The sequence below is a fragment of the Burkholderia sp. L27(2015) genome, from assembly GCF_009765705.1.
Classification (GTDB): domain Bacteria; phylum Pseudomonadota; class Gammaproteobacteria; order Burkholderiales; family Burkholderiaceae; genus LMUX01.
This window is the reverse complement of record NZ_LMUX01000007.1, coordinates 149,285-248,887: the sequence shown is the minus strand read 5'-3', so window position 1 is coordinate 248,887 and position 99,603 is coordinate 149,285. Positions and strand designations below refer to the sequence as shown.

Sequence of the window (99,603 nt, the reverse complement as noted above, 5' to 3'; positions counted from 1 at the left end):
ATGAACATCAAGCGTCTGATGGACCTCGGTTGCTACCGCGGTGTCCGTCACCGTAAGGGTCTGCCGTTACGCGGTCAGCGCACCCGTACCAACGCACGTACTCGCAAGGGTCCGCGTCGTGCCGGCGTGTCTCTGAAGAAGTAACGCTGAAAAGTAAGCGGTTCGGATAGTTACAGGAAAAGTTAATGGCTAAGGCTTCGAACAACACCGCGGCGCAGCGCGTTCGCAAGAAGGTTAAGAAGAACGTTGCCGAGGGCGTGGTTCACGTTCACGCTTCGTTCAACAACACCATCATCACGATCACCGATCGTCAGGGCAATGCTTTGGCATGGGCGACGTCGGGTGGCCAGGGCTTCAAGGGTTCGCGCAAGTCGACGCCGTTTGCGGCTCAGGTTGCGGCTGAATCGGCTGGCCGGGTTGCGCTCGAATACGGTGTGAAGAATCTGGAAGTTCGCATCAAGGGCCCAGGCCCGGGTCGCGAATCGGCAGTTCGTGCGTTGCATGGTCTCGGCATCAAGATCACCGAGATTTGCGACGTGACGCCCGTGCCGCACAATGGCTGCCGCCCGCCGAAGCGTCGCCGTATCTAATCGATACGTGACATTCAGCTTGGTAGTCGTTTGAAACAAGCCATGCAAATTGCTGCGGCGCGAGCTGCGGCAATTTCCATTGGATCGCATGGCGTTACATAAGCCCACCGTTTCGCCCACCTTGCGGCGAGACTAGCGCGAGCGAAAAGCTCCGTGAACTACATATGAAGGATTAAAACGTGGCACGTTATACCGGCCCTAAGGCCAAGCTCTCCCGCCGCGAAGGCACCGACCTGTTCCTGAAGAGCGCACGTCGCTCGCTCGCCGACAAGTGCAAACTTGACAGCAAGCCGGGTCAACATGGTCGCACTTCGGGCGCACGTACGTCGGATTACGGCACGCAATTGCGTGAAAAGCAGAAGGTCAAGCGCATCTATGGTGTGCTCGAGCGCCAGTTCCGTCGCTATTTCGCCGATGCAGAACGCGCCAAGGGCAACACGGGTGAAAACCTGCTGCAGTTGCTCGAATCGCGTCTTGATAACGTCGTCTATCGCATGGGCTTTGGTTCGACCCGTGCTGAAGCGCGTCAACTGGTCGGCCACTGCGCAGTTCTGGTGAATGGTGTTGCTACCAACATTCCGTCGGCTCGTATCAAGGCTGGCGACGTGATTGCCGTACGTGAAAAATCCAAGAAACAAGTACGGATTCTCGAAGCTGTTTCGCTCGCTGGCCAGAACGGTTTCCCGAGCTGGGTGTCGGTCGATTCGATCAAGCTCGAAGGCACCTTGAAACAGTTGCCGGATCGCAGCGAAATCGCTGGTGATATCAACGAAAGCCTGATCGTCGAATTGTATTCGCGTTAATTGAGTTTTCGACCGGGGAGCCCCCTAAACGGGGCCTCGGTCGTTTATTTTTTCAGGTTGTTTCCGGCCGCTTCGGCCAGCCTTATCGGTGTAACGAACCGAGGGTATTGAAAAGGAAAACCTATGCAGACCAGTTTGTTGAAGCCCCGGATTATTGCCGTCGAGTCGCTCGGCGACAACCACGCGAAAGTGGTGATGGAGCCGTTCGAACGTGGTTACGGCCATACTTTGGGCAATGCGCTGCGGCGCGTACTGTTGTCGTCGATGATCGGCTATGCGCCGACCGAAGTGACGATCGCAGGCGTTGTGCACGAATATTCGACGATTGATGGCGTGCAGGAAGACGTGGTCAATCTGCTGTTGAACCTGAAAGGCATCGTTTTCAAGCTGCATAACCGCGATGAAGTGACGGTGACGCTGCGCAAGGATGGCGAAGGTATTGTCACTGCGGGTGACATTGAAGTTCCGCACGATTGCGAGATCATCAATCCGGACCACATCGTTGCGCGCCTGTCCAAGGGCGGTCGCCTGGATGTTCAGATCAAGGTTGAAAAAGGCCGCGGCTATGTGCCGGGCAACGTGCGTCGCTATGGCGAAGAAACGGCCAAGGTGATCGGCCGTATCGTATTGGACGCCTCGTTCTCGCCCGTGCGCCGTGTCAGTTATGCTGTTGAGAGTGCGCGTGTCGAACAGCGTACCGACCTCGACAAGCTGGTGATGAATATTGAAACCAATGGTGTGATCTCGCCGGAAGAAGCGATTCGCCAGTCGGCTCGCATCCTGGTCGATCAGTTGTCGGTGTTCGCTGCATTGGAAGGTACGGAAGCGGCTGCTGAAGCGCCGTCGCGTGCGCCGCAGATCGATCCGATCTTGCTGCGCCCGGTCGACGACCTCGAGCTGACAGTGCGTTCGGCGAACTGCCTGAAGGCGGAAAATATTTACTACATCGGCGATCTGATTCAGCGTACCGAAAACGAATTGCTCAAGACCCCGAATCTGGGTCGCAAGTCGCTGAACGAAATCAAGGAAGTATTGGCCTCGCGTGGTCTCACGCTGGGCATGAAGCTTGAAAACTGGCCGCCCGCAGGGTTGGACAAGTAATCGAGCTTAGCTGGCAGGTGCGGTATTTTTCTGCGAATTTCTGATAAAATCCGCGCCTGACTTTTTTATATACCGGCCCGTGCGTTACAGGTGGTTTCTGGCGCGATAGAAGAGCTGGACCAAAACTCTGTTTCAAGGAAATTGAAATGCGTCACCGTCATGGTTTGCGGAAACTCAACCGCACCAGCAGCCACCGTCTGGCAATGCTGCGTAATATGTCCAATTCGCTGATCGAGCACGAAGTCATCAAGACCACGCTGCCGAAAGCCAAAGAATTGCGTAAAGTTGTCGAACCCCTGATCACGCTGGGCAAGAAGCCGTCGTTGGCAAATCGCCGCCTCGCATTCAATCGCTTGCGCGACCGTGGCTCGGTGACGAAGCTGTTCGAAGTGCTGGGCCCGCGTTTCGCAACCCGTCCGGGCGGCTATCTGCGTATCCTGAAATTTGGTTTCCGCGTGGGCGATAATGCGCCGATGGCGTTGATCGAATTGCTCGATCGTCCGGAGCCGGCTGAAGGCGAAGAGATCACCGAAACGGAGTAAATCGCCTCGGTGCCGTTCTTCGAGCACCGCCGCGTAAGTGGAAAAAGTAGAAAGCCAGGCCATAAGCCTGGCTTTTTTCATTGGTGGCACGCAATAGCCGAGGCCGGCGACGTAAGGTTATCGATCCTGAAGCGACTAACGGGCAATGGTACGATAGTCGTTGCTATCGACTCTGCCTACCGTTGCTCGACGCCGCTACTAATTAACCTTCGTCGAATTGAGATGACCACGCCTTCCATCACACTGATCCTGACGACATTGCCGGACGCTACCGCCGCCGAGGGCCTCGCGCTAGGCGCCTTAAGCGCGCGCCTCGCGGCCTGCGCGACCCGGCTTGCGCCCGTCGAGTCTTCATATCACTGGGAAGGTCGCATCGAAAGCGCGACGGAATATCCGGTCTTGTTCAAAACCTCAGCGGCGGGCGCCGCAGCGCTTCAGGTTTTCATCGCCACCCATCATCCTTATCAAGTGCCTGAGATCTTAAGTTGGGATGCCGCAGCCGCTCCCGCCTACGGACAATGGGTTCACGCAGAAACTAGCAAAAACGCATGTTGAAATTCCCTTTGATCCCCGTCGCTTTCAAACGCGCCAATTTGCAATCGCCTGATTTGAGACCTCCTGATTTGGAATCCCCCGCCTTTGAATGCCGTGGTTTTAAATCATCCGGCTTTCGATCCGCCGTTCACCGCCGGTATTTCTCCTTTTTCGCGCTGTTGCTGCTGGTGCTCGCGAACACGTTCGGCAACGTGGCTCATGCCGATCAAGACTTTCTCGATCCTGCCGTTGCGTTCAAGTTCAGCGCGTCGGAGCAAGCCGGGGAGGTGGTCGCCCATTACAAGATTGCGGACGGCTACTATATGTACCGTGAGCGTTTTGCGTTCGCGGTCAAATCCGGTGACGCGACGCTGGGCTCGCCGGACATCCCGAAAGGTCAGGTCAAATTCGATGAGACATTCAACAAGAACGTCGAGACCTACCGAGGCGAAATCGCCATACCCATTCCAGTGGTTCACGCCAACGGCTCCTTTGATCTTGCGGTGACATCGCAAGGTTGCGCCGACAAAGGCATCTGCTATCCCCCGATGGAGCGCATCGTCCATGTTTCGGGCGCGGCCTTGGTCCCGGTAGCCGCGACGTCGAACGCGCCGGCATCGGTGCCGCCAACCGCAGCGCTTGCTATAGCGAGCGGCATGATACCGATCGCTTCGGGATTGACGCCTGTAGTAACGACGCCCGACACCACCGCTCGCGTGCCGGAACCCGCCGGCCTGGATTCAGGTATCGACAAGCTATACAGCCAGCAATACGCGCAGCAGGTTCTGCAAGGCCACAGTTTGCCCTACGTATTGGCTATCTTCTTTGTACTCGGAATGGCGCTAAGCTTGTTGCCGTGTTCATTTCCGATGATCCCGATTCTGTCGTCGATCGTGCTCGGCGAAGGGACGCAACTTACGCGCATGCGCGGATTTACGCTGTCGCTGGCCTACGTGCTAGGAATGGCTGTGGTCTACACGGGATTCGGCGTCGCCGCGGCACTGCTGGGACAAAGCCTCGGGGCATGGCTGCAAAATCCGTGGGCGCTGGGCGCTTTTGCGGTGCTGCTGGTGATCTTCGCGCTGTCGATGTTCGGCGTCTACGAGTTGCAGTTGCCGCAGGCCTGGCAAAGTCGCATGAGCGGCGTGTCACAGCGGCGATCCGGCGGCAAGCTGGCGGCTGTCTTCGCGATGGGCGCGATCTCCGCTCTGGTGGTGGGAGCCTGCATGACCGCGCCGCTCTTTGGCGTGCTGGCCTTCATTGCCCAGACGGGGAACGCTGCATTTGGCGCCGCCGCATTGTTTGCTATGGCCCTCGGCCTGGGTGTGCCATTGCTGGTGGTTGGCACGGGTGCCGGCGCGCTGCTGCCACGCGCGGGCGGATGGATGGAGGGCGTTAAGCGCGTGTTCGGCATGTTGTTGCTGGCAGTCGCCCTATGGATGGTCATCCCCGTTATCCCGGCGTGGCTGAGCATGCTGTTGACACCGCTGTTGCTACTGCTATGCGCGGCCGCACTGCGGGTGCTGGAACCGTTGCCGTCCAGCGGATCGGCGAATAGCTCGCAAAATGGACCGTCAGGCGGCGGAGCTGTCTACGTCTGGCGCCTGTTGGGTAAGGCCCTGGGCGGGCTTGCGGCGCTGGCTGCTGCGATTGTCTTGATTGGCGCCGCAGCCGGCTCGCGCGACCCGCTGCAACCACTTGATGTATTCGTCAGATCGGGCGCGTTCGCGCAGGCCGCCAACCCTGGGCCCACGTTCGGTCGCGTCAAATCGGTCGCTCAACTGGACCAGGCGATCAAAAGCGGGCATCAGAACGCGATGCTCGACTTCTACGCAGACTGGTGCGTCAGTTGCAAAGAGATGGACAAATTCACGTTCAGCGATCCGCGCGTTCAGGCGCGTCTGGCGCAGATGAATCTGTTACAGGCAGACGTCACCGCGAACGATGCCGACGATAGGGCGCTACTCAAGCGTTTCAACCTGTTCGGGCCACCGGGTACGATCCTGTTCGATGCGAGCGGGCGGGAGTTGCTGCGCGTAGTCGGCTACCAGCCACCGGACACGTTTCTGCGCAGCTTGGACCAAGCCGCCGCCGCTCATTGACCCATACGCGGGAAACGGGAAACGGGAAACGCGCGGCATAAAAAAAGGAGGCGGGACGGCCTCCTTTTTTCCCCCTCAACAATCTCGCGCAACGTCGACGCGACGCGTCTAGCGCATCTCACGCAGCAGTTTGGCCGCGTCTAGCGCGAAGTAAGTCAGGATGCCGTCAGCGCCGGCGCGCTTGAATGCCAGCAGCGATTCCATCATCACCTTGTCGTGATCGAGCCAGCCATTCTGCGCCGCGGCCTTCAACATCGCGTACTCACCGCTGACTTGATACACATAGGTCGGAAAGCGAAACTCATCCTTCACGCGCCGTACAATATCCAGATACGGCATGCCTGGTTTCACCATCACCATATCGGCACCTTCGTCGATATCGAGCGCCACTTCGCGTAGCGCTTCGTCGCTGTTGGACGGATCCATCTGGTAGGTCATCTTGTTGCTCTTGCCGAGATTGGCGGCCGAGCCCACCGCATCGCGGAACGGGCCGTAAAACGCCGACGCGTACTTGGCCGCGTACGCCATGATGCGCGTATGAATGTAGCCATTCTCTTCGAGCGCCTCGCGAATTGCGCCGATGCGGCCGTCCATCATGTCGGAGGGCGCGACGATGTCGACACCCGCCTGCGCTTGCGCGAGCGCCTGCCGAACCAGGATGGCGGTGGTCTCGTCATTGATGACGTAACCGTCGGCATCGAGCACGCCGTCCTGTCCGTGGCTCGTATAGGGATCGAGCGCCACGTCGGTCAGCACGCCCAGTTCCGGGAAACGTTTCTTGAGCTCGCGTACCGCTCGCGGTATCAGGCCCTCAGGGTTGGTGGCTTCTATCCCATCGGGCGTCTTGAGTGCCGCATCTATGGCGGGGAACAAGGACAACACCGGCACGCCCAGGCTCACACATTGCTCCGCCACACTCATCAAGCGGTCGACCGAAACGCGCTCGACGCCGGGCATGGACGCTACGGGTTGGTTAATACCCGTGCCTTCGACGATGAAAACCGGATAAATCAAATCGTTCGTGGTGAGTACGTTCTCGCGCATCAGACGGCGAGAAAAATCGTCGCGCCGCATGCGGCGGGGACGGAAATAGGAGAAAGCGCTCATGGTGTGCAAGAACCTCAGGCAAATTTTGACATTCGTGGGACAGGCCGTAACTTTCGCGGCCGTTCGGCATCATATCAACTAGGTCGGGCATACAGTGCCGGTCTCCCCGCTTCACCTCCCTGAGCAGGGGCCTGTCGTCTGACGATCAGGCTCTTCGCCCGCCGTGTGGAACGGCGGGTTTTTTATCGCCGTCTGGCGGGCGCTCGCGGCGCTAAGCCGCGCCGCACATCCTGTGCGACGTGCGACGGCTTTTTGACGGCCGACTCACCGTCGTGCTCACCGACAGCCTAACTGCCAGCCTCATCCGCGGGCTCACTACCTGACTCACTACCGGCATCGGGCTTGATCCCCCATTGCTCGATGACCAGCGGGCTAGTCAACCAACCTTCGATGGCTTGATGCGCTTCGTCAATGCCCACACGTTTGAGCGCCGAGAACAGTTGTACCGTGAACAGGCCCTCGCCGTACCGAGCGTTATATTCGTCTAGACTCTTCTGGGTCGAGCGCAGCGCATTGATACTTTCCTGGCGCGTCAATTTGTCGCATTTCGTCAGGAGGACGTGAATTGGCTTGCTGGTTGGCGCAAACCACTCCACCATGCGACGGTCGAGCTCGGTGAAGGGGCGGCGTGAATCCATCATCATGATCATGCCGCGCAGCTGCGTACGCGTTTGCAAATAATTGCCCAGCAGCTCTTCCCAGTGCGCCTTGGCGGCACCCGGTACCTGCGCGTAACCATACCCGGGCAGATCGACCAGGAACGCGGTTGGCTCGTCAGCCGGGCCGACCGAAAAATAGTTGATGTGCTGCGTGCGCCCTGGCGTCTTGCTGGCAAACGCAAGCTGCTTCTGGTTGCACAGGATATTGATCGCGGTCGACTTGCCTGCGTTGGAGCGTCCTGCAAAGGCGATTTCGGGCTGCGGGTGGCCGGGCAAATCATGTAAATGATTGACCGTCGTGAAAAACCGGGATTGATGCAGGATAAAAGCCATAGGGGCGCGATGCGTCGCTCGGTGAGGGGTAACAAATTCAGGCTGCGGGCCGATTCGACGGCGGACGCAGCATGGGAGTCGCGGCAAGGGGGGCGTCGCTCGGCGAGCGCCGCGCTCGGGCTGTAACGGCCCGTCGAATAGCGAAATGGCCTTTATTGTACAATAACGACGCTCGTGGAAGACCGTCTGGCGGCCGCGTATGCTTAATCGGTAAATGCGCGGTAGATGCGCGTCACAAATTGTCTAAGCGAAATTGCCGAAGCGAAATGGCCAAGAGCACGCAGCAATCGCGTTGGCGGAACCCGTCGCGAATTGCCGAAAAATACAAGGGTGGAGCGCCGCAGCAGTCATCGGCGCGGCCGCCCTTTTTTGTTGTGGAGCAGGAATCTGAATGAGCGTAAGTACGTCTGGCACGCAGATTAAAACAGGACCGCGCGCAGCACGCGTGACGGTCGAATTGCTGGGTTCGATGCGTTTTGCCATCAGCCTGCTGGTGATCCTGGCGATCGCCAGCATCATCGGGACGGTGCTCAAGCAAGACGACCCGTATCCGAACTACGTCAATCAATTCGGACCGTTCTGGGCCGATATCTTCCGCTCGCTTGGGCTATACACGGTGTACGGCACCTGGTGGTTCATCATCATCCTGCTGTTCCTGGTGGTGTCGGTCTCGTTGTGCGTGTGGCGCAACGGCCCGAAGATGATTGCCGACATGCGTAGCTGGAAAGATCGCGTGCGTGAGGGCAGCTTGCGTGCGTTCGGTCATAAAGCCGAATACTCAGTGAGCGGTTCGCGTGATCAAGTCGCGCTGAAGGTCGGCCAGTGGGTGCGCCGCGAAGGCTATAAATACGTCACGCGCGAAACCGATGGCGCGACGTTGATTGCCGCCAAGCGCGGCGCGATTACCAAGCTCGGCTACATTTTCGCGCACGTTGCCATCATCGTGATCTGCGTTGGTGCGCTGCTCGACAGCAATCTCACCATCCGCCTGCAGATGTGGCTGCTCGACAAGTCGCCGGTGCATGGCAACGCCGTGATCAGCTCGCTGGGGCCAGAGCATCGCATGTCGCCGTCCAATCCTTCGTTTCGCGGTTACGCATGGGTGCCCGAAGGCGACCACGTATCCACTGCGATCCTGAACGAAGCCGATGGCTCGCTGATCCAGGATCTGCCGTTCACCATCCAGCTCAATAAATTTGTGGTCGATTACTATTCGACCGGAATGCCCAAGCTGTTCGCCAGCGATATCGTCATCACCGACCGAGTGACCGGGCAGAAAATCCCGGCGCGCATCGAAGTCAACAAGCCGTTCACGTATCGTGGCATCGCGATCTACCAATCGAGTTTCGAAGATGGCGGCTCGAAACTGCAATTCTCGGCCTATCCGATGTCCGGTCCGAGCGCCAAGCCGTTTGCGATCGATGGCAAGATCGGCGGTACCGCGCCGCTGACCGAGACGCCCGACGGCGACACCATCGAATTTGCCGATTTCCGCGCGATCAACGTCGAAACCTTCCAGGCGAAGCCCGGGCCGATCGACACGCGTAGCGTCGCCAAACCGAAGTTGGAACAGTTCATCGACGGCCGCCTCGGTTCGGGCGCGCAGACGTCGAACCCCCGCGAACTCCACAACGTCGGGCCGTCGGTGCAGTACAAGATTCGTGATAAAGATGGCCAGGCCCGTGAGTACAACAACTACATGGCGCCGGTCAGCGTAGATGGCGAGGCGTTGATACTGGCCGGGGTGCGTACCGATCCCGACGCGCCGTTCCGCTACTTGCGCATTCCGGCCGACGCCGATGGGTCGGTCCAGCAATGGATGATGTTGCGCGCTGCCTTGCAAAATCCGGCGCTGCGGGTTGCCGCTGCGCGGCAATTCGCCGCACGCTCGGTGACGGCCGAAGATGCTCAACTTCAGGAGCATTTGCAGGAAAGCGCGTTGCGTGTGCTGACCCTGTTTGCCGGCGCCAACGAGGACGGCTCACCGGCGCCTGCCCAAAACGGCGTGCCTGCGGGCGGGTTTGCCGCCGTGGCAGGCTTTATCGAACATTCTGTGCCTGCCGCCAATCAGCAAAAAGCCGCCGACTTGCTGTTGCGCATGCTTGAAGGTTCGATGTGGGATCTCTGGCAAGTGGCGCGCCAACAAAACGGGCAGGCGGCGTTGCCGGCGAACCAGGAAAATAGTCGTTTCGTGCAAACTGCCATCAATGCGCTTTCAGACAGCTTTCTATATGGTGCGCCAGTATTTCTGCAACTCGACAGCTTCAAGCAAATCGAGGCCTCGGTGTTTCAGCTCGCGCGCGCACCGGGCGAAAATATCGTGTATCTTGGCAGCGCACTCCTCGTAATCGGAATCTTTTCGATGTTCTATGTTCGGGAACGTCGTTTGTGGATATGGATTAAGGCCGAAGTGCCGGAGAAGGCCGCCGGCAGTGCCGGCGCCGGCGACGTCGAATCGTCGCCCGATGTGGCCGCACCGCGCACGCAGTTACTGATGGCCATGTCGACGGCGCGCAAGACGCTGGATTTCGAAAAAGAATTCGATCAGACCCGCGCGGCCATAGGCGAACTGTTCGCCGTGCCGAGCGCGCCTGCCAGCGCGAGCCCGCGGGACGCGCAGTCTGATAAACCGCAAGACCTGACCTGACGGTAAGCCATGCAATATTCGCAAATCTCCTCCTCTGAAGCCCCGCGTGTCGGACAAGCGCCGCTGCTCAAGCGTCTGACCCCGATAGACTGGCTTTTCGCCCTGGCGCTGGTGCTGGGCGCGGGCTACGGCCTGATCCACTACGGCGCGTACACCAACTACTACGACAAGCTGGTGCTGTGCGCCGCGGTGCCGGTGTTCTCGGTACTCGGTTGGCGTTGGAAACCCGTACGCTTGCTGATGGTGATGATCGCGGCGCTCTCGCTGAGCGCGATCGCGCTCTATCACGGCGACCTAGCGCGTGCGGAACAGTCGTTTTTCCTGAAGTACCTGCTGTCCAGCCAATCGGCCATTTTGTGGATGAGCGCATTGCTGGTGATCGCCACGGTGTTTTACTGGATCGGTATGCTGGCGCGCTCGCCGTCGGGCGGCAGTATCGGTTCGAAAATGGTCTGGGGCGCGGTGCTGATGGGGTTCGTCGGCCTGATGGTGCGTTGGTACGAGTCCTATCTGATCGGCGCCGACGTCGGCCATATTCCCATCTCGAACCTGTATGAAGTGTTCGTGCTGTTTTGTCTGATCACCTCGCTGTTCTATTTGTATTACGAGCAGTATTACAAAACTCGCGCGCTGGGCGCGTTCGTGTTGCTGGTCATCAGCGCGGCCGTGGGTTTCCTGATGTGGTATTCGGTTTCGCGCGACGCGCAGCAGATACAGCCCTTGGTTCCCGCATTACAAAGCTGGTGGATGAAGATACACGTGCCGGCCAACTTCATCGGCTACGGCAGCTTCGCGCTGGCGGCGATGGTGGGCGTGGCTTATCTGCTCAAGGAACGTGGCGTGCTGGCCGATCGATTGCCGGCGTTCGAGTTGCTCGACGACCTGATGTACAAGTCGATCGCAGTTGGTTTCGCGTTCTTTACGATCGCGACCATACTCGGCGCGCTTTGGGCCGCGCAGGCATGGGGCGGGTATTGGAGTTGGGACCCGAAAGAGACCTGGGCATTGATTGTCTGGCTGAATTACGCGGCATGGCTGCATATGCGGTTGATGAAAGGCTTGCGCGGTACGGTCGCTGCCTGGTGGGCGCTGACCGGCTTGCTCGTGACGAGCTTCGCGTTTCTCGGCGTCAATATGTTCCTGTCTGGGCTACATAGTTACGGACAACTGTAAAAGGTCCCGTTCGGGCTCGCTGCAAACCGCCGCCCCCGCAGGGAACGGCGGTTTTTTTATGCTTGGTGTACCGTAAGGAATAAAAAGCAGCCGCTCGTGTTTGCATCTACAGCAACGAAAAGCAGGCTAAATAGCGTGTAAGGACCCGGTCGCGAGCGCGACCAACCTATGAATGCTGCCCCGAATGGCGCAATTGACGCTCGGGCACGGTGTTGGCAAGAGCATGCCAACCATCCGGCAGACGGCACCCTCATTCCAGGAGTTTCAGATGGCCACCGAAAAGAACCGTTTTTTGCGCGGCGACGATATCCCCCGCAGCGAAATCACCCCGCGCGATGTTTTCGAGAATCGCCGCCGCCTGATTCAACTAGCGGGCGCCGCAGGTGCGAGCGCCTTGTTCGGTACCGCCACGCTGGCCCGCGCGCAAAGCGCTGCCGTTTCACCGGATCCCAAAGCACAGAAACTGAGCGCTCGGCCCAACCCGGCGTTTCGCTTACCGGACACCGTGACACCCTATCAAGACATCACGACCTACAACAACTACTACGAATTCGGCACTGACAAGTCCGACCCCGCCCACCATGCAGGAACGCTGCAAACACGTCCGTGGGTCGTGAGCGTCGAAGGCGAATGCCAAAATCCGAAAAACTACGCGATCGACGATCTGCTCAAACTGGTGCCGCTCGAAGAGCGTGTCTACCGGATGCGTTGCGTGGAAGGCTGGTCGATGGTCATCCCGTGGATCGGCTATCCACTGGCCGAAATCATCAAGCGCGCGGCGCCGACCTCCAGCGCCAAGTATGTGCAGTTCATCACGCTGGACGACCCCAAGCAAATGCCCGGTTTGAGCGAGCCGATCATCAACTGGCCGTATTCCGAAGGCTTACGCATGGACGAAGCCATGAATCCGCTGACCTTGCTGACGGTGGGCCTGTATGGACAAGTGTTGCCTAACCAGAATGGCGCGCCGGTGCGAGTCGTGGTGCCCTGGAAATACGGATTCAAGAGCGGGAAATCCATCGTGAAAATTCGTTTTGTCGACAAGCAGCCGCCGACCGCGTGGAATACGTACGCGCCGCAAGAATACGGTTTTTATTCGAACGTGAATCCGCAGGTCGACCATCCGCGCTGGAGTCAGGCGACGGAACGGCGCATCGGCGAAGGCGGCTATTTCACGCCCAAACGTCCCACGCTGATGTTCAACGGGTATGGCGAACAGGTCGCCTCGATGTATCAGGGTATGGATCTGCATAAGTTCTTCTGACGAGACCTTGATATGAGTGATATTCACCCGCCGCCCGCCGTGGCGAAACCGGTTGGCCGCAGCGCGCCGCGCGCGGCCGCTTCGGGGGCATCGGCGGCCTCGACCGCACGCATGGGCGCGGACGCCAGGCAGATGCGCTGGATCAAGATCGTCGTCTTTTGCGCCGCTTTATATCCGTTCGCGCGCTTGATCGTTTTCGGCTTGACCCAGCAACTCGGGGCCAATCCGATTGAATTCATCACGTTTTCGACCGGGACGTGGACGTTGGTGATGCTGTGCATCACGTTGGCGATCACGCCGGTGCGCAAGCTGACGGGTATCAATCAGTTCCTGCGGCTGCGGCGCATGCTGGGCCTGTTCGCATTTTTTTACGGCACGCTGCACTTCATCACTTACATCTGGTTCGATCAGTGGTTCGATCTTCACTCGATCTATCACGACGTGTTGCGTCGACCGTTTATCACGGTGGGCTTCGGTGCGTTCGTGCTGATGGCGGCGCTCGCCGTCACCTCGCCTCGCGCCATGGTGCGCAAGCTGGGAGGCAAGCGTTGGCAACTATTGCATCGCGCAATCTACCTGATCGGTATTCTTTCGATCCTGCATTTCTGGTGGATGAAAGCCGGCAAGCACAATCTCGCGCAGCCGAAGTTGTATGCGGCGATTGTCGCGGGACTGCTCGCAATACGCGTGGTGTATGCGGTCGCGGCACGGCTTAAGCGGCCGGCTTAGTTGGCTTGAGCGGACCGTCAAAGTTTCGCTTAAGCGGGCCGGCTTAATTTGCTTAAGCGGCCGCCCTGGTTTGCAATGGATCGCGCGGCCGGCGTTATTCCGGAAGTAAGGTTTCGCCGGCAAACAATTGCGCTACCGTTTCGCGAGCTCGAACCTGATGCACGCGATCTCCATCTACCATGACTTCAGCCGCGCGCGGTCGCGTATTGTAGTTGGAGCTCATCACGAAACCATAGGCGCCGGCTGAGCGGATCGCCAGCAAGTCGCCCGCTTCGAGCGCGAGCATCCGGTCGCGTCCGAGCCAATCACCGCTCTCGCACACCGGTCCCACCACGTCATACAGCTCGGCCGGGCCCGACCGCGGCCGCACCGGCACTATCGCGTGAAACGCCTCGTACATTGCCGGTCGCGCCAGATCGTTCATGGCGGCATCGACAATCGCAAAATTCTTCACCGCGCCCGGTTTCAGGAATTCGACCTGCGTCAGCAGAACCCCGGCGTTGCCGACCAGCGAGCGGCCAGGCTCGAACCAGATTTCGCGCGTCGTGTGGCCGCGAGCTGCGAAATGATCGAGCAGCGCGGTCACAAAGCTGCCGATCTCGGGCGGCACTTCGTCGTCGTAACAAATGCCCAGGCCGCCACCTACGTCGATGTGGCGCAGCGACAGTCCATCCGATTCGATTTGCTCGATCAGTTGCAGCAACTTGTCGGCCGCATCGAGATAGGGGCTGATTTCGGTAATCTGCGAACCGATATGACAATCGATGCCGACTACCTTGAGGTGACTCATCGCGGCGGCAGCGCGGTAAGTCGCGCGGGCGTCTTCGAAGGCGATGCCGAATTTATTCGATTTCAGGCCGGTCGAAATATAGGGGTGAGTCTTCGCGTCGACGTCCGGATTGACACGTAACGAGACCGGCGCGTGCTTGTCCATGCTGGCTGCAACTTCGTTGAGCCGCTGCAATTCCGAGATCGATTCGACGTTGAAGCACTTCACGCCCGCTTCGAGCGCGTAGCGCATTTCGGTGGCGTTCTTGCCGATTCCCGAGAACACCGTGTCGGCGGCGCGGCCGCCTGCTACCAGCACGCGCGCCAGTTCGCCGGCAGAGACGATGTCAAACCCTGCGCCCAGCCGTGCAAAAACATTCAATACCGCGATATTGCTATTGGCTTTGACGGCGGCGTGTACGCGTGCCGAGCGTCCGGCGCAGGCACTGGCGTATGCTTGATAAGTGGCGGTGAGTGCCGCGCGCGAATAGACATACAGCGGTGTGCCGTATTGCTCGGCCAGCGAGGCGAGCGCGACCTGTTCGACGCGCAACTCGCCATCGTGATATTCAAATGCGTTATAGGACATGGTTACTTGCTGGAAGAAGCGGCTTGGGGTGCGGCTGCAGCACTTGCGGCGTTGGGGGCGTCGGTGCCTGCCGCGGGATTGGATGATGCATCCGGCGATACACGTGTAGCGCCGTTAGACGCCGGAGCGTTCGCGGGGGCCAGCGGGGCGGGCAACGGCGGTACCACGGGCATATACAAAGGGCCGTTTTGGCCGCAGCCACTCAGGGCCAGCAACACAAAACCCGCTACAATCGCGCTGCCGCGGAAGACGACTGGCATAACGAAATCCGTAAATTTAATCGTTGGAGTTTAGCATGACCGATAGCGAATACCTGAGCCTTGCGGAGGCCGCTCTGGCGGCTGTCGAACAAGCTGTCGAGGCCAGTGGCGTGGATATCGATACCGAGCGTAGCGGCAATGTGCTCACGCTCGAATTCGATAACGGCAGCAAGATCATCGTCAACCTGCAGGCGCCGATGCATGAGATCTGGTTGGCGGCAAAATCCGGTGGCTTTCACTTCCGTTACCGGGAGGAGGCGTGGCGCGACACGCGCAGCGAGCGCGAGCTGTTTGCGGCGCTCTCTGAGTTTGCCAGTCAACAGGCTGGCGAGACGGTGACTCTGAGCAATTAAATGCATCGAGCGCCTTTGATCGGTTCGAAAATCTAGAGGCTCTCAGGGCTCTCAGGGCTCTCAGGGCTCTCAGGGCTCTCAGGGCTCTCAGGGCTCTTAGGGCACCCAAGACCGTCGAGGCACGGGAGCCGGCAAGAAAGTCGCAGCGCCACCACCAGTTCTGGCCGCGTTGCAAAGTCGACTCTGGCCATCTGGTCGAATGTTCGACGTTTCGTTCGCCTGCAACAATCCATCGAGTACTGCGCATTTGGGCCGCAGTGTTTCCGTGGAGTTGCGATGAAACGAGTGTTTGCGAAGACCAGTCCATCCAGCAGTCGTCGCTTTGCGGCGGGCATCGACGTATCGCCCGCGGGCGTACGCGTCGTCGTCATCAGCCAGCGGTTGGCGGCCAGTGCAGAAATACGCGTCGAACATGTCGGCTACGCGCCGTTGCCGATCGACGCGATGGTGCAAGCCGAGATTGTCGATCCGGCTGCAGTCGCAGCGTCCATCGTCACTGCGCTCGAAGCTTTCTTCACTCATGGCGCGGGCGCTTCGCTGCGCGCGGCGATGGCGTTGCCGCCCGCCGCAACCGTGGTGGCCACGCTGCCGCTGGCTCAGTGCGAGCCACCGCAGCAGCACAAGCACCGTCACGATACCTTCGTCCCTGGCGTGCCGGACCGTACCGTGGCCGACGCGGTGTGGCGCGGCGTGACCCGCGTGCCTTCGGAGCTGGCGCTGGACCGGCTTGAACCCGGCGTGCGTGCGCAAGCGGAAGCGTTATCCGGGCTCGAGCGCAGCGCGCTGGCGGTGGATTGGTTACGGGCCGGAGCGCCCTACGTACCGTCCGATCATCTGACCATCGCGGCAGCCGCGCAGGAGCTTATCGACGCCCGTATCGAGACCGCTGTCGGGGCGGGTGTACATTTGGTCGCGATCGATGCGGAACCGCTCGCCGCGTTGCGTGCTTGCCGTTTCGACGCGGCGCGCGAAGTGGATGACGATGAAATCTATGCGGTGCTTTGGATAGGCCACGACAGCTTCTATCTGTGGGCATTGCAGCGTGGCCAGCGCCTGCGTGAATTGCGCATGCCATTCACGAGCATAACGGCGCAAAGCATTCTTTCTGCCCTATCGACGTTTGCCCGAGCGCTGACGACGCAGATTGCCCTGCCCAGTGCCGCAGCGCAATTCGACAATCCGCTCGATTGCGCTTGGGTCGCGGGTGAGCTCGATGAGTTTGTTCGATTAGGCATAAACCTGGATGCGATTGGCGCCGCGCTCGGATGCCCGGTTTTCGAATTCGATTGCAATAGCGAGCATCCTCATACGGGCGCCGCGGCGGCGGCGCCCGAGCGATCGCATGACCGGCCAGCAGTACTGTCGGTCGCTTTCGGTCTTGCCTTGCGCGCGGTGCTGCCATGAGCGGCGCATGGCGCTGGCGTATGCCGCTCCAGGCTCGCGCAGCCGCGGCTACACCCGAATGGATGGAGAGCGCCGTCAATTTCTTGCCTTACCGACGCGCGCGCGCACTTCGACTCAGGCGTCGCCGGCGAATCCAATTGGCGTTGGCCGCGTGCATCGGCTTACTCAGTGCACTGGCTCTGGGCGAAGCGCAGCGCTTACACGCTGCGCGTGCCGATGCCCGCAGCGGGGCGCTCAATTCGACGCTCAGTCAGATGGAGCCTGCTCTTGCCGAAAGCGCGGCTCTGCAACGAGCGCTACAAGCACGTCTTCGGCGCATGGCGTTGATCGACGAGTTGGCAGTCAAGCGCGATGAGGCATTTCATTTACTGACGGCGCTGGGCGACGCACCGCCAATCGGCATCGCGCTCACTGAGTTGCACTACCGTGCAGGGCGCGCCAGCGTTTCGGGGGTCACGAGCGGGCAGCATGCGCTGGCTGCCTGGGTCGCGCGGCTCGAGCGGCTTGCAGCGTTCGACTCGGTTGAGATCACCGATATCCAGCGTCGGGCGCCTCGTGCGCAACTGGTAGCAACAGCAACTGCGGCCGCAGCGGACAAGGCAGTGGATTTTTCCGTACAGATACGGTTCGATGCGAGCCAGTCGCGGGCCGCCTCAGTCGCAACGGCACCCGTCCAGAGGCGCGCTATAGGACCGAAAATCCCATGAGTACCATGTCGACAACGACCGAAAAAACGCCGATGTCGAATGCCGCGCGGCGGCCGAACAGATCGATCGGCGATTGGCTAAGAGCCTGGCGTGACGGATTCTTACAGCCTATCGAGTACTGGCCTTCGACGCAGTGTGGTGCCGCGCTTGTGCTGGCGGCCGGCTGTGCTTGTTGGGTGGGGTTCGGGCTATGTGCCGCGGCCGACGTATCTGGGCGCGAGGCTCGTCGCGTGGCGCTTGCCACATTAGAAACGAAGCTTCAGAGCGCTCGTACTCAGCTTGCCGCGCTGCCTGCACTGCGCCAGCGCACTCACGAACTGGGTGCCACGAACGCGCCTGAGCCGGTACCTGATAACGGCGCCTTGCTCAAGCTGATCTCGTTCGCGATCGATCGAAGCAGTGTGGTTCTCGAGCTATTTGAGCCTGGCACAGCGGCGCAGGTCGCCGGCGTCGACGAAACCGTAGTGCGTGTACGGGCAAGCGGCGGCTACGCGCAATTGGCCCGTTTCGCCGGTGAACTGGCGATATTGGGCCAACCCGTTATTCCTGTCGAAATGCATCTCGTGCGCGAGCGCAGCGGCGCGCTGGTGTTGGATGCCAGCCTGCGCGTGATCGGCGCGCCGCGACCCAACTCACAGTTGGAGGAGGGCGGCGTCGCGCGCAAATTTAGCGAGCTCGCGGATCCCTTCAAGTTGGACACGCGTCGGGCCGGCGGCATGAGCGCTGATCTCCGTGCTGAAAACCGAAATGAATACGCGGATGACCCGGTTGCCGGAACGCTCGAGGCGCAGGGGCATCGTGCCGCGCTGGTCCACTCGGATGCAGGCTGGCGGTTGATCGAAGTGGATATCCCGCCGGATACGCCATCGGACATGCCGTTGAAAGTTGCGCCGAAACTATCCACGCAGAGAGCGCAGCGCGCGGGGGCACAGCGATGAGATTCGATCTATTCGAATTCGAAGCGGGCGCGTATCGATGGGCGCGGGCTCTCCTCTCGACGAGTATGTGCATGGTGGTCGTGGCGACGGCACAATCGCAACCTCTGTTGCCGATGGCACCGCGCGCCGACGTCCGCGCCGGTCAGCCGGGTATCGCCGGAGCCCTCATTGGAGCGTCAGAGGAGGATGCCGCGGTCTTACCCGAAATGGATCCAGCACAAGCAGATCCCGCCGAAGCGAACCCAAGTCCAGCGGGCGCAACAGCCGACGCCGCTAACGACAAGTCCCAGGCGCCGCACGCCAATAACGATCAATCTTCGCCGGCTCCCGATGGCATGCAACGCGTGCTCGCGCGCCATCGGCCGCTCGCGCCGGATGCGCCGATCACGATCGCTTTTCACGACGCCGATCTAGGTGCTGCACTGCAAGCATTCGCCGAATTCACCGGTTTGAATATCGTGGCCGGCGAGCGCGTGCGCGGCAAGACTTCGCTGACTCTCACTCGCGTGCCGTGGCGGCTCGCCTTCAAGACGTTCCTCGAGGCGAACGGGCTCGCGATGCAGCAAAGCGATGGTGTTATCTGGGTGGCGCCCGCGGCAGAAGTGGCGGCTCGCGAAAAGCAGCGACTCGAGGCCACGGCCCGTCTCAACGATCTCGAGCCGCTGGCGGCCCGGATTTTCGTCCTGCGCTACCAGCGAGCCGAGGACGTGCGCAAACTGCTCGCCGGCAGCGGTAACCAACGGGTGCTCTCCAAACGCGGCAATGCGATGGCCGATCCACGTACCGACCATCTCTTCGTCACCGATTTGCCCGCCACGCTAGATCAGATCGCCGAACTTCTCAAAGTGATAGACCAGCCCGCCCGCCAGGTGCTCATCGAATCGCGCATCGTCGAGGCGGACGAGAGCTTTGCCCGCAATCTGGGCGCCAAATTCGCGTTACTGGGCAAACCCGAGGGGACAACGAGCAAGGGTGTATCGGCGGATCCTCAAGGCAATATCTTCAATCTTCCTGCCGGCGGTCTTTCGGGATATGGTGCGGCGACCCTGGGTACGACACTTTTCAGTGCGGGTGCCAGCCGAATGCTGGCCGTCGAGCTCAATGCGCTGGAGGCTCAAGGGCGCGGGCGTATCGTTGCCAGTCCGAGAATCGTGACCGCCGACCGGGTCCGTGCCTTGATCGAGCAAGGGACCGAGCTGCCTTATCAGGCCCAAGTCGACACCGGCGTTTCTACGGTGCAATTCCGGCGCGCCGGTCTGAAACTGGAAGTCGTGCCTCACATCACACCCGATCACCATGTCATGCTCGATGTCGATGTCACCAAGGACAGTGTCGGTACCTCGACCACGGCCGGGCCCGCAATTAATACCAAGCACATCCAGACGCAGGTCCAGGTCGACAACGCAGGGACGGTCGCGATTGGAGGTATCTACCTGCAAGACGAGCGTCGCGACACCACCGCCGTACCGTGGTTAGGATCAGTGCCGGTGATCGGGGCCTTATTTCGCCATCGCGCTGTGCAGCATTCCAAGAGCGAGTTGATGATCTTCATCTCGCCCAGCGAGGTACTCCCGCTACCGCCCGAAGCGCCCAATGCGCGGGCCGTGCGGGCGCCACGGGCCGACGACGACGTCGAGCCGTTGCCGGCCGCGATTCCGGATATCGCATGGCCGGCAAGCGATCCGACCCCGGTGAGCGCTCGACAAAGCACCCGCTAAGCTATTAAGCTGCAAGCCTTGGCAGCCAGAATTCACTCAGAGGTAACTTTGCAAGACCAGAAGGCTCATGCCAACGTCTTTTTCATCGGACTCATGGGAGCGGGGAAAACCACGGTCGGGCGCGCTCTCGCGAGACGCCTGAACCGGCCGTTTTTTGATTCGGACCATGAAGTCGTCGCCCGTACGGGTGTGGCCATCCCCGTCATTTTCGAGGTGGAGGGGGAAGACGGTTTTCGCGCGCGCGAGTGCCAGGTGATCGATGAATTAACTCAGCGCTCGGGGATCGTACTCGCTACCGGCGGGGGCGCCGTCTTGCGTTTGGAGAACCGCAGCCATTTGAAGGAGCGCGGCTTGGTCATTTATTTGCGGGCCAATCCTCACGAACTGTGGCTGCGCACTCGCCGCGACAAAAACCGACCGTTGTTGCAGACCGAGGATCCGCGCCGTCGCCTCGAGACGCTTTTCGCCGAGCGTGATCCCCTTTATAGCGAGTGCGCGCACCTCGTCATCGAGACTGGCCGGCCGTCGATCAACAATCTGGTCAACACTGTCCTGGGCCATCTTGACACGAGCAGCGTGCACAGCGGCTGTACGTCATAATACGGCCTATGATTACCGTCAATGTAGACCTCGGCCAGCGCGCCTATCCTATTCATATCGGCCCGGGGCTAATACACCGGACCGATCTCTTTGCCCCGCATATCGCCGGGGCATCGGTTGCGATCGTCACCAATACCACCGTGGAGCCACTCTATGGTGAGCAGTTGCGTGCGACCCTGGCACCTCTAGGCAAGAAAGTTTTCACCATCGTCTTGCCAGATGGCGAAGCGTACAAAAACTGGGAAACCCTGAATCTGATTTTCGATCGCTTGCTGCTGGAGCATGCTGATCGCAAGACCACGCTGATTGCACTCGGTGGCGGCGTGATCGGTGACATGACGGGGTTTGCCGCGTCCTGCTACATGAGAGGGGTGCCCTTTATCCAGGTGCCTACGACCCTGCTCGCGCAAGTCGATTCGTCGGTCGGAGGCAAGACCGGCATCAATCATCCGCATGGCAAGAACATGATCGGTGCGTTTTATCAACCGCAAACCGTCATTGCCGATATCGCGACGCTGCGCACTTTGCCACCGCGCGAGCTGGCCGCGGGGCTCGCCGAAGTCATCAAGCACGGATTGATCGCCGACGCGGCTTTCTTCGACTGGGTGGAACACAATATCGAGTCCTTGAACCGCTGCGAGGAATCGGCGGTGATGCATGCCGTGAAGGTGTCGTGCGACATCAAATCTCGCGTGGTCGCGGCGGACGAGCGTGAAGGCGGGGTGCGTGCCACCTTGAATTTCGGTCATACCTTCGGCCACGCGATCGAGGCGGGCCTGGGTTATGGCGAATGGCTGCATGGTGAGGCCGTCGGTTGCGGCATGGTGATGGCCGCCGACTTGTCGGTGCGGCAAGGGCTGCTCGACGCTGCCGCACAAGACCGGATTACCGCGATCGTGGCCGCGGCGCATTTGCCGGTGCGGGCTCCGGCGCTGGGCGCACAGCGCTACGTGGATCTGATGAGCGTGGATAAAAAGGCAGAAGCCGGCGCCGTCAAATTCATTTTGCTGGACGGTGTGGGGCGCGCGATTATCACGGCTGTTCCCGATTCGGCATTACAGGCAACATTGGCGCAAGCGGTTTGAACGAAAGGCAATAGCCGGGCTTGGCACCGGCAGGAGCATTATGTGAGTAGCGCGTTCGACAATAGCCCACTGGACTTGGAAGCGCATCTCGCGCCGTACGCCGCGCGTTCGGCGCTTTCCCGCGGACGGCGCTATAGCGAGCCCGGACCGAGCGCGCGCACTGAATTCCAGCGCGACCGCGACCGCATCGTGCACTCCACGGCATTTCGCCGGCTCGAATATAAAACTCAGGTTTTCGTGAACCACGAGGGTGATCTGTTTCGCACCCGGCTTACCCATACGCTCGAAGTGGCCCAGATCGCACGTTCGGTTGCGCGCAATCTGCGTGTCAACGAAGATCTGGTCGAAGCGATTTCACTGGCTCACGATCTCGGTCACACGCCGTTTGGTCACGCCGGGCAGGATGCATTGAACGCGTGCATGCGCGATCATGGTGGCTTTGAACACAATCTGCAAAGCCTCGCAGTCGTCGACGAACTCGAGGAGCATTACGGCGGGTTCAACGGACTGAACCTCTGTTTCGAAACCCGCGAAGGCATCCTCAAACATTGTTCACGGGAAAATGCCCGGCATCTCGGCACCTTGGGCGAGCGCTTTCTGAACGGACAGCAACCGACGATCGAAGCCCAGATTGCCAACCTTGCCGACGAAATTGCCTATAACAACCACGATATCGACGATGGGTTGCGCTCCGGTCTACTGCAACTCGATCAGCTTGCGCAGGTCGATCTTTGGCGCGTACATCACGCCAGTGCGCTGGCGGCGCATGGACCGCTCGAAGGGCGGCGCCTGGTACACGAAACGATACGCCGCATCATCAATGCGTTGATCGTGGACTTGATCGACACCACGCGCGCCGCACTGCGTGAGCACGTACCGGCCAGTGCCGACGAGGTGCGCGGCTGTGGTCCACTCGTCGGACACAGCCCGGAAGTTGCCGCGCAAGCGGTGCAGCTCAAACGTTTTCTGTTCCAGAATTTGTACCGTCACTACCGCGTCATGCGCATGGCGAACAAGGCCCGTCGCGTCATCACGGGTTTGTTTGACGCCTTTTCCGAAGACAGCCGTCTTTTGCCGCCCGCCTATCAGTCCGCCGAGTCCACCATGCAGGCGCGCCTGATTGCCCACTACATCGCTGGCATGACCGACCGGTACGCGCACAAGGAATACCGGCGCTTGTTCGTTATGGACGAAGATTGATGACATTGAATCGAAAATTGGCCGCATGGCCGTATCCTGCTGTGGTGGCGCATCGGGGCGGCGGTGCGTTGGCGCCCGAAAATACGCTGGCGGCGTTTCGTACCGGAGCCCGATTGGGACACCGTATGGTCGAGTTCGACGCCAAACTATCGCGCGACGACATCAGTTTTTTATTGCACGACGATAGTGTGGAGCGCACCAGTAACGGCCAGGGTGCCGCGGCAGCACTTTCGTACAATGAGCTGGCGCAACTGGATGCCGGCAGTTGGTTCGCCGCGGAATTTGCCGGCGAGCCGATGCCGACGTTGGAGGCCGTCGCGCACTCGTGCCACGATTTGGCGTTGGCGGTGAACGTCGAGATCAAACCCTGCCCGGGACGTGAGCGCGCAACCGGGCAGCGCGTGGCGCAGGACGTATTGCGCTACTGGCACGACGTCGAGCCTGCGCCGTTACTCTCGTCATTCTCTTACGTTGCTCTGGCGGCCGCCTGTGAGGCCGCGCCGGCTCTGCCGCGCGGTCTGCTGTTCAGTGTCTTGCCCACCGATTGGCAAGCGCAGGCCCAGGCGCTCGAATGTATTTCCATCCACGTCGCTCATCGTCAACTCACGGCCGTCCAGGTCGACGCAATCCGCAGCGCGGGGTTTCGCTTGATGGCGTACACGGTCAATGATCTGCAACGGGCGCAAGAGCTGCTCGACTGGGGTGTCGACGCGATCTGCACCGATCGGATCGATCTGATCGGACCGGATCTCAAGGCTTGATGAATATCAAGACTTAAGCGATCGGCGGAATCAGGACTCAAGCGATCGGATAGGATCGCAACGGATCGACTCAGACAAAAAAATGCCGTCGCATCTGGCTGGATGCGACGGCATTTTGTCGTGGCGCGCAGCGCCCGAATCGTTGCATGCTTTCAGAAACGGTAAGCGAGGCTCACGTAACTGACGATGGGATTGAGCTTGATGTTCGCCTTTTCCACCACATTGAGACCGGTCAAAGCGCTGGAATTGTTAATCGTCGCGGTCGTTTTCATTTTCAGATAAGACAACGAAACAATGCCGTACAGATGTTTGGTGAACTGATAGCTCAGGCCGGCATTGAAGACGGGGCTCCAGGCCGCGGTGGCGGTCACGTTCGAGGTGCTGCCGGGGCCGCCGATGGTTTGCTGGAATGCGCCGTTAGTGATTTGGCCACCGGTAAACCACGTGTAAGCGACACCTGCGCCAAGATACGGACGCAGTTTCGATTCTGCACCGGCGAAGTAGTATTTAAACAACAGCGTTGGCGTCCATTCTTTGACCGTACCGAGTTTTCCGAACGATTGCAGGCCGCCAGTTCCATCCAATTCGAACTTTGGCGGGATCCCGAAGACAAACTCAGTAGCGATGTGGTCCGTGATGAAGTAAGTGGCGTTCACGCCAAGTGTGTCCGACCCGGGCACCGTTGCTCCGGTTCCAGGGGAGGCTTGATTCACGACATTGCCGTTGACCGAGTAGGTCACCAGTGGATCGCTGCTCGATTGTGGAGCTTCATGGATCCACCCCGTGCCCAGCATGATGCTGCCGGCCGATTGGGCTTGGGCGGCAGATGTGAACGCGAGGGCGGCGACAGCCGCGGACAACATTTTTATATTCATAGGTCTCCTCCGGGAAAGTTTCGAAGCCATTATGACCAGAACACGATGGGCTCACTAGACACAAACTTAGAGCTGATCAACTAAAACCCCCGTCAATGCTGGCTTTGCGGCCAACCGTCTGGGGTTCGGGGACATCGGAACTTTGACGGCACGGGTATACTCCAAGTGCGATAAACGGAAATTCAAGCATGGCTCGCCTAGCACGACTATATGTTCCCGACCAGCCGCAGCACGTCATCTTGCGTGGCATCGGTCAACAATCTGCATTTCTGGATGATGCGGATTACGCGCTGTTTATCGACAGTTTGAAAACGGCTGCCCGCGACCATCACCTTTCGGTCCACGCGTACGTGCTGCTGCCGAATTGCGTACACCTGCTCGTCACCCCGCGCGATGAAACCAGTCTGCCCAAGACGATGCAGGCGGTCGGCCGCCGATATGTCGCGTATTTTAACCGGCGTCATGGGCGTCGCGGCACGTTGTGGGAAGGACGATACAGAGCTACCGTATTTGAGGGTGTGCAATACTTTTTGGCGTGCAGTCGTCTCATAGAATCGAGCCCGGTGCGTCAACAGTTGGTGGCGGCGCCCGAGCAATATCGCTGGTCCAGCTATGCGCACCACATCGGTCTCACGCTCGATCCGCTCGTAACCGACCATCCTCTATATTGGGCGCTGGCCAATACGCCGTTCGAACGTCAGCGTGCGTATAAGGAGTTATGCGAGCAGCCGCTCGATCAACGTACCGTCGATGCGCTGCAGCAAGCCACGCTCAAGGGATGGGTGTTAGGCAGCGAAACGTACCGCGCGTGGGCCGCGCGCGAAGCCAACCGCCGTATCTCTCCGTTACAGCGCGGCCGGCCGCGTAAAGTCCGATTGGCGTAAACCCCATCAGAAGCCCGGGTTCTCCGGGCTTTTTTTTACCTCGACACCGAACCCATCCGCACGCGCCTCGAATTACGCCCAACTATTTATTAGGCCCAATTGTTAGCTCCAATCGCTACGCCCAATTATGATGCGGCCCCAATTAACGTTTTCACCATAATGTTGCATTTGTAATTGGTGCCATATCATGCACGTTTTTTTGTATTTGCCTGATTCCTCAGGTATATTCCCAATTCGGCAGACTGCGCGGCGAGGGCCTTTGGGGCCTTGTGGACGTAATGCAGCGTCTGCCGCATTCAAGTTGCTCTCACGGCAAATTTCCCGGTTACCGGCGGTCGGCGTTCTGCGCCATGGCTGCTAATTAAGAATGGACGGTGCCTACCATGCACGACTCACAGCAGCCGCTCGTCGGCCACACGCAACCCGCGGCTCAAGGCATGTATGACCCGACCAATGAACACGACGCTTGCGGCGTCGGCTTTGTCGCTCATATCAAGGGCAGGAAGAGTCACGAGATCGTCCTGCAGGGCCTGAAGATCCTGGAAAATATCGATCACCGGGGCGCCGTTGGGGCCGACCCGCTGATGGGTGATGGCGCCGGCATCCTGATTCAAATCCCGGACGCGTTCTACCGCGAAGAGATGGCCAAGCAAGGCGTGACTTTACCGCCGGCCGGCGAATACGGGGTGGGGATGATCTTCCTGCCCAAGGAACATGCGTCGCGGCTTGCCTGCGAGCAGGAATTGGAACGCACGGTCAACGCCGAAGGGCAAGTGGTGCTGGGCTGGCGCGACGTGCCCGTCGATCCCACCATGCCGATCTCGCCGACGGTGAAAGCCAGCGAGCCGGTCATCCGCCAAATCTTCATCGGCCGGGGCAAGGACATCATTGTGACGGATGCGCTCGAGCGCAAACTGTACGTGATCCGCAAAACCGCGAGCCACCGGATTCAGGCGCTCAAGCTCAAGCACGGCAAGGAATACTTCGTGCCGTCGATGTCGGCGCGCACCGTCGTCTATAAAGGCTTGTTGCTGGCCGGTCAAGTCGGCGTCTATTACATCGACCTGCAGGACGAGCGCACGGTTTCGGCGTTGGCGCTGGTGCACCAGCGTTTCTCCACCAACACGTTCCCGGCCTGGGAACTGGCTCACCCCTATCGCATGATTGCCCACAACGGCGAAATCAATACCGTGAAGGGCAACGTCAACTGGCTGTCGGCGCGCACGGGTGCCATCTCGAGCGCGGTGCTCGGCACCGATCTCGAAAAACTGTGGCCGCTGATCTACCCCGGTCAGTCCGACACCGCTTCGTTCGACAACTGTCTCGAACTGCTGGTAATGGCGGGTTACCCGCTGGTTCACGCGATGATGATGATGATCCCGGAAGCCTGGGAACAGCACACGTTGATGGACGACAACCGCCGCGCCTTTTACGAATATCACGCAGCCATGATGGAGCCGTGGGACGGCCCTGCCGCGATCGCTTTCACCGATGGCCGCCAGATTGGCGCCACGCTCGATCGTAACGGCCTGCGCCCGGCGCGTTATTGCATTACCGACGACGACATCGTGATCCTGGCGTCGGAAGCGGGCGTGTTGCCGATTCCCGAATCGAAGATCGTCAAGAAATGGCGTCTGCAGCCGGGCAAGATGTTCCTGATCGACATGGAGCAAGGCCGCATCATCGACGACAAGGAACTCAAGGACAACCTCGCCAATGCCAAGCCCTACAAGAGCTGGATTGGAGCCGTGCGCGTCAAGCTGGACGAAATCGAAGCGCAAAACGCCCAGGCGCGCGATACCAGCGCGAGCTCGCTGCTCGATCGCCAGCAGGCGTTCGGCTATACCCAGGAAGATCTCAAGTTCCTGATGGCGCCGATGGCACTCAGCGGCGAGGAAGCGATCGGCTCGATGGGCAACGATTCGCCGCTCGCGGTCATGTCGTCGAAGAACAAGACGCTGTATCACTATTTCCGCCAGTTGTTCGCGCAGGTGACCAACCCGCCGATCGACTCGATCCGCGAAAACATGGTGATGTCGCTGGTGTCGTTTATCGGACCCAAGCCCAATCTGCTCGATACCAACAACATCAACCCACCGATGCGGCTCGAAGTGGCGCAGCCGGTGCTGGATTTCCAGGACATCGCCAAAATCCGCGCGATCGACCAATACACCGGCGGCAAATTCAGCGCCTACGAATTGAACATCTGCTATCCGGTCGCCTGGGGCAAGGAGGGCATCGAAGCCCGTCTCGCGTCGCTGTGCGCGGAAGCCGTCGACGCCGTCAAATCGGGCTACAACATCCTGATCGTTTCGGATCGTCGCACCGATCGCGATAATGTCGCCATTCCGGCCTTGTTGGCCACCTCGGCGGTCCATACGCATCTGGTTCGCCATGGTTTGCGCACCAGCACCGGGCTGGTGGTCGAAACCGGTTCGGCGCGCGAAGTGCATCATTTCGCGTTGTTGGCCGGTTACGGCGCGGAAGCGGTTCACCCGTACCTAGCCATGGAAACGCTGGCAAATCTCGCACAGGGGCTGTCGGGCGAGTTGTCGTCGGAGAAGGCGGTCAAGAACTTCGTGAAGGCGGTGGGCAAGGGCCTGCAGAAGGTCATGTCGAAGATGGGCATTTCAACCTACATGTCCTACACCGGCGCTCAGATTTTCGAGGCGATCGGGCTTTCCAAGGAACTGGTTGGCCAGTATTTCCACGGCACGGCCAGCAACGTGGGCGGCATCGGCATATTCGAAGTGGCCGAAGAAGCGGTCGCCCTGCATCGCGAAGCGTTCGGCGACAATCCGGTGCTGCGCAATATGTTGGATGCTGGCGGCGAATACGCTTATCGCGTGCGCGGCGAAGAACATATGTGGACCCCCGACGCGATTGCCAAGCTGCAACACTCGGCGCGCAGCAATTCGTATCAGACCTACAAGGAATATGCGCATCTGATCAACGATCAGAGCCGCCGCCACATGACGTTGCGCGGCCTGTTCGAGTTCAAGGTGGATCCGATGCGGGCCATTCCGCTGGAAGAGGTCGAGTCGGCCAAGGACATCGTCACGCGATTTGCGACGGGCGCCATGTCGCTGGGCTCCATCAGTACCGAAGCGCACGCGACGCTGGCGGTGGCGATGAACCGCATCGGCGGCAAGTCCAATACCGGTGAGGGCGGCGAGGATCCGCACCGCTATCGCAACGAATTGCGCGGGATTCCAATCAAGTCGGGCCAGACGATGGCCGACATCATGGGCACCGAGGCCGTGGTGCGCGATACGGTGCTCAAGGACGGCGATTCACTGCGCTCGAAGATCAAACAAGTGGCATCGGGCCGCTTTGGCGTAACGGCCGAATACCTGAGTTCGGCCGATCAGATCCAGATCAAGATGGCGCAAGGCGCCAAGCCTGGCGAAGGCGGTCAATTGCCGGGCCACAAGGTCAGCGACTACATCGGCAAGTTGCGCTTCTCGGTGCCGGGTGTAGGCCTGATTTCGCCGCCGCCGCACCACGATATTTACTCGATCGAAGATTTGGCTCAACTGATACACGACCTGAAGAGCGTGAATCCGAGCGCGAGCGTATCGGTCAAGCTGGTCGCCGAAGTGGGCGTGGGCACGGTCGCCGCGGGCGTGGCCAAAGCCAAGGCGGATCACGTGGTGATTGCCGGCCATGATGGCGGCACCGGCGCTTCGCCACTGTCTTCGATCAAATATGCGGGCACTCCGTGGGAGATGGGCCTGGCTGAAACGCAGCAAACGCTGGTGCTCAATCGTCTGCGCGGCCGTATCCGTGTGCAGGCCGATGGCCAGATGAAAACCGGGCGCGACGTGGCGATCGCGGCGCTGCTCGGCGCCGACGAGTTTGGCTTCGCTACCGCGCCGCTGGTTGCCCAAGGCTGCATCATGATGCGCAAATGCCATCTGAATACGTGTCCGGTGGGCGTCGCCACGCAGGATCCGGTGCTGCGCGCGAAATTCCAGGGCCAGCCGGAGCATGTCGTCAATTTCTTCTTCTTCATCGCCGAAGAAGTGCGGGAAATCATGGCGCAGTTGGGCATCGCCAAATTCGACGAACTGATCGGCCGCGCCGACCTGCTCGACACGAAGAAAGGCATCGACCATTGGAAAGCCCGCGGCCTGGACTTCAGCCGCATTTTCCACCTGCCCGACATGCCGGCGGAGGTGGCGCGCCTGCACGTCGAATCGCAAGACCATGGCCTGGACAAGGAACTCGACCATATCCTGATCGAGAAATCCAAAGCAGCGATTAACAAGGGCGAGCACGTCTCGTTCATCCAGCCGGTACGTAACGTCAATCGTACGGTCGGAGCGATGCTCTCGGGCGTGATTGCCAAGAAATACGGTCACGAGGGCCTGCCCGACGACGCGATTCATATCCAGCTCAAAGGGACGGCCGGCCAGAGTTTCGGCGCCTTCCTCGCACGCGGAGTGACGCTCGACCTGGTTGGCGACGGCAACGACTACGTGGGCAAGGGCTTGTCGGGCGGTCGCATCATCATTCGTCCGACCACTGATTTCCGCGGCAAGTCCGAAGAAAACATCATTTGCGGCAACACGGTGATGTACGGCGCGATCGAGGGCGAGGCCTTCTTCCGGGGCGTGGCGGGCGAGCGTTTTTGCGTACGCAATTCGGGGGCCTCGGCGGTCGTCGAAGGCACGGGCGACCACGGTTGCGAATACATGACGGGTGGCACGGTCGTGGTGCTGGGCGAAACCGGGCGCAACTTTGCGGCTGGCATGTCCGGCGGCGTGGCCTTCGTCTACGACCCGGATGGCACGTTCGGCGGCAAGTGCAACAAGTCCATGGTGACGCTGGACCCGGTGCTGCAGCAGGCTGAACAGGAGCGCACCGTAGAGCGCACTTTGTGGCATGCCGGCAGTACCGACGAGGCGATGCTGCGCGGCATGATAGAGCGCCATTTCCAGTTCACCGGTTCGATGCGCGCCAAGAGCTTGCTCGAAAATTGGGACGCCTCACGCCGGCAATTCGTCAAAGTGTTCCCGATCGACTACAAGCGCGCGCTCAGCGATCTCGGCGCCAAAGCCGAAGCGGACGCAGCGGGCAACGGCGTGAAAATCGTCGCTGCCGCTTGAGCTGCGCTGTTGCGTGATTGTCACTGGATTGCCACTTGATTCATTGAGATTTGACTGAAATTTGGGCGCCGGCCAGCGCGCATCACCGCCGCTGGCGCCCACCTACAACTGACATTGGGAAGAAGAGAAAAGCATGGGCAAAGCAACCGGTTTTCTCGAGTTCGAGCGTCTCTCAGAGACCTACGAGCCGCCGCAGGCGCGCGTAAAGCATTACAAGGAATTCGTTTTTGCACTGTCCGACGCCGACGCCAAAAAGCAGGGCGCACGATGCATGGATTGCGGCATTCCGTTTTGCAACAACGGCTGCCCGGTCAACAACATCATTCCGGACTTCAACGATCTGGTCTACAGCCAGGACTGGCGCGGCGCGATCGAGGTACTGCACTCGACCAATAATTTCCCGGAATTCACCGGGCGCATCTGTCCGGCTCCGTGCGAATCGGCATGCACGCTGGGCATCAACGATGACGCGGTCGGCATCAAGTCGATCGAGCACGCCATCATCGACAAGGCCTGGGGCGAAGGTTGGGTCGAGCCGCAATTGCCCACGCATAAAACCGGCAAGAAAATTGCGGTGGTGGGTTCAGGCCCCGCCGGCCTCGCCGCCGCTCAGCAGCTCGCGCGTGCGGGCCACGATGTCACCGTGTTCGAGAAAAACGATCGGATCGGCGGCCTGTTGCGCTATGGCATTCCCGATTTCAAGCTGGAAAAATGGCTGATCGATCGCCGCATGCGCCAGATGGAAGCCGAAGGCGTGGTGTTTCGCACCAGCGTGTTTATCGGCGCCGAAGCGCCTGCGGCGCACATCGCCAACGACGCGAAAGAAACGATTTCGCCGCAGCAACTGCGCGAAGACTTCGACGCGGTAATCATTGCCGGCGGCGCGGAAGCACCGCGCGATCTACCCGTGCCGGGCCGCGATCTGCAAGGCGTCCATTACGCCATGGAATTCCTGCCGCTGCAAAACAGGGTGAACGCGGGCGACAAGCTCGACGCGCAGATCAAGGCGAGCAGCAAGCATGTGGTCGTCATCGGTGGCGGCGATACCGGTTCGGATTGCGTGGGCACGTCCAACCGCCACGGCGCCGCGAGCGTGCAGCAGTTCGAATTGATGCCGCAGCCGCCCGAAGAGGAAAACAAGCCTATGGTCTGGCCGTACTGGCCGATCAAGTTGCGCACCTCGTCTTCGCACGAAGAGGGTTGCGAGCGCGATTGGGCGGTTGCCACCAAGCGCTTCGAAGGCAGCAACGGCAAAGTCGAAAAGCTGATCGCGGCTCGGGTCGAATGGAAGGACGGCAAGATGCAGGAAGTGCCGGACTCCGAATTCGAGTTGAAGGCCGATCTGGTCTTGTTGGCAATGGGCTTCGTGGCGCCGGTGGCGGGCGTGCTGGACGCCTTTCAGGTCGAAAAGGATCTGCGCGGCAATGCGCGTGCGAGCACCGAGGGTGAACGCGCGTATTACACCAATGTCGAGAAGGTCTTCGCGGCGGGCGACATGCGCCGTGGGCAGTCGTTGGTGGTGTGGGCGATCCGTGAAGGCCGTCAGTGCGCGCGAGCAGTCGATGCGTATTTGATGGGTGCTTCCGAATTGCCGCGGTAAAATGTTGTCGCGGGGTGCCGTTCTGGTGCCCCGTTGGCCCATTGCGGTGCGGCCAAGTCTATTTCCAGCGGCAGTAATAGGACCAGCACGGAGCCAACTGCGGGTCCAGGTGCGAGTCCAAAAAGCGGCTCTATTCTCGTGTCTAATCGATTCATCCGGGCGATCGTCTGTTTGTGCATGGCCGTACTATCCCTTCAGGGATGGGGTGCCGTGTCGTCGCCATGTCATGAAGCGATGGCCGGGATGACGGTTCATATGGCGCCGAACCACGCTCGCGACGCCGTATCCTCCGCTAGTTCTGCTACCTCAGATCATCTGCTAGCGACCTCGCATCCTCGCCCGATGCCGGCGTCGGGCTGTATCGAATGTGCGCTCTGCGCGACATGTGGCGCGTGCACACCGTTGATGACCTTGGCTCCCACGCAGCCGGCTCAGATGGTACTTTTCTACCGTGTCGGATCAGCGGTGCAAGCGACCTATACATCGGCACAGACTGACGTGCCGCATCCACCTCCTCGACAGTACGCTTGATGCCAGCCAAGCCCGGTGGCCGCGCGCCATCGGTTCGCGCCGTCCGCCATGTCTTGTCAGGGCTGGACGGCAGCTTAGTACGATAGAGAGATAACGAATGGAACGTAGACATTTTCTGCTGGGTGCACTCGGCTTGACCGGACTCGCCGGCTCGGGAGCGGTATCCGCCCAAACGATGCACCACGAAGCCACGGGCGCTATGGGCGCAATGCCTGGCATGCCAGGGATGGCCGGCATGACCTCGGCTTCGCAAGCGACGGCGACACCGCCCACAAAAATGACGATGCGAGGACCTAGCCCCGAGCTGGCCGCGGCGAACGCGATCCCGGCTGGAGCGCCGCTCAATGAATTGCCGCGCTTGCAAAACGAGAGCCGCGAACCGGGCGTGTTTCGTGCAAGCCTCACGGCGGCTCCCACGCGAGTCGAGCTAATCCCCGGCCAGCTCACCGAGGTATGGGCGTACAACGGCATGATGCCGGGGCCGCTGATCGATCTCAACGCGGGCGACCGTGTCGAGATCACGCTGCACAATCACTTGAGCCAGCCGACGACGCTGCATTGGCACGGGCTGCCGGTGCCGGCCGAGCAGGACGGCAATCCGGCGCAGATGGTCGCGCCGGGTGCGAGCCGAGTCTACCGCTTCACCATTCCAGCCGATACGGAAGGCTTGTATTGGTACCATCCGCATCCGCATCAACTGAGCTCCGAGCAAGTCTTTCGCGGGCTGGCCGGTGCAATCCGCGTGACGTCCGCACACGATCCGCTTGCGGCTGTGCCGCAGCGCGTGCTGATGGTGACCGACCTCAAGCTTAATCGAGATGCCACGATCTCCGAAAACGATGCCGGCGACTGGATGAACGGCCGTGAAGGCCAATTCGTGCTGGTCAATGGGCAGCGGCAGCCACACTTGGCTTTTAGCGCAATTGGCCGCGAACGTTGGCGCATCCTCAACGCCAGCAACGCGCGCTATCTGCGCCTGCAACTGCCGGGCCACGGCTACACGCTGGTGGGCACCGACGGCGGTTTGTTGGGTGCGCCGCAAAAAGGGCTGCGGGAATATCTGCTCGCTCCCGCGCAGCGCATCGATGTGGTGGTGGACGCCGGAGGCTCCCGCACGGCGTTCTTGATCGCCGGCGCCTACGATCGCGGCAAGATGGGCGCGGTGGCCACGCCGACCGCCGTCCCATTACTGGACGTCGGGTTCGACGCGAAGCACCCGCCCTTGGCCGCGCTTCCTGACACGCTGCGCCAACTGCCCGATCTGGGAAAGATCACCGCGCACAAGCAAGTGGTGATGTCCGAAGCGATGGCGATGGGGATGGCGACAGGTGGCGCCCGCCCCATGGCGTTTTTGCTCAATGGGCGCAGCTTCGATATGCAGCGCGTGGATCTGACCAGCCGTGTCGGTGCGGTCGAGCAATGGGAGATCGTCAACCGCTCGGATATGGATCATCCGTTTCATATCCACGGTACGCAGTTCACGGTGTTAGAGCGTGAGCTGCAAGGACGCGTCGAGCGCCCGGCATACGTGGCGCTACACGATACGGTCAACCTGAAATCGGGAGAAACGGTGCGCATCAAGCTGATGCAGGCGCAGCCGGGCAGACGGATGTTTCACTGCCATGTACTGGAGCATGAGGACCAGGGGATGATGGGGCAGGTCGAGGTGAGCTGAGCGGGCCGTGCCGAAGCGCGGCTCAGGTCACGGGTCAGTTCGCGGACTAATTCCCGCGGGCTAGTCCGCGGCCCAATCTGCGGTTTGGCCCGATGTCGCGCCAAGCTCATCAGCGCGACGCAATGCTCGCGCCTGCTCCCGCGACGCACCCGCTCGATCAGGCGGCGCGTTGCATTTCCAGCGTGTGCTGATGAAACGCCGCAAGCGATTCGCGATGCGCGACGCTGACAATGGCGGCCTTCGGCAAGCGCGTGATCACGGCGTTGTAAAGGCTGCGTTCGGTCTCGCTATCCAATGCGCTGGTCGCCTCGTCGAGGAACAGATAGTCGGGCTGCTGCAGCAGCACTCGCGCAAACGCGAGTCGTTGCTGCTCACCCATCGACAGCCGACGCCCCCAGTGCTCGCTGACGTCGAGCTGATCGATGTAGTCGGGGAGGCTGGCTGCCTTGAGGGCGTCGCGGCAGGCTTCGTCGCTGAAGGCGTCGGCGGCCGAAGGATAGGTCAGCGCCGCCTTGAACGTGCCGATGGGCACGTAGCTTTGCTGCGGCAAGAACATCATCTGGGCGCCGACCGGTGCGTCGATCGCGCCGTCGCCGAACGGCCAGAGGCCCGCCAAGGCGCGCATCAGCGTGCTCTTGCCGGTGCCCGACGGTCCGCGCACCAACCAGCGCGAACCGGGCTCGATGTTGATCGAACCGACCGTCGACAGCGCATGGCCGTTAGGCAGCGCCAGTTGCAAGTCACGCGTGGCAAGATTGGGCATATCGTTCATATGCCGGTTGATCCCGCCGTGCAGCGTGGCCGGCGACTCCGATTCGGCCCAGTGTTGAGTACGCATGACCCGCTGGAATTCGCGCAAACGATTGACGGTGGCGCGCCATCCGGCCAGTGTCGGATAACTGCTGATGAACCACGACAGCGAGTCGCTCACGTTGCCGAACGCGCTGGAAATCTGGAACAGCACGCCGATCGAGAACGCGCCGGCGAAGTAGCGGGGCGACGCGACGATCAGCGGGAAGATGGTCGCCAACTGGCCGTAGAGCGTGGTGACCAGCGTGAGGCGCCGCGTGAATTTCATCACCAGTTTCCAGTTGCTGCGGATCCGGGAAAACGTGGTTTTCAGGTGCGCGTCTTCCGTTTCCGCGCCGTTATAAAGGGCAACCTGCTCGGCGTTTTCACGCAGACGTATCAGCGAAAAGCGGAAATCGGCTTCGACCCGCTGCTTTTGATATTCGATCGACACCAGCGGATGGTTGATCTTGTGCATGATCCACGAGCCGGCTATCGCGTAAATTGCCGCGACCCAGAGCATATAACCCGGAATCGTAATCGGATGTCCGACCAGCATGAACGAGAGCGCCCCGGACAGCCCCCACAAGATGGTGACGAACGATAACAGCGAGACGACGGTCGAGAGCAAATCGAGCGACAGGGCGAGGGTCGTAGTGGCCAGCGACTGGAGGTCGTCGGAGATACGCTGGTCGGGGTTGTCCGCGAGTTTGTCGCGCTCGATGCGGTAAAACGCGTTGTCGCCCAGCCAGCGCTGCAAATAGCGATCGGTGAGCCACTGGCGCCAGCGGAACTCGAGCATCTGCCTGAAGTACGTGCGATACGAGTAAATGATGATGTACATGAACGCGAGAACCGAGAACTCGATCAGCGATGAGCGAAAACCACTGACGTCTTTCTTGGTGAGCGTGTCGTAGAAGCTGACCTGCCAGGAATTCAGACGCACGTTGATATACACGAGCGCCATATTCATGGCGATCACGAAGACCAACAGTCCGCGCGCGGGCCAGCGATCTTCCGAGAACCAGTAGGGGCGGATGAGACTCCACGCGGAGATCTTGTCTTGAGTCGAATCAGGTGTCATGCAGGGTTCCGAAAAGCAAAATGACCACCGTCCCGTGAGCGCGCAGCGCCGCATCGGGAGGAACGCAAAACAGGAAGGCGCGCGCCATGGTCGCGTGCCCATCTTAAATTAAGCTTAAATAGGGCTTTCTAAACCGGCTTCCTAAACCGGCTTCCTGAGTGGGTTTCCTAAATGGGCTTCCTAAGCGGACCTCCTGCGCGGACCTCCTGCGCGGACTTCCGACGCGGGTTTCGTCAGCCGGCTTCCGGAGCACGCTCCCGGAGCGGGGCATCCCGAGCAGGCTTCTGGCGCGAACTTCCCCCGGCGCCCGATTGTCGCCCATTTTGCCAGACCGGGGGCGTCGCGGGGTTGCGATTGCCGGTCTCGACACGGCCGCATCGATGACAATGTATGTCTAAGGCCGGTCGCGACAATTTGCGGATGCCGAGGAATCTATGATTTAATGGGAAACATATAAGGAACAGGGGTGCTCGGTTCGGATTGCAGCCATAGGCTGCGCAGTTTGCCCGGACCAGGCTGAGAAAAACCCTTAAGACCCGATCCAGATAATACTGGCGCGGGGAGTTTCCGGGCTTGCGCCATGTGCCCCCGTCATGAAACCTGGGATCGGGGTCGCTCATGCACAGCGCAGGTTATCTTCCCGGACCTCTCCCCGCCATCGATCGGTACGTCTACACTCCACCACCGGATATCGGTGATGTACCTATGGCTCATGATTTGAATGACCGCAGTCACCATTCCTGATTTTGCCATCCTCGGCGGCGGGCTGAGCGGGCGCCTGCTTGCCTGGATGCTAGCCGGGGAAGGCCATCGCGTCGCGTTGTACGAGCGCGGCGACGCGAGCGGCACGGGCGCGGCAGCCTGGGTCGCGGCGGCCATGCTGGCGCCGCTGGCGGAAGCGGCGTCGGCCGAAACGCTCATTACCGAGCTCGGCGCGGCTTCGCTCGAAGTCTGGCCCACGCTACTGGCCGCGCTACCCGAACCGGTATTTTTTCAGCGTGCCGGCACGCTGGTGGTCTGGCATACGGCTGATCGCGCCGAGGCGGGCTTGTTCGACAGCCGGATGCGCGCCAATGCCAGCGCCGCATTGCTCGATGGCGGCGTGCAAGTGCTGCGCGGGCCTCAACTGAATGCGGTCGAACCGGCACTGGCGGGGCGCTTCGAGCGCGGCTTGCTACTGCCGCGCGAAGGCCAGATGGACAATCGGCAATTACTGAACGCCTTGCGCGCAGGGCTGACCGCGCGTGGCGTCGAGCAGCATTGGAACGTCACGATCGAAGCCGGCCAGGAGCCACGCGCGCGCATCGTCGTCGATTGCCGCGGCCTGGGCAGCAAACCGGCGTGGCCGGCGCTGCGCGGCATTCGAGGTGAGGTGGCGCGAGTCCATGCCCCCGGCATCAATCTGGCGCGCCCGATACGTCTGCTGCATCCACGCTACCCGCTCTATATCGCGCCCAAGCAGGACGATCTGTATGTGATCGGCGCAACCGAGGTCGAAGGCGAGGATGCTTCGCCCGTTAGCGTGCGTTCGGCGCTCGAGCTGCTCAGTGCTGCGTATTCGATCCATCCGGGTTTTGGCGAGGCGCGCATTCTCGAACTCAATTCGCAAAACCGGCCGACGCTGCCCGATCACCGTCCGGCGATCGCATGGAACGGCACGCATACGGTGCGGGTCAACGGTCTATACCGGCATGGCTACATGATTTCGCCCGAAGTGGTTGGGCAAGCTGCGCGCTTTTGCGGCGATTTGCTCGCGGGCAAGCTGCAAGGCGAGGGGCAATTTGAACACTGGCGCGCCGCGGCGCGTTGGCCCGAGCTGATGCAGCGTCAGCCGTGAGGAGCGTCTGAATCGGCATAAGTAAGAAGAACAGCGAGCAAGAAGAACGGCAAGCAGGAAGAACAGAGAAATCAGTGATGGAAATTGAAATTGTGATTAACCAGCAGCCGCTTAGCGTGCCGATGCACGCGACGGTGGCCGACGCGCTTGCCGCATACGGCGCCAAGCCGCCCTACGCGGTAGCGGTCAACGGCGATTTTGTCGCGCGTGGCCTGCATGGGCAGCACAACTTGCAGGCGGGCGACCGGCTCGATGTCGTGCAGCCGGTTGCGGGCGGCTGAGCGCTTGCACCGAATCGACACGCACTAACAGAAGGATCTGGCTTTGAACAATCCAACCGAAAGACTTGAGCCTCATTTGGCCAACGCGCTGAGCAACACGTCGACCAACACGTCGACCACAGCGGCGACCGCAACGACGCACACAGGCGCCAGCGCAGCGACGAACACAGCACCCCTCGACGCGCTGACGCTCTACGGCGTAACCTTCGCGAGCCGAGTTTTGCTTGGCACGGCGCGCTATCCGTCGTTGCAGGCGCTGACCGATTCCGTCGCGGCGGCACAGCCTGGCATGTTGACCGTCGCACTGCGTCGGCAGATCAGCGGTACCGGCGACGTCAATGCCGGGTTTTTCGACGTGCTCAAGCAAGGTACGGTGCCCTTGCTCCCCAATACCGCCGGTTGCCACTCCGTGCGCGAGGCGGTGAATACCGCGCTGATGGCTCGCGAGGTTTTCGCCACTGACTGGATCAAGCTCGAACTGATCGGCGACGACTACACCTTGCAGCCCGATCCGCTGGGTTTGGTCGAAGCGGCCACCCAACTGATCCGTGAAGGCTTCAAGGTGCTGCCGTATTGCACCGAAGACCTGGTGGTCGGCCGCAAACTGCTCGATGTCGGATGCCAGGCCCTGATGCCGTGGGGCGCACCGATCGGCACGGGAAAAGGCATCGTCAACCCGTACGGCCTGCGCATGCTGCGCGAGCGGTTGCCTGACGTGCCGCTGATCGTCGATGCTGGCTTGGGCCTGCCTTCGCACGCGTGCCAGGTCATGGAATGGGGCTTTGACGGCGTGCTGCTCAATACCGCGGTGTCGCAAGCCACTTTCCCGGCACGCATGGCGGGTGCCTTTGCCGCAGCCACTCAAGCCGGTCGTACGGCTTGGTTGGCCGGCCCGATGCCCGAGCGCGACACGGCCCATCCCAGCACTGCGGTCGTCGGGACGCCGTTTTGGCATCATGCAGGCGCGCAACCATGAGCGACACGCTCGCACAGGTGTCGTTCGCCGACGCGCAACCCCAATTACAGGCGCGCGCCGCGCGAATCCGGGCGCGCCTGGGCGAGTGGCGGCCACCGGTTCAACAGTGGCGCATCTGGACGCAAGCGGTGAGCAATACCGCCCTCGAGTTGGGTCCCGGCGACCTGGTGGTCGATCAGGGACATGCGCTGAACACGACGCAACAAGCAGATCTAGTGGAACAGGGCGTGGCCCTGATCGTCGTGGCGGACGAAATCGTCAGCTTGGCGTGGGGCCAAAACGTCTATCGTCTTCACGGTGCGCCGGCCACGCAATGGATTGCGGCCCTCGCGGCGTTTCTGGACTGCGGCTTTGAGCCGCAGGACGCGCTGTGCCTCTCTTGGGGTTGGCGCGACGACGCGGCCCGCGCCGACGACTGGCCGAGCGACCTGGATGCGCTACCCCGGGTCGCGGGATTGCCGCCGCCCGGCACGCCCTTTGCGGCCTGTCCGAGCCGCCTCGGTTTGTATCCGGTGGTGCCCGATGCGCAATGGATCGAGCGTTTGCTCGATCTTGGCGTCAAGACCCTACAGTTACGCTGCAAATCGACCGATCGCGCCGTACTCGAGCGCGAGATCCAGCGGGCCGTGGCGGCGGGAAACGCGTACGACGCGCGGGTATTTATCAACGATCATAGTGCGCTCGCGCTGCAAGCGGGCGCCTACGGTGTGCATCTTGGCCAGGAAGATTGGCCGAATGCGGACATGGAAGCACTGGCGCGATCCGGCATGCGACTCGGGCTGTCGACACATGGAATTTACGAAATGCTGGTAGCGTGGCACTTTCGCCCCAGTTACATCGCGACCGGCGCTGTATTTGCCACCGCGACCAAACACGTCGCCACCGCGCCGCAAGGGCTTGCGCGGCTGCGTTGCTATATTGACCTGTTGGCCGAAAAAGTACCCAGTGTGGCAATCGGCGGCATTGGTCTGGCGGAATTGCCGAGCGTGCTGGCAACGTCGGTGGGTAGCGCTGCGGTGGTGAGCGCCATTACCGCCGCGGCCGATGTGCCCGCCGCCGTGGCTGCATTGCAACATGTTTTTGAGCTTGACTATCGGGCGAGTGAAGCGCTGTAAGGTAGCGAAAAATCCGATAATGCGGCTAGTGCAACGCCTTGTGGCATAAGCCCCTATAATCAGCAGCTCTGAATTTCACTCTCCATGTCGCCGACCGTGACTAACGTCCCAGACGAAACCTTATTGGAACTCCGCGATGTCGATTTCGGCTATGGCGATCGCCTGATCCTTTCCAAGCTGAGCATGCGTATCCCGCGCGGCCAGGTGGTCGCCGTGATGGGCGGCTCCGGCTGCGGCAAGACGACGATTTTGCGACTGCTGGGCGGCCTTGTGCATGCAAACCGCGGTCAAGTGCTGTTCCAGGGGCAGGATATCGGGCAGCTCGACCACGACGGGCTTTATGCCGCGCGCCGCAAAATGGGCATGCTATTCCAGTTCGGCGCGCTCTTTACCGATATGTCGGTGTTCGACAACGTCGCCTTCCCATTGCGCGAGCACACCGATTTGCCGGAGCCATTGCTGCGCGACCTGGTGCTGATGAAGCTCAACGCGGTCGGCCTGCGCGGTGCGCGCGACCTGTTCCCGGCGGAGATTTCCGGTGGCATGGCGCGGCGCGTGGCATTGGCGCGCGCGATTGCGCTCGACCCCGAGCTGATGATGTATGACGAGCCGTTTGCCGGGCTCGATCCAGTGTCGCTGGGCATTACCGCAACCCTGATCCGCACCCTCAACAGCGCCTTGGGCGCCACGACCATTCTGGTTTCGCATGATGTGACCGAATCGTTCGCGATTGCCGATTACGTTTATTTCATCGCGGGCGGCGGCATCCTCGCCGAAGGCACGCCGCAAACGCTGCGGGCGTCACAGGATCCCAGCGTGCGCCAGTTTATCGATGCCGCGCCCGATGGACCTTTCAAGTTTCACTACCCGGCGACACCGCTGGACACGGATTTCGGTGCCGCGTCCACGCACGGAGGACGCTCATGATTTCAGCGATTGGACGCAGCGTGATCGGTGGCGTCATGCGCGCCGGTTACGCGACGCGCATGTTCGTGCAACTCGTGTCGATGTTTTTTGCTATGCTGCGGCGCCCGCGTCTTGTCATTAAACAGATCCATTTCCTGGGTAATTATTCGCTGGTGATCATCGCCGTATCGGGCTTGTTTGTCGGTTTCGTGCTCGGTTTGCAGGGGTATTACACGCTCAATCGATACGGTTCGGAGCAGGCGCTGGGTCTGTTGGTGGCCTTGAGCCTGGTGCGTGAATTGGGTCCGGTGGTGGCGGCGCTGTTGTTTGCGGGCCGTGCGGGCACGTCGCTGACCGCTGAAATCGGCTTGATGAAAGCCGGCGAGCAGCTTACGGCGATGGAAATGATGGCGATCGATCCGCTGCGCTATGTGGTCGCGCCGCGTTTCTGGGCGGGCATCATCTCGATGCCGATTCTGGCCGCGATTTTCAGCGCGGTGGGGATCATGGGCGGTTATATCGTCGGCGTGCTGCTGATCGGCGTCGACGCGGGCGCGTTCTGGTCGCAAATGCAAGGTGGCGTCGATGTGTGGAAAGACGTCGGCAACGGTGTGGTGAAAAGTATCGTGTTTGGTTTTGCCGTGACCTTCATTGCCCTGTACCAGGGTTACGAAGCTCAGGCCACGCCCGAAGGGGTGTCGCGTGCAACTACGCGAACGGTGGTGTTCGGCTCGCTGGCGGTGCTCGGGCTGGATTTCCTGCTTACGGCGCTGATGTTCAATTAGACAGAGAAACACGATGAAAAAGACTGCTCTCGATTTTTGGGTTGGCCTGTTCGTGGTGCTGGGTTTTGCCGCGTTGCTGTTTCTCGCGCTCAAAGCCGGCAACATGAGCTCGCTGTCGTTCCAGTCCACTTATGCGGTCAAACTCAATTTCGACAATGTCGGTAGCCTCAAAGCCCGCGCGCCGGTGAAAAGCGCGGGTGTCACGGTGGGCAGAGTGGCCAGCATCAGTTTCAGCGCGCAGAGCTACCAGGCGGTGGTGACGATCGATATCGACAGCCAATACCCCTTCCCGAAAGACAGTTCGGCGCAGATCCTCACGGCCGGCCTGCTTGGCGAGCAGTACATCGGCTTGCTGCCGGGCGCCGACACCGAGATGCTGAAGGCAGGCGATACGATCACCATGACGCAGTCGGCCGTGGTTCTGGAGAACCTGATCGGCCAATTTTTATATAACAAGGCGGCAGACTCCGGAGCCTCTAAAACAGGCGCCGCTGCGACCGCCACACCGGCGCCTGCAGCGACGCCCGCCGTGTCGACCGCATTGGCACCTGCGGTGACGCCTGCAGCGACGTCGTTGCCGAACGCTTCCGGCGCAGTTGCTGCGTCGGCTTCCAAAGGGGATAAGTAATGCGTGTATGTGGTATTCGATTCCCCGCGCTTGTCGCGGCGGTTTCGGCTGGAGTTTCCCTGCTTGCATTGGCGGGCTGCGCGACGGTCACCAACCCGACGCCGGGCGACCCGTTCGAAAGCGCCAATCGCACCGTTTTCAAATTCAATGATGCAGTCGATCATGCGGTTCTGAAGCCGGTTGCGCAGGGATATAACTGGCTGCTTCCCCAGTTTGCGCGCACTGTGGTGACGAATTTCTTCGGCAATTTCGGCGACGCCTACACGATGGTGAACGATTACCTGCAGGGCAAAGGCACCGAGGGTACCGAAGACTTGATGCGGGTAGCGATGAATACGGTATTCGGCGTGGGCGGTTTATTCGATTTCGCCTCGCAAGCGGGGCTGCCCAAGCATAACCAGGATTTCGGCCTGACGTTGGGCCACTACGGCGTGCAGCAAGGCCCTTATCTCGTGATCCCATTGCTTGGACCGAGCACGGTACGCGACGGCGCTGGCCTGGTGGTCGATTATTTCGCCGATCCGATCGGCTATATCGATCCGACCTGGGTTGCGACCACGCTGTATGGTGTGCGACTGATCAATACCCGGGCATCGTTGATCGGCGCATCGGACTTGCTCAGCGACGCCGCATTGGACAAATATTCGTTCGTGCGCGGCGGCTACCTGCAGCGACGCCAATACGAGATCGACGGGGCTAGTGCTGCCGCCCCGGTTTATCAGGATGTGGGTGAGCCGACGGGCTCCGCGCTCGCGCCAGCGAGTGGGGCAGCGGCCGTCGCCCCTGCAGCCAGCGCTGCCGCGGCAACCGCTCCTGCACCAAGCACCGCTGCCGCGACGGCTCCTGCTAACACTTCGGGTGCCTCCGCTGCCGTAGCGCCGTCTGGCGCAAGCGCGGCGATTGGGGGCGGCAACGTCAACAGTGGTGTGCCGGGCTCGCAGTACACACCGCCCAGCCGCTTCCTACCGTCATTCCCGTCGTTCCACTTTAGATAAATATGACTGCGCCGAACTTTTCGAAGTGGCGCGGTCTCTAAACTGCCAACTCGATAACAGGATCTTGAGCATGAAAAAGCTGTTTCTAATCCCCGTTTTTGTTGCGCTGACGGCGTTCAGCGGCTTTGCAGCTGCCCAAAACGTCGACACCTCGACGCCCGATGGACTGATGAAATCGGTCACGACCGATGTGTTGAATACCCTCAAGGCCGATCCGGCTGTCAAGAAAGGCGATATCACCGAAATTACCCGGCTCGTCAACGAAAAGATCCTGCCCTATACCGATTTCGAGCACACCACACGCCTCGTGATGGGCCGCAACTGGCTCAACGCTACGCCGCAGCAGCGCACGCAAGTCATCGAGCAATTCAAGTTGCTGCTGATTCGTACTTACTCGGGGGCGCTCGCGCAGGTGAATAACCAAGAGATCGTGTACAAGCCGCTGCGCGCCGCCAGCGATGCGACCGATGTTGTGGTGGCTTCGCAGGTGCTGGGCCAGGGCCAGCCGATCGAACTCGACTACCGCTTGTCGAAGACGCCCAACGGCTGGCGCGTATATGACATCAACGTGTTGGGTGCGTGGTTGGTGCCGGCCTATCAGCAGCAGTTTTCGGAACAGATCTCGCAGCACGGCATCGATGGCTTGATTCAGTTTTTGACGCAGCGTAATCAACAATTGGCCAACGGCAAAGCGTCCTGATTTCGAACGAATGCGTTGACGGGATCGGCAAACAATCGGTGCGGAAATGGGTGAAAGAATGGGTGCAGGAATGCGCGTGAAGGAAAGCAGATGCTAGCCATCAACCAATTCGAGTGTGGGCCGACGCTGACTCATGCGGCGGCCACGGCCGCTTATCGGGCCGGAGTAGCGCGCATCGAGGCGGGCGCTACCCAGGTCGATTGCGCACCGCTGCGCCAGTTCGACTCGTCGGCGTTGGCGGTGCTGCTTGGCTGGCGCCGGGTGGCCCAGGGCCGCGGCGCCACGCTGCAATTTCTGAATCTTCCTGCGCAACTGGCCAGCCTGGCAGGGGCGTACGGCATCGAATCGCTGCTGGTGGACTCGCGACATCCGATCGTGATGCCGGCCTGAGGCCTGCGCCTTAGGCGTTTTTCAGGGCCTTTTCCGTTGCCCTTTTCGTCTCCCTTTCAGCCTCGTCTTGCACTTTTTTCGCCGGTTTACCTGCGCCGACCCCCGGCCTAGCGGGCTCGCAGCGCTTTCCTCTGTTGGCCAAGTCAGTTCGCCTATAATTGCAGGTTTCCCGGTCTGCGTGCAGATCAACAACATAAGGTGCAGCCTCACGCGCTGCTCGCTGCGATGCCAGCCATAGAAATCCGCAACGTCCAGAAGCGCTACAAAGCTCTGCAAGCGCTCAAGGGTGTGAGTTTGACCATACAAGAAGGTGAGTTTTTCGGATTGTTGGGTCCCAACGGCGCCGGTAAGACCACCCTGATCAGCATTCTGGCCGGCCTGAGTCGCGCCGATCATGGCAGCGTCTCGGTGCTCGGGCACGACGTCGTCACCGATTTCCGTGCGGCCCGGCGCTCGCTGGGTGTCGTGCCCCAAGAGCTGGTGTTCGACCCATTCTTCACGGTGCGCGAAACGCTGCGGATACAGTCCGGCTATTTCGGTCTGAATCGCAACGACGCGTGGATCGACGAAGTGATGGAACACCTCGATCTGACTGAAAAGGCCGACGTCAATATGCGTGCGCTTTCGGGTGGCATGAAACGGCGAGTGCTGGTCGCGCAAGCGCTGGTGCACCGCCCGCCGGTGATCGTGCTCGATGAGCCGACCGCCGGTGTCGACGTCGAGTTGCGCCAAACCCTGTGGAAATTCATCTCGCGCTTGAATCGCGAGGGCCATACCATTGTGCTGACCACTCATTACCTTGAAGAAGCTGAAGCGCTATGCGACCGGATCGCGATGCTGCGCCGTGGCGAAGTGGTAGCGCTGGAGCGCACCGATGCCTTGCTGCAGCGGTTTGCCGGCATGCAATTGGTATTGGGCCTGTCCGCCGGGGTATTGCCGGCTGAACTGCGCGCGCTGACGTCCGACCCGACTGACGTGAACGGCCAGCGGCATACGCTGCGGCTCAATAGTTACGATGACGTCGAACCGATCCTGGCGCTATGTCGGTCGGCTGGCTGCAAGTTCGACGAGATCGATATTTGCAAGGCCGACCTGGAAGACGTGTTCGTCCAGATCATGAACGGCACGGAAGTCATCGAGGGGCTCGCATGATCGGTTTCAAGACGCTCTTTTACAAAGAAGTGCTGCGGTTCTGGAAGGTCGCGTTCCAGACCGTGCTGGCGCCCATCATTACGGCTTTGCTGTATCTGGCGATTTTCGGTCATGCGCTGCAAACGCGCGTCGACGTTTATCCCGGCGTGGCCTACACCAGCTTCCTGATTCCGGGCCTGGTGATGATGAGCGTGCTGCAGAATGCCTTCGCCAATTCTTCATCCTCGTTGATCCAGTCGAAAATCACCGGCAATCTGGTGTTCATGCTGTTGCCGCCGCTGTCGCACTGGGAGATTTTCTTCGCCTACACGCTGGGTTCGCTAACGCGCGGGCTGGCGGTCGGGTTCGGCGTGTTCTTTGTCACTGTCTGGCTGGTGCCGCTGAGTTTTGCCGCGCCGTTTTACATCATCGCGTTTGCGGTGCTGGGTGCCGCGATTCTCGGCACGCTGGGCTTGATTGCCGGGATTTGGGCGGAAAAATTCGATCAATTGGCGGCATTCCAGAACTTCCTGATCATGCCGCTGACGTTTTTATCGGGCGTGTTCTATTCGACGCATTCGTTGCCGCCGGTGTGGCGCGAAGTGTCGCGTCTGAATCCGTTTTTCTACATGATCGACGGGTTTCGCTACGGTTTTTTCGGCCAGTCCGATATCAACCCGCTGCATAGCCTGGCGATCGTGGCGAGCTTTTGCGTCGTGCTGGCGATTTTGGCCATCCGCATGCTCGCCGGCGGTTATAAGTTACGCCACTAAGCTGCGTCATTAATTTCAAGGAATCAACATGTTGCCGACCCCGGAGCAAATCCAGCGCTATATCGCCGACGGCTTGCCGTGCGACCATGTCGAAGTGGAGGGCGATGGCCAGCATTTTTATGCGACCATCGTGAGCCCTGCCTTCGAGGGGCAGCGGCTGATCAAGCGACATCAATTGGTTTACGGTGCTCTGGGTGACCGGATGCGTGCCGAAATCCACGCGCTCAGCATGAAAACGCTGACTCCTGCCGAATGGCAAAACAAGTAAAGTATCAACAACAGTAAGTCAGGCGTACGGTGAGAATTACAGAAAGTATTCGAGATGCAGGCGCAGGCCCGGCAGTGGGATCGCTTGCAACAAACGCGGTTGCGCATGCGCCGCAAACGGTAGCAGAAGCGAAACAATTCATGGACAAACTGGTTATACAGGGCGGGCAGCGGTTGGCGGGTGAAATCACCGTCTCCGGCGCAAAAAACGCCGCGTTGCCTATCCTTTGCGCGGGTCTTTTGACGAGCGATCTCGTCCATCTGACCAACGTGCCCAATTTGCAGGACGTGCGCACGACGCTCAAACTGCTGACCCAAATGGGCATGCGCGCGCAAGCGAGCGGTCACGAGATTACGCTCGACGGCAGCCAGGTCAATGACCCCGTTGCGCCGTACGAGCTGGTGAAAACCATGCGCGCGTCGATTTTGGTGCTGGGCCCGTTGTTGGCGCGTTTCGGTCACGCGCGGGTGTCGCTGCCCGGTGGTTGCGCGATAGGCGCGCGCCCGGTCGACCAGCACATCAAGGGTTTGCAGGCGATGGGCGCGGAGATTTCAATCGAGCACGGCTATATTGAAGCGCGTGCCAAGCGGCTCCAAGGCACGTTGATTGTCACCGACATGATCACAGTCACCGGGACCGAGAACCTGTTGATGGCGGCGACTCTGGCCGAGGGCGAGACTGTGATCGAGAACGCCGCGCGCGAGCCGGAAGTGACCGACCTCGCCAACCTGCTGGTCGCAATGGGCGCTAAGATCGATGGCATCGGCACGGCACGTTTGGCGATTCAGGGTGTCGAGCGCCTGCATGGCGCCACGCATTCCGTGATTCCCGATCGAATTGAAGCGGGCACGTTCCTGTGCGCGGTAGCGGCCGCTGGGGGCGATGTCACGTTGCGCAATGTGCGCCCCGATTTGCTGGACGCCTTGCTGGAAAAATTACGCGAAGCCGGAGTCGGCCTCACGCTGGGTGACGACTGGATTCGCGTGGCAATGAACAAGCGGCCGATTGCAACCAGCTTTCGCACATCCGAATATCCCGCATTCCCGACCGACATGCAGGCGCAGTTCATGGCGTTGAACGCCATTGCGGATGGCACTTCGCAGGCGATCGAAACGATTTTCGAAAATCGGTTCATGCATGTCCAGGAGTTGAATCGGCTCGGAGCCAACGTGCTGATCGACGGCAACACCGCGTTCGTGCATGGTGTGGACCGCCTATCGGGCGCCAAAGTCATGGCGACCGACTTGCGCGCCTCGGCGAGCCTGGTGATCGCGGGCCTGATCGCCGACGGTGAGACCCTGATCGACCGTATTTATCACCTCGATCGCGGTTACGATCGCATGGAGGAGAAGCTCTGCGGCGTCGGTGCGCAGGTGCGCCGGGTGCACGGCGACACGACTATCAACGCGGGAGACGATGCATGAGCGCAGTCCGGGGTGAGCGACTGGATGAGCCGCGGGATGACGAACGGGGCGAACAGCGGGGCGAGCAGCAGGGAGTACAGCGGGGTGTCCAACTCACGCTGGCCCTGTCGAAAGGGCGCATCTTCGAAGAGACGGCGCCGTTGCTGGCAGCCGCCGGCGTGGAAGTGACCGAGGATCCGGAAACGTCGCGCAAGCTGATTTTGCCGACCACGTCGCCCAATCTGCGCGTGATCGTGGTGCGGGCTAGCGACGTGCCGACTTATGTACAGTACGGCGCCGCCGATTTCGGCGTGGCCGGTAAGGATGTACTGCTCGAGCACGGCGGCGCGGGGCTGTACCAGCCCATCGATTTGAATATCGCGCATTGCCGCATGTCGGTGGCGGTGCAGCGCGGGTTCGACTATGCCAGCGCGGTGCAACAGGGCGCGCGTCTGCGCGTTGCCACCAAGTATTTGCATTGCGCGCGTGAGCATTTTGCCGCCAAAGGCGTGCACGTCGACCTGATCAAGCTGTATGGTTCGATGGAGCTCGCGCCATTGGTTGGCTTGGCCGATGCCATCGTCGATCTGGTCAGTTCGGGCGGCACGCTGCGCGCGAACAACCTGGTCGAGGTCGAGCAGATCATGGAAATTTCTTCGCGCCTGATCGTGAATCAGGCGGCGCTCAAACTCAAGCGCGACGCGCTGCAGCCGTTCCTCGACGCGTTCGGGCGGGCGGCGCAGGGGCAGGACTCGGAGCAGGACCTGAAGCAAAAGCGCGCCACTGACTGATAGGAGTCGTGTACATCAGTCGTATCGCTGTGTCTGGACTGGGTTCCGGCAGCACACTGGGCCGTATGGCCAACGGATTTCGGTATGACTATTCAAATTCGAAAACTCGATTCCAGCGACGATGGTTTCAATACGGCGCTAAGAGCCGTACTGGCGTTCGAAGCGAGCGAGGATGAAGCCATCGAGCGCTCGGTTGCGCAGATTCTCGCCGACGTGAAAACGCGCGGCGATGCCGCAGTGCTCGACTACACGCACCGCTTCGACAAGCTCGAAGCGCACAGTGTGGCCGCGCTCGAACTGCCGCAAGCAGAACTGCAAGCGGCGCTGGATGGGCTGGAGCCCAAGCGCCGTGCGGCGCTCGAGGCGGCGGCTGCGCGCGTACAGGCGTATCACGAGAAGCAGAAACTCGAGTGCGGCACGCACTCGTGGCATTACACCGAAGCGGATGGCACGCTGTTGGGTCAGAAAGTGACGCCCGTCGATCGCGTCGGTATTTATGTTCCGGGCGGCAAGGCAGCGTATCCGTCATCGGTGCTGATGAATGCGATTCCCGCCCGAGTGGCCGGCGTGCGCGAAATTATCATGGTGGTGCCTACGCCCAATGGCGTCAAAAACGAACTCGTGCTGGCTGCGGCCTTGATCGCCGGCGTCGACCGGGTCTTTACCATCGGCGGCGCACAGGCGGTTGGTGCGCTGGCGTATGGTACGGACACGGTTCCGCCGGTCGACAAGATCGTCGGGCCCGGCAATGCCTATGTGGCGTCGGCCAAGCGCCGCGTGTTCGGTACTGTCGGCATCGACATGATTGCCGGCCCGTCCGAAATCCTGGTGGTTTGCGACGGCACGACCGATCCACGTTGGGTTGCGATGGATCTGTTCTCGCAAGCCGAACACGATGAATTGGCTCAGTCGATCCTGTTGTGTCCCGACAATGCCTTTATTGCACAGGTTCAGGCGGCAATCGATGCGTTGATCGACGAAATGCCGCGCGCCGAAGTGATCCGCACCTCGCTGCAGAACCGGGGCGCGCTGATCAAGGTGCGCGATATGGAAGAGGCCTGTGCAATCGTCAACGATATTGCGCCGGAGCATCTGGAAATTTCGGCATTGAACCCGCAGCACTGGTTGCAACTGATACGTCATGCGGGCGCGATTTTTCTCGGCCGTTTTTCCAGCGAGAGCCTGGGCGATTATTGCGCGGGTCCGAATCATGTGCTGCCGACCTCGCGCACTGCACGTTTTTCGTCGCCACTGGGCGTGTACGATTTCATCAAACGCTCCAGTTTGATCGAAGTCAGTGCCGAAGGTGCGCAGACCCTGGGCGAAATCGCCATCGAACTGGCTTACGGCGAAGGCTTGCAGGCGCATGCGCGCAGCGCCGAATTTCGGTTGAAATAGGCCCCCTAATAAATCGAGCCCGCAATGAGTATTGTGCAAAAAATCATCCGTGCCGACGTACTGGCGATGTCCAGCTATGCCGTGGCTGACGCTACCGGCCTGATCAAGCTCGACGCAATGGAAAATCCCTACACGCTGCCGGCGCCGCTTGCCGCGCAACTGGGGCAGCGTCTGGCCGATGTCGCGCTCAATCGTTATCCCGAGCCGCGTCCGGCCGCGCTGATCGAGAAAATCCGGCGCGTCATGAAGGTGCCCGCGCAATGCGAGATTTTGCTGGGCAACGGCTCGGACGAAATCATCAGCATGATCTCGGTCGCGTGCGCCAAACCCGGTGCGAAAATACTCGCGCCGCTGCCGGGCTTCGTGATGTATCAGATGTCCGCGCAGTTCGCGAACGTCGAATTTGTCGGCGTTGCGGTGCGCCCCGACCTGCAACTCGATATGCCGGCGATGCTCGCCGCAATCGCCACGCATCGGCCCGCCGTGATCTACCTCGCCTACCCGAACAACCCGACCGGCGCCTTATTCGACGATGGCGCGATCGAACAGGTGATTGCCGCCGCGCCCGATGCGCTGGTGGTGATCGACGAGGCCTACCAGCCATTCGCCTCACGCACTTGGATGCCGCGTGCGGCCGAGTTCCCCAATGTGGTGGTGATGCGCACCGTGTCGAAGTTGGGCCTGGCCGGGATTCGGCTCGGTTATCTGGCCGGACGCGCCGAGTGGGTGTCGGAACTCGATAAAGTGCGGCCTCCTTACAACATCAACGTGCTGACCCAGGCCACCGCCGATTTCCTGCTCGATCATGTCGACGTCCTCGATGCCCAGGCCGCCGAGTTGCGTGCCGAGCGCGAGCGCCTGCTTGCTGCGCTGGCCGAAATGCCGGGCGTAACGGTATTCCCGAGCGCCGGTAATTTCGTGCTGGTACGCCTGCCTGACGCGAGCGCCACGTTCGAAGCATTGCGCGCGGCAGGGATTCTAGTCAAAAACGTGAGTAAAATGCATGCATTGATTGCAAATTGCCTGCGCCTGACGGTGGGGACGCCTGACGAAAATGATCAAATGCTGGCGGCTTTGCGCGCGGCACTGCGGATTGGGTCCTAGCCAGGCGCGGTAATCAAAATGCAGGATCGAAATAATTGAGTGCACTATCAAGGTAAAGAGATGCGCATAGCGGAAGTGGTACGCAACACCAACGAAACCCAGATTCGGATCAAATTGAATCTGGATGGCACCGGAGTGCAAAAGCTCAACACCGGCGTGCCCTTCCTCGACCATATGCTGGACCAAATTGCGCGTCACGGCATGATCGACCTCGAAGTCGAAGCCACGGGTGACGTCCAGATCGACGATCACCATACCGTGGAAGACGTCGGTATCACGCTGGGCCAAGCCGTGGCCAAAGCCGTCGGCGACAAAAAAGGCATCGTGCGCTATGGGCATTCCTACGTACCGCTGGACGAAGCGCTGACCCGCGTGGTGATCGACTTCTCCGGCCGGCCGCTGCTCGAATTCAACGTGCCGTTTACGCGCGCCCGGGTGGGGACCTTTGACGTCGACCTGAGCATCGAATTCTTCCGCGGTTTTGTCAATCACGCCGCCGTGACGCTGCACATCGACAACTTGCGCGGCATCAACGCGCACCATCAGCTCGAAACCTCGTTCAAGGCCTTCGGCCGTGCATTGCGCATGGCTGTCGAGATCGATGAACGTGCGGCGGGCCAGATTCCTTCGACCAAAGGTTCGCTTTAAGCATGCAGCCGGGTGTGCCGCGAATTGCGGCGTGAGTCTACGCCCGCTGTCTACGCCCGGTGCATGTCGGGTCCGTTTTACCAAGACGTCATTCATACCGATTTATATTGCTTCGTACCGTGATCGCTGCACACCTGTTAGTGCGATTGGCGCGCATCGGTACCGGATGACGCCGTAGTCGAGCCTGTTGCCTGCCTCTTCGTGCCGATCGATGGATTTCGTTAAAACGTTTGTGTCCCTGTTGGCGCTGATCAATCCGATCGGCGCGATTCCTATATTCCTGAGCCTGACTGGCTCGATGACCAACGCCGAGCAAAAGCACACGATCAAGATTGCTTCGATCTCCGTGGTTTGCGTGGTGGCCATATCGGCGCTGCTGGGTCAGAAGATCATCGAATTTTTTGGCATTTCGGTGGGCTCACTCGAAGTGGGCGGCGGCGTTATCATGCTGCTAATGGCCATCAACATGCTCAACGCGCAGGTCGGCAATACGCGGGCGACCGCTGAAGAAAAGACCGAGGCGGAATTCAAGAACAGTATTGCCGTCGTACCGCTGGCGATCCCGCTGCTCACCGGACCGGGCACCATCAGCACGGTGATCATTTATTCCGAGAAGGCCGCGCACTGGTATCAATCGTTCGGCCTGGTGGCGATCGGCGTAGCCCTGGGGCTGGTTGTGTACGGCGCGCTGCATCTGGCCGAGCAGATCGCGCTTTGGATTGGGCGCACCGGCATCAACATCGCCACTCGGTTGATGGGTCTGGTGCTGGCAGCTCTAGCCGTGGAGTTCATGGTCGACGGCCTCAAGGTGTTGTTACCGATACTTGGCTAAATCGTTATGAGCATCAAATGAAGACTTCAATCGCAATTGTTGATTACGGAATGGGCAATCTGCGCTCGGTGGCGCAGGCGCTGCGCCACGCTGCACCCGACGCCGATGTCGCCATCGTCAGCGATCCGGCGGCGATTCATGCGGCCGATCGAGTTGTACTGCCGGGCCAGGGTGCCATGCCCGACTGCATGCGCTGCCTGCGCGAATCGGGGTTGCAGGAGGCCGTATTGACGGCCGCGCGCAGCAAGCCGATGCTGGGCGTGTGCGTGGGCGAGCAGATGCTGTTCGACTGGAGCTCCGAGGGCGATACCCCGGGTTTGGGCCTGATGCCCGGCAAAGTGCTCAAGTTCGAGCTCGAAGGCCAGGTCCAAGACGACGGCTCACGCTTCAAGGTGCCGCAAATGGGTTGGAACCGAGTGCGCCAGGTTCAGTCTCATCCGCTGTGGGAAGGCATTCCCGACGATAGTTTTTTCTATTTTGTGCATAGTTATTACGTGGCGCCCGCGCAAACGAGCAATACTGCAGGGGTAACGGTCTACGGCGCCGCCTTTACGTCGGCGGTGGCGCAAGCTAACATCTTTGCAACGCAGTTTCACCCCGAGAAAAGCGCCGAGGCGGGATTGCAGTTATACCGTAATTTCGCCCAATGGCGCCCCTAATGGATATTGCTGAGCAGCGGCCAGCGTCCGGAATCGGTGCACGCACGTATAATGAGCGAGCGTTCCCAAGCGAGGAGAGGTGTCTTGCCGTTAGACAGCAAGCGCTGTTCTCCGAATGAATAACTCCCGATAAAAGCACGATTGCTATGTTGCTCATTCCGGCCATCGATCTCAAAGACGGTCACTGCGTACGCCTGAAACAGGGCGATATGGACCAGGCGACGGTATTCTCAGAAGATCCGGCTGCCATGGCCCGTCACTGGGTCGATCAGGGCGCACGTCGCCTGCATTTGGTAGACCTGAACGGCGCTTTCGCCGGCAAACCGCGCAACGAGGCGGCCATCCGCGCGATTATTGAAGAAGTCGGCGCTGAAATTCCGGTGCAGCTCGGCGGTGGCATACGCGATCTGAACACGATCGAACGCTATCTCGACGACGGCCTTGCTTACGTGATCATCGGGACTGCTGCGGTCAAGAATCCTGGCTTTTTGCAGGATGCCTGCACGGCGTTCGGCGGCCATATCATCGTGGGCCTCGACGCCAAGGATGGCAAAGTGGCGACCGACGGCTGGAGCAAGCTGACGGGGCATGAAGTGATCGATCTCGGCCGCAAGTTCGAGGATTATGGTTGCGAAGCGATCGTGTACACCGACATCGGCCGCGACGGGATGCTGCAAGGCATCAACATCGAAGCGACCGTGCGTCTCGCTCAAGCGGTCAAGATCCCGGTGATCGCCAGTGGTGGCCTGTCGAACCTGGCTGACATCGACGCGCTGTGCGGCGTCGAGGATGATGGTGTCGAAGGCGTGATCTGCGGCCGGGCCATTTACTCGGGCGACCTCAATTTCACCGCCGCGCAAAGCCGCGCGGACGAGCTCAAGCCGGCGTAAGCCCTAGCGCGGCGGGTGGGTGGCGGGTAGGCCTACCCCCCTGCTCGCTACCTGCCACGAGCCGTGCCCCGCTTCGCTGAACCCCGGCCGCGCGCAAGTACCGCCGGGCCTGCAGATAACGGCCAAGCGGCAACGGCTCCCGACTCGACCGAACTGCACTGAACCGCACTGAATATACGGCGCTTATCCCATGGCTCTCGCTAAACGCATCATCCCTTGTCTGGACGTCAACGCCGGTCGCGTCGTCAAAGGTGTCAATTTCCTCGAGTTACGCGACGCGGGCGACCCGGTTGAGATCGCACGGCGCTATGACGGCGAAGGCGCCGATGAGCTGACCTTCCTCGATATCACGGCCAGCTCGGACAATCGCGATCTGATTTTGCCCATTATCGAGGCGGTCGCTTCGCAGGTGTTTATTCCGCTGACTGTCGGTGGTGGTGTGCGCGCGGTCGAGGATGTGCGCCGGTTGCTCAATGCCGGCGCCGATAAGATCAGCATCAATTCGGCGGCCGTGAGCCGCCCGGAACTGGTGGGCGAGGCCAGCGCCAAATACGGTTCACAATGTATCGTGGTGGCAATCGACGCAAAACGCGTTTCGGCCGACGGCGAGCCGCTGCGCTGGGAAGTGTTCACGCATGGCGGGCGCAAGCCGACCGGGCTGGACGTGATTGAATGGGCGCGCAATATGACGCGGCTGGGTGCGGGGGAAATTCTGCTGACCAGCATGGATCGCGACGGCACCAAAAGCGGCTTCGATCTGGCGCTCACGCGCGCGGTATCGGACGCCGTGTCGGTGCCGGTGATTGCGTCGGGCGGCGTGGGCGGCCTGCAGGATCTGGCCGACGGCATTACCCAAGGGCGTGCGGACGCGGTATTGGCAGCGAGCATTTTTCACTATGGCCAACACACCATAGTCGAAGCCAAGCAATTCATGGCCGGGCAGGGCATTTCGGTGAGGATGTGAGATGACGAATTCGGCAATAAGTGCGACACAAGGGGGCACTGCGGGGGGCACTGCGGGTAACACCGCGACCCCGTGGCTCGAAGAGATCAAATGGGACCACCAGGGACTGGTGCCGGTGATCGCGCAGGAACACGGCAGCAACGACGTGCTGATGTTCGCGTGGATGAACCGCGAAGCGCTGCAGAAAACGCTGGAACTCGGGCGCGCTGTCTATTGGTCGCGCTCGCGCAATCGGCTCTGGTTCAAAGGCGAAGAGTCTGGACACGTGCAGAATGTGCATGAAGTGCGTATCGATTGCGACGCCGACGTGGTGATACTGAAAGTCGACCAAGTGTCGGGCATCGCCTGCCACACCGGGCGGCATTCGTGTTTTTTTCGTAAATTTGAAAACGGTACCTGGGTCACGGTAGACGCGGTGCTTAAAGACCCGGAACACATCTACAAATGAGCGCAATTCCCACCGGCAACGACACGCTTGCGCGTCTGGGCGCCATAATCGATGGGCGCCGCGGCGGCGATCCCGAGCGGTCGTACGTAGCGCGTCTGTTCCATAAAGGCGACGACGCGATCCTCAAAAAGGTCGGCGAAGAGGCCACCGAAGTGGTGATGGCAGCCAAGGACGCGCAGCACGGCGGCGATGCCGGCAAGGTGGTCAGCGAAGTGGCCGATCTGTGGTTTCACTGTCTTATCATGTTGTCGCATTACGATCTGAAACCAGCCGACGTGCTGGCCGAGCTTGAACGCCGCGAGGGTTTGTCGGGGCTGGAAGAAAAGGCTTTACGTAAATCGCGCGAGCGCGAGCGTACCGAAGGTGAAAATGCGGAAGGTTGACGCGCAGAAGGTTGATGCGCGCGGTGCGAAATGCCCTTAAATCGTCAAAAAGGTGAGCTGATGGCCGAAGAAAACTGCATTTTTTGCAAGATTGCGGCAGGAATCATACCCAGCAAGAAAGTCTACGAAGACGAAGACTTTTTCGCCTTTCACGATATCAAGCCCGCCGCCCCGACGCATGTACTGGTGATTCCACGCAAGCATATCGAGACGCTGTCGGATTGTGGCCCGGCGGATGCCGCATTGCTGGGTAAAATGATGGTATTGATTCCGAAATTGGCGGAACAGCTCGGATGCGCCTACACCGGTGGCGACACGGGTTTTCGTACGGTGGTAAACGTCGGGCCGGGCGGCGGCCAAGAGGTCTATCATTTACATGCACACATACTGGCGGGAGCCAGGCCCTGGTCGCGGATGGGGTAGTACGTGATTTACCGGTGTGCAAAATTATTTTGATTGATCAGACTGCAAACCCGCTATGCCGTTATCGATACGCGCAGGGGGCGAGCAGACAAGGAGAATGAAATGGGTTCGTTTAGTATTTGGCACTGGTTGATCGTCTTGGTTATCGTGGCGTTGGTCTTCGGCACCAAGAAACTGCGCAACATCGGCACGGATCTGGGCGGCGCGGTCAAAGGATTCAAGGAAGGCATGCGCGACGCCGAAGGCAACCCGACGACGACGCCCACCTCGGCGACTTCGCCTGAAGCACGCGAACTGCCGCGCGCCAACACGGTTGACGTCGAAGCGAAAGACAAGACTTCGCAACTCTGATGGCGAGGTTCGCGCGGGGCGGCACCGGGTCGTCGCCAAGGCTGCAAGAGCCACGAGAGCCACGAGCGCCGAAGCCGCACGCTCGCCGGTCGTCGATCCTATCGTCGCGCACGGGCATATAAAGTCATGTTTGATCTCGACATATCGAAGATGGCGGTGATCGGCCTGGTGGCGCTGGTCGTCCTCGGCCCGGAGCGCTTGCCGCGTGTGGCGCGCACTGCGGGCGCGTTGCTGGGGCGCGCGCAGCGTTACATCAACGACGTGAAATCCGAGGTCACGCGCGAGATCGAGCTCGAAGAAATCCGCAAAATGAAAAGCGGCTTCGAAGAGGCGGCCAGCTCGGTCCAGAACACCATACACGACACGGTGCGTCAGCACAGCGACGAACTCACCGAGGCGTGGCACGGCAGCAGCGACGCGGCGCCACCGCCCGGTGGCTTCACGAGTACGCTCACCGACCAGCAATCCAGCGACCCGCAGCCCAGCGACTGGACGCGGCGCGGCAGCCTCATGACCAGCAAATCGGGTGGCAAAGGTTCGCGCCGCAACTGGCGCGTGCGCCAAGCTGCGACGCCGGTTTGGTATAGACGCGCCAGCCTGAAACGCACGAATGTGGTGTCGGGTGCGGCGCGCGAGGCTCTTGCAGCACGCACGTCACGAAACTCCGATACGCTCGCTGCTACGGCGAGCACGGCACAAGCAGCGGCGAGTCTCGCTCCAGCTGCGGCTCCCGTTCAAGCTGCGGCGGCTCCCGCTCGGCGGCCGATCCGCTTCCTGTAACAACCCGTTCAGACCCTATCGAGAAACAACCGGCCGTGAGCGATCCCCAGCAATCCCAACCCGCAGAAGATACTTTCATCTCGCACCTGGTCGAACTTCGAGACCGCGTGATCCGCGCCGGCGGCGCCGTGCTCGCGGTTTTCGTCTGCCTCGTGTACTGGGCGCCGAATATCTTCCATCTGCTAGCACGCCCTTTGCTCGATAACCTTCCGGCCGGCGGCAAGATGATCGTCACCGACGTGACGGGATCGTTCTTCGTACCGATGAAGGTGACCATGATGGTGGCGCTAGTGATCGCGTTGCCCGTGGTGCTCTATCAATTGTGGGCGTTCGTGGCTCCGGGGCTGTACGCGCACGAGAAGCGGCTGGTGATGCCGCTGGTAGGCAGCAGCTACGCCTTGTTCCTGGCCGGCATGTCGTTTGCGTATTTCCTGGTGTTTCCGACCATCTTCCGGGTCATGGCGCACTACAACGCGCCGCTCGGGGCGCAGATGTCGACCGATATCGACAAATACCTGAGCTTTGCGCTCACCACCTTCCTGGCCTTCGGCGCTACGTTTGAAACACCGATCGTCGTGGTGCTGCTGGTGGGAATGGGCGTGCTGACCATCAAGAAACTCAAGAAGATCCGCCCGTATGTGGTGGTCGGGGCGTTTATCGTCGCGGCGGTGGTGACCCCGCCGGACGTGTTTTCGCAGTTGATCCTCGCGGTGCCGCTGATCTTGCTCTACGAAGTCGGCATTATTGCTGCGCGCATATTCATCGGCAAGGACAAGGAAACGCTGCCAGTCGAGGATATGGCGCCTTAACCGTCACAGCCACAGCCCACCGCCACCGCCCGCCACTGCCAGCCGCAGTAACTCTCGCGGCCCTCGCCTATACCCACGGGGCCGGCGCTCAATTGCTGTTCGGTTGGTCGCTACTGTCGTCGCTGGCTTGCTTCGGCGGCGGGGGACGCTTGCCGACCTTGATGTTCAGCGACATTTCATGACCTTTGCGGATCACCCGCACCTGCGCATTGCTGCCCGGTTTGATCTGAGCGATCACGTTCAACAGCTTGGTGGTGTCGGTAATATCTTCTCCATTCACGCCTAGCAGGATATCGCCCGGACGCATGCCGCCCTTGTCGGCGGGGCTACCCTGCAGCACGCCGGAAATAATGGCGCCCGAGGTCTGTTTCAGGTTGAACGAGTCGGCAATTTCCGGAGTCAGATCTTGAGGTTCCACGCCGATCCAGCCGCGTGTCACGGTGCCGGTGGTGATGATGCTTTCCAGCACGCTGCGCGCGGTCGTAACGGGAATCGCAAAGCCGATACCGAGCGAGCCGCCGCTACGCGAATAGATCGCGGTATTGATGCCCAGCAAGTTGCCATTGGCATCGACCAATGCGCCGCCCGAATTGCCCGGGTTGATGGGCGCGTCGGTTTGAATGAAGTTCTCGAAGGTGTTGATGCCGAGATGGTTGCGTCCCAAAGCGCTGATAATGCCCATTGTTACCGTCTGGCCGACGCCGAACGGATTGCCGATGGCCAACACCACGTCGCCTACGCGCGCACCTTCCATACGGCCCAGCGTAATGGTTGGGAGATTATTCAGATTGATCTTAAGGACGGCCAGATCGGTTTCAGAGTCGACGCCGATCACCTTGGCCGAGGCTGCGCGGCCGTCGGCCAGCGCCACTTCGATCTCATCGGCGCCGTCGACGACGTGCTGGTTGGTTAAAATGTAACCTTCGGAGCTCACAATGACGCCGGAACCCAGATTGGACGCATCCTGCGGCTGCTGATGGGGCGTGCTGCCATTGCCGAAGAAGTAGCTGTACAGCGGGTCGTCCATGCGCGGGTCATGCGGACGCGTGGCGCCCCCCTTGCTGGAGAACACATTGACGACGGCCGGCATCGCCTTTTGCGCGCCGTCCGCATAGGACTCCACAGCGTGGTGGCTGCCCATGTTCGGCGCCACCTCCTTGAGTGCCACGATCGGTCCCGCTAATTGCTGCCCGAGTTGCCCCTGGTGTTGCAGCCAACTCGGTTTTAGAGTGGTGACGATGAACAGCAGCGCCAGCAACACGGTTACCGCTTGTGCGAATGACAGCCAGAATCGTCTAAGCATCTGAAATCAGAGAAATAACCAGGAGGTATCGTGGATCGGATCGAATTGGAATTGTACTTGAACGGTCTATTGCAAGTCGGCAAGTTTAAGGATTATTGCCCTAACGGCCTGCAAGTCGAGGGCCGCCGCAAAATCGAAAAAATCGCGACCGGCGTGACCGCCTCCCAAGCATTTCTCGAAGCCGCGCTCGATTGGGGCGCCGATGCCGTCATCGTGCATCACGGCTACTTCTGGAAAAACGAAAATCCGGTCGTGACCGGTCAAAAGTACCGACGCCTGCGCACCCTGTTGCGCCACGACCTGAATCTCTTCGCCTACCACTTGCCGCTGGATGCCCATCCGGAAGTGGGGAACAATGTTCAACTCGGTCAACGCCTGGGGTGGATCGTCGATAGCCGCATCGACGCCGACGGCAACCCGGGCGGCGAAACCGATCTGCTTTGCATGACGACCTTATCGCTGCCGACCACGCTCGAAGCGCTGGCCGCGCAAGTGGGGCGCGTCTTGAATCGAGAGCCGCTCGTGATCGGCGAACCCGATTGGGCGGTACGTCGGGTTGCATGGTGTACGGGCGGCGCGCAGGGGTATTTCGACGCAGCAGTGAACGCGGGCGCGGATGTTTACCTTTCCGGTGAAATTTCCGAATCGACGGTTCATCTGGCCCGCGAAAGTGAAGTGGGGTACCTCGCGGCCGGGCACCACGCCACCGAACGCTATGGTGTGCAGGCTTTGGGCCAGCATCTTTCCGATACTTTCGACGTGGAATACTTATTTATCGACATCGATAACCCCGTCTGACGGGGCTAAGCCGCTGTTTTTAGAGAAAAAAACCACCTGAATGGTAGGCAAGGCTTTAATCGCGCTGTCCGATTGCTTATAATCCGGGGTTTGGTCCGCACTTCGCAGGGTGCGTACAGAGCAAACTCAGAGCAAACGCAGGGCAAACGGCCAAGGGTGCGCAGACCGCGCGCCTGGCGTGACTGAAGCGGGCCCATAGGCGCTCGACATATTCAGTGCATTTAAGGAAACTAAAAACATGATGGTCTTGTACTCTGGCACCACCTGCCCGTTCTCGCAACGTTGCCGCCTGGTGTTGTTCGAAAAAGGGATGGATTTCGAAATTCGCGACGTCGACCTGTTCAACAAGCCGGAAGACATCGCCGTGATGAACCCGTACGGCCAAGTGCCGATTCTGGTTGAACGCGATCTGATCCTGTACGAATCGAACATCATCAACGAATACATTGACGAACGCTTCCCGCATCCGCAATTGATGCCGGCGGACCCGGTGCAACGCGCGCGGGCTCGCCTGTTCCTGCTTAATTTCGAAAAAGAGCTGTTCGTGCACGTCGGCACGCTCGAAAACGAAAAGGGCAAACCGGCTGAGAAAGCGCACGAAAAGGCACGCATTGCGATTCGCGACCGCCTGACCCAGCTTGCGCCGATTTTCGTCAAGAACAAGTACATGCTGGGTGAAGAATTCTCGATGCTCGACGTCGCGATCGCTCCGCTCTTGTGGCGCCTCGATCACTACGGTATCGAATTGTCGAAGAACGCCGCGCCATTGATGAAGTACGCCGAGCGGATTTTCAGCCGCCCGGCCTATATCGAAGCGCTTACCCCGTCGGAAAAGGTAATGCGCCGCTAAGACGCACCGTAGCAGGCCGCGGCGGCTGTTCGCGCGCCGCGCTTGCTCGTCGTCACGCAAGGATCTTATGCAAGAAACATCGACTAAACCGTATTTGTTGCGCGCGCTGTACGAGTGGTGCACGGACAATGGTTATACGCCGCATATCGCGGTGCGCTGCGATGCGCAAACCCGCGTGCCGCGCGAATTTGTGCGCGATGGCGAAATCGTTCTGAATATCAGCTTCGACGCGACCAATCAGTTGCAGATGGGCAATGAATGGATCGAATTCAGCGCTCGCTTTTCCGGAAAGCCGCATAAAATCGAAGTGCCGATTGCGAACGTGCTCGCGATTTACGCGCGAGAAAACGGGCAAGGGATGGCGTTTCCGGCTGAAGAGTCGGAAACGGGTTCTGACGAGGAAGGGATGCCGCTGGAATCGGCGGATACGTCGGAAGATGTGTTGGGGCAGGATGGGGACGCGGGTGAGGATGGCGAGCACCCGGGTACCGATGGACCGCCCGATGCACCTAAAGGCGGACGCCCGCACCTAAAAGTCATCAAATGAAGTAAAATTCGGTCCGCGCCGGCTTAGCTCATCAGGTAGAGCAGTTGATTTGTAATCAGAAGGTGGCGGGTTCGAGTCCTGCAGCCGGCACCAATTACCTGTCCAAAGAAGTCCTTGGAAATCCAGAAACCCGTGATAGCATAAGGCTTCACGGGTTTTTTTATTCCGGTAGTGTCCAACGGCGCCCGCTGAAATCCGGGGGCATGCGGGGGCACCTCTGGGGGAATTTCTGAAAATGGTGAGTGCCCCCTAAGAAAAATGCCCCCTGGGGTTGTAAGGTGCCATATGCCGCTGACAGACATCGCTATCCGAAAAGCCGCTCCCCGCGAGAAAACGTACCGCCTTGCTGACGGCGGCGGCATGTATTTGGAGGTCTCCCCGGCGGGCGGCAGGTACTGGCGGCTCAAGTATCGTTTTGCTGGCAAGGAGAAGCGTCTTGCGCTGGGGGTCTATCCGGACGTGCCGTTGGCGGCGGCACGCGAAAAACGCAACGACGCACGCAAAAAGCTGGCGGCAGGTATTGATCCCGGCGAGGCAAAAAGAACAGGCAAGCGGGCCGCATTGCTTGCAGCGACCAATTCGTTCGAGATTGTCACACGAGGGTGGATGGACGAGCGCAAGGGCTATGTTACGGCAGGGTCTTGGGGAAAAACCAAGGCCCGGTTCGAGAAAGACGTTTTTCCTTGGATTGGCAAGCGGCCCGTCGCAGAGATCGATGCTCCAGAGATATTGACCGTCTTGAAACGGGTCGATAGTCGTGGTGCACGCTTCACGTCTCATCGAGTGCGCAGCGAAATCAGCCGAGTGTTTCGCTATGCGATCAAGGAGGGGTATTGCAGGACCGATCCGGCGGCGCATCTCGTTGATGCCATTCCACCAGCGCAAACTACGCACTTCGCGTCGATTACAGATCCGGCCAAGGTTGGCGAGATGTTGCGGGCCTTCGAGGGCTTCAGCGGCACGTTTGCCGTCCTGTGCGCGCTCAAACTCGCGCCTATGCTGTTCACCCGCCCTGGCGAGCTACGAACTGCTGAATGGTCCCAGATCGATTTGGAGAAGGGGGAGTGGCGTTATCTGGTTACGAAAACCAACACGCAGCATCTGGTTCCTCTCGCCACGCAGGTGGTGCGGATTTTGCGCGAGCTTCATGCGTTGACCGGCCGCGGGCGCTACGTTTTCCCTGGGGCGCGTTCGGCTCAGCGCCCAATGAGCGATGCCGCAATCAATGCTGCGTTGCGTCGCCTCGGGTACGACACTCGCACTGAAATTACCGGTCACGGTTTTCGGGCAATGGCTCGCACAATCCTGCATGAAGAGCTTGAGCAAAAGCCCGAAGTGATCGAGCATCAGCTTGCTCATGCGGTCCCTGACAACCTGGGAACTGCGTATAACCGGACGAAATTCATCAAGGAGCGCCGCGTGATGATGCAGAAGTGGGCCGACTATCTCGACCGGTTGAAAGTGGGCGCGGAAGTGATGCCGCTGAGTCAAGGCGCACGATGAAACAAATTTGTGACTAAGTGACGTTTTCGCTCGCTTGCTAAGCGGCGTACATGGTTTTAGTTGCCGTGTCGGCGCATGAATTTCTCAAATGCGGCTTTCACACCGCTATCAGTAGTCAGCAAGTCATAAAGGCTTCCGAAAGGATCTTCGACAGATATGTTGAATGTTTTGAGAATGGTCGTGGCCTCGCTCAAGACTTTCTTGATGGCTTCCGTTTTCTTGATGGCTTCCGATTTGGATTCCCAGCCCGGCTCTAGTTCCAACGTATCGAGTAGTTCAATGTACAGCGTACGTTCCTTTTCCTTCTGATTCTCTGCTTTTTTCTTTCCGCCACTCGCCGCACGGGATTGTTTCATGTTTGGGTCAGACACGGCCACGTGGTACCCATCTGCGCATCCTAGCTGATGCTCGGCTTGGGCGAGAAAATGCCAAGCAATTTCACTGCGTTTCTCCTTCTCGGCAGCTTCTGCCAGGGCTAAACATGAACATGCCTCCACCAGATATTTGCGATGCTTCTCGTCTGGGCAATGTTCGTCTGTGACAGGGAATCTCTTAACGAGAGATGCCTCAAATTTTTCTATAAGGTCCGGAAGGGTGCCTTCGGTCAGTTTCTTCCAATGGTTAAGTTTGATGACGCGGACCATGTACACATCGAATGGCTCTTTGGCATGGGCAAATCTCCATTCCAACCCGCTACGTACGCGCGCAATCTCTTCTTCGAGGTCGTTGATCTGAATTCCGCCGTATTCAAGAGATGCGGCATGAGCTAGCAACCTCAGGGCGTCGCTCTCGGTTGTTGTATTAGTTGAGCAAGATTCTGGGTTAATTTTCCAATCTTCATGAGACTTAAGAGCCTGTCGAGGCGGATGTAACTTAATTTTGTTCGCCCGTAAGTGTCGTGCTGCGGTGCTATTACTGACGCCCAAGGCTCGTGCGAGCTTGCTCACGGTCCAGTTTGCACTCGCGTCTGGCGGGTCTAGCATGACCAGCTTCCTCAGTTTTTTTTCAGTCACCTTCGCTGGCGGCGCGCCGCGGGGTAAGTCGTGTCTTATCCCTTCGAAACCGTGCTCAACATAGCGGCCCCGCCAACGCGCAACCTGCAAGCGCCCCACGCTTATGCGCTCAGCGATCTCCGCGTTCTGTTTGCCTTGCGCTGCCAGGAGCACTATTCGCGCGCGCTGGGCCATTCGTACGCTTGTGACCTGGGAATGGACAAGCTTTACCAGCTTCGCTTCTTCGCTAGGGCGAAGTACAACTTTCGGGGCAACTCGCACCGGGTTTCTCCAGTGAAAAAAAGCAAAAATTCTGGTCCAGGGATTTATATAAGTATCGTTAAGAATAGCATAACTGTTGGGGGTGACAGATATGGCTATGACTTCCGCCGCTGTTGTTTGGAAGCGATCCGTTTTTTGCCGAGCACGTTGTAAGACGCCTCAGAGGCAATCCCCACGAGGCTCAGTACAAGGAAGTGAGCCCGTCAAAAGGATAGTCGGTTAACAGGTTGGCGACAGGAGCCAGGAATAATTTTTTAGTCGAAGCAGCGTCTGCTCAAGTCTTAGTACAGCCATTAACGTTCACCTTGTTTCACATACAAGGAGATACGAAACAAATGGACAAACTCTCTCAACTGACTTCAATTACCCCGCTGCTGGAAGGGGTTCGTCAGTACCATAAATCAAAATCGACCGTCTACGACATGCTCAACCCAAATTCAGCCCGCTACGATCCTGATATGCCTGTTCCTTTCAAAATTGGACGCAATTCGTTCTTTGTGACCGAGGAGCTCGAACGGTTTATTCAGAAAAAGATCGCGACGCGTGCCAAAGCACGTTCGGCAGTGTAAGAAGGACTGACTCATGACAAAGAACCAAGCTACCACCCCAGAAAAAACGAAGGCCGACGTGGCCGGAGCATTGCAGAAGATCCGGGCCAAGAAGTCACCGGAGCAGATCAAGACCGAGCGCTTCCTTCCGTTCGTTCCAGCAATTACCGAGGCCTTGAGCAACGGCTGGTCCTGGTCGTCGATCCTCACGCTCATTCGCGATCATGGTGGTCCGTCGCTTACAAAAAGGGAGGCCGAAGATCTATACGAGAAATGCAAGCTGCAGTCGTTGCCGAGCGAAGAGACTGGCGAGTCCTCGCAGGGCATGTCAGTTGACAAGTCCGGAGCACTGCAATCCGATGCGAAAGAAAAGGCGATCAAGTGATGCACTACCCCGTCAATCCGTTTGGCGGGGGCTTTATGCCCTCGCAAACGCCCGTGGCCAATCCGCGGTTTGGCTACGGCCCGACTCTCACCTCGCAGGCAATTAATGCACTGACGCCCACTTTATTCCGCGCAGCCATTGAGCAGCGCGCCATTTTCGGCTCAACGGAAGAGGCGATTCTAGCGAATCTGCTGGGCGCCACATCGTTCGCAGCCGCCGGTAATTCCCGCATCCGCGGCCACAATGGCAAACCAATGCTGCTGGGCCTTCACATCCGATTTGTCGGGCCGCCTTTGAGCGGGAAAACGGATGCCCACGATCGGTCCAATAATCCGATTGACGAAGGAATGCGTGGCTGGAAAAAGACTTGGCGGTTTTCTAACGTGAGGCCGCCCACGTTGATTCGGAAGATTCGCGGCGGCGCAGTATTTTCGATGCTCAGCATGTCAGAAGGGCGAGCTCATCTCGGCGACCCGCTCAGTTTCGAGTTTGCACTCTTGAGCGATCTCTACGACGGTCAAGTGCCGGCATTTTCTCGCGCCGACGACGATGACGATGCTGTCGCCAATGCGCCGGATAGCGCGATTTTCGTGAAATGCGTCAACGTGCAGAGCGATCGCCATCGCGAATGGCTCAAGAAGCACGGTGAGGAGGCAACAGGGTCAGGCTACCAGTACCGCGAACTGGTCCTGGAAACAGATCAACGCGCAGTCGAGGGCGTCGGACGCCAGCAGCCTGAGGTCGCGCTTTTGGAGTACGACCGCCGCATTGGCGAGTTGATCGCTAGTGCTCGGCGCAAACTCGAAGCAATGTCGGCAAGCCAGCTTCCCGTGATCGACGTACCGTTGGAGTCCGAGCAGATCCTGCGCCAGGCTTTGGAGCATTTCCGTGGCATGGCAAGACTCTTCCTACCACTCAACGAGGTGGAAGTGTTTGCTGTTCGGCTGGCAGCGAATACGCGGCGGATTGCGGGCTGCATGCACGTTTTCGAGGGCTACGAAGGTGGAGTGTCGGCTGACACGATGGTACGTGCCGTGACGATTGCCGAATGTTTTGGGGCGCACTGGCTTGCGTCCGTGTTCCCGCCGAAGCCGATACCCGAGGCCGTGCAACGTGCGCAGCATCTACTAGATTCGCTTCGTGCCTGGGCTCGACAGGCGGGCGTGCAGTTTCCGAGTTGGAAGAAATCCGACATCGAAGTATGGGCACCGAACTTCGGATGGACGAGGGCGGAAATGAACGAGGCCATCATGTGGATTTGCGAGCAGGGTTTCGCCCAGGTCGTCCCGCGCACCGAAAAAGGCCGTCGCGTCGTCAAGCTAGAGCTGATCGCTCCGAATATATTTCCTCTCGTCGGCTTGGGCTACAAGCCAATGAAAGGCGGGGTGTAACACCTCCGCATACCCCGTCCGCCATTTGGCGGGCGGCCTTTTTGCACGTCGTGCAGCACTGATGCGCGGCTTTCGACCCCGTCTCTGAATATTAAAACCGCAATGAACTCACGAAAATCATCCCCCTCTTTTGTTCCGCAGACGCCAGCTGGGCTAGGCGAGCTCGTCGACCGCAGTCTGAATTATCGCACCGACCCGGACGGTAACGTAAGCCCTAGCGATGGGCCAGATATTGGACTTTTGGTGTTACTGAATGACTTCGTCCGAGCGTCACTTGAAACCGACTTAGCCCCTTTCCTGATCAGCAGGCGGACGCCCAGGGGACGGGTCCTGGAAGATCATGAGGAGCCGAAGTTTTACACCAAGACTGCTGAGCCTAATTCTGCCAGCCGAGCTTCTCTGATATTGGCCAACCTTCGGCAGGCCATCTTATCGAGTGCAGCGATGCTTGACCCTATAGATCGGAACGCAGCTCAGTTGCTATATGCGCCGCACTTACGGCTGGTATGTGACGTATTCCTCTGTCACCCCATCAGTGCTCGCCTTAATTGCAACGGAAGTTCCGCGATTGACGTTATAGGTCTCACCTTGGCGGAACTGTATAACGATTTCGTCGCCGTTTTCCGTCGGGTATTTCTGGCCAAAAGGTCATCGCTGTCGGACGAACTGCACAACTGGCGGTTGAGCAGTAAAGAGAACGTGGTGAACGTGCATGCCTATCTGGATGGGCAGTTCGCGCGACCCAATAGCGTCACCGTATTGCATTTGCGCCTCTTCCACGCCAGGGAGCGGGTCAATCTGGTCTCGGCTTCGGTGGAGGATCAGCATCGTGATCTCGGAGAACTTAAGAAGTGCCGCGAGGTGTTCCTGGACCGCATGAGAGGAAAGCGCGCACTGTTCACCAAGGAGCCCGGATACGTGTGGTCAATCTTGCCCTCGCTCGAAGGAGGATATAGCTTGCACGTCACGTTGCTGTTCGACACCGCCGCCTTGCAGAAGGTGCTCGACGACAGACGTGTGGAAGCCGAACAGGCCGGTAAAGTCCTTCAGGACCACGCAGACCAGATCGGCGCTTATTGGGTGAAGGTAGGGACTCGCGGCCGAGGAAATTATCTTCGCGCTGACCAACACACCTGGCTGTACGACCAGGACTGGGTTCATGGCGAGGTTCACGCTATTGATTTTGTGCGACGCGAAAAGCTCAAGAAAACGCTCGGTTATCTGGCCATGCGCCGTGCTCTGCTGCGGCTGAAAAACGAACCGAAAGGAGAGTATTTTGGCATGCGAAATCGCAAACCACGAGCCCAACGCCAATCGGTTGAGAGGAGGGCGAAGCGAGGGTAAGCAGCGCGGATGCATGGGTAGGCATACGGCGAAACAGTATCCAAAACACCTAACCTATTGATTTTATTGTGATACTGATTTCGCCGATTACGGCGCCGGGCACGCGTTATGCCCTTGGCGGGGCGGGCTGTCGACGCCCGGTTCCTGCATCAATTTTGCAAATTCGCGAAGAGAAATTCCAAAAAAATATCGAGAGCCATGCGCAAAAAGTCGCGAAAGAATTTTCGTCGTGTTCCTGTTCACGCGACAGAACGTCAGTGCAATTTTTGTCGGAAATTTTCTCGTAGATTGGTCATCGCAAGTTTCTCGACATCTGCAATCGTGCCGCCATTTTTTTGTTGCCAGCCGCCCTGCATATCGACGCGGGCCGATGATGGCGCTCAGGTACATGAGAGGTGCAGAAGCTCATGGCAAGACGATCGGTAACTTCGTTGATCCGATGCGTGGCGTGAAGATCACTCGCGGCAAGCTAGTGCTTGCCGCGCTTTTCCCGTCTTGTCTGGCGATTGCTTCAGGCCTCGTTATGCGAATTCCCGCTGCGCGCTATATTGTTCCCGCTCTTCCTTTGACATGCTGCGAATGCGAGCCTGACCAAGGTGGCTTTCGGGCGTTCGGTCGATGCCTTGGTCCTTGAGCGCGCGGTGATCAACGCGAGCGTCGTGACCGTGTTTTGCCAGCGCGGCATTTTGCAGATCAGCGCATTTCTTCCGTATGGCGATCAGCTCATCGCGTAGTTGCATGCTGTTCTTTCCACCGCTGTCTTTCCGCCTGCCGCCAACCTCGGGATTTTTCGCGTTGTAGCGGCGAAACGTCTGCTCGGCAGAACGCTCAATACCGTCATCTTCCCGATCGGAATACATTAGGTGCAGATGTGTATTCATGCCACCTCCCAGCGCAGCAGTCGGCGCATGGATCGCAAATTGGAACGGTTTGTCGCCGACCAGTGCCGACACGAGCTGATTGACCAGCTCTTTATTCTGATCGGGCGTGAGCTCGCCGGGCAGGGCGATCTCATGTTCGCGATATACGGCACCGTTGGCTCGCTCGTGCTCGTCTCCTGTCTTCCAGAATGCGAAAGGATCGTTCTGTGCCCAGCTCGGCATGTTGCCGTGATCGGAAGCGATCAGATCTTCTCGATCTTGGTATTTCTTGCCGTCTCGCATAATGTACTTGCTATGTTCTGCAGCGGAACCCTTCTTGCCGCTCTTGATGCAATGGTGGAAGCTTGCCATGTCGACTACCTTTCTCGTGCAAAAATAAAAAAAGCCAGCACGGAAATGCTGGCAGCGCGTGAGATGAGCGATCATTGGTTTGGAATGCTTGATTTCTCTTCCTTTCTGACGAAAGGTTAAGTGCGCATCCTTTAATCCCCTCCTACCACTAGAGCATGGAGTGGGACTGCTTCAAGCAGGACTACGACTATTACCAATAGAAGAGGATTGATTGCTCATCTCACATAGCATGTAGAGAGCTGTAAAAAACTATACAAGAGAGAACAACACTAAGAAGACAGAAGAGTAGATCAACCACATACAGAGCCATGCATCAAGCATGGCTTATAGAGATCGTGATGATGGGGGTATTTGTATCGTCCATCATAGTGAGCTAGGCTCACTCATTCCGATAGTTTTTGAGGTGATATCGTTACTGCTTAGTATGAGTGATTGCGACGATCTCAGTCCTCATCTCTGTGATTGTAGGAATGTGGTTCTTGATGGTTCAAACAAGATGCCGAACAGGGTGTTAACTGCTTGCGTCAAAAGGACTGGTCAGTGTTCGTACCATGGATAGCTTAGATATTGAACTACCAACGCGGAATGAGCCGCTTTTGATTCCTTGGCCGGTACCTGGCAACATGGGCGGCTTCATTCAGTTCGAGCGCGCGGATCAATGGCATATGTTCGTCCGCAGTTTCGACATAGACTGTCGAGTGCCGGATCCCATCCGTTTGAAGTACGCGCGCGCACAGAAACTCTATTTGCTTGGCTGGATTGACGCTGATCTGATTAAGGTTGGAGAGTTGATAGCGCTGAGCGCATTGGAGTTGGCAACGAGAGACTGTTACGGACAGCGATTGCAGGAGTCGTTAGAGAAGAAGAGAGCGCGCAAGCCGTCAAAGCCCGTGAAGGCAAATAAGCCGCTTGAGATCAAGTTTGCGGACCTGCTCGAATACATGGTGATCGGCGATGGTCTGACGGACGCTCAAATGCCGATGGTGGCTCGATATGGCGGTAGTGTAGTCGGGCAGCTTACTGGAGCTACAAAGCCTACGTTAGCGCAGCGCAGAAACGCGATGGCTCACGGCGATCCCTTTGACAATTCCGTAGTCGGTGGTCTCCTTGAGCTGGTGCATGACTTGATCGTATTTGCATACCGACGCACCCTCACATAGAAGGTGATGTCCATGGATAGATCTCATGTGACCAGTATTTCCGGTTCAGACGTCCGGTGACGTAACGCCCAACCACGGTGACGTGATGCATTTCATCATCCTTAGTGACGCGGTTTTTATCACTCTCAGCTTGGAGTGGCCGATATCAATACCGAACCCACTGATCAACAACGAACGCTTAGAATTGATTCGATAGGACACGCGCTACTCTCGAAAACACATTAAACCGAGATCCAAGGCGGAAAATGACAAGTACGATGGAAGCTAAGCAACTCCCCCCACTTTATAGTGGTCGGGCGTTGCCCGTAGAAAAGCTCTCTGCGGATCAGTTTGAGGACTTCGTTTTTGCCTGTATGCAATGTGTGGCAGATTTGATCGGCCTTCATATTACTGGTAGACCGAGGGGTTCTGGAGATGGTGGATTCGACATTCAAGGGAGGATGGCCAATACGGATCGGGTCGCATGTATCCAGTGCAAGCGTCAGCAAGCGTCCCTGAGCGCAACCCAGGTCGCGGTAGAGCTGGCGAAAGTTGCCGCCACATCGAAATTAGAGAGGTCGGATGTTGGGGAGCACCGATTCATCTGTACCGGTGGCGTGAGTCGAACAGTTATTCAGCAGCTGAGAGAACGGTCTCGGGATCAACTGGCCTATGCCGCTGGCGAGCGCCTAGTCGCCGCCTCGGATGGCGAACTTGCTACGCTGCGAGTAAGGCTTGAGGAGGCGGGATTTGATCCGCGCCAAGTCGTCGAATCCTACGTCCATGGACTCGACGTTCTGATCGCATGGAGTTTCCAGGAGTTTGACGTGACGCTGTCTCGGCGGTGGGACAGTGTGCTAACGGTCATTGAGCGCTTCTTTCGAATCGAGACAGTCGTCCGCGAGTTTCCGCGTGCGTCGTTTGATCGAGAAACTTATGTGCTTGAGCATCGTGACTTCCGACTTGCGGCTGAGCCGCGGCTCAGCGAAGCTGTTTTGCCCGTTGGCCTGGTGCTTAGCTCAGATGCCGCCTCGCCGCCGGAGCGAAAGTTGCCGCAACGTCACTTCACCAATTTGATGGAACTGGCAACGCTGGACGCGGGTAGCCTTGTGGTGCTTATTGGGGACGGCGGTGCTGGAAAGTCCGCGGTACTAAAACTGACACGCGCCGAAGCACTGCGGACCGACGAAGGTGCGACGCTGCCTGTCATATTGGCCCTCTCCAAGTATGTGCCAGGCGGGCTAGATCGAGCAATTCACCAGGAGTTGGGGGTTCACCATGGAAATTGGCGGAGCCTGCCGGACAAAATTATTTTGTTGTGTGACGGTCTTAACGAGTGCCCGTCTTACCACGTCGATGCATTCTTTGAGGAGCTAATACCACTCCTGAAACGAAAACAAGTCTCGTGCATTGTGTCGACTCGAGAGGCGATCGCTCGAACGAGGATAGTATTGCCGCAAAAGCCGGCAGCTTGCGTGCAGGTGGACGCTATCACGCCAGTGGGAATTTCGCTGATTGCATGCGAGGAGCTTGGGCAAGGATCGGCAAAGGCGTTTGTCGCCGCATACAGATCTCTTGCGGACACATCGGGATCGCCATTATTGTGGACGCCCTTTGCTGTGAAGGTTGCAATCAGCGTTTGGCTAGGAAATGCCCAACTGCCGCCGACGCTCGGCGAGATGCTTGCGGTGTTGTTGCGACATCGATGCGACCGCGACATTGAGCGCTCGCATCGTCATTTGCCACCTGACGTTATTCTCCTCCTATCGGGCGCGCTTGCTTTCCAGGCTGTTGTGGTCGATGGCAGGCTGGCGTGTCCTGCTATCGAAGCGGGAAAGTGGGTAAGGGACGCGAAATTGCACTGTAATGAGGCGCTCGGTGTTTCGGACATGCCAGAGGACAGCGTCGTAAGCCTTCTGATCCATCACGACCTGTTGTACCTCTCTGAAAGCGGTTATTACAGCTTCGATCATCAATTGATGGCTGGCGCGCTAGCCGCGCCATTGCTTGCCCATTCATGGCGCTCCAACTTACGCTCGCTGGAAAATTCTGTCTCAGATGATGCTTGGGTCTTTGCAGCGCGTCTGGTACCTGCTGGGCATACGCCAGACTTCCTCACAGCAGTATTGAATGCCGATCTCATGCTCGGCGCCCGCGCTGCTAGGGAGTTGCCAGATGCTCTGCGCATGCACGTAAAGACGTTACTCGATGATTGCGTCGCGCCTACTTCGCCCGAGGCCGTGCGTATTCGAGGTACGTTTGCGCTCGCAATGCTGGGAGGGCGGGACGCGATCGAGAAATTGAAGGCGATGGGACAAGACGTAGCAAACCCGCTACAGTACCAGGCCCGCCGGGCTCTGGCTGCAACAGGCGATGAGGATTTCCTCCGCGAGGTGTTAGATATCGTAGACCGTTTGAAGTCAGCGCCGTTTGCAGTGTCAGGAGGTGAGGTCGCGATATGGGAGTCAGCCCCGTTACCGAAAAGGCTCGACCTCGCTCGCGGCCGACTGTCTGAGTGCAATCCTGGTGCGCCTGTTGGCGAGTCGCTTCTTCTTATTGCATTAGAGCGTAATCCAGAGGACGTTACTCTGATTGAAAAACACTTGGCAGCTGCCACTGACCTATTTGGTTGGCAACAAGCGCTGCATGCTCTACAAGCGATTGCACCGATTAGGGCAGAGCAGGTCCTCCGGGAGGTATTAGCCTCAGAGCTGACTGTGTCGGCTAGAGCACGGATCACGCGCGCGGCGGCGTTTGCCGGCGTACCGATAGACATGCGTGCGGCGTTTGAGTGCGCGACTGCTCAAATCCCGGAGAGCGAGCGCGACTCGTCCGGCGACTTCGCATTGTCACTGCTTATCTCCGATGTAGTAGCGAAGTCTGCGCTGCCGCCTGACTTAATGAACGCGGTGGAGCGAGATTTGCCAGCGAGCGTGGGAGATCGACGGGCTCGGCTGTGGCATTTGGCTCAGCATTGCGAGAGTCCCGCGATTGCACAATATGCGTTGGCTTGCATTGACGCGTGGGGCACGGACACTGGCCATGCATGCAACTTCTTCTTGCATCAGCAGCGTCTCCTGAGGCCTCGCAGGGACGCGCTCTTGATGTCTTGCGAACGTCACTTGCTGGACGAAAGCACCTGGTATCAATGGAGCACGACCTATGTCCTCGAGTTGTTGGCCGTGCTGGGGATGTCAGCGACTGCAGCGGATGTTCTTTCAGCGATGGTACGACGTCTCGTTCGCGTACAGGATGCGACGATAACTGGTCAGACCGATTCACTCGAGGATAAGGAGCGCGCTCTATTAGCGACGATGACGCCTGAACACACTCGATCTCATTTGGCTATGCTTGTTGCTCCACTAGTGCCGGTTGTGGCTCAGGTTCGGTGCCTAATTCCTAAAGCAACTTTGCTTTCATTGCTTCAATTTGACGTACATTCATCATCGGTTTCCGACGACCTGCGTGCCGCGTTGTCCGATTGCAGTGACGCGGAGATCGATCATGTTTTGGAGCAAGTCGATGAACTCTGGACGACACTGTCCGGTCTTGTTGTTGTCTGCCAGAGGGGATACACCAAGACCCGGGGCAGGTTGCTCGAACATTTACTCGGGGAGAACTACGCGCATCTGGCCGTCATACACCAACTTTGCAAGGCTGCGGAAGCATGCTGGTGCCGGGAGGTTCTGGAAGCGATTCTTAGGACGGTGGTTCGAATAGAAAGATGGACGCAATACGAGGAGCAATTCTTTTGGGATGTCGTGCGAATGGTAGGAAGGAATATCGGCAAAGACGATTTGCCAATAATTGAGGTTGCTTCGGCCGATGCGAAAACCCCTTTCGCTGCAAGAATATTGACGTTGTTGCGGGACCAAGCGACAGGGAAGCGTATAGGTGCAAGCTGGCTCATCTCGGAATCACAGATGTAACGAGTGATATCGTTTCGAACAATCAGAGTTTTGGCGGAGGCCGCGTGTCGCAATCTCATAACCTGCTGTTCCTCGAAAGCACAAACAATCTGTCCAGTGTCATCGAGCGCAAGCACGGCTGGCATCCCAACTTGGAGCAAACGCAAGAGATTCTTGCGTGCCTAAGGCAGGGTCGCCTGTTCTATGAAGCGTCTGCGTCGTCGCCAATCGAGATTCGACCGCTGCAACAGTTCTACGGAATGCTCGGATTTGCGAAGGCACTTATTCTAGTAACCGATCGAAAAAATCGGCTAGGAAACCTTGCGGGATCACACGCTTTAAAAGACACCTCGGCACCCGATAGCCAGTTAGCGGAACTCTCCGCGAAAATAACGGGCCGCGGGACGTTTCACTACTTCAATGATGCGGTAGCCGCCAGGAACAAATTGCATTTCATTGAGGCTGGGTCCAATCCTCGCAGTACGGAGATGCCTTGCGCGCGCTCAGACTCGCTCGAGAAGCTCACGATCAATCTTCGAGCTCTACTGAGTCGGATACCGGGGCTTGAAGACCTGTATGAGAACACATTCCAGGAGCGCGCAAATTGCGCTTCCTTCTTTCTAAATTCGTTAAACCAAGGTTCTTGGAATTTGGTGGTTACCGATTCAGACGTGCCGAACAGTCGGGATCGGTTGCGAGCCATAGTTAATGGCTGGCGAGAGCGGTATCCATTTCTAAGCCAATGGCGTTTGGCGTATGTCGATTTCGCATGGGGCAAAACGAGCCTGCAGTTTGCCAACTCGCTTCCAGAAGGAGACGACCTTGATGATCGATATTTTATCGCTGATTTGATCAACTATTCCGCTCCCCCTGATGACTTGGCGCGAACGCGGTTTGATGATTTTTCAGCATATATGTCGCCGTGCAGTGGAGGGCTTAACGGTGCCTTTCCCTATCTGGCGTCCCCCATCAGTGGTCAAGTTGTGGCCGAATACGCTCTCCAATACGTCGCGCTCTTTATACTAAGTTCCCTCGTGCGATACCGTCCTCAAACATGGATGCACTCGCTGTCGAGGACAGCGATGGGGGAGCGTCGCGCTGACGACGCTCCCTTGGCGCTTATCGAAAGGCTTATGGATATCAATCAGACCAACATGCCCATTCTGGTCGATTCGATAATAAATCCAGCGTGACCGCGGCGGTCGCGAGGCGCTAAGCCGTACCAAGGGGTCCGAAAGGCCGAAACGCTTCGAGTTTGAGCCATCTGTAGCCGTCGGGCGAGCGTCGCTTCATGGCCGCACTGAGTCAGATAGCGACCGGCTCAGGACGACCTGTCTTGGTCGGTCAAAGACCAGTAATTCTGATGGCTTCTTTCAAGGCAGAAGCCACGTTTGAGCGTCTATGTAAGAAGGTGGACCAGCGCGCTTCTCGCCACAAGCGCCCGCTCGCCGGCGCCCGCACGACGTCACTGGGCTATGGAACAGCAAGCGAAAGGCTACGTTTCATTCAATTTTCCCGTGGTACTGCCGATACACAGAGTATTGGAAGCCATCATGAACGTACATGGACATCGATTGGGTCGTTAAGCCCGTCACTGTATTAATCGGCGCATACGGAGCCGCCAAGGTTTACTATGACCTGTCGTCGGGAAAGGTCACGCGTGTGCGAGAACAGTACCGATTTGCGATGGAATATTTTTCAGACATAAAATCTGGAGACGCTAGCCACTCTTTCCTGCGCGAGAAAGGTCTTCAGGCGATCGTCGGTGATGAGCGACTCCTCGCAAAGGACATCGAATACCTGCTGCGATTGAAGGAGCCGGTGAAGGCAATCGAATATTTCGGGCTGGGAAAACAATATCTTCAACTTCGCAGATCCGGGGCAGGCGAAGCAATCGAGTTTCGGCAACCTTATCGAGGCGAGTGGTCGCGCAGATGGCGCAAGTGGACCTTTCTCGAGCTCTATGGGCTCTTTGCATTCGTCGGGTATGGCCCGATCGCATTTTCCAAGCATCTGTTCTCGACCCAGCAAAGCTTGCTGACCGCATGCGCACTGACTATTCCCGTTGGATCGTTTTACGCTTGGTTGGCTCTCAGAGCCGCGGTGCGAATCAAACGCGCTGAGACCCTCGTCGAGTCCCAGGAACTCGCCGACCCCGGGCCGGTTTCAGCAGTCAGCGACATCGCGCCGGCTGCCTGACAGTTGGAAAACGAAACGGGGCCTCGCCGCAGACGGTATCCACACCCGGGATAAGCAATCGACATGGTGACAATTCATCGCGAGGGCGGCACATACCGCCTCGACGCTAGCAGCTTGGCCAATAAACTGTTGTTGGACGGATTCGTTGCTTTCACGACGACGCGAACGCGCCAGCGTGAGCTGGCGCAGGCGATTGATTGAGCGACTGGTCGACGACGATACGAAGACGGTCGGACTTGAAAGTGAGAGCCCAAACGATTGCATGTGCGTGATCGATGTCGACCGATATTCGTTTCACGAGGTTCTGACGATGGTTGCGGCTGCTGATGTGCAGTATGAGAAGGAACAATTCCCGGATAGTTGAGCACCGGCCTTCTAACCGCGATCAATGGCTCCGTTCATGACTAGTTTGAAAATGCAGCGCTCCATCCCGCTCGGTGCCGCCGACCGTCATCCAGCGCTGGCCGCTTTCGGCGCGATGCACTCGGCCTCCCGCCCTTCGCCTGGTCGAAACCGGGGGGCTACCTTCGGCGTGGTATGCGGCGGGTTCATCGACCCGGCTGCCGCGCCTTCTCGCCATGATTTGCCAATGGCGTTCGATGAATGCGCAGTCAGGACTTGTCGCGACGTCTTTGCTGTCATCGGTCATTTGGATGCGCACGTTGCGGGATTGGCCTGGCATACAAGCAGCCGCTGCTGCTGGTAAATCAAATCGGCCTGCCCTTGAATGTCGGCGGCCTTTTGTTCGGGCGTTTGTTTCTTTGCTGCGGACGCGATCTGAGTAGCGGCATCCAGTGCATCCGACATTCCGGACGCACTGGTATAGCTGATCTTCTGTATAGATCCGTCGTCACCTAGTGACAACGAGAAGGAGTTTTTTCCGAACGTTTTTCCTATTGGGACCGGAATCGGATTTGGCTCACCTCGTTCGGGTAAGGTGAAACTCTGCGTCCATATCGTCGTATCTGAACTCATGCTTTGGTTCGGCCCCGCTATCTGAAACTTCGCAAGTACAATGCGGTTGAGCGGCAGCGGGACGAAGCTGTCGCTGTCCGTCTGAGCCCAATTGGCGCGTGGGGTCAGTTCAATGGCTTCAAAAGCTTTCTTGTTGCTGTCGCGACCGCCTACAACGGTCAACTCGAACTTCATTGTTTTGAACAGACCGGACAGCTTCGTATACGCTTCGAAGCTGTCGGGATCCGGTGGAATAGCTACGGGATGTTTTAATACGTCCAGTCCGGCTCCGTTGCCGTCGTCATCAACAACTTCGATCAAAGTCGGTGACTGAACAATGTGTTTCGCGCTTAGCGAGTAAGTTAGAACCAACACTTTGGTCGGCTTACCGGTTTGTCCCGCGGCTGTTGTGTTGCCTCCTTTTTGGGTCGCCTTGGGTGCACTTGCAGGAGCGCCGGCCGCCGCTGCGTTATCGCCGGTTGATTGCTTAAAAAGCACACCGTACTGTGCGACATAGCTGCATGCTGCAGTAATCTTATCCTGGTCGATTTGGGCAGCACTTTTAGTCGGGGTACCACTGGCCGGAGCCGTTGGCGCACCGTGGGCCGCAGGTACGACGGCCGCGACGGCTACGGCCAATCCTACGACGCTCTTGATAATCGTTCCGCCTTCACCGGTACTTGAGCTATTTATGCCAAGCAATCGTCCGTCGTCGTTGAAGTTGAACGCGAGATCAGAGTCGACCGTCTTGCCGCCAACGCTTTGGAATGAGAAGGTATGAATGCCAGCATCTACGTCAGGAGCCGGAATGGTCTTGGCTGTAACAGCTGCCATCGTATAAAGGTGCTTTTCATCGTCGTCACATGTTAGCGACTGCGTGATCGCATACTGGATTTCCATCACCGGAAAGTAGTAGGAGACCGTAACGTTCGGCAAAGTGGCGCAACCTCCGAGTGCGATTGGAAGGGCCGAGAGCACGAAGATTTTGCGCATTTTTTCTCCGCTGGGTGGATGAGCCATCGTGCTCGACGGCAGGAATTTTGTTCTCGGGACTGCGTCGTAATGTGTAATTGAGCCTGCAAACCCCAGATCTGCTCGAGTGCTATTTCCAACGGTTATCGCTTGAGTCGGGCTGCCTTCATTAGTTTAGTTAGGCGTTGGACTGGAACTGGATGGCAACGGATCCACCCGGGCAGCTGTTATCCACCGGTCCGACGCCCTGACTACAGTTGGTGAACGAGCAGGTGCTTGTCCACTCGAGGGTCGCGTCTTCGCAATTTGTTGCTGTTTGTCCGATCTTTAGCTCAATGCCACTGAACGTCACAGGGCTGGACGCGGGATAGGCCTGACAATTTGGAAGCGGAGTGCTTTCCTCGGCGCCGTACCCCTCCAATGCGAAGCACGCCCACGTTAGCTGGTCGACGTCTTTAGTGGTTATCGAAGGGCCGCCGTCGAACGAGCATTCATAGGCAAAACCGGTTGCACCTTGGCTCTGCAATGTGATGGTCGCCGTGAGCGGCTGGCCCACGTCGACCGGCTGGAGCTCTTCGCTCGGGAAAGCGTCTTGCATGTCTGGACCGACATACCAGCATCCGATTGCCCAGTACTTGCCTCCCCCTGCCGCCGATGGCCCCCATTGCAAAACCGGCTGCAATATGTATGGTCCTGTCCCTGTAGTCTGAAGTCCCGGGAACAGAAAAATTCTTTGCCCCTCCTTCGCAACAGGTTCCTCTGGAACTGTCCAACGAGCGCTAAACACCACCACTGGGCGTGGACCATTATTAGTCCAACCGGTGTAGGCGATCCATCCTTCGTCTAGGGGATCAGGCAACGGCCCGCTAAGCCGCGCACCGTCGGGAAGCAGACGATTTTTGCTTCGAGCGACGTTGGAGACTTTACCGAAGTCCTCAATAAGTGTCCCGCTCTGTGTGTCGATCACTCGAAGGCGACCTTCGCGGCCGCTTATGTGATGACCTCGCTTTATTCGGTGAACTTTCGAGCGTGGCCGCCATCCTCCCGGGGTTAATACGAGTTCGTCGTCGTCATTAATCGGATGCGGCAGCTTATGCGGATGTTCAGTACGTATCATGCCGTACCCCCGAATGTGTTGCTAATCGATATGGAAACTTCGCACGAAAGGTAAAATGAACGATTGCGTTCTATGTTTATTGCCAAATTTTGGGGGCAGGACGTTACGAAATCATAGTACATGCCAAGAAATCTGCAAGGCGTCGATATCGACTTAAACGCTAAACTAAATCAATGAGCTCGATCACGCCAATCCGGGCGACCCCTCGAAAATCTGAAACTGAAGCTTTAGAGCTGTAAAGAAAGCACAAACCGAAGCGCCAGTTGCGCTGGTTATGGGAGAGCTTAATCAACCAGTCTGTGATTTCGGCGCCCGATCTTGACGCAAAAGACCCGACGTCCTGTTGCCTAAACCGTGCCGTGCTTTGGTTAATCTGATTTAAGATATGTACAATTATCACAAAATTAGAGGGTATCGCATAAATTTATTGGTTTTAAAAAGATCGTAGCGCGATGTGCCCCGGAGAATAGTCATGCAACAATCCCGCTGGTGGAAGTGTGATCTGCAAGTGGCAACACCTGCATGGAATTTTAAGCTGCCCTCCGGAGAAAATTTCGATTTCTCTGATAAAGCAGAGCGAATTCGATTTTTAGATTTGTACATGCAACGGCTGAACGATCAGGGCATCGAAGTTATCGCCCTGGCGGATCACAATACAGGCGAATGGATTGATGACGCGAAAGCGGCCGGGTTGAGACACAATATTATTGTCTTCCCGGGCTGCGAAATTACTAGCCATACCGGATCGGACGGCGTGCATTTGGTAGTGCTCGGCGACCTTGGAAAGACGTCGCAGGATTTCGATCGACTTATTCACGGGTCATTGGGCTTTGACAATGACCACGTGGCGTTCCGTAAAGAAGGCGACCACTTGGTCCCTGGCACATCGGGAAAGTCGGCGATCCAGATACTCGACGATCTGCCCGACGGATATTTAGCTTTCGCACCTCATGCGCTCAGCGAGAATGGGATTGTCTCCGGTAAAACTGCGCAAGGTGACATACGCTGGAAGTCTTTTAACCATCCGCGTCTTTCTGCTGTCGATGCGGGAGACTGTTCGGGGATCGACGGCGGTTCGTTCAACAGCAAGTTCAGACAGCGCCAGCTCGCAGCCTATCCACGGCTTAGCACGATTGCGTTCATCTCTACCTCCGATGCCTACGACTTAGAGAGCCTAGGGTCCAATTTTTGTTGGATCAGGATGGGGCAGCCGTCAATCGAAGCTCTACGCCAGGCTTTCCTGGATCATGAGTCGCGGATCCTGTGCGATTGGTCTCCTGACTTGTTGACCCTCCCCGCGCAAAATCCGAATTCGGTTCGACACGGGTGGGTAAAGGACGTCCTCCTCGGTGGCGTATTGGGGAATTCCAGCGCCGCCCTACGGATACCGCTGCATCATGGACTGAACGTGTTGATTGGAGGCCGGGGCAGTGGTAAATCCACCGTCGTTGCCGCTATACGCGAGCTCTTTTCCGATCGGAGGAGCCTTCCGACTCGTCTTCGTGAAGACGCTGACTCCTTTGTTGAGACTGTGTTCTCAAAGGCTCATCTCAGTGCGACTTACGCGTTGCCGGAATCGCAAGAGGTCATGACCGCTGATTGGGCCCTAGACACAGGCAGCATCACCTCGTTTCGCTCGGAGAGCCTACCCACCGATTTTCCGGTCGTTGTGATTAGTCAGAAAGAACTCTTCGAACGAGCATCCGGAGACAAGGCGGATCCTTTCGTGCCATCGAGAAGCCTATTTGCCCTGCTCGACGATCGCGTTGGCCTGGGCGGCGGGGACAGTCAAAAGGTTGGAAGCTGGAGTCGTAGATGCGAAGACGCTCGGGTAGAGTGGGCAAACGCTGCACGCTCATATTTAGAGTTGGCAAAGGACGTTGGCCAACTTAAGCAGCTTCGCGAGCAAATTACGACGTTGCATGGGCAGGTCGATGCATTTGCGGCGCCGGAGGTTAAAGCTCGATTAGCTAGGATAGACGCGCGTCGCGCAGAGACTGCGCTGCTGCGTGAAGAAGAGCGGTTACTCGAAGCGGTGGTTGAGGAAGTCAATGCTTTTCTGGACGGTTCGCCGGCTGAACGGGACATAGTTGCCCCAAATCCGCCGGGAGAGTTTTTTGAAGAATTTTTGGGAATGCGCCGAGCGTTGCGAGACCTAAAGAAGGCGTTCGTCATGTCTGTAACATCCGCTGTGGACGAGTACACGGAATCCAAAGAAAGGTGGGCGGTCCTGGAAAAAGAGTCGAAGTGGTACCTGGATGCACAGGCCGCGGAGAAAGATTTAATTGCCTATACCGAGGAGCTGAAAGCACGGGGGCTTTCCCCAGCTGAGTTCAGCAAACTACAAGAAAAGCTGCGGGTAACGCGCGAAACTGTGAAAGCGCTCGAAGCTAAAGAAACCAAGCTGCCAACCGAAATATCAAAACTAAGCGACGCAACGAACAACTTATTGTCGTTATTTCTCGAACGAAGATCGCTCCGAAAAAATATTTTAACCGAGATTCAAGAGCGAAGCGGCAGGCTTAAGTTTGTGTTTTCCGAATTTGCTGATTTAACCAGTTGGCAAGAGTCGGTCCGTGCGCTCTGCGGATTCCGTATCGATGCTTTTCGAGACGATGTAACCGAATTGGCGCAACTCCTCTGGTCGGTGGACGAGGAGAGAAATGACAGATGGGCGCTGTGGCGGGGGTGTCTTGCTCGTGGCGATCTCTCGAAGTGGATGGAGAAGCATAAATGTCGGCCGGCATTTGCTCAAAAACTCGCATCACTTGATGGAGCCGTGCGATACAAGCTAGCCACGGAAGTCCCGGACGACGTCGTAACAATGTACTTTCTGCGCGAAGGCGGAGGCGGCGCGTCGGAAAGCGAATGGCAGCCGATCACAGAGGGATCGCCGGGGCAGCGTACTGCGGCCATGTTGGCATTTGTTCTCCATCACGGAAATGAACCATTGGTTCTTGACCAGCCGGAAGATGATCTCGACTCCGAATGGATCTCGAAACTAGTCGTGAAGGAACTTCGGGCCAGCCGTCTGCGACGTCAATTGATTGTTGTCTCACACAACGCGAACATACCCGTGCTTGGCGATGCGGACCAAGTTATCACTTTGGAGAATAAAGGTTCGCTTTTGGCACTGCGAGCTAGTAGAACGCGTTCGTCAGACGGAGTTTCAACGGTGAGTGAGCATGTTGGTCCGGTCGAATATGAAAGTGTTCGAACGGATATTCAAAACATTATGGAGGGGGGGGTAACCGCGTTCGTCCAACGCGAGCAGCGATATCATTGCGAGACGCAGCAGTCAAAGTCGGATAAAGGAAGTGTATAGAAGAACGTAGCTGCGCTCACCGCTGCTCACACTCAAAAAAAAACGGCATGGGTAACCAAGCTGCCGGATGGTCGCCGCTACTCGTCGGCCCAGTTTGATGTACAGCCTGACTGCGCGGATGCGGTCTTCGTATGAATACATGAACTACCTCCTTGTAGTCCAAGATTTTGTCCGCATCCCCCGTGGGTCAAGGTTTGGTGCAAATTAAGAAATCACGTACTGCGTGCCCGACCGGGCAGATTATCTGGCTTTCGAGCGCTCACGATGATCGTCCGGCCCAGAAGCACCAGTAGATGATTTTGTACCGCGACGTAACGGCGGTTGCTGGTATCTATGGTTCTATATTTTCGAACTTCCCGCCGCCACTCCATTGAGCCGAATAGGGCGATCGCCGGGTAGAACAACGGCAACTTCCATAGACTGCTCTTTTGCACTTTATCGATCGACAGGTCGATATCCTCAAACCCGCTCTCGGCAAGTGCATGAGCTAGGTAAAAGAAGCTGATCGGCGTGATGTGGCCGACCGTCGAGAATCGCTCCTTACGGCCGACCGGCAGTGGACCGAACAAGTTCGCGAATCCGAAACTCAGGTACCGCAGTCGCGATCTGAGATTTAGGATGTTGGGCGTCGTGAAAATAGCCAGCCCTCCCGGCTTGGTGACTCGGAACGTCTCGCGCACGACATTGCGATAGTTCTCCAGATGCTCGATAACCTCCGTGCACGTGACAAGGTCAAACGTATCGGAATCGTACGGCAATGCCTGCGTGTTCAAATCACAGATGTCGACGCGCTGGTCAGCGATGGCCATGAGCGTATCGGTGTAGTCACATGCGCTTGATCTGAACTTTGGATGTCGAGCCCACAGCAAGCCGATAAGCGCTCCGGTTCCTGAGCCAATGTCTAGGTGTTTGGTCGTTTTCTGAACGGGAAGCGTCGACGTCGCTAGTTTCACGACTTGGGTAAGTATTCGATCAGTCGAAAGCTCTGCGTCTAGTCTGCCGAGCGGGTTCTGGACAGTAGTACGGGAATCCTGATATTCCTCGATCGGCTCATCATTCGGGATTGGTTGATTTTTCATTAGGCAGTTGATGCTCAGAAAAGAACTGTAGTGTATACACGTCTTTTAATGGCGTGTATACACCGTCGTTTTATAGTCGACTGCTGGGCATGCTTGGCGTATGAATGCCAAACCCACAGACAAACGCAATGCAATTTCCACTGCCCTTGGAAAACGAGTCAAAGCCTGCAGGCTCAGCGTAGAGAAGTCTCAGGAGACCCTAGCGTTCGAAGCCCAGGTCGATCGGACATTTATTTCCGCGATTGAGCGCGGTGTCGCAAACCCGTCGATTGAAACGCTGGCAAATATTTGCTTCTGTCTCGGAATAACGCTAGCGGAGCTATTTACCCCGCTGAACATCTCGCTGCCACCGACGGGCGAGCGGCGTGCCAATGCAGCTGCTCCGGAAAAGAAGGCGCGCGTGCGGTTCCGCTAAGCCGATTGATCGCCACGGCATAGGTTACGAAAAAGCCGGCAAGGTACCGGCCTCGAACGTAGCGAGCGAAACCTCTCGGTCGATAACATTGGCAAGCTAGCGGTGGCGCTGCACACCGCGCCAATGGCTTTGTTGGACCTCAACCTAGCTAGACAACTCCGGGGCGAACAATGAGTCACATCTAATGTGCAGCAGACGCTTAGACATCTCATCAAGCGCGATCCTCTTGCGCGGAAGTCGTCCGCGGCGACCGGCAAAGACCTGCTTCTGCGGGCTTGGCTTTCCGGCGTTCCGTCAGCCTCACGTCTGCACCGGTACCGCATGCCTCTCATGCCTCTCATGCCTTGCATCGCCGCGCACGAGCTTAAGTCAGGCAGCCCGACGGAGGCTGTTCCGGCGGTCCGAGTGCACTTCTGCGGCTATACTCGCTCGACAACAAACGGGGAGCTATAGCTCATGGCAGCGTATCAGTTTCGACGCATCAGGCTGACGTTTCTATGGCTCCGGCTATGCGCCATGTGGGCGTGGCGAGCATGGCTCAAATACATCGTTTGGGCGCTGCTTCCCATCGCTATCTTTTCTCTTATCCCGTACCTTAGTCACTGGACAGAACTGTCAGTACGCGTCGCGGGTGTTTGCCTGCAGGGTTGCGGTTTGCTTGGTATCGTAGCTGGTGTCATCAGGACGCGGCAGCAGTTCGGCCTTCCCTCGATACCGGCATATGCCGCACAGCGGATCCGAGAATTTCCGCGCTTCCCGGCTGACATCGTTGTTACGGCGGCCGCAATCTCTGCGATGGGCAGGATGAGCTCGACTGGCTCGGTTACCGTGGGCACTGCTCCTTCCCGCGATGTCGAAGCACGACTCAACGCCCTCGAAAGGGATCATCAGGTGCTGAAGACCACGGTCGCCAACCAGCACGGCGAGACGCTCGATCAGTTGCGTAAGCAGGCCGTGGAACTCGAGAAGGAAAGGACGGATCGCTCAGAGGAAGACGGGCAGTTGCGCTTGACGTTGCATCAGACAGCGACGGGCGGACTCGATCTGGCGGTGTATGGCGTCATCGCCCTCGCAGTAGCGAACCTGTACTGTACGTTTCCGCAGGAAATCGCTTGTCATATGGACGCGTCAAACTGTATGTCATCCAGTCTCACTCCTGCAGGTGGCCCCTATCCGAACGGCGAGCATCCATGCTTTCGTACGCGTTTCTAGCCACTTCCAAGGTGAAGCGGCCTACATCACCTAACCCGTTGATAAGAATGCAGTATTTCTGGCACTTCCGGTCCATATGCCAATTCGACGCATACCCGCATTGCGGCGATCAAGCCAGTCTCGCCAGAGTGCATATGATGCAACTCCAACACGCCGCTTGAAGAGAATCCCGCATGGGTCCCGGCTACCCAGTGGTCTCTATCCAAGGCGGCCGAAATCCCCTTCTGCTCCATGATCTTCCGGCCCAACTCAAAATCCGTAGATGGCCGGTACGGCGGCAGAGCAAAATTGGGTAGGCCCAGTCCGTCCGGCAGTGGCCAGCAGCACATGTCGCGCACTGGGTCAGCGTTGTATATCGCGTTGCGCTCGATGACAACACGCTCGCCCAGCGCGTTTCCAACCCAGTAGTCAAGCAACGCTCCGGTCAGTTCTGCGGTTTTCATGTCACCCCCTGTGATATGCGCGCCACGCTATCCGCGCGACACAACGTAACTCACTGATATTGCGGACTCAAATTTGAGCACGTGGGCATGGTGCCGATATCTTCGATATATAACGGTGGTTTAGCGTGTTCATCGGGCGTCACCCGTACCGAACCGGTTGCGGCTTTGTGGTGCCGGAGCGCATGCTGATTTATCCCATCCTGTCGAATGATCCGGCCGAGGCCCATGATCGCGGTTGCCGCAGCGAAGCAGACTGGGGAGATGCCTGACCTGTGCTATGTATTCTGGCGGCAGGCGTTGCGTTGCCTCTGGCCGTCTACGCTATGTTCTGCGTCGGGGGATCGTCCATTACGTCCAGCAACTTCGACCAGAAATCACGCGCACCGTCCAGCACCTCCTGAGCGGGTACGTGGTCGCCGTAATCACCAACCGAAATCATCCATCCGAGCGTCGCTTGGTTGGATTTGAAGTCGAAGCACAGTGCGGCCTTCGTTCGCGCGGTGGGGTGGTGGCGCTGTTTGATCTTGGCGTGCTTCCCGGCAGTGGCGATTTGCCGGCAGATGTGTAAATTGGGATTGTGGAGAAACAGTTTATCGAGCGGCTTTTGATAGACCTCGCTTACACGAGATCGCTGCGTCTTAGTGATTGTGGACTGCACCCAGTCGTTCAATTGCCACGCAGTGATTGCGGCATTGAGTAGCGTATCGGCCCGCCTTTGATTATCTAGAGGATCAATGCTGACGAGGGCTTGTATCTCGCGGTCCAGTTTCGCGAGCATGTCACGCGGGGTGTCATACCAAAACCTGTTGTTTTGCTTTGACATAGTCCCTCCGGGCTGTTGTGCTTATTGATACATTTTCATCAAAGCTTGCTCTGCCGTAGTAGTCCGAAGCTCGTGAGCGATTTGGCTAACAACTGTTTTATTTCAGTAGGTTGCGATTCGTCTCTATCTGTATGTGGAATACGGCATGGACCGTCACGCCCGACGCTTATCAAGTGCAAGAAGCGGTTCTACCCGCTCGACTGCAGTTCGGCCAAGACGCGGTTCAGTGCCATGGATTAATAGCGATACCGAGGGTAAGGCGCATGTTGAACTTTGCACAGACGTAGTGGGCGGCTTCACCATTCCCATGAGTTTCGACATGAATCGTGGTTTTTCAGGATCGTAGCATGACCATCTCGTAAACAAGAAAGCTGCCGACGTGAGACTGGGGTCGCTGGCAGGAGGGCATACTGCCGAAGGCCGCAATCGCGGGCTGCAAGCCAGACACGCGGTGATGCCGGCTTTGGGGAAAGCCGAACGCTCACTGTCGACCCATCTCAGCCGCTCGACACTTGTCCGGCTCTAGGTCCGTTCGTGAGGTATAGCAGCCATTCGCTAAATCACCCTAGCCCGGCACTGAACAAGGCGCTGTCGAACCGTTACTTCCGTTCGCTGGGTCTTGCGTCGGTCGGCCCGGTATAGCCGATCAACCGATCCGAACCGCCGTGTACGGGCCCGTACGCACGGTGGTGTGGGAGGGGTCGGGCCGCGAGGCCTGCCCCTATCCCGATTCTGGCGACCGTGTAATCGCCATGTAACCCGATTTCGTCAACGGGCGCTAGGTTGCGCCTTCGATGAATGCAATGGCCGCATGGATGATTTCGCTTTCAAGCCAGTATTGCGCAATCGGACGAGTACGACTGGGATAATGGACGCGCGCGGACTTTACCGGCCAGCCAAAATACTTCAGCGTCATGATGTATGCGGCGAGACGCCAGCGGCTTGTACCGAAAGTGGGCTGCGTCAGGCGCTCGCCAGTCAGCAGGCGCACGAGCACTTCGGCCGCCAGTGTGCCAGCGTTCGGCCAGGTCGGACTGAACGGCTCCGGCGGGAACAGGCTGAATTGCTCGGGTGTGTGATTCTGGTTATCAGGCCACATCAGGCGGCCATTCGGCAGCTTGACCGGTCGCAGCGAGAAGCACGCGCCGCTCTGGCGGTAGCGTTTGCGGATGGACTGCGAGCGAATCGAGAGGAGCGCAGCCAACTCCTCGGTCGTGATTGGGCGGTTCGATTGAGCCGCCGCGAGTTGTTGCATGGTCATGTGTATCACCTTCTCGCCTACCGGCGTTGAATTGAGGTGACACAGATTCTTTACCTTACCTTTGCATTGACCGATAGGTCTGGCGGCAAGCGGCGGCAAGCGGCGGTTAGCGTCCGCTGTCGGCTTCTCAGCGGCGTTTCAGTCGTTTGGCCAGTGCGTCTCGGGTGAGCGCCTTTACCCGGCCGTTAGCATCCGTGTATTCCAGCGCTCCGCTAGGTGCGACGCCTGTAAATAGGCCTTCTCCGTTCAACGTTCGCTCGCGCAGATGCGGATAAACCAGATTCACGTCCGTACCTTTTTCCTTGATGGCATTGTCTATCTCAGGGTCGAGGATGTTGGTGCGCCCGGTAATTATCGAGTGGACAGTCCCGGTTGTGGCAAGCGCGGAAATGACGGTGACGTCGGCCGCGGATGAGTGGGGAGGTCGAGCGGTGTCCGCCAGCGCGCGCAATTCATCAGGCACGGTCCATTTCATCGTGTTCACTGTCCATTCGGCGAACTTCGCCAGGTACACCTCACCATCTTTATCCCCGGTCAGGGTCGGCAGCGTGCCGCCGGTTCCGGCGTGGCTTCGTGCGATGGAGAGTCTTTCTGCGATTTCGCGGGTGACGTCCCATCCGACAAAATCTAGCCCCAACAGGTGCGCGATGCCGTGCTCTATCGGGTTCAAGGTTGCCGCGTCGGGGCTGACGTTGCATGACAGGCATACCGCATCGGACAGACTCGCCTTAAGCATATGGTGCCATACGCTCCAATTCGGCTTAACGTGTGTCATACCGTTTCCCGACTTCGTCGCGGTCAGTTCATGCCCGGCGACCGATACGACTTCCCAAGCGATACAGCATTGGTCTAGATACCGCTTTGCGTCGGCGATGCGAAGGCAACCAATGGCAAGTCCTGCGTTATCGTAGATGTCGCTTGTCTCGATACCTGCCGGAGTTATGAGTGACAGTTCCTTGCGCTCTGCCTTCTGCCTGATTTGCTGAATGTGCTGAACATTGAAGAGACTCCAGCGTGACTGAGCAGCCTGCATTTCGTTGCTTGGCTTAAATTCCGGGCGCAAATCCCAATCAGGGCTGTTCGGTGCGGCGTCGAATGGTGCGCGCCACGCTTCGAACTGAGCCGGCGAGCATGGGGCGGGCAGGTTGCCTCCGCATATCTCTCGGACCAAACGCCAATCGTCCCCGGTCAGCGGTTCAATGTTCCACCGGTGTGGGCCATCAGGCATTTCTTTCTTCAGCGTTGCAAGCCTCTCGTCGTCGGGAATTGGGACCAATGCAAAGGCTATTTCCTGCACCAGTTCTTCAACATTCACCTTCGATGCATTGGGCAGTCTAACCGGGCGTGGCCCAAGGTCGGCAACGAGTGGCATAGATGGGGCCTCCTGTTCCCCGATAGGCCAGCATCGGGCTTCAATCGCAGCCGTCCGAACATCTGCAACGGCCAGATATTGGTATTCGCGCACGTCCATCCCGGCAACGGGGACGCCTTTCGGCTGGCTGGCGGGCAGCCCGTTGCTATGCAGGAACGGAAGGCCCAGCGCCTGGAGCCAGCGCGTCATGCTCAGTACTTGTCGATAACGGTTTTCGCCAGGCGACGGCGGATCTGCCGCCAGAATGACAAGCGCCCACGTCAGATGGTCGAGTCTGGCGAATTTCCGCTCAAGAGTATTCCTGGCCCGCTCGATGTCGGCAGCCGTGATCATCCCCTGCGCGGTATCAATGAGCCGCGCTTGCGCCGCCTGCAAGTAGGCTTCGGGCTCGGCGTCGTAACGTATCCGGGCCGCGCCTATGTCAATCCGCGACATTGTGAGCGTGTCGTACAGGGAGAGGCCTTCGTCGAAAACTGCGCTCAATAGCTGGCGGTCATAGCGCACCATGACGAGGTCTCGCAGTCGGGACACCGGGTCATCTGGCTCCGCAGTATCGTGCGCTGCCATGAGTTGGGCCCGAGCATCATTCGGGTCCGCGTCTTCCGGGACGATAGACCACGCGATGGTTGTAGATAGGATTTCAAACGACACGTAGTGACGTGCCGAGTCGTAACCGTCCTTCACACCGTCGTCTACAAGCAACTTCCGAAAGGAAATCGGCGCCTTGTTTGATGCGGCCCATGCATCCAGTTCGGCCACATTGAACATTGCACCGTTCGCGTACTCGACGACCGCTCGATAGCGGTTCTCATGCTTTGCAGCAGCGTCCATCAGCACCCTTCATGCGCTAACCTTCAATCGGATGCCGCTGCCAGGCCGGTGAAGGTGTCCGGCTCTTCGCTGGCCATAGCTAGGCTCGGCAGTTGATTATGGCGTAGCGAGCAAAGCCATGCACATATATTCCGTATGTGACCTGTTTCCCCAACGGCAGTTGCGCGCGAAACTTAATGGATCATCTGGACGGCCGTTTTCGGCGGCGGCAACGACATTCGAATGGCGAGAGAGCCCTTGCGGCGACCGTCTCATGTTGGCCGCTTGCTGCCCCACGCGGGACGATACGTCCCGATGTGCCTCTGCTCAAAACGATCAGAATCAGGAAAAAAAATAAGAGTCCGTGAACTTTCACGGGACTCAGACGATTTCGCTGAACCGAACCGTGACTCGCTTGCTAGCAGTCACGGTTCGGTATCGCGAGTCCGGCTATCGCGCTTCCTGCCAGCCGTTGTCAGTTTTCACCATCCATAGCTCTTCCGTGAATGTGTAACTGATGTCGTCCGAATAAGCCGTCATTTTAGTGTGGACACCAAAGAACTGGTTAGTGACGCTCCGCTGGACCCTTGGGCATTCGCTTACAACATTCTGCAAAAGGTTATATGGGTTGGATTCACGAAGCGCCTGCTGCTGAGCTGTGTACGCATCGCCAGACAGCGCTTTCGCTTGTTCGGAGAAAGTCCCTGCAGTCTGCTGGACTGCTTTGAGCTGCGTTTCGATATCCTGATACTTCGCGTCGTCGGCTTTCCAAGCTTCAACTTGCTTCTTGGTGGCAGACATAGGCGACATGGTGATCGTGTACTTCACGTCGACGCGATAATCAGTATCGTCGAGTTGCCGACCATTCACCTTTGCGAAATCGGTGACCTTGAAGTAATCGCAGTCGCCGAGTCGTGCTTGGATGGCAGCTTTCGCATCGCTTTCCGAAGGGGCACTGTGGCCGCAGGCGGCGAGCGCGGCAGCCATGGAAAAACACAGCGCGATTTTGCCGAGGCGCGTAGGGAATCTATTTTTCATGCTTTTTCCTTTTAAGGTTTATTTGGGCTGATTAAGCGCGATAGAGCGATATACAGCGTGGAGTGAACGGGTCGATGCGAGGGAGCAAACTCGTCCAAACGGAGCCTGAGGTCGTTATTCGCCCAGGCGAGAAGGGTGGTCCAGCGTTATTCGTGTGCGATGGATTGGTATCGTTTCCTCCAATAGAACAGCGTGTATTTGCCTCCGAAGAGCATCGGATGCGGGGATTTGAACAACGGAATTCGGGCAGAAGCCCAGTTACGGAGAGGTGGACAGTTCGCCGAGTTGCCGACGTAAAGTGGCGGCGCGAGCTTGTGAGCAGTGGAGGTGGCGCCGGATATCGGCGACGGTGGCGCGCACCTGGCCGGCGGCAATGTCTTGAGCGAGTCGTGTTATCTCGCGTTGTGCATCGTGCTGCCGATCATGCCGAGTGACTGGCTGACTGGACGTCGGGTTCGCCATGACGCCATCGTTACCCGATGTGGCCGACTCAGGTGTCGACAGCGTGACGGCCTCGACGACTGACGCGTCACGCTCCTGAAACGCCACGAACCAGAACAGGCACGCGACGCCTTCGAGCACGCCCGCAAAGAGCAACCCAGACAGCAGATCCACTCGCGGAGCCGTTACGCCTAGTAACGCAGCAAGTCGTGCGGTGACTGGATCGTCACGTAACGCCTCACGGCTCGACAAAGCCTGATCCATCTGGGCTGACCGCCGATCCGCATCTGCCTCCTGACGCGTGACCTCGCCGGCCTCCGCCGTGAGCGCATCCAACTGAGCACTCAACCGAACCCGAGTCAGATGCAATGCAATACAGTCGGTTTGGCACCGGCGCGCATTGGCAACCGCAAGAGCTGTGACAACGTGGGCTCGCTCCGCTGCGATCACCGTCAGACTGCGCCCCGGTGACGAGACCGCCTGGGTGACGGGGAGCGTCACAGCTTCGGCTCGCCTCTCTCCCGCATGCCGCTGCGACCGCAGGAAGAAGGTCGCATGACCGTAGCACGCCGCAATCAGACATGCCGCCCACAACGTGCCTGCCACGCATCGCACTGACAGAGAGGCCGATCGGCTCAGCGTCGGTATTAAATGCGCACTGGTGACCAGTACGACGCCGATTGCGACCCAAACGACCCGCTCCGCCACCCACCCGCCACGCTGCCACCCGGCCAGCACCGACATGGACAAGGCCGTACTGGTTGCCGCGACCGCGAGGCCCAGTGCCCAACCACGGTGCACACGATGACGTCGCGTCGATGGGATCATGCCGTTGCCATCCGCAGACCTGCCGCTTTGCGCTCCAGTTTGTCTGTGAGGGTGGGCTTGGTGGCCACGGTTGGGGCCGTGTCGCTGCCTGTCGTACCGCGCCCCCCGTCCTCCGGATAGAATTCTTCGGCGACGGCTGCACCTTCTTCGACACTATCCTCGAACGCGCCGTTGGCGAATCCCGTCCGGGCCGCTATATCGAGCGCCGCTTGGTCGAATCCTGCCGCGCGACGGCGCGCGTCCAGCTCACGCGCTTGACCAATGGCCTCTTCAAGCGAACTGCCAGCTCGTACTCCGAGATCGACGTAATAGATCGCCGAGCGAAAGCTCTGTGTGGTCGACTTGCCGCGCAGCTTCAGTTCCAGTGGCAGACAGGCGAGCAGTCCGCCCGATACGGCGTTGAAATAATGCAGCCGGGCCGAGAGGGTTCGGATCGAGTTGTATGAGGTCGTGCGGAAAATGAACGAACCGAGTTCATCTTCTTCCCCGATTGCCACGTTCAGCCGGCCGTAGGGCTTGCAGTGACCCGCTTGGCCGAATGCGCAGCCATCGGGCGATGGGCACGGCAGCGACTCGACGCCTTCATTGCCCACCCGTTTGCAGGTTTCACCGTTGCCGACACACACCGGCCGTCCAGTCTCTCGGTCGAACAGTGAGTACTCAGCGCGCAGGTTGAGATCCGGATCATTGAAGAGAAACCGAATGGGAATCGACCTGAGTTTGCCCGTAGTGGCCTTGCGCAGCGCTTCGTTCAGAGGGTGCAGCATCCACCCGTCACGCCCCTGTACCTGCGTCGTGAGCGTGAATTGATCATCCTTCTCTGGCAACCGCTTGCCGTTTTTCTCGACAATACGACCAATCGAAATTCGCCCGATGACGGGCGGCGTAATAGCTAAACCCTTGAGCATAGGTTCTCCGTTATACGTAAGGTGAATAGGGAAATCAGGTAGAAACAAGGAACCGGCGCGAGCCGGGTTTGGTGATGGCGTACTGCTGCTCAAGTTCAGGGTGATCGGCGAGTAGGCGTTTCAGATCGATGCCGTCCGAGTCCTTGCTGCGTTTGAACGAGATTTCGCCCGTCTCGAACACCGCACGGGACGCGTCGCCCATCGCCTGCTGAAGGGTTTGCTTGAGCGCCGCTTCCTGTTGCACACGCGTGTCGATCGCAGCCCGCACAGCGACCAGGTCGGCAAAGGTCGCTGACAGCCGCCGGTCATCCGAGAAGTCCACCGTGCTGGTGTTACCCGGGTATAGGCAGCGCAAGGCGCGATCGGCCGACTCGGAACCGTCCGAAGGCGGTGGCGTATCACTCGTCACGTACTGCCAGAACTGCGCTTCGAGTGGGATCAGCCGAGCGATCAGTTCGTCGTCGCGCTCGATGCGATGCACGCCCAGTTGCTGACCGCACAGCAGCACCGCGACATCGGCGGCGCGCTTGCCGGTGACGGCGAGCTGGTGCTGAACCTGTAACTGCACGTATTCCGGCACACCGTCGCGCCAGAGCCGCGCGCCAAACTCGCCAGCCGTTTTACATTCAAGGATCTGGACGTCGGGAACCCCGACGATTTCCCGATCCAGATTGGCGAGCATGAACGACACCGTGGGGTGCTGCAGGACCGCATTGATTCGCCGTACCCGGTTGCCGGTCTGCTTGGTGTACGCGGCAGCGACAATCGGCTCCAGCAGCGTGCCCCAGTAAATGGGCTCAGTTGTATCGTCAGGATCGGGGCGTGGTAGATGCGTATCGCGTCCGGTCTTGATCAACCACAGTTCCAGCGGACTCATGTACGGACTTAGGCCCACGGCCGCGGCCGCATCCGAGCCACCAATCCCATTCTTTCTGACCGCCAGCCATTCCTCGCGTGGAAGATCCTTCGTTTCCACGAGACGCAATGCCGGACGGTTCCTGCCACGTCCAGCCGTTTCGGATAGAGACATGCAAACCTCCAGATATAAAAACGCCCGGCGGGGAAAACCCCGACCGGGCATTTATGCCGTAACAACAGGAAGGGGAAGATCATGCGATGAGCTTGATTGCTTCGTCCCATGCCTTTTGCTTGAGCGTGGCGCCAGCTCCAAACCACGCGGCATCGCGCCGGTGGTCATCGCTGCGGGCGCGGCGCTGGTGATCGACGAACTCGGTGACGCTGTTCAACAGCCCCCAGGCGGTACCCGAAGCTGACGCTAGTGTTGCTCCCTTGCCGCGACCAGCAAACAACGCCTGCACGGCCCGGATGGCACTGTCGTTGGCAGTGGCAATCGACCCATCTGTCGTATGGTTCGCCTGATAGGTCAGTACACGCCGGAAGTACGCTTCGCTAGCTTCTGCACTGACCTTGCGTTCCGACAGTGCTTTCATGCGGACCATAAATCCGTCCCAGGAGGAGATGGCGATGCCCAGTTGGCGTTTGACGGCTTGTGCATTGAACTGACTGCGGTGCGGCACCTTGACGGCGCCGGTACTGTCGCCCAGTGCAATCGCCAGGGTGTTGTTGCACACGACACGTACCGAGGTGAATTGGGCTGTGGTGGCGAGCGTGCCATCGCACGCCGTTGCCAAAAGCAGATAGCCGTTCACCTTGTCGCGCCCCTTCAGAGACACGCTTTGACCGGTACGGGCAAGCGCCCAGAGCTTCTTGCCGTCCTTCAATACCCCGGCCGTCTCCAATTCGAAACCGCCGACTTCCGTCAAATCCCGATAAAACTCCAGAATCTCGGCGGGCTGAACGACCTGATAGCGGCTGGATACGACCGACAGGGGAGCCTTCGTGTCCGAGCGATACAGCACCATCTGTTCGGGGAAGGCGTGGATGGAACCCAAACCCGTGGCGCCCGCAACAAAGCGGACTTCGGATTCCTCGATCTTCCAATTCATGCCGGCTTGTTCGGCCCAGACTTCCAGCGGTTGATGGGGGGCAAGGTGGTTGCCCAGGCCGTGCCAGGGTGTTTCGTCAACGTAGGCCATGGTTTGGACGAGATGCATCGTGAACTCCTGTAAAAGGGCGAGCGCATAAAGCCCGGCCGAAGCCGGGCAGGGGACGCGCGATAAGTGGAATGAGGTGAGAGGTGAGGCGGAACGGGGAACTACGATCAAACGAAGCAGTGCGGCGGCTCAGTTGTAATCAGCGCTTTGGTTTGCCGAAGGTGTGATGACAGGCGAGGCAGCGGTAGTTGTCGAGAACGTTATCATCGACCACTTCGCCAAGAGAGGAGCCGGCGACGCAGCCTACGACGCCACTGGCAAAGGCGCCGACAATAGCGCCAGCGACGCTACCGCAAACCAATCCGAAGGGGCCGGCAATTAAACCGACCGCCGCGCCCACTTCGGCGCCAGACACGATCATTGCGACACCGCTTGTAATACCAACGGCAGTACCGATGGTGCCGCCGATTTTACGTGCATGGTTTCGCGTGTCGATTTGCTCGGATTGGCATTTGGGGCATTGGATCGACACGGGGTGATGCGTTGGCGGCCATGATTGAGGAAAGGGTATATCCATAGTCAATGCGACGGGGCCAAGTGCCCAGCCTTTCCTTTTAGGTTATCGATACGTTTACTGACGCCAACGGTAAAAATAACGGCGATGACAAAGACGATGGCGAATGCGGCTAGGTACTCGAGAGGGGAGTTGGTTGGTATCACGGTAGGTTCCAGGGGGTGCACGGAGGGGGCAATTGATCACTTCGGTCGATTGAGCGCTAGCATTCCGCTAGTCTCTATACGGTGATATAGAGCTGAGATTTTTATCAATCGGATTGACGAACCGCGTTGCGTCGGCGCGTGTAAGACTCGGCTATCTCCGCTTGCTTTATGGCGAAGCGACACACGTGCTGTTGCAAGATCCGCGCTTTTCGTTACAATCGTTCGCGATCACCAAGCGTCCGAGGGACATGACACGGGCCACAGCCTGCCCCGGTCACTATGATGCCGACGCACGGTCACCGCGAAGGCGTACATAACAAGAAGAGCAACGGGGGCGGTTTGACGATTCAGACACTTTCAGGGCCGCAGTTCGCCACCGCGTACTGCCAGCGACCGAACCAGCTTGCCTGGCTCCTTGGCGCAGGCGCTTCAGCGTCTGCCGGGATACCCACCGGGTACGCGATGATCACCGACTTCAAAAAACGGCTGTTTTGTCAGTTGTCGGGGATGAAGTTGCGGGAGGTCGATGCGAACGACCCGCTGTGGATCGCGCGGATCGACATCTTCCTGAGCACGCGCTCGGTGCTGCCACCGCCCAACGATCCGACCGAATACGCAGCCGCGTTCGAAGCGGTCTACCCGACGCCCGAGGCACGGCGCAACTACATCGAGGACGCGATCAAGAAGGGCACGCCGTCCTTTGCGCATCGCGTGCTTGCGTCGCTCATTACCACCAGACGCGTGCCCTGCGTGTTCACGACCAACTTCGATCCGCTTGTCGAAACGGGGGCGACGGTGACCGACCAGTTGATGTCCGCGAGCGAGCGTGCGTACCTCACTGTCGCCGCGCTCGACAACGCAGAGCGGGCGGAGCGCTGCCTGCGGGAGTCGAGCTGGCCTCTTTTGGCGAAGGTCCACGGCGATTTCCAGTCCCTTCACTTGAAAAACACCAACGAAGAGCTGCAATCCCAGGATACGCAGATACGATCGGTCCTGACCGGCGCATGCGGTCGCTTCGGCTTGGTCGTCGTGGGGTACAGCGGGCGCGACGCTTCGGTCATGGAGGCGTTGACCGAAGCGCTGTCGCAGCCCAACGCGTTCCCGAGCGGAATCTACTGGGTTGCGCGTTCGGCGCGGTCGGTTCTTCCGGCGGTGACCGCGTTCTTGGAAGCAGCGAGCGCGGCTGGGATCAGCGTCACAATCGTCGAATCGCAAACGTTCGACGAGTTGGCCGCCGACATTGCCGACGGCATTGACCTCCCGAAACCGCTGCTGGACCACGTGCTTCAATCGCGTCCCGCCGAGGTGCTGCGCAGCGTACCGCTTCCGACACGGGAAAGCCGACCGTTTCCCGTCTTGCAATGCTCGGCGATCCCGGTGCTGTCGATGCCCAAAGTGGCTCGACGCATCGCCATCAACACGCCCGTCACCACCGCGCGCGTTCGAGAGCTCCTCAAGGAGGCCGAGGTGTGGGCGGTCGCGGCCAGCAACGGACGTGAGATCGCAGCATTTGGTCCGGACGAGGGACTCTTGCGTGCGTTCGAGCCGGTGGGCGGTCAGTTGGCCGGCACCGTGGAGCTTCACCCGGAGCGCGACAGTTGGGCGCTGGGCCTGCTGTACGACGCGTTGACCCGCGCCGTTTGCCGGAATCAGCCGCTTTTCGCGCGTATGCGGCGTGCAGGTCACTACGTGCTTGCCGCACAAGGATCGCCCAAGGAAAGCAGGGAGGCTTCCGAGCGGCGCAACGCGCGACTGCTGAAGCTCAAGCAGGCATATTCAGCCGCCTTGTTCGGGACGGTGCCGAAGCAAGGCTTTCTGTTCAATGAAGGCGTTCAGCTCCGGCTCGAGCGGGCGGCGGACCGCTGGTGGTGCGCTTTTGAGCCGACGACCCACGTAGACGTGCCATGGCCCGACAAAGCCGAGCCGGGCGCGGACGATGACACATCCGAGCCCCAACCCGGGCCGGTGCGACGGGGCGATCCGGTCATCGACTGGCGCCGCGAACTGTGGGCGAACCGGTACAACAATGTGTGGGCCAGGATCGTCGCCGCCTGGGCGACCATGCTGGCCGGCGAAGAAAACGGGACCTTGCGTGCAATGGGAACGCCTGGCGAGGCTGGTGTCGATGCGGTGTTCCAAGTCTCGCCCGTGACGGCGTGGAGTCGTCCGAGCCATGACCACGACTACTTCTCACGGGGGGGACGATGAGCACGGATTACAATGCGTCGAAGTTGCCGCCGTTCTCGTTGCTGGAGGAGCCACAGT

General features: G+C 58.8%; 90 protein-coding genes, 1 tRNA gene, 1 pseudogene and 1 riboswitch (1 of these 93 running past the window's edge). Of the genes and pseudogenes, 70 read left to right on the top strand and 22 right to left on the bottom strand.

Features of this window, described 5'->3' with window-relative positions:
• From rpsM to dsbD, 7 genes are all read left to right on the top strand, one after another.
• On the top strand, positions 1-144 hold a 144-nt coding region (gene rpsM, locus GSQ77_RS02960), incomplete at its 5' end, for a 30S ribosomal protein S13 (protein ID WP_158898874.1).
• Between the two features lie 41 nt (positions 145-185).
• Positions 186-590: a 30S ribosomal protein S11 gene (rpsK, locus tag GSQ77_RS02955; protein WP_158898872.1), complete on the top strand. Its 405-nt coding sequence runs from the start codon at positions 186-188 to the stop codon at positions 588-590.
• Between the two features lie 179 nt (positions 591-769).
• On the top strand, positions 770-1,393 hold the full coding sequence (rpsD, locus tag GSQ77_RS02950; protein ID WP_158898870.1) for a 30S ribosomal protein S4: 624 nt from the start codon (positions 770-772) through the stop codon (positions 1,391-1,393).
• Positions 1,394-1,516: 123 nt separating this feature from the next.
• The gene (gene rpoA, locus GSQ77_RS02945) at positions 1,517-2,494 is read left to right on the top strand and encodes a DNA-directed RNA polymerase subunit alpha (RefSeq protein WP_158898868.1); all 978 of its coding nucleotides are present in this window, start codon (positions 1,517-1,519) and stop codon (positions 2,492-2,494) included.
• Positions 2,495-2,640: 146 nt separating this feature from the next.
• A complete protein-coding gene (rplQ, locus tag GSQ77_RS02940) occupies positions 2,641-3,036 on the top strand; it encodes a 50S ribosomal protein L17 (protein ID WP_158898866.1) in 396 nt (131 codons plus the stop codon).
• A 222-nt stretch (positions 3,037-3,258) separates the two neighbouring features.
• A complete protein-coding gene (gene cutA, locus GSQ77_RS02935; RefSeq protein WP_158898864.1) occupies positions 3,259-3,591 on the top strand; it encodes a divalent-cation tolerance protein CutA in 333 nt (110 codons plus the stop codon).
• A 68-nt stretch (positions 3,592-3,659) separates the two neighbouring features.
• Entirely contained in the window at positions 3,660-5,672 is a 2,013-nt protein-coding gene (gene dsbD / locus GSQ77_RS02930) for a protein-disulfide reductase DsbD (protein WP_301951136.1), read from the top strand.
• A gap of 108 nt (positions 5,673-5,780) precedes the next feature.
• On the opposite strand, the gene hemB is transcribed toward dsbD, so the two are convergent.
• Both hemB and yihA read right to left on the bottom strand, forming a co-directional pair.
• Positions 5,781-6,779: a porphobilinogen synthase gene (gene hemB / locus GSQ77_RS02925; RefSeq protein WP_158898860.1), complete on the bottom strand. Its 999-nt coding sequence runs from the start codon at positions 6,777-6,779 to the stop codon at positions 5,781-5,783.
• Between the two features lie 287 nt (positions 6,780-7,066).
• Positions 7,067-7,771, bottom strand: a complete 705-nt coding sequence (yihA, locus tag GSQ77_RS02920; RefSeq protein WP_158898858.1) for a ribosome biogenesis GTP-binding protein YihA/YsxC — start codon at positions 7,769-7,771, stop codon at positions 7,067-7,069.
• A 391-nt stretch (positions 7,772-8,162) separates the two neighbouring features.
• On the opposite strand from yihA, the gene GSQ77_RS02915 reads away from it, so the two are divergent.
• From GSQ77_RS02915 to GSQ77_RS02900, 4 genes are all read left to right on the top strand, one after another.
• Positions 8,163-10,418 (top strand): cytochrome c biogenesis protein ResB, encoded by a 2,256-nt coding sequence (locus tag GSQ77_RS02915; RefSeq protein ID WP_158898856.1) that lies wholly within the window; start codon positions 8,163-8,165, stop codon positions 10,416-10,418.
• 9 nt (positions 10,419-10,427) lie between these two features.
• Entirely contained in the window at positions 10,428-11,591 is a 1,164-nt protein-coding gene (ccsB, locus tag GSQ77_RS02910; protein ID WP_158898854.1) for a c-type cytochrome biogenesis protein CcsB, read from the top strand.
• Positions 11,592-11,859: 268 nt separating this feature from the next.
• Positions 11,860-12,855, top strand: coding sequence for a protein-methionine-sulfoxide reductase catalytic subunit MsrP (msrP, locus tag GSQ77_RS02905; RefSeq protein ID WP_158898852.1), 996 nt, complete (start codon positions 11,860-11,862; stop codon positions 12,853-12,855).
• 12 nt (positions 12,856-12,867) lie between these two features.
• Positions 12,868-13,584: a sulfite oxidase heme-binding subunit YedZ gene (locus GSQ77_RS02900; protein WP_158898850.1), complete on the top strand. Its 717-nt coding sequence runs from the start codon at positions 12,868-12,870 to the stop codon at positions 13,582-13,584.
• A 94-nt stretch (positions 13,585-13,678) separates the two neighbouring features.
• Here the strand turns inward: GSQ77_RS02900 and lysA are convergent, their stop codons facing one another.
• Together lysA and GSQ77_RS02890 are read right to left on the bottom strand one after the other, a co-directional pair.
• Entirely contained in the window at positions 13,679-14,941 is a 1,263-nt protein-coding gene (lysA, locus tag GSQ77_RS02895) for a diaminopimelate decarboxylase (protein WP_158898848.1), read from the bottom strand.
• 2 nt (positions 14,942-14,943) lie between these two features.
• Positions 14,944-15,201 carry a lipoprotein gene (locus GSQ77_RS02890; RefSeq protein ID WP_158898846.1) on the bottom strand — a complete coding sequence of 86 codons (258 nt, stop codon included), beginning with the start codon at positions 15,199-15,201 and terminating at the stop codon, positions 14,944-14,946.
• A 35-nt stretch (positions 15,202-15,236) separates the two neighbouring features.
• On the opposite strand from GSQ77_RS02890, the gene cyaY reads away from it, so the two are divergent.
• The 9 genes from cyaY to ugpQ all read left to right on the top strand — a co-directional run bounded on the left by cyaY (position 15,237) and on the right by ugpQ (position 23,967).
• Complete coding sequence (cyaY, locus tag GSQ77_RS02885) at positions 15,237-15,554, top strand: iron donor protein CyaY (RefSeq protein ID WP_158898844.1); 318 nt, start codon at positions 15,237-15,239, stop codon at positions 15,552-15,554.
• 276 nt (positions 15,555-15,830) lie between these two features.
• The gene (gene pilM, locus GSQ77_RS02880) at positions 15,831-16,958 is read left to right on the top strand and encodes a type IV pilus biogenesis protein PilM (protein ID WP_158898842.1); all 1,128 of its coding nucleotides are present in this window, start codon (positions 15,831-15,833) and stop codon (positions 16,956-16,958) included.
• 20 nt (positions 16,959-16,978) lie between these two features.
• Positions 16,979-17,665 (top strand): PilN domain-containing protein, encoded by a 687-nt coding sequence (locus GSQ77_RS02875; protein WP_216854841.1) that lies wholly within the window; start codon positions 16,979-16,981, stop codon positions 17,663-17,665.
• A complete protein-coding gene (locus GSQ77_RS02870) occupies positions 17,662-18,603 on the top strand; it encodes a hypothetical protein (protein WP_158898838.1) in 942 nt (313 codons plus the stop codon). Before GSQ77_RS02875 ends, GSQ77_RS02870 begins: the two co-directional genes overlap by 4 nt.
• Entirely contained in the window at positions 18,600-20,321 is a 1,722-nt protein-coding gene (locus GSQ77_RS02865) for a type IV pilus secretin PilQ (RefSeq protein ID WP_158898836.1), read from the top strand. The genes GSQ77_RS02870 and GSQ77_RS02865 overlap by 4 nt, the downstream gene beginning before the upstream one ends.
• 48 nt (positions 20,322-20,369) lie before the next feature.
• Positions 20,370-20,921: a shikimate kinase gene (locus GSQ77_RS02860; protein ID WP_158898834.1), complete on the top strand. Its 552-nt coding sequence runs from the start codon at positions 20,370-20,372 to the stop codon at positions 20,919-20,921.
• Positions 20,922-20,929: 8 nt separating this feature from the next.
• Positions 20,930-22,006 (top strand): 3-dehydroquinate synthase, encoded by a 1,077-nt coding sequence (aroB, locus tag GSQ77_RS02855; protein WP_158898832.1) that lies wholly within the window; start codon positions 20,930-20,932, stop codon positions 22,004-22,006.
• 42 nt (positions 22,007-22,048) lie between these two features.
• Positions 22,049-23,206, top strand: a complete 1,158-nt coding sequence (locus tag GSQ77_RS02850; RefSeq protein WP_158898830.1) for a deoxyguanosinetriphosphate triphosphohydrolase — start codon at positions 22,049-22,051, stop codon at positions 23,204-23,206.
• Positions 23,206-23,967 carry a glycerophosphodiester phosphodiesterase gene (gene ugpQ / locus GSQ77_RS02845; RefSeq protein ID WP_158898828.1) on the top strand — a complete coding sequence of 254 codons (762 nt, stop codon included), beginning with the start codon at positions 23,206-23,208 and terminating at the stop codon, positions 23,965-23,967. The genes GSQ77_RS02850 and ugpQ overlap by 1 nt, the downstream gene beginning before the upstream one ends.
• 152 nt (positions 23,968-24,119) lie before the next feature.
• On the opposite strand, the gene GSQ77_RS02840 is transcribed toward ugpQ, so the two are convergent.
• Positions 24,120-24,842, bottom strand: a complete 723-nt coding sequence (locus GSQ77_RS02840) for an OmpW family protein (protein ID WP_158898826.1) — start codon at positions 24,840-24,842, stop codon at positions 24,120-24,122.
• Positions 24,843-25,030: 188 nt separating this feature from the next.
• Between GSQ77_RS02840 and GSQ77_RS02835 the strand changes: the two genes are divergently transcribed.
• The 4 genes from GSQ77_RS02835 (at position 25,031) to GSQ77_RS02820 (ending at position 34,643) form a co-directional block, all read left to right on the top strand.
• The gene (locus tag GSQ77_RS02835) at positions 25,031-25,726 is read left to right on the top strand and encodes a transposase (protein ID WP_158898824.1); all 696 of its coding nucleotides are present in this window, start codon (positions 25,031-25,033) and stop codon (positions 25,724-25,726) included.
• Positions 25,727-26,109: 383 nt separating this feature from the next.
• Positions 26,110-30,837: a glutamate synthase-related protein gene (locus GSQ77_RS02830; RefSeq protein ID WP_158898822.1), complete on the top strand. Its 4,728-nt coding sequence runs from the start codon at positions 26,110-26,112 to the stop codon at positions 30,835-30,837.
• Between the two features lie 133 nt (positions 30,838-30,970).
• Positions 30,971-32,437, top strand: coding sequence for a glutamate synthase subunit beta (locus GSQ77_RS02825; RefSeq protein ID WP_158898820.1), 1,467 nt, complete (start codon positions 30,971-30,973; stop codon positions 32,435-32,437).
• A gap of 628 nt (positions 32,438-33,065) precedes the next feature.
• The gene (locus tag GSQ77_RS02820) at positions 33,066-34,643 is read left to right on the top strand and encodes a multicopper oxidase family protein (protein ID WP_158898818.1); all 1,578 of its coding nucleotides are present in this window, start codon (positions 33,066-33,068) and stop codon (positions 34,641-34,643) included.
• Between the two features lie 157 nt (positions 34,644-34,800).
• On the opposite strand, the gene GSQ77_RS02815 is transcribed toward GSQ77_RS02820, so the two are convergent.
• Positions 34,801-36,516, bottom strand: coding sequence for an ABC transporter ATP-binding protein/permease (locus tag GSQ77_RS02815; protein WP_158898816.1), 1,716 nt, complete (start codon positions 36,514-36,516; stop codon positions 34,801-34,803).
• A gap of 452 nt (positions 36,517-36,968) precedes the next feature.
• Positions 36,969-37,096: riboswitch (TPP riboswitch) on the top strand.
• A 141-nt stretch (positions 37,097-37,237) separates the two neighbouring features.
• On the opposite strand from GSQ77_RS02815, the gene GSQ77_RS02810 reads away from it, so the two are divergent.
• The 28 genes and pseudogenes from GSQ77_RS02810 to tatC all read left to right on the top strand — a co-directional run bounded on the left by GSQ77_RS02810 (position 37,238) and on the right by tatC (position 59,184).
• On the top strand, positions 37,238-38,353 hold the full coding sequence (locus GSQ77_RS02810) for an FAD-dependent oxidoreductase (RefSeq protein WP_158898814.1): 1,116 nt from the start codon (positions 37,238-37,240) through the stop codon (positions 38,351-38,353).
• Between the two features lie 83 nt (positions 38,354-38,436).
• Positions 38,437-38,634: a sulfur carrier protein ThiS gene (gene thiS / locus GSQ77_RS02805; protein WP_158898902.1), complete on the top strand. Its 198-nt coding sequence runs from the start codon at positions 38,437-38,439 to the stop codon at positions 38,632-38,634.
• A 184-nt stretch (positions 38,635-38,818) separates the two neighbouring features.
• Complete coding sequence (locus tag GSQ77_RS02800; protein WP_158898900.1) at positions 38,819-39,610, top strand: thiazole synthase; 792 nt, start codon at positions 38,819-38,821, stop codon at positions 39,608-39,610.
• Positions 39,607-40,725, top strand: a complete 1,119-nt coding sequence (gene thiE / locus GSQ77_RS02795) for a thiamine phosphate synthase (RefSeq protein WP_158898812.1) — start codon at positions 39,607-39,609, stop codon at positions 40,723-40,725. Before GSQ77_RS02800 ends, thiE begins: the two co-directional genes overlap by 4 nt.
• 84 nt (positions 40,726-40,809) lie before the next feature.
• The gene (locus GSQ77_RS02790) at positions 40,810-41,652 is read left to right on the top strand and encodes an ABC transporter ATP-binding protein (RefSeq protein ID WP_158898810.1); all 843 of its coding nucleotides are present in this window, start codon (positions 40,810-40,812) and stop codon (positions 41,650-41,652) included.
• A complete protein-coding gene (gene mlaE / locus GSQ77_RS02785) occupies positions 41,649-42,416 on the top strand; it encodes a lipid asymmetry maintenance ABC transporter permease subunit MlaE (RefSeq protein WP_158898808.1) in 768 nt (255 codons plus the stop codon). The genes GSQ77_RS02790 and mlaE overlap by 4 nt, the downstream gene beginning before the upstream one ends.
• A gap of 13 nt (positions 42,417-42,429) precedes the next feature.
• Positions 42,430-43,044 (top strand): outer membrane lipid asymmetry maintenance protein MlaD, encoded by a 615-nt coding sequence (gene mlaD / locus GSQ77_RS02780; protein WP_158898806.1) that lies wholly within the window; start codon positions 42,430-42,432, stop codon positions 43,042-43,044.
• Complete coding sequence (locus GSQ77_RS02775) at positions 43,044-44,039, top strand: VacJ family lipoprotein (RefSeq protein WP_158898804.1); 996 nt, start codon at positions 43,044-43,046, stop codon at positions 44,037-44,039. Before mlaD ends, GSQ77_RS02775 begins: the two co-directional genes overlap by 1 nt.
• A gap of 70 nt (positions 44,040-44,109) precedes the next feature.
• A complete protein-coding gene (locus GSQ77_RS02770) occupies positions 44,110-44,739 on the top strand; it encodes a phospholipid-binding protein MlaC (protein WP_158898802.1) in 630 nt (209 codons plus the stop codon).
• A 99-nt stretch (positions 44,740-44,838) separates the two neighbouring features.
• Complete coding sequence (locus GSQ77_RS02765; RefSeq protein ID WP_174246383.1) at positions 44,839-45,129, top strand: lipid asymmetry maintenance protein MlaB; 291 nt, start codon at positions 44,839-44,841, stop codon at positions 45,127-45,129.
• Positions 45,130-45,354: 225 nt separating this feature from the next.
• Positions 45,355-46,281, top strand: coding sequence for an ABC transporter ATP-binding protein (locus tag GSQ77_RS02760; protein ID WP_158898799.1), 927 nt, complete (start codon positions 45,355-45,357; stop codon positions 46,279-46,281).
• Positions 46,278-47,033, top strand: a complete 756-nt coding sequence (locus tag GSQ77_RS02755) for an ABC transporter permease (RefSeq protein WP_158898797.1) — start codon at positions 46,278-46,280, stop codon at positions 47,031-47,033. Before GSQ77_RS02760 ends, GSQ77_RS02755 begins: the two co-directional genes overlap by 4 nt.
• 28 nt (positions 47,034-47,061) lie before the next feature.
• Positions 47,062-47,301 carry a BolA family protein gene (locus tag GSQ77_RS02750; protein WP_158898795.1) on the top strand — a complete coding sequence of 80 codons (240 nt, stop codon included), beginning with the start codon at positions 47,062-47,064 and terminating at the stop codon, positions 47,299-47,301.
• 140 nt (positions 47,302-47,441) lie between these two features.
• Positions 47,442-48,725 (top strand): UDP-N-acetylglucosamine 1-carboxyvinyltransferase, encoded by a 1,284-nt coding sequence (murA, locus tag GSQ77_RS02745; protein ID WP_158898793.1) that lies wholly within the window; start codon positions 47,442-47,444, stop codon positions 48,723-48,725.
• Positions 48,722-49,495 (top strand): ATP phosphoribosyltransferase, encoded by a 774-nt coding sequence (hisG, locus tag GSQ77_RS02740; RefSeq protein ID WP_158898791.1) that lies wholly within the window; start codon positions 48,722-48,724, stop codon positions 49,493-49,495. The genes murA and hisG overlap by 4 nt, the downstream gene beginning before the upstream one ends.
• Before the next feature lie 84 nt (positions 49,496-49,579).
• A complete protein-coding gene (gene hisD, locus GSQ77_RS02735) occupies positions 49,580-50,893 on the top strand; it encodes a histidinol dehydrogenase (RefSeq protein ID WP_158898789.1) in 1,314 nt (437 codons plus the stop codon).
• Positions 50,894-50,917: 24 nt separating this feature from the next.
• Positions 50,918-51,997, top strand: a complete 1,080-nt coding sequence (hisC, locus tag GSQ77_RS02730; protein WP_158898787.1) for a histidinol-phosphate transaminase — start codon at positions 50,918-50,920, stop codon at positions 51,995-51,997.
• 60 nt (positions 51,998-52,057) lie between these two features.
• Positions 52,058-52,645, top strand: coding sequence for an imidazoleglycerol-phosphate dehydratase HisB (gene hisB, locus GSQ77_RS02725; protein WP_158898898.1), 588 nt, complete (start codon positions 52,058-52,060; stop codon positions 52,643-52,645).
• A gap of 211 nt (positions 52,646-52,856) precedes the next feature.
• Positions 52,857-53,477 (top strand): MarC family protein, encoded by a 621-nt coding sequence (locus tag GSQ77_RS02720; RefSeq protein WP_158898785.1) that lies wholly within the window; start codon positions 52,857-52,859, stop codon positions 53,475-53,477.
• A gap of 17 nt (positions 53,478-53,494) precedes the next feature.
• On the top strand, positions 53,495-54,136 hold the full coding sequence (hisH, locus tag GSQ77_RS02715) for an imidazole glycerol phosphate synthase subunit HisH (protein ID WP_158898783.1): 642 nt from the start codon (positions 53,495-53,497) through the stop codon (positions 54,134-54,136).
• A gap of 146 nt (positions 54,137-54,282) precedes the next feature.
• Positions 54,283-55,026, top strand: a complete 744-nt coding sequence (hisA, locus tag GSQ77_RS02710) for a 1-(5-phosphoribosyl)-5-[(5-phosphoribosylamino)methylideneamino]imidazole-4-carboxamide isomerase (protein WP_158898781.1) — start codon at positions 54,283-54,285, stop codon at positions 55,024-55,026.
• A 190-nt stretch (positions 55,027-55,216) separates the two neighbouring features.
• On the top strand, positions 55,217-55,990 hold the full coding sequence (gene hisF / locus GSQ77_RS02705) for an imidazole glycerol phosphate synthase subunit HisF (RefSeq protein WP_158898779.1): 774 nt from the start codon (positions 55,217-55,219) through the stop codon (positions 55,988-55,990).
• A 1-nt stretch (position 55,991) separates the two neighbouring features.
• Complete coding sequence (gene hisI / locus GSQ77_RS02700) at positions 55,992-56,438, top strand: phosphoribosyl-AMP cyclohydrolase (RefSeq protein WP_158898777.1); 447 nt, start codon at positions 55,992-55,994, stop codon at positions 56,436-56,438.
• Positions 56,435-56,821 carry a phosphoribosyl-ATP diphosphatase gene (locus GSQ77_RS02695; protein WP_158898775.1) on the top strand — a complete coding sequence of 129 codons (387 nt, stop codon included), beginning with the start codon at positions 56,435-56,437 and terminating at the stop codon, positions 56,819-56,821. Before hisI ends, GSQ77_RS02695 begins: the two co-directional genes overlap by 4 nt.
• A 57-nt stretch (positions 56,822-56,878) precedes the next feature.
• Entirely contained in the window at positions 56,879-57,244 is a 366-nt protein-coding gene (locus tag GSQ77_RS02690; protein WP_158898896.1) for a histidine triad nucleotide-binding protein, read from the top strand.
• 102 nt (positions 57,245-57,346) lie between these two features.
• A complete protein-coding gene (gene tatA / locus GSQ77_RS02685) occupies positions 57,347-57,595 on the top strand; it encodes a Sec-independent protein translocase subunit TatA (RefSeq protein ID WP_158898773.1) in 249 nt (82 codons plus the stop codon).
• A 126-nt stretch (positions 57,596-57,721) separates the two neighbouring features.
• Positions 57,722-58,234, top strand: a pseudogene (gene tatB, locus GSQ77_RS02680) (Sec-independent protein translocase protein TatB); the annotation flags it as partial.
• 176 nt (positions 58,235-58,410) lie between these two features.
• A complete protein-coding gene (gene tatC / locus GSQ77_RS02675; RefSeq protein WP_158898769.1) occupies positions 58,411-59,184 on the top strand; it encodes a twin-arginine translocase subunit TatC in 774 nt (257 codons plus the stop codon).
• Between the two features lie 88 nt (positions 59,185-59,272).
• Here the strand turns inward: tatC and GSQ77_RS02670 are convergent, their stop codons facing one another.
• The gene (locus GSQ77_RS02670) at positions 59,273-60,487 is read right to left on the bottom strand and encodes a Do family serine endopeptidase (protein ID WP_158898767.1); all 1,215 of its coding nucleotides are present in this window, start codon (positions 60,485-60,487) and stop codon (positions 59,273-59,275) included.
• Positions 60,488-60,517: 30 nt separating this feature from the next.
• Between GSQ77_RS02670 and GSQ77_RS02665 the strand changes: the two genes are divergently transcribed.
• The 5 genes from GSQ77_RS02665 (at position 60,518) to GSQ77_RS02645 (ending at position 64,185) form a co-directional block, all read left to right on the top strand.
• Positions 60,518-61,285 (top strand): Nif3-like dinuclear metal center hexameric protein, encoded by a 768-nt coding sequence (locus GSQ77_RS02665; protein WP_158898765.1) that lies wholly within the window; start codon positions 60,518-60,520, stop codon positions 61,283-61,285.
• Between the two features lie 238 nt (positions 61,286-61,523).
• The gene (locus GSQ77_RS02660) at positions 61,524-62,135 is read left to right on the top strand and encodes a glutathione S-transferase N-terminal domain-containing protein (RefSeq protein ID WP_158898763.1); all 612 of its coding nucleotides are present in this window, start codon (positions 61,524-61,526) and stop codon (positions 62,133-62,135) included.
• A gap of 67 nt (positions 62,136-62,202) precedes the next feature.
• Positions 62,203-62,682 carry a ClpXP protease specificity-enhancing factor gene (locus GSQ77_RS02655; protein WP_158898761.1) on the top strand — a complete coding sequence of 160 codons (480 nt, stop codon included), beginning with the start codon at positions 62,203-62,205 and terminating at the stop codon, positions 62,680-62,682.
• 17 nt (positions 62,683-62,699) lie between these two features.
• Positions 62,700-62,775 (top strand) — tRNA-Thr (locus GSQ77_RS02650).
• A 192-nt stretch (positions 62,776-62,967) separates the two neighbouring features.
• Positions 62,968-64,185, top strand: coding sequence for an integrase arm-type DNA-binding domain-containing protein (locus GSQ77_RS02645; protein WP_158898759.1), 1,218 nt, complete (start codon positions 62,968-62,970; stop codon positions 64,183-64,185).
• 56 nt (positions 64,186-64,241) lie between these two features.
• On the opposite strand, the gene GSQ77_RS02640 is transcribed toward GSQ77_RS02645, so the two are convergent.
• The gene (locus GSQ77_RS02640; protein WP_158898757.1) at positions 64,242-65,372 is read right to left on the bottom strand and encodes a helix-turn-helix domain-containing protein; all 1,131 of its coding nucleotides are present in this window, start codon (positions 65,370-65,372) and stop codon (positions 64,242-64,244) included.
• 422 nt (positions 65,373-65,794) lie between these two features.
• Between GSQ77_RS02640 and GSQ77_RS02635 the strand changes: the two genes are divergently transcribed.
• The 4 genes from GSQ77_RS02635 to GSQ77_RS02620 all read left to right on the top strand — a co-directional run bounded on the left by GSQ77_RS02635 (position 65,795) and on the right by GSQ77_RS02620 (position 69,127).
• Positions 65,795-66,028 (top strand): AlpA family transcriptional regulator, encoded by a 234-nt coding sequence (locus tag GSQ77_RS02635; protein ID WP_158898755.1) that lies wholly within the window; start codon positions 65,795-65,797, stop codon positions 66,026-66,028.
• Between the two features lie 13 nt (positions 66,029-66,041).
• Positions 66,042-66,392 (top strand): hypothetical protein, encoded by a 351-nt coding sequence (locus tag GSQ77_RS02630; protein WP_158898753.1) that lies wholly within the window; start codon positions 66,042-66,044, stop codon positions 66,390-66,392.
• The gene (locus GSQ77_RS02625; protein WP_158898894.1) at positions 66,392-67,783 is read left to right on the top strand and encodes a DUF3987 domain-containing protein; all 1,392 of its coding nucleotides are present in this window, start codon (positions 66,392-66,394) and stop codon (positions 67,781-67,783) included. Before GSQ77_RS02630 ends, GSQ77_RS02625 begins: the two co-directional genes overlap by 1 nt.
• A 588-nt stretch (positions 67,784-68,371) precedes the next feature.
• Complete coding sequence (locus GSQ77_RS02620; protein WP_158898751.1) at positions 68,372-69,127, top strand: hypothetical protein; 756 nt, start codon at positions 68,372-68,374, stop codon at positions 69,125-69,127.
• A gap of 521 nt (positions 69,128-69,648) precedes the next feature.
• On the opposite strand, the gene GSQ77_RS02615 is transcribed toward GSQ77_RS02620, so the two are convergent.
• Entirely contained in the window at positions 69,649-70,434 is a 786-nt protein-coding gene (locus tag GSQ77_RS02615; RefSeq protein WP_254067411.1) for a MobA/MobL family protein, read from the bottom strand.
• A gap of 476 nt (positions 70,435-70,910) precedes the next feature.
• Between GSQ77_RS02615 and GSQ77_RS02610 the strand changes: the two genes are divergently transcribed.
• The 4 genes from GSQ77_RS02610 (at position 70,911) to GSQ77_RS02595 (ending at position 77,605) form a co-directional block, all read left to right on the top strand.
• On the top strand, positions 70,911-71,519 hold the full coding sequence (locus GSQ77_RS02610; protein ID WP_158898749.1) for a hypothetical protein: 609 nt from the start codon (positions 70,911-70,913) through the stop codon (positions 71,517-71,519).
• 257 nt (positions 71,520-71,776) lie between these two features.
• Positions 71,777-75,427, top strand: coding sequence for a restriction endonuclease (locus tag GSQ77_RS02605; RefSeq protein ID WP_158898747.1), 3,651 nt, complete (start codon positions 71,777-71,779; stop codon positions 75,425-75,427).
• A gap of 44 nt (positions 75,428-75,471) precedes the next feature.
• Complete coding sequence (locus GSQ77_RS02600; RefSeq protein ID WP_158898745.1) at positions 75,472-76,599, top strand: YaaC family protein; 1,128 nt, start codon at positions 75,472-75,474, stop codon at positions 76,597-76,599.
• A 370-nt stretch (positions 76,600-76,969) separates the two neighbouring features.
• A complete protein-coding gene (locus GSQ77_RS02595) occupies positions 76,970-77,605 on the top strand; it encodes a hypothetical protein (RefSeq protein WP_158898743.1) in 636 nt (211 codons plus the stop codon).
• A 645-nt stretch (positions 77,606-78,250) separates the two neighbouring features.
• On the opposite strand, the gene GSQ77_RS02590 is transcribed toward GSQ77_RS02595, so the two are convergent.
• Positions 78,251-79,552 (bottom strand): hypothetical protein, encoded by a 1,302-nt coding sequence (locus GSQ77_RS02590; protein ID WP_158898741.1) that lies wholly within the window; start codon positions 79,550-79,552, stop codon positions 78,251-78,253.
• Between the two features lie 157 nt (positions 79,553-79,709).
• Complete coding sequence (locus tag GSQ77_RS02585; RefSeq protein WP_158898739.1) at positions 79,710-80,129, bottom strand: hypothetical protein; 420 nt, start codon at positions 80,127-80,129, stop codon at positions 79,710-79,712.
• Between the two features lie 991 nt (positions 80,130-81,120).
• Between GSQ77_RS02585 and GSQ77_RS02580 the strand changes: the two genes are divergently transcribed.
• Complete coding sequence (locus tag GSQ77_RS02580; protein WP_158898737.1) at positions 81,121-83,973, top strand: TrlF family AAA-like ATPase; 2,853 nt, start codon at positions 81,121-81,123, stop codon at positions 83,971-83,973.
• 212 nt (positions 83,974-84,185) lie between these two features.
• Here GSQ77_RS02580 and GSQ77_RS02570 read toward each other — a convergent pair whose 3' ends face one another.
• A complete protein-coding gene (locus GSQ77_RS02570) occupies positions 84,186-85,052 on the bottom strand; it encodes a class I SAM-dependent methyltransferase (protein ID WP_158898733.1) in 867 nt (288 codons plus the stop codon).
• Between the two features lie 100 nt (positions 85,053-85,152).
• Between GSQ77_RS02570 and GSQ77_RS02565 the strand changes: the two genes are divergently transcribed.
• Both GSQ77_RS02565 and GSQ77_RS29250 read left to right on the top strand, forming a co-directional pair.
• Positions 85,153-85,467 (top strand): helix-turn-helix domain-containing protein, encoded by a 315-nt coding sequence (locus GSQ77_RS02565; RefSeq protein WP_158898731.1) that lies wholly within the window; start codon positions 85,153-85,155, stop codon positions 85,465-85,467.
• A gap of 804 nt (positions 85,468-86,271) precedes the next feature.
• On the top strand, positions 86,272-86,679 hold the full coding sequence (locus GSQ77_RS29250) for a hypothetical protein (RefSeq protein WP_216854840.1): 408 nt from the start codon (positions 86,272-86,274) through the stop codon (positions 86,677-86,679).
• Between the two features lie 26 nt (positions 86,680-86,705).
• On the opposite strand, the gene GSQ77_RS02555 is transcribed toward GSQ77_RS29250, so the two are convergent.
• The 10 genes from GSQ77_RS02555 to GSQ77_RS02510 all read right to left on the bottom strand — a co-directional run bounded on the left by GSQ77_RS02555 (position 86,706) and on the right by GSQ77_RS02510 (position 97,195).
• A complete protein-coding gene (locus GSQ77_RS02555; protein ID WP_158898727.1) occupies positions 86,706-87,122 on the bottom strand; it encodes a phage protein NinX family protein in 417 nt (138 codons plus the stop codon).
• A 316-nt stretch (positions 87,123-87,438) separates the two neighbouring features.
• On the bottom strand, positions 87,439-87,945 hold the full coding sequence (locus tag GSQ77_RS02550) for a hypothetical protein (RefSeq protein WP_158898725.1): 507 nt from the start codon (positions 87,943-87,945) through the stop codon (positions 87,439-87,441).
• Positions 87,946-88,723: 778 nt separating this feature from the next.
• Complete coding sequence (locus tag GSQ77_RS02545; RefSeq protein WP_158898723.1) at positions 88,724-89,206, bottom strand: hypothetical protein; 483 nt, start codon at positions 89,204-89,206, stop codon at positions 88,724-88,726.
• 127 nt (positions 89,207-89,333) lie between these two features.
• The gene (locus GSQ77_RS02540; RefSeq protein ID WP_254067410.1) at positions 89,334-91,409 is read right to left on the bottom strand and encodes a hypothetical protein; all 2,076 of its coding nucleotides are present in this window, start codon (positions 91,407-91,409) and stop codon (positions 89,334-89,336) included.
• A gap of 429 nt (positions 91,410-91,838) precedes the next feature.
• Positions 91,839-92,426: a hypothetical protein gene (locus GSQ77_RS02535; protein ID WP_158898721.1), complete on the bottom strand. Its 588-nt coding sequence runs from the start codon at positions 92,424-92,426 to the stop codon at positions 91,839-91,841.
• Between the two features lie 258 nt (positions 92,427-92,684).
• Entirely contained in the window at positions 92,685-93,695 is a 1,011-nt protein-coding gene (locus GSQ77_RS02530; protein WP_158898719.1) for a hypothetical protein, read from the bottom strand.
• A complete protein-coding gene (locus GSQ77_RS02525) occupies positions 93,692-94,603 on the bottom strand; it encodes a phage capsid protein (protein ID WP_158898888.1) in 912 nt (303 codons plus the stop codon). Before GSQ77_RS02525 ends, GSQ77_RS02530 begins: the two co-directional genes overlap by 4 nt.
• 34 nt (positions 94,604-94,637) lie before the next feature.
• Positions 94,638-95,633, bottom strand: a complete 996-nt coding sequence (locus GSQ77_RS02520) for a YqaJ viral recombinase family protein (protein WP_158898717.1) — start codon at positions 95,631-95,633, stop codon at positions 94,638-94,640.
• 79 nt (positions 95,634-95,712) lie between these two features.
• Positions 95,713-96,678 (bottom strand): DUF932 domain-containing protein, encoded by a 966-nt coding sequence (locus GSQ77_RS02515; protein ID WP_158898715.1) that lies wholly within the window; start codon positions 96,676-96,678, stop codon positions 95,713-95,715.
• A gap of 139 nt (positions 96,679-96,817) precedes the next feature.
• Complete coding sequence (locus tag GSQ77_RS02510) at positions 96,818-97,195, bottom strand: hypothetical protein (protein ID WP_158898713.1); 378 nt, start codon at positions 97,193-97,195, stop codon at positions 96,818-96,820.
• Positions 97,196-97,617: 422 nt separating this feature from the next.
• Here GSQ77_RS02510 and GSQ77_RS02505 point away from each other — a divergent pair, with 422 nt between their 5' ends.
• The gene (locus GSQ77_RS02505; RefSeq protein ID WP_254067409.1) at positions 97,618-99,546 is read left to right on the top strand and encodes an SIR2 family protein; all 1,929 of its coding nucleotides are present in this window, start codon (positions 97,618-97,620) and stop codon (positions 99,544-99,546) included.
• On the top strand, positions 99,543-99,603 hold the 5' end (the start) of the coding sequence (locus GSQ77_RS02500) for a nuclease PIN (protein WP_158898709.1). Its footprint extends 1,391 nt past the window's final position; 61 of the gene's 1,452 nt are visible here — the first part of the coding sequence; it begins with the start codon at positions 99,543-99,545; the stop codon falls past the right edge of the window. Before GSQ77_RS02505 ends, GSQ77_RS02500 begins: the two co-directional genes overlap by 4 nt.

Excerpts from the sequence above, each read along its gene's own strand:
- rpsK (WP_158898872.1), top strand. The coding sequence starts at position 186 with ATGGCTAAGGCTTCGAACAACACCGCGGCGCAGCGCGTTCGCAAGAAG.
- rpoA (WP_158898868.1), top strand. The coding sequence starts at position 1,517 with ATGCAGACCAGTTTGTTGAAGCCCCGGATTATTGCCGTCGAGTCGCTC.
- rplQ (WP_158898866.1), top strand. The coding sequence starts at position 2,641 with ATGCGTCACCGTCATGGTTTGCGGAAACTCAACCGCACCAGCAGCCAC.
- cutA (WP_158898864.1), top strand. The coding sequence starts at position 3,259 with ATGACCACGCCTTCCATCACACTGATCCTGACGACATTGCCGGACGCT.
- hemB (WP_158898860.1), bottom strand. The coding sequence starts at position 6,779 with ATGAGCGCTTTCTCCTATTTCCGTCCCCGCCGCATGCGGCGCGACGAT.
- yihA (WP_158898858.1), bottom strand. The coding sequence starts at position 7,771 with ATGGCTTTTATCCTGCATCAATCCCGGTTTTTCACGACGGTCAATCAT.
- GSQ77_RS02915 (WP_158898856.1), top strand. The coding sequence starts at position 8,163 with ATGAGCGTAAGTACGTCTGGCACGCAGATTAAAACAGGACCGCGCGCA.
- ccsB (WP_158898854.1), top strand. The coding sequence starts at position 10,428 with ATGCAATATTCGCAAATCTCCTCCTCTGAAGCCCCGCGTGTCGGACAA.
- msrP (WP_158898852.1), top strand. The coding sequence starts at position 11,860 with ATGGCCACCGAAAAGAACCGTTTTTTGCGCGGCGACGATATCCCCCGC.
- GSQ77_RS02900 (WP_158898850.1), top strand. The coding sequence starts at position 12,868 with ATGAGTGATATTCACCCGCCGCCCGCCGTGGCGAAACCGGTTGGCCGC.
- lysA (WP_158898848.1), bottom strand. The coding sequence starts at position 14,941 with ATGTCCTATAACGCATTTGAATATCACGATGGCGAGTTGCGCGTCGAA.
- GSQ77_RS02890 (WP_158898846.1), bottom strand. The coding sequence starts at position 15,201 with ATGCCAGTCGTCTTCCGCGGCAGCGCGATTGTAGCGGGTTTTGTGTTG.
- cyaY (WP_158898844.1), top strand. The coding sequence starts at position 15,237 with ATGACCGATAGCGAATACCTGAGCCTTGCGGAGGCCGCTCTGGCGGCT.
- pilM (WP_158898842.1), top strand. The coding sequence starts at position 15,831 with ATGAAACGAGTGTTTGCGAAGACCAGTCCATCCAGCAGTCGTCGCTTT.
- GSQ77_RS02875 (WP_216854841.1), top strand. The coding sequence starts at position 16,979 with ATGCCGCTCCAGGCTCGCGCAGCCGCGGCTACACCCGAATGGATGGAG.
- GSQ77_RS02870 (WP_158898838.1), top strand. The coding sequence starts at position 17,662 with ATGAGTACCATGTCGACAACGACCGAAAAAACGCCGATGTCGAATGCC.
- GSQ77_RS02865 (WP_158898836.1), top strand. The coding sequence starts at position 18,600 with ATGAGATTCGATCTATTCGAATTCGAAGCGGGCGCGTATCGATGGGCG.
- aroB (WP_158898832.1), top strand. The coding sequence starts at position 20,930 with ATGATTACCGTCAATGTAGACCTCGGCCAGCGCGCCTATCCTATTCAT.
- ugpQ (WP_158898828.1), top strand. The coding sequence starts at position 23,206 with ATGACATTGAATCGAAAATTGGCCGCATGGCCGTATCCTGCTGTGGTG.
- GSQ77_RS02840 (WP_158898826.1), bottom strand. The coding sequence starts at position 24,842 with ATGAATATAAAAATGTTGTCCGCGGCTGTCGCCGCCCTCGCGTTCACA.
- GSQ77_RS02835 (WP_158898824.1), top strand. The coding sequence starts at position 25,031 with ATGGCTCGCCTAGCACGACTATATGTTCCCGACCAGCCGCAGCACGTC.
- GSQ77_RS02830 (WP_158898822.1), top strand. The coding sequence starts at position 26,110 with ATGCACGACTCACAGCAGCCGCTCGTCGGCCACACGCAACCCGCGGCT.
- GSQ77_RS02825 (WP_158898820.1), top strand. The coding sequence starts at position 30,971 with ATGGGCAAAGCAACCGGTTTTCTCGAGTTCGAGCGTCTCTCAGAGACC.
- GSQ77_RS02820 (WP_158898818.1), top strand. The coding sequence starts at position 33,066 with ATGGAACGTAGACATTTTCTGCTGGGTGCACTCGGCTTGACCGGACTC.
- GSQ77_RS02815 (WP_158898816.1), bottom strand. The coding sequence starts at position 36,516 with ATGACACCTGATTCGACTCAAGACAAGATCTCCGCGTGGAGTCTCATC.
- GSQ77_RS02810 (WP_158898814.1), top strand. The coding sequence starts at position 37,238 with ATGACCGCAGTCACCATTCCTGATTTTGCCATCCTCGGCGGCGGGCTG.
- thiE (WP_158898812.1), top strand. The coding sequence starts at position 39,607 with ATGAGCGACACGCTCGCACAGGTGTCGTTCGCCGACGCGCAACCCCAA.
- GSQ77_RS02790 (WP_158898810.1), top strand. The coding sequence starts at position 40,810 with ATGTCGCCGACCGTGACTAACGTCCCAGACGAAACCTTATTGGAACTC.
- mlaE (WP_158898808.1), top strand. The coding sequence starts at position 41,649 with ATGATTTCAGCGATTGGACGCAGCGTGATCGGTGGCGTCATGCGCGCC.
- mlaD (WP_158898806.1), top strand. The coding sequence starts at position 42,430 with ATGAAAAAGACTGCTCTCGATTTTTGGGTTGGCCTGTTCGTGGTGCTG.
- GSQ77_RS02775 (WP_158898804.1), top strand. The coding sequence starts at position 43,044 with ATGCGTGTATGTGGTATTCGATTCCCCGCGCTTGTCGCGGCGGTTTCG.
- GSQ77_RS02770 (WP_158898802.1), top strand. The coding sequence starts at position 44,110 with ATGAAAAAGCTGTTTCTAATCCCCGTTTTTGTTGCGCTGACGGCGTTC.
- GSQ77_RS02760 (WP_158898799.1), top strand. The coding sequence starts at position 45,355 with ATGCCAGCCATAGAAATCCGCAACGTCCAGAAGCGCTACAAAGCTCTG.
- GSQ77_RS02755 (WP_158898797.1), top strand. The coding sequence starts at position 46,278 with ATGATCGGTTTCAAGACGCTCTTTTACAAAGAAGTGCTGCGGTTCTGG.
- GSQ77_RS02750 (WP_158898795.1), top strand. The coding sequence starts at position 47,062 with ATGTTGCCGACCCCGGAGCAAATCCAGCGCTATATCGCCGACGGCTTG.
- murA (WP_158898793.1), top strand. The coding sequence starts at position 47,442 with ATGGACAAACTGGTTATACAGGGCGGGCAGCGGTTGGCGGGTGAAATC.
- hisG (WP_158898791.1), top strand. The coding sequence starts at position 48,722 with ATGAGCGCAGTCCGGGGTGAGCGACTGGATGAGCCGCGGGATGACGAA.
- hisD (WP_158898789.1), top strand. The coding sequence starts at position 49,580 with ATGACTATTCAAATTCGAAAACTCGATTCCAGCGACGATGGTTTCAAT.
- hisC (WP_158898787.1), top strand. The coding sequence starts at position 50,918 with ATGAGTATTGTGCAAAAAATCATCCGTGCCGACGTACTGGCGATGTCC.
- hisB (WP_158898898.1), top strand. The coding sequence starts at position 52,058 with ATGCGCATAGCGGAAGTGGTACGCAACACCAACGAAACCCAGATTCGG.
- GSQ77_RS02720 (WP_158898785.1), top strand. The coding sequence starts at position 52,857 with ATGGATTTCGTTAAAACGTTTGTGTCCCTGTTGGCGCTGATCAATCCG.
- hisH (WP_158898783.1), top strand. The coding sequence starts at position 53,495 with ATGAAGACTTCAATCGCAATTGTTGATTACGGAATGGGCAATCTGCGC.
- hisA (WP_158898781.1), top strand. The coding sequence starts at position 54,283 with ATGTTGCTCATTCCGGCCATCGATCTCAAAGACGGTCACTGCGTACGC.
- hisF (WP_158898779.1), top strand. The coding sequence starts at position 55,217 with ATGGCTCTCGCTAAACGCATCATCCCTTGTCTGGACGTCAACGCCGGT.
- hisI (WP_158898777.1), top strand. The coding sequence starts at position 55,992 with ATGACGAATTCGGCAATAAGTGCGACACAAGGGGGCACTGCGGGGGGC.
- GSQ77_RS02695 (WP_158898775.1), top strand. The coding sequence starts at position 56,435 with ATGAGCGCAATTCCCACCGGCAACGACACGCTTGCGCGTCTGGGCGCC.
- tatA (WP_158898773.1), top strand. The coding sequence starts at position 57,347 with ATGGGTTCGTTTAGTATTTGGCACTGGTTGATCGTCTTGGTTATCGTG.
- GSQ77_RS02670 (WP_158898767.1), bottom strand. The coding sequence starts at position 60,487 with ATGCTTAGACGATTCTGGCTGTCATTCGCACAAGCGGTAACCGTGTTG.
- GSQ77_RS02660 (WP_158898763.1), top strand. The coding sequence starts at position 61,524 with ATGATGGTCTTGTACTCTGGCACCACCTGCCCGTTCTCGCAACGTTGC.
- GSQ77_RS02655 (WP_158898761.1), top strand. The coding sequence starts at position 62,203 with ATGCAAGAAACATCGACTAAACCGTATTTGTTGCGCGCGCTGTACGAG.
- GSQ77_RS02645 (WP_158898759.1), top strand. The coding sequence starts at position 62,968 with ATGCCGCTGACAGACATCGCTATCCGAAAAGCCGCTCCCCGCGAGAAA.
- GSQ77_RS02640 (WP_158898757.1), bottom strand. The coding sequence starts at position 65,372 with ATGGCCCAGCGCGCGCGAATAGTGCTCCTGGCAGCGCAAGGCAAACAG.
- GSQ77_RS02635 (WP_158898755.1), top strand. The coding sequence starts at position 65,795 with ATGGACAAACTCTCTCAACTGACTTCAATTACCCCGCTGCTGGAAGGG.
- GSQ77_RS02630 (WP_158898753.1), top strand. The coding sequence starts at position 66,042 with ATGACAAAGAACCAAGCTACCACCCCAGAAAAAACGAAGGCCGACGTG.
- GSQ77_RS02625 (WP_158898894.1), top strand. The coding sequence starts at position 66,392 with ATGCACTACCCCGTCAATCCGTTTGGCGGGGGCTTTATGCCCTCGCAA.
- GSQ77_RS02615 (WP_254067411.1), bottom strand. The coding sequence starts at position 70,434 with ATGATCGCTCATCTCACGCGCTGCCAGCATTTCCGTGCTGGCTTTTTT.
- GSQ77_RS02610 (WP_158898749.1), top strand. The coding sequence starts at position 70,911 with ATGGATAGCTTAGATATTGAACTACCAACGCGGAATGAGCCGCTTTTG.
- GSQ77_RS02605 (WP_158898747.1), top strand. The coding sequence starts at position 71,777 with ATGGAAGCTAAGCAACTCCCCCCACTTTATAGTGGTCGGGCGTTGCCC.
- GSQ77_RS02595 (WP_158898743.1), top strand. The coding sequence starts at position 76,970 with ATGGACATCGATTGGGTCGTTAAGCCCGTCACTGTATTAATCGGCGCA.
- GSQ77_RS02590 (WP_158898741.1), bottom strand. The coding sequence starts at position 79,552 with ATGCGCAAAATCTTCGTGCTCTCGGCCCTTCCAATCGCACTCGGAGGT.
- GSQ77_RS02585 (WP_158898739.1), bottom strand. The coding sequence starts at position 80,129 with ATGCAAGACGCTTTCCCGAGCGAAGAGCTCCAGCCGGTCGACGTGGGC.
- GSQ77_RS02580 (WP_158898737.1), top strand. The coding sequence starts at position 81,121 with ATGCAACAATCCCGCTGGTGGAAGTGTGATCTGCAAGTGGCAACACCT.
- GSQ77_RS02570 (WP_158898733.1), bottom strand. The coding sequence starts at position 85,052 with ATGAAAAATCAACCAATCCCGAATGATGAGCCGATCGAGGAATATCAG.
- GSQ77_RS02565 (WP_158898731.1), top strand. The coding sequence starts at position 85,153 with ATGAATGCCAAACCCACAGACAAACGCAATGCAATTTCCACTGCCCTT.
- GSQ77_RS29250 (WP_216854840.1), top strand. The coding sequence starts at position 86,272 with ATGAGCTCGACTGGCTCGGTTACCGTGGGCACTGCTCCTTCCCGCGAT.
- GSQ77_RS02555 (WP_158898727.1), bottom strand. The coding sequence starts at position 87,122 with ATGAAAACCGCAGAACTGACCGGAGCGTTGCTTGACTACTGGGTTGGA.
- GSQ77_RS02550 (WP_158898725.1), bottom strand. The coding sequence starts at position 87,945 with ATGTCAAAGCAAAACAACAGGTTTTGGTATGACACCCCGCGTGACATG.
- GSQ77_RS02545 (WP_158898723.1), bottom strand. The coding sequence starts at position 89,206 with ATGACCATGCAACAACTCGCGGCGGCTCAATCGAACCGCCCAATCACG.
- GSQ77_RS02540 (WP_254067410.1), bottom strand. The coding sequence starts at position 91,409 with ATGGACGCTGCTGCAAAGCATGAGAACCGCTATCGAGCGGTCGTCGAG.
- GSQ77_RS02535 (WP_158898721.1), bottom strand. The coding sequence starts at position 92,426 with ATGAAAAATAGATTCCCTACGCGCCTCGGCAAAATCGCGCTGTGTTTT.
- GSQ77_RS02530 (WP_158898719.1), bottom strand. The coding sequence starts at position 93,695 with ATGATCCCATCGACGCGACGTCATCGTGTGCACCGTGGTTGGGCACTG.
- GSQ77_RS02525 (WP_158898888.1), bottom strand. The coding sequence starts at position 94,603 with ATGCTCAAGGGTTTAGCTATTACGCCGCCCGTCATCGGGCGAATTTCG.
- GSQ77_RS02520 (WP_158898717.1), bottom strand. The coding sequence starts at position 95,633 with ATGTCTCTATCCGAAACGGCTGGACGTGGCAGGAACCGTCCGGCATTG.
- GSQ77_RS02515 (WP_158898715.1), bottom strand. The coding sequence starts at position 96,678 with ATGCATCTCGTCCAAACCATGGCCTACGTTGACGAAACACCCTGGCAC.
- GSQ77_RS02510 (WP_158898713.1), bottom strand. The coding sequence starts at position 97,195 with ATGGATATACCCTTTCCTCAATCATGGCCGCCAACGCATCACCCCGTG.
- GSQ77_RS02505 (WP_254067409.1), top strand. The coding sequence starts at position 97,618 with ATGATGCCGACGCACGGTCACCGCGAAGGCGTACATAACAAGAAGAGC.